93 protein-coding genes, 2 tRNA genes, 1 other RNA gene and 4 pseudogenes are annotated in these 111,592 nt (G+C 34.3%); 36 read left to right on the top strand and 64 right to left on the bottom strand.

Going from position 1 to position 111,592, the window contains the following annotated elements; all coding sequences use genetic code 11:
* Positions 1-421 (top strand): annotated as a pseudogene (locus M0Q24_RS00005) (AMP-dependent synthetase); the annotation flags it as partial.
* Between the two features lie 46 nt (positions 422-467).
* Positions 468-983 carry a ferritin-like domain-containing protein gene (locus M0Q24_RS00010; RefSeq protein WP_295045397.1) on the top strand — a complete coding sequence of 172 codons (516 nt, stop codon included), beginning with the start codon at positions 468-470 and terminating at the stop codon, positions 981-983.
* Here the strand turns inward: M0Q24_RS00010 and M0Q24_RS00015 are convergent.
* The 5 genes from M0Q24_RS00015 to mobB all read right to left on the bottom strand — a co-directional run bounded on the left by M0Q24_RS00015 (position 980) and on the right by mobB (position 5,676).
* The gene (locus M0Q24_RS00015; RefSeq protein ID WP_295045400.1) at positions 980-1,972 is read right to left on the bottom strand and encodes a hypothetical protein; all 993 of its coding nucleotides are present in this window, start codon (positions 1,970-1,972) and stop codon (positions 980-982) included. The two genes, M0Q24_RS00010 and M0Q24_RS00015, sit on opposite strands and share 4 nt — an antisense overlap.
* Positions 1,969-3,891 (bottom strand): methionine--tRNA ligase, encoded by a 1,923-nt coding sequence (gene metG / locus M0Q24_RS00020; RefSeq protein WP_295045403.1) that lies wholly within the window; start codon positions 3,889-3,891, stop codon positions 1,969-1,971. Before metG ends, M0Q24_RS00015 begins: the two co-directional genes overlap by 4 nt.
* Positions 3,892-4,139: 248 nt before the next feature.
* Positions 4,140-4,346 (bottom strand): hypothetical protein, encoded by a 207-nt coding sequence (locus M0Q24_RS00025; RefSeq protein WP_295045405.1) that lies wholly within the window; start codon positions 4,344-4,346, stop codon positions 4,140-4,142.
* Positions 4,330-5,172, bottom strand: a complete 843-nt coding sequence (locus M0Q24_RS00030) for a class 1 fructose-bisphosphatase (protein ID WP_295045408.1) — start codon at positions 5,170-5,172, stop codon at positions 4,330-4,332. The genes M0Q24_RS00025 and M0Q24_RS00030 overlap by 17 nt, the downstream gene beginning before the upstream one ends.
* Positions 5,173-5,676 carry a molybdopterin-guanine dinucleotide biosynthesis protein B gene (gene mobB, locus M0Q24_RS00035; RefSeq protein WP_295045411.1) on the bottom strand — a complete coding sequence of 168 codons (504 nt, stop codon included), beginning with the start codon at positions 5,674-5,676 and terminating at the stop codon, positions 5,173-5,175.
* 99 nt (positions 5,677-5,775) lie between these two features.
* Here mobB and M0Q24_RS00040 point away from each other — a divergent pair, with 99 nt between their 5' ends.
* Entirely contained in the window at positions 5,776-6,276 is a 501-nt protein-coding gene (locus M0Q24_RS00040; RefSeq protein ID WP_295045413.1) for a hypothetical protein, read from the top strand.
* On the opposite strand, the gene M0Q24_RS00045 is transcribed toward M0Q24_RS00040, so the two are convergent.
* The 8 genes from M0Q24_RS00045 to rnpB all read right to left on the bottom strand — a co-directional run bounded on the left by M0Q24_RS00045 (position 6,212) and on the right by rnpB (position 12,592).
* Positions 6,212-7,828, bottom strand: a complete 1,617-nt coding sequence (locus M0Q24_RS00045; RefSeq protein ID WP_295045416.1) for a lytic transglycosylase domain-containing protein — start codon at positions 7,826-7,828, stop codon at positions 6,212-6,214. The genes M0Q24_RS00040 and M0Q24_RS00045 overlap by 65 nt on opposite strands.
* Before the next feature lie 3 nt (positions 7,829-7,831).
* Positions 7,832-8,116 (bottom strand): YggT family protein, encoded by a 285-nt coding sequence (locus M0Q24_RS00050; protein WP_295045419.1) that lies wholly within the window; start codon positions 8,114-8,116, stop codon positions 7,832-7,834.
* Positions 8,113-9,411 (bottom strand): glutamate--tRNA ligase, encoded by a 1,299-nt coding sequence (gltX, locus tag M0Q24_RS00055; protein WP_295045421.1) that lies wholly within the window; start codon positions 9,409-9,411, stop codon positions 8,113-8,115. Before gltX ends, M0Q24_RS00050 begins: the two co-directional genes overlap by 4 nt.
* Before the next feature lie 64 nt (positions 9,412-9,475).
* Entirely contained in the window at positions 9,476-10,744 is a 1,269-nt protein-coding gene (locus M0Q24_RS00060) for a DEAD/DEAH box helicase (RefSeq protein ID WP_295045423.1), read from the bottom strand.
* A gap of 142 nt (positions 10,745-10,886) precedes the next feature.
* Positions 10,887-10,961, bottom strand: a tRNA-Glu gene (locus M0Q24_RS00065).
* Between the two features lie 92 nt (positions 10,962-11,053).
* Positions 11,054-11,599: a response regulator transcription factor gene (locus tag M0Q24_RS00070; protein WP_295045426.1), complete on the bottom strand. Its 546-nt coding sequence runs from the start codon at positions 11,597-11,599 to the stop codon at positions 11,054-11,056.
* A gap of 178 nt (positions 11,600-11,777) precedes the next feature.
* Positions 11,778-11,990: a hypothetical protein gene (locus tag M0Q24_RS00075; RefSeq protein WP_295045428.1), complete on the bottom strand. Its 213-nt coding sequence runs from the start codon at positions 11,988-11,990 to the stop codon at positions 11,778-11,780.
* A gap of 158 nt (positions 11,991-12,148) precedes the next feature.
* An RNA gene (gene rnpB, locus M0Q24_RS00080) (RNase P RNA component class A) lies at positions 12,149-12,592 on the bottom strand.
* A gap of 178 nt (positions 12,593-12,770) precedes the next feature.
* On the opposite strand from rnpB, the gene M0Q24_RS00085 reads away from it, so the two are divergent.
* Complete coding sequence (locus M0Q24_RS00085; protein ID WP_295045430.1) at positions 12,771-13,388, top strand: TetR/AcrR family transcriptional regulator; 618 nt, start codon at positions 12,771-12,773, stop codon at positions 13,386-13,388.
* 200 nt (positions 13,389-13,588) lie between these two features.
* Here the strand turns inward: M0Q24_RS00085 and M0Q24_RS00090 are convergent, their stop codons facing one another.
* The 12 genes from M0Q24_RS00090 to mltG form a co-directional block, all read right to left on the bottom strand.
* Entirely contained in the window at positions 13,589-14,146 is a 558-nt protein-coding gene (locus tag M0Q24_RS00090; RefSeq protein WP_295045432.1) for a 2-oxoacid:acceptor oxidoreductase family protein, read from the bottom strand.
* A gap of 9 nt (positions 14,147-14,155) precedes the next feature.
* Positions 14,156-15,013, bottom strand: a complete 858-nt coding sequence (locus M0Q24_RS00095; RefSeq protein WP_295045435.1) for a 2-oxoglutarate ferredoxin oxidoreductase subunit beta — start codon at positions 15,011-15,013, stop codon at positions 14,156-14,158.
* Position 15,014: 1 nt separating this feature from the next.
* Positions 15,015-16,148 (bottom strand): 2-oxoglutarate synthase subunit alpha, encoded by a 1,134-nt coding sequence (locus tag M0Q24_RS00100; RefSeq protein WP_295045438.1) that lies wholly within the window; start codon positions 16,146-16,148, stop codon positions 15,015-15,017.
* Positions 16,148-16,498, bottom strand: a complete 351-nt coding sequence (locus M0Q24_RS00105) for a 4Fe-4S dicluster domain-containing protein (protein ID WP_295045440.1) — start codon at positions 16,496-16,498, stop codon at positions 16,148-16,150. The genes M0Q24_RS00100 and M0Q24_RS00105 overlap by 1 nt, the downstream gene beginning before the upstream one ends.
* Positions 16,499-16,645: 147 nt before the next feature.
* A complete protein-coding gene (gene sucD, locus M0Q24_RS00110) occupies positions 16,646-17,518 on the bottom strand; it encodes a succinate--CoA ligase subunit alpha (RefSeq protein ID WP_295045444.1) in 873 nt (290 codons plus the stop codon).
* An 11-nt stretch (positions 17,519-17,529) separates the two neighbouring features.
* Positions 17,530-18,702 (bottom strand): ADP-forming succinate--CoA ligase subunit beta, encoded by a 1,173-nt coding sequence (gene sucC, locus M0Q24_RS00115; protein ID WP_295045447.1) that lies wholly within the window; start codon positions 18,700-18,702, stop codon positions 17,530-17,532.
* A 25-nt stretch (positions 18,703-18,727) separates the two neighbouring features.
* The gene (locus M0Q24_RS00120; RefSeq protein ID WP_295045450.1) at positions 18,728-19,285 is read right to left on the bottom strand and encodes a Fe-S-containing hydro-lyase; all 558 of its coding nucleotides are present in this window, start codon (positions 19,283-19,285) and stop codon (positions 18,728-18,730) included.
* Positions 19,286-19,296: 11 nt separating this feature from the next.
* On the bottom strand, positions 19,297-20,148 hold the full coding sequence (locus M0Q24_RS00125) for a fumarate hydratase (protein ID WP_295045452.1): 852 nt from the start codon (positions 20,146-20,148) through the stop codon (positions 19,297-19,299).
* Between the two features lie 166 nt (positions 20,149-20,314).
* Positions 20,315-21,259: a malate dehydrogenase gene (locus M0Q24_RS00130; RefSeq protein ID WP_295045455.1), complete on the bottom strand. Its 945-nt coding sequence runs from the start codon at positions 21,257-21,259 to the stop codon at positions 20,315-20,317.
* 183 nt (positions 21,260-21,442) lie between these two features.
* Positions 21,443-22,393 carry a malate dehydrogenase gene (locus M0Q24_RS00135; RefSeq protein ID WP_295045458.1) on the bottom strand — a complete coding sequence of 317 codons (951 nt, stop codon included), beginning with the start codon at positions 22,391-22,393 and terminating at the stop codon, positions 21,443-21,445.
* A 129-nt stretch (positions 22,394-22,522) separates the two neighbouring features.
* On the bottom strand, positions 22,523-24,715 hold the full coding sequence (locus M0Q24_RS00140) for an NADP-dependent isocitrate dehydrogenase (RefSeq protein ID WP_295045461.1): 2,193 nt from the start codon (positions 24,713-24,715) through the stop codon (positions 22,523-22,525).
* Positions 24,716-24,856: 141 nt separating this feature from the next.
* On the bottom strand, positions 24,857-25,801 hold the full coding sequence (mltG, locus tag M0Q24_RS00145) for an endolytic transglycosylase MltG (RefSeq protein WP_295045464.1): 945 nt from the start codon (positions 25,799-25,801) through the stop codon (positions 24,857-24,859).
* A gap of 118 nt (positions 25,802-25,919) precedes the next feature.
* Here mltG and M0Q24_RS00150 point away from each other — a divergent pair, with 118 nt between their 5' ends.
* Positions 25,920-28,874: an AsmA-like C-terminal domain-containing protein gene (locus M0Q24_RS00150; protein ID WP_295045467.1), complete on the top strand. Its 2,955-nt coding sequence runs from the start codon at positions 25,920-25,922 to the stop codon at positions 28,872-28,874.
* A gap of 154 nt (positions 28,875-29,028) precedes the next feature.
* Here the strand turns inward: M0Q24_RS00150 and M0Q24_RS00155 are convergent, their stop codons facing one another.
* Positions 29,029-30,231, bottom strand: a complete 1,203-nt coding sequence (locus M0Q24_RS00155; protein WP_295045469.1) for an ABC transporter permease — start codon at positions 30,229-30,231, stop codon at positions 29,029-29,031.
* Entirely contained in the window at positions 30,228-32,816 is a 2,589-nt protein-coding gene (secA, locus tag M0Q24_RS00160) for a preprotein translocase subunit SecA (RefSeq protein ID WP_295045472.1), read from the bottom strand. The genes M0Q24_RS00155 and secA overlap by 4 nt, the downstream gene beginning before the upstream one ends.
* Positions 32,817-32,969: 153 nt before the next feature.
* On the opposite strand from secA, the gene lolA reads away from it, so the two are divergent.
* Positions 32,970-33,485 (top strand): LolA-like outer membrane lipoprotein chaperone, encoded by a 516-nt coding sequence (gene lolA / locus M0Q24_RS00165; RefSeq protein WP_295045474.1) that lies wholly within the window; start codon positions 32,970-32,972, stop codon positions 33,483-33,485.
* Between the two features lie 31 nt (positions 33,486-33,516).
* Here lolA and acnB read toward each other — a convergent pair whose 3' ends face one another.
* Positions 33,517-36,060 (bottom strand): bifunctional aconitate hydratase 2/2-methylisocitrate dehydratase, encoded by a 2,544-nt coding sequence (gene acnB, locus M0Q24_RS00170; RefSeq protein ID WP_295045476.1) that lies wholly within the window; start codon positions 36,058-36,060, stop codon positions 33,517-33,519.
* A 199-nt stretch (positions 36,061-36,259) separates the two neighbouring features.
* Here acnB and fumC point away from each other — a divergent pair, with 199 nt between their 5' ends.
* Entirely contained in the window at positions 36,260-37,657 is a 1,398-nt protein-coding gene (gene fumC, locus M0Q24_RS00175; RefSeq protein WP_295045479.1) for a class II fumarate hydratase, read from the top strand.
* A gap of 57 nt (positions 37,658-37,714) precedes the next feature.
* Here fumC and M0Q24_RS00180 read toward each other — a convergent pair whose 3' ends face one another.
* Together M0Q24_RS00180 and M0Q24_RS00185 are read right to left on the bottom strand one after the other, a co-directional pair.
* The gene (locus tag M0Q24_RS00180) at positions 37,715-39,892 is read right to left on the bottom strand and encodes a DNA translocase FtsK 4TM domain-containing protein (RefSeq protein WP_295045482.1); all 2,178 of its coding nucleotides are present in this window, start codon (positions 39,890-39,892) and stop codon (positions 37,715-37,717) included.
* Between the two features lie 112 nt (positions 39,893-40,004).
* A complete protein-coding gene (locus M0Q24_RS00185; protein ID WP_295045484.1) occupies positions 40,005-42,179 on the bottom strand; it encodes a flagellar biosynthesis protein FlgL in 2,175 nt (724 codons plus the stop codon).
* 140 nt (positions 42,180-42,319) lie between these two features.
* Here M0Q24_RS00185 and M0Q24_RS00190 point away from each other — a divergent pair.
* Positions 42,320-42,403, top strand: a tRNA-Leu gene (locus M0Q24_RS00190).
* Between the two features lie 34 nt (positions 42,404-42,437).
* On the opposite strand, the gene M0Q24_RS00195 is transcribed toward M0Q24_RS00190, so the two are convergent.
* Entirely contained in the window at positions 42,438-42,941 is a 504-nt protein-coding gene (locus M0Q24_RS00195) for an ankyrin repeat domain-containing protein (protein ID WP_295045487.1), read from the bottom strand.
* Positions 42,942-43,056: 115 nt separating this feature from the next.
* Here M0Q24_RS00195 and M0Q24_RS00200 point away from each other — a divergent pair, with 115 nt between their 5' ends.
* Positions 43,057-44,256: a tetrahydrodipicolinate N-succinyltransferase N-terminal domain-containing protein gene (locus tag M0Q24_RS00200; RefSeq protein WP_295045490.1), complete on the top strand. Its 1,200-nt coding sequence runs from the start codon at positions 43,057-43,059 to the stop codon at positions 44,254-44,256.
* 137 nt (positions 44,257-44,393) lie between these two features.
* Positions 44,394-44,699, top strand: a complete 306-nt coding sequence (locus M0Q24_RS00205) for a hypothetical protein (RefSeq protein ID WP_295045493.1) — start codon at positions 44,394-44,396, stop codon at positions 44,697-44,699.
* 12 nt (positions 44,700-44,711) lie between these two features.
* Here M0Q24_RS00205 and M0Q24_RS00210 read toward each other — a convergent pair whose 3' ends face one another.
* The 9 genes from M0Q24_RS00210 to M0Q24_RS00250 form a co-directional block, all read right to left on the bottom strand.
* A complete protein-coding gene (locus M0Q24_RS00210; protein ID WP_295045496.1) occupies positions 44,712-46,043 on the bottom strand; it encodes an SH3 domain-containing protein in 1,332 nt (443 codons plus the stop codon).
* Positions 46,044-46,053: 10 nt separating this feature from the next.
* Positions 46,054-46,713: a LexA family transcriptional regulator gene (locus tag M0Q24_RS00215; protein WP_295045499.1), complete on the bottom strand. Its 660-nt coding sequence runs from the start codon at positions 46,711-46,713 to the stop codon at positions 46,054-46,056.
* A 209-nt stretch (positions 46,714-46,922) separates the two neighbouring features.
* Positions 46,923-47,087, bottom strand: a complete 165-nt coding sequence (locus M0Q24_RS00220) for a hypothetical protein (RefSeq protein ID WP_295045503.1) — start codon at positions 47,085-47,087, stop codon at positions 46,923-46,925.
* Between the two features lie 2 nt (positions 47,088-47,089).
* Positions 47,090-47,557, bottom strand: coding sequence for a tRNA (cytidine(34)-2'-O)-methyltransferase (locus M0Q24_RS00225; RefSeq protein ID WP_295045506.1), 468 nt, complete (start codon positions 47,555-47,557; stop codon positions 47,090-47,092).
* Positions 47,558-48,394 (bottom strand): formyltetrahydrofolate deformylase, encoded by an 837-nt coding sequence (gene purU / locus M0Q24_RS00230; protein WP_295045509.1) that lies wholly within the window; start codon positions 48,392-48,394, stop codon positions 47,558-47,560.
* On the bottom strand, positions 48,391-48,813 hold the full coding sequence (locus M0Q24_RS00235) for a hypothetical protein (RefSeq protein ID WP_295045511.1): 423 nt from the start codon (positions 48,811-48,813) through the stop codon (positions 48,391-48,393). The genes purU and M0Q24_RS00235 overlap by 4 nt, the downstream gene beginning before the upstream one ends.
* Entirely contained in the window at positions 48,789-49,037 is a 249-nt protein-coding gene (locus M0Q24_RS00240) for a tetratricopeptide repeat protein (protein WP_295045514.1), read from the bottom strand. Before M0Q24_RS00240 ends, M0Q24_RS00235 begins: the two co-directional genes overlap by 25 nt.
* A gap of 10 nt (positions 49,038-49,047) precedes the next feature.
* The gene (gene leuB / locus M0Q24_RS00245) at positions 49,048-50,115 is read right to left on the bottom strand and encodes a 3-isopropylmalate dehydrogenase (RefSeq protein WP_295045517.1); all 1,068 of its coding nucleotides are present in this window, start codon (positions 50,113-50,115) and stop codon (positions 49,048-49,050) included.
* Positions 50,115-50,618: a 3-isopropylmalate dehydratase small subunit gene (locus tag M0Q24_RS00250; protein ID WP_295045520.1), complete on the bottom strand. Its 504-nt coding sequence runs from the start codon at positions 50,616-50,618 to the stop codon at positions 50,115-50,117. The genes leuB and M0Q24_RS00250 overlap by 1 nt, the downstream gene beginning before the upstream one ends.
* Before the next feature lie 181 nt (positions 50,619-50,799).
* On the opposite strand from M0Q24_RS00250, the gene M0Q24_RS00255 reads away from it, so the two are divergent.
* From M0Q24_RS00255 to M0Q24_RS00295, 9 genes are all read left to right on the top strand, one after another.
* Positions 50,800-52,902 carry a type I secretion system permease/ATPase gene (locus M0Q24_RS00255; RefSeq protein WP_295045523.1) on the top strand — a complete coding sequence of 701 codons (2,103 nt, stop codon included), beginning with the start codon at positions 50,800-50,802 and terminating at the stop codon, positions 52,900-52,902.
* Positions 52,899-54,173 (top strand): HlyD family type I secretion periplasmic adaptor subunit, encoded by a 1,275-nt coding sequence (locus M0Q24_RS00260; protein WP_295045526.1) that lies wholly within the window; start codon positions 52,899-52,901, stop codon positions 54,171-54,173. Before M0Q24_RS00255 ends, M0Q24_RS00260 begins: the two co-directional genes overlap by 4 nt.
* 156 nt (positions 54,174-54,329) lie before the next feature.
* Positions 54,330-55,283: a hypothetical protein gene (locus tag M0Q24_RS00265; protein ID WP_295045529.1), complete on the top strand. Its 954-nt coding sequence runs from the start codon at positions 54,330-54,332 to the stop codon at positions 55,281-55,283.
* Between the two features lie 15 nt (positions 55,284-55,298).
* On the top strand, positions 55,299-56,390 hold the full coding sequence (locus tag M0Q24_RS00270) for a hypothetical protein (protein ID WP_295045532.1): 1,092 nt from the start codon (positions 55,299-55,301) through the stop codon (positions 56,388-56,390).
* Positions 56,391-56,393: 3 nt separating this feature from the next.
* On the top strand, positions 56,394-57,029 hold the full coding sequence (locus M0Q24_RS00275; RefSeq protein WP_295045534.1) for a hypothetical protein: 636 nt from the start codon (positions 56,394-56,396) through the stop codon (positions 57,027-57,029).
* A 26-nt stretch (positions 57,030-57,055) separates the two neighbouring features.
* Entirely contained in the window at positions 57,056-59,353 is a 2,298-nt protein-coding gene (locus M0Q24_RS00280) for a TolC family protein (RefSeq protein WP_295045537.1), read from the top strand.
* The gene (locus M0Q24_RS00285) at positions 59,353-61,440 is read left to right on the top strand and encodes an EAL domain-containing protein (protein WP_295045540.1); all 2,088 of its coding nucleotides are present in this window, start codon (positions 59,353-59,355) and stop codon (positions 61,438-61,440) included. The genes M0Q24_RS00280 and M0Q24_RS00285 overlap by 1 nt, the downstream gene beginning before the upstream one ends.
* A gap of 8 nt (positions 61,441-61,448) precedes the next feature.
* Positions 61,449-61,973, top strand: a complete 525-nt coding sequence (locus M0Q24_RS00290) for a hypothetical protein (protein ID WP_295045542.1) — start codon at positions 61,449-61,451, stop codon at positions 61,971-61,973.
* A gap of 2 nt (positions 61,974-61,975) precedes the next feature.
* Entirely contained in the window at positions 61,976-62,875 is a 900-nt protein-coding gene (locus M0Q24_RS00295) for a tetratricopeptide repeat protein (protein WP_295045545.1), read from the top strand.
* A 2-nt stretch (positions 62,876-62,877) separates the two neighbouring features.
* Here M0Q24_RS00295 and M0Q24_RS00300 read toward each other — a convergent pair whose 3' ends face one another.
* The 4 genes from M0Q24_RS00300 to M0Q24_RS00315 all read right to left on the bottom strand — a co-directional run bounded on the left by M0Q24_RS00300 (position 62,878) and on the right by M0Q24_RS00315 (position 70,128).
* On the bottom strand, positions 62,878-63,693 hold the full coding sequence (locus tag M0Q24_RS00300) for an HDOD domain-containing protein (protein ID WP_295045547.1): 816 nt from the start codon (positions 63,691-63,693) through the stop codon (positions 62,878-62,880).
* Between the two features lie 61 nt (positions 63,694-63,754).
* On the bottom strand, positions 63,755-68,377 hold the full coding sequence (locus tag M0Q24_RS00305) for a calcium-binding protein (RefSeq protein ID WP_295045550.1): 4,623 nt from the start codon (positions 68,375-68,377) through the stop codon (positions 63,755-63,757).
* A 117-nt stretch (positions 68,378-68,494) separates the two neighbouring features.
* Positions 68,495-69,283: a flagellar basal-body rod protein FlgG gene (gene flgG, locus M0Q24_RS00310; protein WP_295045553.1), complete on the bottom strand. Its 789-nt coding sequence runs from the start codon at positions 69,281-69,283 to the stop codon at positions 68,495-68,497.
* Between the two features lie 23 nt (positions 69,284-69,306).
* Entirely contained in the window at positions 69,307-70,128 is an 822-nt protein-coding gene (locus M0Q24_RS00315; RefSeq protein WP_295045556.1) for a flagellar hook-basal body protein, read from the bottom strand.
* A 139-nt stretch (positions 70,129-70,267) separates the two neighbouring features.
* Between M0Q24_RS00315 and rpoD the strand changes: the two genes are divergently transcribed.
* Positions 70,268-72,121 (top strand): RNA polymerase sigma factor RpoD, encoded by a 1,854-nt coding sequence (rpoD, locus tag M0Q24_RS00320; RefSeq protein ID WP_295045558.1) that lies wholly within the window; start codon positions 70,268-70,270, stop codon positions 72,119-72,121.
* 21 nt (positions 72,122-72,142) lie between these two features.
* Here the strand turns inward: rpoD and M0Q24_RS00325 are convergent, their stop codons facing one another.
* The 3 genes from M0Q24_RS00325 to hemL are packed head-to-tail and all read right to left on the bottom strand — an operon-like array spanning position 72,143 to position 74,241.
* Positions 72,143-72,649, bottom strand: coding sequence for a hypothetical protein (locus M0Q24_RS00325; RefSeq protein ID WP_295045561.1), 507 nt, complete (start codon positions 72,647-72,649; stop codon positions 72,143-72,145).
* Positions 72,630-72,956, bottom strand: coding sequence for an AtpZ/AtpI family protein (locus M0Q24_RS00330; protein ID WP_295045564.1), 327 nt, complete (start codon positions 72,954-72,956; stop codon positions 72,630-72,632). The genes M0Q24_RS00325 and M0Q24_RS00330 overlap by 20 nt, the downstream gene beginning before the upstream one ends.
* Entirely contained in the window at positions 72,946-74,241 is a 1,296-nt protein-coding gene (gene hemL, locus M0Q24_RS00335) for a glutamate-1-semialdehyde 2,1-aminomutase (protein WP_295045567.1), read from the bottom strand. The genes M0Q24_RS00330 and hemL overlap by 11 nt, the downstream gene beginning before the upstream one ends.
* A 105-nt stretch (positions 74,242-74,346) precedes the next feature.
* Between hemL and M0Q24_RS00340 the strand changes: the two genes are divergently transcribed.
* The 5 genes from M0Q24_RS00340 to M0Q24_RS00360 all read left to right on the top strand — a co-directional run bounded on the left by M0Q24_RS00340 (position 74,347) and on the right by M0Q24_RS00360 (position 82,115).
* A complete protein-coding gene (locus M0Q24_RS00340; RefSeq protein ID WP_295045570.1) occupies positions 74,347-75,243 on the top strand; it encodes a hypothetical protein in 897 nt (298 codons plus the stop codon).
* Between the two features lie 29 nt (positions 75,244-75,272).
* Positions 75,273-76,436, top strand: a complete 1,164-nt coding sequence (locus M0Q24_RS00345; protein WP_295045573.1) for an efflux RND transporter periplasmic adaptor subunit — start codon at positions 75,273-75,275, stop codon at positions 76,434-76,436.
* A gap of 4 nt (positions 76,437-76,440) precedes the next feature.
* Positions 76,441-79,587 (top strand): efflux RND transporter permease subunit, encoded by a 3,147-nt coding sequence (locus M0Q24_RS00350; RefSeq protein WP_295045577.1) that lies wholly within the window; start codon positions 76,441-76,443, stop codon positions 79,585-79,587.
* Entirely contained in the window at positions 79,584-80,873 is a 1,290-nt protein-coding gene (locus tag M0Q24_RS00355) for a TolC family protein (RefSeq protein WP_295045580.1), read from the top strand. Before M0Q24_RS00350 ends, M0Q24_RS00355 begins: the two co-directional genes overlap by 4 nt.
* Positions 80,874-80,945: 72 nt before the next feature.
* The gene (locus tag M0Q24_RS00360; RefSeq protein WP_295045583.1) at positions 80,946-82,115 is read left to right on the top strand and encodes an OprD family outer membrane porin; all 1,170 of its coding nucleotides are present in this window, start codon (positions 80,946-80,948) and stop codon (positions 82,113-82,115) included.
* Positions 82,116-82,118: 3 nt separating this feature from the next.
* Here M0Q24_RS00360 and M0Q24_RS00365 read toward each other — a convergent pair whose 3' ends face one another.
* Genes M0Q24_RS00365 through M0Q24_RS00380 form a run of 4 tightly spaced genes read right to left on the bottom strand, consistent with a single transcriptional unit; the run spans position 82,119 to position 85,639 of the window.
* Positions 82,119-82,904, bottom strand: coding sequence for a hypothetical protein (locus M0Q24_RS00365; RefSeq protein ID WP_295045585.1), 786 nt, complete (start codon positions 82,902-82,904; stop codon positions 82,119-82,121).
* Positions 82,897-83,715: a phosphatidylserine decarboxylase gene (locus M0Q24_RS00370; RefSeq protein WP_295045588.1), complete on the bottom strand. Its 819-nt coding sequence runs from the start codon at positions 83,713-83,715 to the stop codon at positions 82,897-82,899. The genes M0Q24_RS00365 and M0Q24_RS00370 overlap by 8 nt, the downstream gene beginning before the upstream one ends.
* Before the next feature lie 16 nt (positions 83,716-83,731).
* Positions 83,732-84,808, bottom strand: a complete 1,077-nt coding sequence (gene truD / locus M0Q24_RS00375) for a tRNA pseudouridine(13) synthase TruD (RefSeq protein WP_295045591.1) — start codon at positions 84,806-84,808, stop codon at positions 83,732-83,734.
* Between the two features lie 12 nt (positions 84,809-84,820).
* Positions 84,821-85,639: a thiamine-phosphate kinase gene (locus M0Q24_RS00380; protein WP_295045594.1), complete on the bottom strand. Its 819-nt coding sequence runs from the start codon at positions 85,637-85,639 to the stop codon at positions 84,821-84,823.
* Positions 85,640-85,725: 86 nt separating this feature from the next.
* Here M0Q24_RS00380 and M0Q24_RS00385 point away from each other — a divergent pair, with 86 nt between their 5' ends.
* The 5 genes from M0Q24_RS00385 to M0Q24_RS00405 all read left to right on the top strand — a co-directional run bounded on the left by M0Q24_RS00385 (position 85,726) and on the right by M0Q24_RS00405 (position 91,573).
* On the top strand, positions 85,726-86,928 hold the full coding sequence (locus M0Q24_RS00385; protein WP_295045597.1) for a GGDEF domain-containing protein: 1,203 nt from the start codon (positions 85,726-85,728) through the stop codon (positions 86,926-86,928).
* 163 nt (positions 86,929-87,091) lie between these two features.
* The gene (sdhA, locus tag M0Q24_RS00390) at positions 87,092-88,804 is read left to right on the top strand and encodes a succinate dehydrogenase flavoprotein subunit (RefSeq protein ID WP_295045600.1); all 1,713 of its coding nucleotides are present in this window, start codon (positions 87,092-87,094) and stop codon (positions 88,802-88,804) included.
* Positions 88,805-88,813: 9 nt separating this feature from the next.
* A complete protein-coding gene (gene sdhB, locus M0Q24_RS00395) occupies positions 88,814-89,794 on the top strand; it encodes a succinate dehydrogenase/fumarate reductase iron-sulfur subunit (protein WP_295045603.1) in 981 nt (326 codons plus the stop codon).
* A gap of 9 nt (positions 89,795-89,803) precedes the next feature.
* Complete coding sequence (locus M0Q24_RS00400; protein ID WP_295045606.1) at positions 89,804-90,685, top strand: CoB--CoM heterodisulfide reductase iron-sulfur subunit B family protein; 882 nt, start codon at positions 89,804-89,806, stop codon at positions 90,683-90,685.
* 111 nt (positions 90,686-90,796) lie between these two features.
* Positions 90,797-91,573 (top strand): exodeoxyribonuclease III, encoded by a 777-nt coding sequence (locus tag M0Q24_RS00405; protein ID WP_295045609.1) that lies wholly within the window; start codon positions 90,797-90,799, stop codon positions 91,571-91,573.
* Here the strand turns inward: M0Q24_RS00405 and mog are convergent.
* From mog to M0Q24_RS00470, 13 genes are all read right to left on the bottom strand, one after another.
* Entirely contained in the window at positions 91,566-92,099 is a 534-nt protein-coding gene (mog, locus tag M0Q24_RS00410; protein ID WP_295045611.1) for a molybdopterin adenylyltransferase, read from the bottom strand. The genes M0Q24_RS00405 and mog overlap by 8 nt on opposite strands.
* A 204-nt stretch (positions 92,100-92,303) precedes the next feature.
* On the bottom strand, positions 92,304-92,825 hold the full coding sequence (gene bioV / locus M0Q24_RS00415) for a pimelyl-ACP methyl ester esterase BioV (protein ID WP_295045613.1): 522 nt from the start codon (positions 92,823-92,825) through the stop codon (positions 92,304-92,306).
* Complete coding sequence (locus tag M0Q24_RS00420) at positions 92,812-94,449, bottom strand: AAA family ATPase (protein WP_295045616.1); 1,638 nt, start codon at positions 94,447-94,449, stop codon at positions 92,812-92,814. The genes bioV and M0Q24_RS00420 overlap by 14 nt, the downstream gene beginning before the upstream one ends.
* Positions 94,436-95,680, bottom strand: coding sequence for a tRNA (N(6)-L-threonylcarbamoyladenosine(37)-C(2))-methylthiotransferase MtaB (mtaB, locus tag M0Q24_RS00425; protein ID WP_295045618.1), 1,245 nt, complete (start codon positions 95,678-95,680; stop codon positions 94,436-94,438). The genes M0Q24_RS00420 and mtaB overlap by 14 nt, the downstream gene beginning before the upstream one ends.
* Positions 95,677-97,323 (bottom strand): mechanosensitive ion channel domain-containing protein, encoded by a 1,647-nt coding sequence (locus M0Q24_RS00430; RefSeq protein ID WP_295045621.1) that lies wholly within the window; start codon positions 97,321-97,323, stop codon positions 95,677-95,679. The genes mtaB and M0Q24_RS00430 overlap by 4 nt, the downstream gene beginning before the upstream one ends.
* Positions 97,320-98,372: a 3-dehydroquinate synthase gene (gene aroB / locus M0Q24_RS00435; protein WP_295045624.1), complete on the bottom strand. Its 1,053-nt coding sequence runs from the start codon at positions 98,370-98,372 to the stop codon at positions 97,320-97,322. Before aroB ends, M0Q24_RS00430 begins: the two co-directional genes overlap by 4 nt.
* 75 nt (positions 98,373-98,447) lie before the next feature.
* A complete protein-coding gene (locus M0Q24_RS00440; RefSeq protein ID WP_295045626.1) occupies positions 98,448-99,854 on the bottom strand; it encodes a TrkA C-terminal domain-containing protein in 1,407 nt (468 codons plus the stop codon).
* 232 nt (positions 99,855-100,086) lie between these two features.
* Entirely contained in the window at positions 100,087-101,868 is a 1,782-nt protein-coding gene (recQ, locus tag M0Q24_RS00445; RefSeq protein ID WP_295045628.1) for a DNA helicase RecQ, read from the bottom strand.
* The gene (locus M0Q24_RS00450) at positions 101,858-102,580 is read right to left on the bottom strand and encodes a hypothetical protein (protein ID WP_295045631.1); all 723 of its coding nucleotides are present in this window, start codon (positions 102,578-102,580) and stop codon (positions 101,858-101,860) included. Before M0Q24_RS00450 ends, recQ begins: the two co-directional genes overlap by 11 nt.
* Positions 102,577-103,695: a tRNA (uridine(54)-C5)-methyltransferase TrmA gene (gene trmA, locus M0Q24_RS00455; protein WP_295045634.1), complete on the bottom strand. Its 1,119-nt coding sequence runs from the start codon at positions 103,693-103,695 to the stop codon at positions 102,577-102,579. The genes M0Q24_RS00450 and trmA overlap by 4 nt, the downstream gene beginning before the upstream one ends.
* A 7-nt stretch (positions 103,696-103,702) precedes the next feature.
* Positions 103,703-104,437 (bottom strand): flagellar type III secretion system pore protein FliP, encoded by a 735-nt coding sequence (gene fliP / locus M0Q24_RS00460; RefSeq protein ID WP_295045636.1) that lies wholly within the window; start codon positions 104,435-104,437, stop codon positions 103,703-103,705.
* On the bottom strand, positions 104,437-105,213 hold the full coding sequence (locus M0Q24_RS00465) for a flagellar motor protein MotB (protein WP_295045638.1): 777 nt from the start codon (positions 105,211-105,213) through the stop codon (positions 104,437-104,439). Before M0Q24_RS00465 ends, fliP begins: the two co-directional genes overlap by 1 nt.
* 18 nt (positions 105,214-105,231) lie before the next feature.
* Positions 105,232-105,996, bottom strand: a complete 765-nt coding sequence (locus M0Q24_RS00470) for a MotA/TolQ/ExbB proton channel family protein (RefSeq protein ID WP_295045641.1) — start codon at positions 105,994-105,996, stop codon at positions 105,232-105,234.
* A 357-nt stretch (positions 105,997-106,353) separates the two neighbouring features.
* Here M0Q24_RS00470 and M0Q24_RS00475 point away from each other — a divergent pair, with 357 nt between their 5' ends.
* The 6 genes and pseudogenes from M0Q24_RS00475 (at position 106,354) to M0Q24_RS00500 (ending at position 111,362) form a co-directional block, all read left to right on the top strand.
* Entirely contained in the window at positions 106,354-107,652 is a 1,299-nt protein-coding gene (locus M0Q24_RS00475) for a metallophosphoesterase family protein (protein WP_295045644.1), read from the top strand.
* Positions 107,653-107,672: 20 nt separating this feature from the next.
* Positions 107,673-108,977, top strand: a complete 1,305-nt coding sequence (gene glmU / locus M0Q24_RS00480) for a bifunctional UDP-N-acetylglucosamine diphosphorylase/glucosamine-1-phosphate N-acetyltransferase GlmU (RefSeq protein WP_295045647.1) — start codon at positions 107,673-107,675, stop codon at positions 108,975-108,977.
* A gap of 244 nt (positions 108,978-109,221) precedes the next feature.
* Positions 109,222-109,353 (top strand): annotated as a pseudogene (locus M0Q24_RS00485) (hypothetical protein); the annotation flags it as partial.
* Between the two features lie 18 nt (positions 109,354-109,371).
* A pseudogene (locus M0Q24_RS11675) lies at positions 109,372-110,106 on the top strand (methyl-accepting chemotaxis protein); the annotation flags it as partial.
* Between the two features lie 57 nt (positions 110,107-110,163).
* Positions 110,164-110,499 (top strand): annotated as a pseudogene (locus tag M0Q24_RS00495) (CZB domain-containing protein); the annotation flags it as partial.
* Positions 110,500-110,504: 5 nt separating this feature from the next.
* Entirely contained in the window at positions 110,505-111,362 is an 858-nt protein-coding gene (locus M0Q24_RS00500) for a L,D-transpeptidase (protein WP_295045650.1), read from the top strand.
* Positions 111,363-111,592 lie beyond the last annotated feature (230 nt).

The following is a 111,592-nucleotide window of genomic DNA, read 5'->3' on the forward strand; positions in this document are numbered from 1 at the left end:
TTTAAAAGATATCATAAACTTAGAAGGTCAACTAAGAGATGAAGTAGTGGTTGCATCTGGAGACTATGTTTATAAAGATGAAGAGGGTTATCTCTACTTTGTATCAAGAGATGATGATATGATAAAAACTAGAGGATTTAGAGTCTCACCTTTTGAGATTGAGTCTGTTGTAGAGAAAAATCTACCTCAGATCAAAGAGTGTGCAGTCTTTTCTATAAAAAATGAGGAGATAGAAGAGGAGATCGTTATGGTTTACTCAGCTCTTAGCGAGTTAGCTCCAAAAGAGATAATCTTTGAGCTTAAAAAGCATCTTGCTTCTTATATGATTCCATGTAAAGTTATATATAAAAAGTCCCTCCCACTCGTGCAAAGTGATAAAAGTAAGATAAATAAAGATGCACTAAAGAGAGAGTTTATTTAGATATGTTACTATTGTCTTTTAGATGTAAATAAACAAGGAGTAAATTATGGCAAAAAGAGGAATTTCGATACTCAAAGGTATAGAAGCAACAGAAGTTGTAAATCTACTAAATAAAGCTTATTGTGATGAGTGGCTTGCATATTATCAGTACTTTGTTGAAGCAAAAGTAATAAAAGGCATTATGAAAGATGCTGCCGTTGCTGAGCTTATTCAACATGCCGCTGATGAGTTACGTCATGCTGAAATGGTAGCTGACCGAATTTTACAACTTGGTGGCACACCAATTCTTCATCCAAATGAATGGACAAAAAACTCCAACTGTGATTATGAAGCACCGGAGGATCCAAGTGTCTTATCTGTTTTAGAGCAAGCCATTAAAGGTGAACAGTGCGCAATTAGTGTTTACTCTAGCTTAGCAGATATAACAAGAGACAAAGATATAGTTACTTATGATATTGTCTCTCAGATCTTAGCTGATGAAGTAGAACATGAAGAAGACTTGCAGGCTCTCTATGATGATATAGGTGACTTTATCGTTGAGATAAAGAAAAATATAAATTAAAAAAGAGTTAACTGAGTGTGGTAGGGCGTCTTTTTTTCTAAGATGCTTTTATCCACTCCAACAATCAGAGCAAAATGAAAACTATTTTGCTTTAAAATACCTAGTATTTCGTTTTGGTGTTTATATTTAAAGATAGTCTCATCTTGTGAAATATCAAGAGAGTTTGGGATTATGATGATTATCTTTGCCCAAGGTGCGTTAAAGTGTAAAAATTTCACTTCACTCTCTATAATACTTGTGTTTTGCTCAAAAATAAGCACTTTATCACTAGTTCCAAACTCTTTTATCTCAAAATTTTTATTTGTAAATACAGCTTGAAAATGATCTATTGGCGTAAACTTTCTAAGTCTAAAATCTACTTTTAAACTCTTAAATAGATGCAGAAGTTCTTCTAAGTATGGAATAAAAAAAGGAGATATTAATTGTCTCTCATAAAAAACATTATCATATATAAAAGAGGTCTCAAAAAGAGTTTGCTCCATTATTTCTATGGAAGCTCTTGTATTTTTGGACAAACTTCGTATATTTGTAAAGATATCTCTAGAGTTTAGAGTAGGGCAAAAGAGTATAGTAGTTCTCTCTTGTACTTGCCAAAGAGACTTAAAAACACTTCTCATATCTCCATGAATAACTAAAAAATTATTTTGTGTTATGACTTGTAAAGCTAGCTTTAGTACAACCTCATTGCACTCATAAGCAACTACTTCTTTTTCAATAAGTTTAAAACGAAGAAGCCTTTTTATAGCCTCATCTAACTCATCTACTTTTATCCAAGCTATCTCACTATCACTTACCCTTGTTGACTTGTCAAAAACAATCCCATAAGCACCATTGTTTACAGCAACTTCTATATCCTCTTGCTTGTAGGCAAAAAAAAGATCTCCTCTTTTTACTCTATTTGCATCAAAAACAGTGTTTTCAAAACTACTTACACATGGCTCATTTATAAGCACTCCATGTGTAAGTGCCAAGAGGTTTTCAAGTCTCATCCAATCGGTGTTCCTGCTTTTTTAGGTTTTTCAGGTCTAACTAAACATAGACCATCTTCATCCTTAGCAGCAAGAAGCATTCCCTCTGAGATCATACCCATAAGTTTTGCAGGTTTTAAGTTTGCAACTACACAAACCTCTGTTCCAACTAAATCCTCAGCTGAGTAAAACTCTTTGATACCAGCCACAACTTGACGAATATCACTATCGCCTAGATCTACTTGAAGTTTTAGAAGTTTTTTACTCTTTGGAACTTCCTCAGCTTCGATGATATGTCCAACTTTTAGTGAAGTTTCAAAAAACTGACCTATCTCTATAAGATTGTCTCTCTCTACTTCTTCTTTAGACTCTTCTTCTGGCTTATTTGGTTGAGCTTCAGGAGCTTCCGCCATTAAAGGCTCTTCAACGCGAGGAAAGAGAGGTGGAACTTGTTTGATATTAAATAGTTTCAATAGTTTTTTATCAATTACAAACTCGTTATAGCTACTATTATCTATAGTAAAGTTCAGTGCATCTGCAATTGTCTCAGTTGTCTTTGGCATAACAGGACTAAGCATGATAGAAGCTTTTGCCAAGATATTAGCAACTAGTGCCACAGTAGCTAGCGCTTCATCTCTCTTGTCTTCTTTCATCTTAGTCCATGGAGCATGTTCTTCTATGGCTTTGTTTCCTATAGCAAAGAGTTTCCATAATTCTTCTAAGTATCTATGAGTCTGCATATTTTGCATAAACTCATCAAGATTTGCAAGAGCCCCGTTCATAGCATCAAGCTCTTTTGTATGATATTTTTGCACATCTTTACTATCTATCTCAAAATCAGAATACTTACCACTCATCCCTATGATGCGATTTAATAGGTTTCCAAGATCGTTACTAAGCTCAGAGTTTATTCTGTCTATTAGTGCTCTTTGAGAGAAATCTCCATCTTGACCAAAAGGAACTTCTCTAAGCATAAAGTATCTAAGATTTTCAACTCCATAAGCATTTGAAACTTCTCTTGGAGAGACAACATTACCCTTAGACTTACTCATCTTCTCACCATCTCTAGTCCACCAACCATGAGCACCTATATGTTTTGGAAGAGGTAGGTCTAAACTCATAAGAAACGCAGGCCAGTAAATAGCATGAAAACGCAAGATGTCCTTACCTACTAGTTGCATAGAAGCAGGCCAAAACTCCATGTTTGCATCATCTTTGCCATAACCTAGTGCAGTTACATAGTTCATAAGTGCATCTAGCCAAACATACATAACATGCTCTTTATCATTCATAGATTCTGGTAAAGGAACGCCCCAAGTAAAAGAAGTACGAGTAACAGAGAGATCTCTTAATCCGCCTTTTACAAAGTTTTTAACTTCATTTGCACGAGAACGAGGGAGTATAAAATCAGGATTTTGCTCGTAATATTCAAGAAGTGCATTTTCATACTTTGAGAGTCTGAAGAAGTAACTCTCTTCTTTTACAACATTTGTAGGCTTACCACAATCAGGGCAGAACTCTCCATCTACGAGTTGAGTCTCAGGAAAAAAAGTCTCACAACTAACGCAGTAGTGACCTTCATAAAAATCTTTATAAATATCGCCTTTAGCATGCATAACTTCAAAAGCCTTCTGAACGCCTTTCATATGATCTGCATCTGTAGTTCTAATAAACTTATCATAATCTATTTCAAACTCATCCCAAAGATTTTTAAAAGTAGCACTTATCTCATCTGCAAACTCTTGAGTAGGTTTACCACTCTTTTGTGCTGACTCTTCTATCTTTTGACCATGTTCATCAGTTCCAGTTAAAAAGTAAGTCTTGTTACCCTTTAGCTTCTCATATCTAGCCACGGTGTCTGCTATAAAAGTTGTATAAGCATGACCAATATGTGCTTCGCCATTAACATAGTAGATAGGTGTAGTTATATACTTATTCAAAATAATATTCCTTTAATTTTAATTCTTAAAATGAAAGGAAAATCCTTCATTTTATTTTCTCACGCCAAAGGAACAAGTCCCTTTGGCTACGCTAATACCCCAAGGGTACTTCCTTCAGGGCGCGCGTTGGTTTTCTTCGGCAGAAAGCCCATTGGGCTAGCCCAATTCTAAAAGTGCTTGCGTTTTGCTAAACACAAGGTTCTCACACTTTGTTGTTTTGAGCTATTTTTTTAAGCATCTTGGAGTTTTTAAAACTCAAAACCGCCAGTTTCACCTTTTGACATACTGTTGTAAACAGCACTTATGTATTCAGTTCTTAGTTCACAAGCTAAGTATTTTTCACATAAACTACAAGATTCTAAGGTTCTATCTTTTTGACAATCCTGAACTTTTTGTATCATCTCATCAAGATAAAGTTCGAACTTATCGGCTTGCATACTATCTGTTGTTTGCATAGACTTCTTTTACTCTTGCGATCTCATATTTTGAACCAAAGAAACATTGTGATGTCTCATGTATACCAGTACACTCCAGTGCCATAAGATCAAACTCTCCATCAGTACCTTCTCCACCAGCTTTTTTAAAGGCAAAAGCGAAAGGAAAAACTTCAAAAAGTTTACGAAGTTTACCATTTGGTCTGTCACTTGTGTTGGGGTAAGAGAAAAGTCCACCACCTTTTAGAAGTATCTGGTGCAAGTCTGGAACCATACCACCTGAATATCTTAGTCTGTAACCCTCAGCAAAAAAACTATCTACCATCTCTTTGTGATATGGTTCCCAATTTTGTTGAGTTCCACCAGGTGCGTTTAGATTTCCCTTATCTTGTAAACGAATCTCTTTTACAAAAACCCAGTCCTCACCTTGAAGTAGATGTAGTTTTGTCTTGTTGTGAGCAAAGACCATCTCAACTCTAGGACCAAAAACAACATAACAAGAAGCTACCATTTTTTTAGCTTCAAATGCACCTTCATAGATCCCAAAGATAGATCCAACACTCAAGTTTACATCAACTAAAGATGAGCCATCAAGGGGATCATAAGCTATAAAATACTTTCCATTTTCATTTAGCAGCATCTCTTTTTCTTTCTCTTCACTCGCTATTGTATGGATAGAAGGAACCTGTGAGAACTCCTCTTCAATAATCATATCGCACTGAATATCAAGCTGAAGTTGAGTCTCTCCAGAGCTATTAGCTTGTTGTGAATAGCCTATATCTTTTACATCTATGGCTTTTTTAATTCTTTTTGCAGTTTTCTGAATCGCTTCAAATATATCTGTCATCTATACTTCCTTTGCATTTTTGAGTATCCAAGATATCACATCTTCACACTCATCTAGATCTAGAACATCTACACCTTTTGGTATCTCATACTTACTTGTATCTATACTATCATCAATAGCTAGAGCATCCATGTAAGGAAAATAATCACTATCTAATGAATCTCTAAAGATACTTATGCGTGGGAGGGGAAGGTTCTTTAAACCCTCCACAAGTAAAATATCAAAATCATCAAAGAGTCTAATCATCTCATCTAAATCTTTGTTTTCTTTTGAGAAGTATGTAGTTCTTGTCGGAGATGTTACAATAACTTCAGCACCAGTGTCCGAGAACTTGTAGCTATCTTTTCCCTCAACATCAAAACGAGCCTTATCGCTTGGATCATGCTTGATAATAGCTACTTTTTTGCCTTGCTCATGTATGAGCTTTCTTGCTACTTTTAAAATAAGTGTAGTTTTTCCACTGTTTGATGGTCCTGTAAATGCAACTGCTAATCTTTTTTTCAAGTTATATCTTTTATATTTAAATTTTAAGTGATTATACAAAATAGTCTTTAAAAGCTTGTTTAATAAGCTATAATTCTTTAAAAATCATTAGGAAATAGTATGAAATATATAGTATCAATTTTGAGCCTTTTTGCATTTTTTACACTTTTTACGGCTTGTGCTGATAAAAATGCCTTTGATAAGTTCAATATGCAAGAAGATCAAGAATTAAGTGCTGCGAATCTACAAAGTTCAAAGATAAAAATGTTACAAAATATAGATGGGATAGTAACTACAATCTACCTAAATAAAGTCTACCCTAAAGTATTTACAAATGATGAGTATTTTTATGTCTATCTCTATTTAAAAGACAAAAAAGAGATGTTTGATCCAAAAAAACTTGACGATATAGAGCTTACAATGAGGCTAAACTCTAAACTACCAATAAAGATAAAAAAACTAGAAGCAAATAATAGATTTTCGCATCTTACATTGGTTAGAAATGAGTGGACTTTATACTATCTTGTGGCATTTAAGCAAGAGAGTGAAAATAAGCTTAACCTTGTTCTCGAAACCGATCAGTCTCACTCGGATGTTTTAGTCTATCAAAAAGATGAATAATGGAAACATCTTCTCCTAAGACTTTCTTATACATTACATAGTTTGCTAAGACTTTTTTACCATACTCTCTGCTCTCGTTATTTGCCATAAGTTCCATACTAAGATATGGCTCATATTCTGAGTTGCTAAAAGTTCCACCTTCAAGATGTCTTCTTAAAAAACCCATTCCACCATTGTAAGCATAAGCCATAAAAAGAGGGTGGTATAGAGATTTCTTCATCCAAGCAAGATGTTTTAGAGCGTAGTTTATGTTGTTTTTAGGGATAAACATATCTTCATAACTCCCTACTGGATCTTTAACCCTTTTTGAGAGATCATCTGTCAAAAAAGGCATAATTTGCATCAAACCTAAAGCATAAGAGCGAGACAAGGCTGATGGTATAAAATTACTCTCTTGACGCATTATCGCATAGATGAGAGCTTTATCATCATTTTCTACATCTCTTAAGTAGTTACTATATGGCATAACAAATCCATGCATCTTATAGCTATAAGCTCTCTCAAGTATCATGGTTTGGACTGGTATCATCTCTTGGTTCATATATTCTTGTGATAACTCATAAAGCTTATCTTGTGGTGATTCTCTTATCTCTTGTAAGATAGTGCTCCATTCAAAAGGATCTTTGAGATCTCTTTGAGATACAAGATCATTAGTTTCAACTGCACTAAAATAGTTATCTACTTCTTTGTTTTGCATCTCATGTGCATAAAGAGTATAGATATTTATATCGCTACTCTTTAGTAGCTCATTTAAGTAATTACTATCTTTGCTCACTTTGTAGATCCAGAAGTAATTTTTGTCTACGTCTATTCTATGTTTAGCTTTTTTCATTGAGAGTTCGAAAAAGGATATCGCTTCGTTCTTGTTTTGATGCAAGAGATGGTTAAGAGCGAGATGAAAGTTTGTTTTAGAGTCTAGAGTATCACCTCTTAACTTTAAAAGTGATTGTTTTAACTTATCTAGATTTTCATCATGTAAAACTATATCTACAAACTGTGATATTTTCCATGAACCCTCAAGAGAGTTTATAAAAGCCTCATCAAGATAGATGTTTAAATTTTCTCTTCTATGTTTTTTTGTTGTACTTATAAAGTTAGTAAGAATCGTAGTAGCATCATATTTTTCATAAGCTTCTTGTGTATATGGCTCACTCTGAATTTTTAAAAGATTTTTTTTAGATTCTTCTTTTATTTTCAAAGCTAATTCTTCTCTTTGTTCCTTTGTCATAGGAAGAGTTTTGTAAAGAGAAAAAGCAAGGTTTAGACACTCTTCATCTTCAATTTTAAGAAGATTTTTTTCTTGTTGGCACGAGATTCTTTTTTTTATATCTTTGTTGTCAGTTTTTTTAATATATTCCCTATATATTTTATAACTATTGCCCTCAACTAAAGAGTATGCAAGATCTGCTTCTTTGGGAGTTATGTCTTGTTTTAAAAACTGCCAAATCATAAAGTTTTTCATTCGGCTAGCTGGTTTTGATTCTATATCTTGAAGTGTTATATCAGCACTTAGAGATGCTGATATGAAAAGTAGTAAAAAGAGCTTAAACATTGACTAAAAAGAACGAAGTAGGGCAGATAGTAAAACTATTAGAACTTGCAAGGCTATGACTATGATAAGTGGAGCTAGATCAATGCCATTAAAATGAGTTCTTATAAATCTTCTAACAAATCTATAAGCTGGTTGCGTTATTCTGTTTAAAAACTGTACTATTGGATTATATGGATCTGGATTTACAAAACTCAAAAGTGCAGTTATGATAATAACCCAAATATATATCGTAATAAGACTAACAATAATAGAGCCTAAACCTTGGATAATTTCTATTAATACACTCATTTAATAATCTCTCCTAAATAATTTTTCAAATATTTATAAACCAAAGCAAGATCTGGACCATTTTCTTTACCCGTTAGTAAAATTCTAAGCGGTTTGAAAAAGTTTTTACCCTTAAGTTGTGAAGTTTTCATAACATAGTTTTTAAACTCGTCATATTCTTCAAAGTGGGGTGCTTCTTTAATAGTTTTGACTAAAACTATTGCAGAGTCACTAAATTCTTGTGGTATCTCTTTTGGAGCAAAAATAGCAGTTATTTTAGATTTTAACTCTTTTGTAGTTGATGCCTCTTCTAGGTAAATCTTTGCAAGTTCACCAATATTTGCATCTGCAAAGCCTACATATCTTGATAGTTCAGTTGCATCCATCTTCTTTAGATGTTCTTTGTTTATATGTCTTAATAGATCTATACTAAAGCGAGCAGGGGACTTTGAGATATTTTCTAGATCAAACCACTCCAAAGCATCTTTTAGGTCAAAGATCTCACAGGGAGGCTTGTTTCCGATTAATATTAAATAATTTGAAATAGCACTTGGAATAAAACCCTCTTCTAAAAGCCATTTTACACTAGAAGCATCATCTCTTTTGCTCATTTTTTTACCAATATCATTTAATATGATAGGTAAATGTGCGTATTGGACATTTTTCTCATAACCTAAAGATTTTCGTATATGATCTTGTTTTGGAGTGTTACTCATATGATCTTCACCACGAATAACCAAAGAGATGTCACTAAGCATATCATCTACTGCACAAGCAAAGTTGTAAGTTGGAGTCTTATCTTGACGCATAATGATAAAACTATCTACTGCATCAGGTTCAAAACTTACACTTCCTTTTATTAGATCATCTATAATTATAGTATTCGATGGTCTTGCTAGTCTGATAGTAAAAGGGTTTAGATTGTCGATAACTAGCTCATCGGGTAGATTTCTACAAGCATCATCGTATCTATAGGCTTCCTTGTTCTCTTTCGCCTCTTCTCGTTTTTTTTCAAGCCACTCAGGAGAGCAAAAGCAGCTAAATGCTTTTTTGTCATGTATGAGTTGCAAAGCCATAGCAGAGTGAAAGCGGTAATTTTCGCTCTGATACATAACTTGAGAGTAGGTGATGCCAAAAAGTTCTAAGATACCTAGTATCTCTTGATCTTTTCCCTCAATATTTCTCTCTTTGTCTGTATCTTCAATGCGAACTATTAGATCTTCTTTTTTTTGTTGTGAGACAATATAGTTAAATAGGGCGACTCGTAAGTTCCCTATGTGCATATCACCAGTTGGACTAGGTGCAAATCTTAACATGAAATTTCCTAAAAATAATTTTTATGATTCTAACAAATCTTAAGTTAAATGCTGATTTGTTAATTTATCTTCTTCTACCTGAAGCATTTTTCGATTTAGCCGTATTTTGTGCAGCTTTATTTCTCGGTCTACTTCTTGAGTTTCCGCCACGACCTCTTCCTCCGCCACCTTGATTAATAGGTTCTGCTTTTATTGATGGATCTGGTTTGAAGCCTTTTAGCCATACTTTAGGAATGTCTTTTTTTATAAGTTTTTCAATATTTGCTAAGTACTCGTCTTCATCTATACAAACAAGTGAGATAGCTTCACCTTTATTTCCAGCACGACCAGTTCTACCAATACGATGAACATAATCTTCACTTACATTTGGAAGTTCAAAGTTAACTACATGAGGGAGATGATCTATGTCGATTCCACGAGCTGCAATATCAGTAGCTACGAGAACCCGTACCTCACCTTTTTTAAAGTCAGACAAAGCTTTTGTTCTAGCGTTTTGACTTTTGTTTCCATGTATTGCGACTGCTGTTATGCCATCTGACTCTAACTGCCCAGCTAAGCGGTTTGCGCCATGCTTAGTTCTACTAAAGACTAAAACTTGCTTCCAGTCACCTTCTTTTATAAGATGCGTTAGAAGTTCTCGTTTTCTACCTTTATCTACTGGGTAAACTGCTTGTTTAACGATCTCAGATGCAGTATTTCTTTGTGCAACTTCTATAAGAGTTGGAGAGTTTAGAAGTCTATCTGAGAGTTTTTTTATCTCATCTGAATATGTAGCTGAGAAGAGCAGGTTTTGTCTCTGCTTAGGTAAGACTTCTAAAATCTTTCTTATATCGTTAATGAAACCCATATCTAACATTCTGTCTGCTTCATCTAAAACTAAAAAATCTACCTTAGAGAGATCTATTGTCTTTTGGCTTAAATGATCCAAAAGTCGTCCAGGAGTTGCTACGACAATGTCCATACCTTTGCGAAGTTGTGAGATCTGAGGGTTTATTTTTACACCGCCAAAAATTACACATGATTTAAATGGTAGAAACTTTCCATAGAGTGCTACGCTCTCGCCAACTTGCGCTGCTAGTTCTCTTGTAGGAGTAAGTATTAGTACTTTTACATGATGAGGCTTGTCTTTTGGTTTTGAACGGCTTAGAAGTTCTAATATCGGAAGAGTAAATCCCGCTGTTTTACCTGTTCCAGTTTGTGCACCGGCAAGTATATCTTTTCTATCTAATATTACAGGGATAGATTGTTTTTGAATTGGAGTAGGCTCTGTGTAACCTTGCTCTTTAATAGCTTTTAATAATGGAGTTGATAACCCAAGTGTGTTAAATGACATAAATTTCCTAGTCTTAATATTAGTTCATAATAGCATAATTTACACTAATGTGAGATATAACTTTTCATATATTGGGTTAATTTTAATATCAAGAATGAATCAAATATAAATATAATTAAAGTAGGGGAGTTTGAAGAGAAAGTGGTGACCCCAAGGAGAATTGAACTCCTGTAACATGGATGAAAACCATGGATCCTGACCGCTAGACGATGGGGCCACTTAAAGACGATTTAAAAACCGAGCCGAAATTATATAAAGTGATTCGTTAAAAAAACCTTAAATTTCGTCGGCTCGGTAAAAGTTTATATATTATTCGTAAAAACCTCTTAATGCTCTAATAATAACTGCATTTTTAGAAATACTTTCTGCTTTTGCATTGTCATTTACTAAGTCGTAAAGATCTAATGGAAGAGAGATAGAAAATGTTTTAGTCTCAATCTTTCTTTTTTTAGAAACCATAGCAACAACGCTAGTTAAGAGCTCAATAATCTTTTTAGTATCTATTGGTTTTTGAATAAAACTATTTACTCCAACCTCTATAGATTCAGAGATTTTCTCTATATCATTACTTGCTGAGATAACTATAATAATTTGAGTAGGGTTAATTTGACGGATTTTTCTTGATAGTTCAATACCATCCATTCCAGCCATAACAATGTCAACAAAAACAACATCAGGTTTTATTTTGTTGTATGTCTTTAATGCTTCTTCACCATCAAAACAAGAATATACATCAGAAAAGAAATTTTTAAAAGTAGAACTTAGCAACTCATTTGTTACTTTTTCATCTTCAACTATCATCGCGGTAAGTTTTTTTGTTTGTCCAGTTAACTGAACTAAGTCAATATTTGCCATATTGTGTCCCTTATTGTTTTAAATTAATAATATTATACATACTTTTTAGTAACAAATGAAGCACAATTGACATTTAAAAAAAACAAATAAGTTTAAAAAGCTTAGAAATAGGGGGCTAAAGAGGATTAAAAAAACATTTTTAAATATTCAATTAATTTACGTTAATTGCTTACAAAAACTAATTATCATATTTTTTAAACTTCTCAAGCCACTCTTCATCAGCTTTAATTAGATTTTCTTTTTGATTTAAAAGAGAATCTATAATACTAATAAGAGTATTTTCATCCATAAATTCTAATAGACTAGGGTTGATGGATGTAGTGTTATCAGTATTATAAGAGTTTAAAAGGTTTTGTATATCAGTAATGAGTTGTTTTTTTCTTTCATTCATATTTTTCTCCATTTTAATTGATTGTATGCAATATGCTAACCAATAGATAAACGATAAGACTATTATTTATACTTAATTTGGTTGCTATACCTATTGGTTAACATAATGTAAATTCTCTTGAAAGTTAATACTAGTTAGTATGTCTTGTCTATTGCTTGTTATTAGGTACAGCGTAAGCCGAGTTTTGTGTTGATAGTAATTAATCTACTTTGCTACTCGCGTAGCACTTCTAGCGAAACAGTAGCTATATAAGACGCTGACCATCTGTTTCTTACTGCCATGCTGGGTTTACAAGCTCTCTATGTTGCCATAAAGACTGGTGGTCTCTTACACCGCCCTTTCACCGTAACTACTATTGCTCACACATCGATATGTCCACTTTAGGTGAAAATGCCGAAAGCATTTTTGTACTTTAGTGTCATAGCGACTAGCGAAAGCATATCTGGACTTTGTTCAGATATGCGACAAATAAGTAGTTGTCTATTCTCTGTTGCACTTTCCCTCGTATTACTACGGCCATTAGTTAAATGGAGCACTGTCTTATAGCAGCTCGGACTTTCCTCTTGCATATCTAGTATACAAGTAACTATCTGCTGTACCTGTGAAATACTACAAAAAACTTCCTTTAAATCAGTTTTTAAACTATATGAACGATCGTTCTTTTGGTCTAGCTAATATATGAACAGTCGTTCTCTTATCTCTAAGCTTACATTAACACTTGTTCATATATACTTTTACTTAGATTAACACTTGTTCATAGAATAATAAAAAGGTTTAAAAATGCCCCAAAACACGAGCGTAGTAAAGAAAAACTCAACTAAAGATAAGATACTAAAAGTATCAACCACCCTATTCTCAGAGTTTGGTTATAGAGCTACAAGTATGAGAAAAATAGCTAAAGAAGTTGGTATTAGAGAGAGTGCAATATATAATCATTACAAGAATAAGGAAGATATTTTTTTAGAAGTAGCTAAAGGTATTTTTAGCTCCCCTTTTACAAAAGAAGAGCTAGATATAAAAGAGTCAGCCTTAAAAGGTAAAGTTTTTTTACAAAACTTTGTGATGCAGTATAAGCTCCTTACTTTTGATAAAAACAACGAAAATATGTTCAGGTTACTCATGATAGAGCTTTTTGCCAACAAAGAGCTTAGAGAGCAGTTTATGAGCGAATTTCATGATAAGAATGTAAAGATGCTCTCGGAAGCTTTTTTTATTATGATGCAAAACTCACTTATAAGATCTCAAGATCCAATGATGATATCGTATGAGTTTTTATCCACCCTATTCTACATAAGACTTCAAGTGACACTAATGAGGTTTGATAACAACTCTGCAAATATATTATCAACCCAGTTTGAAAAACATGTTGAGTTTTTTTGGGAAAGTATAAAGATGTAATATTTTATAATATGAAAAGTAAAAATGAAAGAAGTTATTAAATTAATATTCACTAGTATTAGATCTACAACTCAAAGTATCGCTAATCTAATACTAATTAATATTAGCTTGAGTCCTAAAAAAAGACAATCCTACTTCTAAGATTGTCTTTTTTTGAATATAAGGATATTTCAGCTATCTTGAAATATCTCTAACAATAATCATTTACTCATAGCTTCTTTAGCATATTTTTCACCAAGTTCATATGCCTTTTTATTTACCTCATGAACTTTAGCAGGAACTTTTGAGAGCATCGTATCTATAAGGGTATTTTTATCTATAGCATTCATCATAGTATTTGCAATTGCAAGTGCTACAACAGATTGAGTAATAACATTACCAACCTCTTCTTTAGCAATTGTAATGATAGGAATCTCATATATCTTCCAAGTTTTTCTATCCTCATCAGTTGGATGAACAAGATTTGGATCAACTACTATTGTTCCACCTGGTTGAACACCATCTTTAAAGAGAATATAACTCTTCTGTGCAACTGAAAGCATAAAACCTATCTCTCCATCATTTGCATATGGGTAATAAATCTCTTCATCGTCAAGTTGAATATCAACAACAGTAGGTCCACCACGAACTTGTGATGTATATGTTGCAGTTTTTAGTCCATGACCACCAGTTTTAATTTTTGCAGCTGCAAAAATCTCACCAGCAAGAAGAACACCTTGTCCACCAACGCCTGTAAATCTCATTAATGTTTTACTCATTGTGTCTCCTTATATTTTTTTAGCAAAGTCATCTTGAGTGATTGTTTTTCTCTCACCCTGATGTACTTTTTGGATCTCAGCATACATGTCACAATATTCATCAGCCTCTAGATCTTCTTTTAAGATACCAGTAGGAAGAATATTAAGTTGTTCTTCTGGGGTCATCGCGTCAAATTTTTTCTTAGGAGCAGTAATACTATCGATCCACTCAAGGTTTTCCATAGCAGAGACCATTTTATTTTTTCTACCAAGGTTAATATGACAGTTAGAAAGTACTTCCATCATTGAAAAACCTTTATGTTGCATAGCTTTAATCAATGCTTTTTCAAGTTTCTTAGGATCTAGCATACTCTCACGAGCAACAAATGAAGCTCCTGCGGCGATTGCAAGTTTACAAGTATCAAAAGTAGGATCTATGTTTCCTGCTTTTTGTGAAACTGTCCACATACCTTTTGGTGTAGTTGGAGAAGTTTGTGAGTTTGTTAAACCATAGATAAAATTGTTGATAATTATCATAGTTAAGTCAATGTTTCTTCTACAGCCATGAATAGTATGGTTACCACCAATAGCAAGAGCATCGCCATCTCCAGCAACACATACAACCATTTTATCAGGACGAGCAAGTTTGATTCCTGTCGCATAAGCAATAGTTCTACCATGAGTTGTGTGAACTGTGTTAAAGTCAACATAAGAAGAGAATCTTCCTGAGCACCCTATTCCTGATACTACACATACATCATCTTGAGATATACCGATTTTTTCAATTGCTCTAACGAATGCTTTAAGAATAACACCATCACCACAACCCCAACACCATAATGTTGGCATCTTTTCAAGTCTTAAATATTTATCATAATTAAACGCCATCTTATAACTCCTTTACTTTGCTAACAATTTCATGTGGAGATATTGGTCTTCCATTAACTTTAAAAAGCCCATCAATATCAAGTCTTGCAGCTGCTCTTTGAATCTCACTATGGTATTGACCAATATTTAACTCAACAACTAAAACTTTTTCGATTTTATCAGTATGCTCTTTGATTTTTACTGCTGGAGAAGGCCAAATAGTGATTGGTCTAAATAGCCCAGCTTTAATACCCTCTTTTCTTAAGTGTCTAATTGACTCTTTAGCAGCAAGTGATACAGAACCATAAGCAATAATCATCACTTCAGCATCATCCATCATAAATTCTTCATATGACTCAACTTCATCTTCATGAAGAGCTACTTTATCTTCTAATCTTTGGATTAGTTTTCTACAAGTCTCGATCTCTTCAGTAGGATAACCATTTTTATCATGATGAAGTCCTGTGAAGTGGTATCTATAACCTTCATACATTGGGTTAAGGACCGCTGGCTCATCATGCCCAACACCATATGGAAAATACTCTTCTGCCGGACCATCAAATCTTTTTCTTGGCACAATTCCAGCTTCAACATCCTCTGCAGTTGGGATATCAGCTTTTCCATGCATATGACCAATAGTCTCATCTAGTAAAACGATAACTGGTTGCATAAATCTATCTGCTAAATTGAAAGCTCTTACAACTTCAGTATAACACTCAGCTAATGATCCAGCACATAGTGTAATTGATTTATAATCACCATGTGATGGGTTTTTAGCTTGAAGGATGTCACCTTGAGATACACGAGTTGGAAGACCAGTTGATGGACCACCACGCATAACATTTACACAGACTAAAGGTACTTCTGTCATTTGAGCAAGTCCTAATTGTTCAGCTTTTAAACTCATTCCTGGTCCTGAAGTTGCAGTTAGTGCGCGCTGACCAACCATAGCAGCACCGATTACTGCACAAATACCAGCAATTTCATCTTCCATTTGGATTGCTACTCCACCCTTTTTTGGTAAAAGGTCAGAGATAACATGCATTACTTCACTTGACGGTGTTAAAGGATAACCACCAAAAAACATACAGCCCGCATCAACAGCTGCCATAGCAGCTAATTCATTTCCTGTAGATATTACTTCTCTAGTTGCCATTATTTAACTCCTTGTTCACTAAGTGACATATAATTGTTTGCGACAATAGCAGCTTGACGTTCTTTAGCTTCATCAGTTATCTTAGCGAAACTAAACCCAGCTGCTTTATACTCTTGTCTATCTGCTACATATATAGCAAAGTCAGGACAGCTAAGTTCACACTCAACGCATCCAATACAAGATTCTGGATTATTAACAGAAATCATAGCGCCTAGTGTCGAAGTAGATTCGTATTTCATTCCAAGTACGCCTGTTGGACAAACAGATACACAAATATCGCATGCTTTACAGTTGCTTGTATTTACCCATACAGGTTGATTACCTGGGTTTTCTGTCTTAAAAGTTCCCATTTATTCTCCTCTTTTTTTAATGTAAATTTAATTTACACATTATTCTTTATAGATTATCTAAGTTTTTATAACTTTAAACTAAATTGTGCTAATAGCATTTTGATAAAGTAACCTTTTGTTACACATCAAGACTCACACAAACTAAGGTTATTTAGATAAAACCTCTGCAATTGCTTTTCCAATATCAGCAGGAGAAACTACAACTTTTACGCCAGCAGCTTCAAGTGCGTCCATTTTCTCTTTTGCAGTACCAGCACTTCCACTAACTATAGCACCTGCATGACCCATTGTTTTGCCTTTTGGAGCAGTTTGACCCGCTATAAAAGCAACAACTGGCTTAGTGATTTGTTCTTTAATTAGTTTAGCAGCTTGGATCTCAAGATCTCCACCAATTTCACCAATCATAACAATCGCGTGAGTATCTGGATCTGCTTCAAACATTGGAAGTATTTGGTTATATGATAGACCAATTATTGGATCTCCACCAATACCAACTGCAGTACTTATACCAAAACCTTCCTTACATACTTGGTTTGCACCCTCATAAGTCAATGTACCAGACTTTGAGATAAGTCCTACATTACCTTTTTTGAAAATCATACCAGGCATAATTCCAATCTTACACTCTTCTGCTGTGATGATACCAGGACAGTTTGGCCCTATAGTTTTCATCCCGTGCTTAGTTGCATGAGCTTTAGCCATTTGCATATCTTTAACTGGAGCACCTTCTGTAATAATTACAGCAAGTTCAATCCCAGCCTCAGCAGCTTCCATTACAGCATCTGCAACAAATGCAGGTGGAACAAAGATCATAGAAACTGTAGCACCTGTTGCTTTTATAGCTTGTTTTACAGTGTTAAACACTGGTTTACCTAGATGCTCTTGTCCACCTTTAGTTGGTGTAACTCCACCAACTATTTTCGTACCATATGCTAAACACTGCTCAGCATGAAACGAACCCTCTTTTCCTGTAAAACCTTGAACGATTACTTTTGTATCTTTATTTACTAAAATTGACATTAATTATTCTCCTATGCTTGTTTTGCTGCAGCTACTGCTTTTGCAGCACCATCACCTAAGTCGTTACCAACAATTAAGTTATGAATATTTGCATTTTTAAGAATTTTTGCAGCCTCAGGAGCATTAGTTCCATCAAGACGCACAATTACAGGGACATTAACATCAGTGATTTTAGTTGCTTCTATAATACCATTAGCTATGCGATCACAACGAACGATCCCGCCAAAGATATTTACAAATATAGCTTTTACTTTTGGGTTTTTAAGAATAATCTCAAAACCTTTAGCAACGGTCTCAGCATTTGCACTACCACCAACATCAAGGAAGTTAGCAGGAGTTCCACCCATATAATTGATCGTATCCATAGTACCCATAGCAAGACCAGCACCATTTACCATACAACCAATCTCACCATCAAGTGCTACATAAGAGAGACCATATTGAGCAGCTTCTCTCTCATCTGCATCTTCCTCAGTGATATCACGCATTGCTGCGATCTCTGGTTGACGACCAAGAGCTGAATTATCAAATCCCATTTTTCCATCAAGTGCTATAAAATCACCCTTAGCAGTTTTAACAAGTGGATTGATTTCAATCATCTCAGCATCAGTTTCCATATAGAGTTTGAAAAGCTTATGTGCAAACTTAATTATATTTTTTTGTTCATCTATGTCTGTAAGACCAAGACCAAATGCTAACTCACGACCATGAAAACTTTGAAAACCTATTGCTGGATCTACAGGAATTGTTACAATTTTCTCAGGTGTCTTCTCAGCAACATCTTCAATATTCATTCCACCCTCAGTAGATGCCATAATAAGAGGCATTTCAGATGCACGATCAAGAACAACAGAAAGATATAGCTCAGACTGAATATCTGCACCATCTTCAATGTAGAGTTTTCTAACGAGTTTACCCTCAGGACCAGTTTGGTGAGTAACTAAAGTCATTCCAAGAATTTCTTTAGAGAAAGCTTCAACTTCTTCTAAAGACTTAGCAAGTTTTACCCCTCCACCTAAACCACGCCCACCAGCATGGATCTGAGCTTTAACAACCCATATAGGTCCACCTAGTTGCTCAGCAGCAGTAACTGCTTCTTTAACACTCTCTACCATAATACCTTTTGGTGCAGGTACTCCATACTTCTTGAAGATCTGTTTCGCTTGATATTCATGTATATTCATTTATTCTCCTTATTTTAAAATAAAACTATTTAACTTCGTATTGCGCTCGACCTATTTTATATAGATCCTCGCCGTAAGTGTCATTGATTACAGTTACAGGAAAGTCAACTACTTCTAGTTTTCTAACCGCTTCAGGTCCTAGCTCTTCATAAGCTATAACTTCTGCACTCTTTATCTGCTTACCTAAAAGTGCTCCAGCTCCGCCAGTAGCACCAAAGTAGATAGCCTTATGTTTTTGACAAGCATCAGTAACTGCTTCATTTCGTTTACCCTTGCCAATCATCCCTTTTAAACCCTCAGCTATAAGCCTTGGAGAGTAAGAGTCCATTCTGTAAGATGTTGTAGGTCCGGCACTTCCGATTGGATCTCCTGGTTTTGGAGGAGTTGGTCCAACAAAGTAAATGATCGAACCTTTAATGTCAAAAGGAAGCTCTTTACCCTCATCTAGTAGATCTACAAGTCTTTTGTGCGCAGCATCTCTTGCTGTATAGATTGTGCCACTTATATATACGATATCACCACTGTGCAGTTTTGAAACTGTTTCATCGTTTAGTGGAGTTGTTAAATGATATGTTTTACTCATTTTTATAACCTTTATATAGTGATATGCGTATGTCGTGAACTATGACACTGAACATTTACAGAAACAGGAAGTGATGCGATATGACAAGAGTTTGCCTCTATGTGTACAGCTAAAACCGTCTCAGTTCCACCCATTCCCATAGTTCCAATACCTAGTTTATTTAGCTCTTTTTTGATCTCGTCTTCAAGTTCAGCCATCTCTGGATCTTCATTTACCGAACCAATGTCACGAAAAAGAGCGTGTTTTGAACTAATAACAGCTTTTTCAAATGTTCCGCCTATTCCCACTCCAACAGTTAGTGGAGGACAAGGATTTGGACCTGCATCAGAGATGCACTCTCTTACATAGTCTATGACTCCTTGCTTTCCAGCAGCTGGAGGAAAAACTCTAGCACGAGATACATTTTCACTTCCACCACCTTTTGCAGCGTACTCTATCTCTATCTTATCACCTTCTACAATATCAAGATGAATTATTGCAGGCAAGTTGTAACCAATAGTGTCTTTATTATTTGCACGAGTGAATGGATGACAAGTTGATGCTCTTAAGTAGCCATCTATATAGCCATTCTCCGTACCTTCATTGATAGCGTCCTTTAAAAGACCTCCAACAACTCTTACATCAGCACCAAGTTTTACAAAGAAAACTGCAAGACCAGTATCTTGACATAGTGGACGAGCTTCACTACTTGCAATATCTGCATTGTCTAACAATTGTTTTAAAACTTCTTTACTTACAGGACTTTTTTCATTTTCATAGGCTTTTTTCATGGCTTGTAGGGCATCTTGAGGCAGGTTAGAAGCAGAATATATTATGATATCTCTGACATTTTTTACTATTTCTTTATATGCAATTTCGCGCATTTATTGATTCCCTCATTTTCTTTAATTAGACTAAAATATATATGAAGCATAGTTTAGCACTCTTTTTATAATAGAGGTAATTATCAATATAATTTTTAAAACATATAGAAAAATGTGTAGAATATACACACTTTAAACTCTTAATTGGAGTCAAAAGGTGTAGTTTCTACACAAAAAAATTGTTTTTTTCTAAAATCTCTATACCTTCTTTTATAGAGTCAACTGAAATTTTAAACTTTTCCTTTGTCTCTTCATCTAGATCTAGTTCGATGATTTTTTCAACTCCCCTGCCACCTAAAATCACAGGAACACCAACACAAACATCACTATACCCATACTCTCCATCAAGAAGAACTGAAGAAGGAATAACTATTTTAGAATCATCAAGCATCGCTTCAACCATAACCGCAACTGCACGGCCAGGTGCATAATAAGCAGAAGTTCCAAGATGCTTAACTATTTGCGCACCACCCTCTTTTGTTCTAGCTATGATCTCTTCCATGTCCCTTTTTGTAACAATTTGTTCTAGTGGAACACCACCAACAGAAGAGATCTCAGGCATTGGTATCATATTTTGACCATGATCACCGATAAGCATTCCTTTAACTTGTCCAGATCCGAAACCTACTTTTTTATGTATTTCATAAGCCATTCTAGCACCATCTAGTGCTCCTGCCATGCCTATAATTCTACTTCTATCCCAATTGGTCATCTTGTGAATAACATAGGTCATAATATCTAAAGGATTTGAGACACAAAGAATTATGGCATTTGGAGAGTACTTCATAACATTAGAAACTACCTCTTTCATGATCTTTGCATTAATTAAAAGTAAGTCTGCTCTAGTCATATCACCTTTTCGTGGTACTCCTGCAGTAATAACTATGATGTCACAATCTTTCATTTGGCTTGGATCTAGTGCTGCTGTTACTATAGTTCCTCTTGGGGAGTAGCTTGTAGATTGTCCAATATCTATAGCTTTTCCAATTGTTATATCACTTTGAATATCATAAAGTATAACTTCATGGCATCTTCCAGTCATAGTTAAGCTATAAGCCGCTGTAGCTCCAACTGAGCCAGCTCCGACTATACCTACTTTTCTACCTACCATTATCTTTTCCTTTTATTTTCAGTCTATCTTTTTGTTTAATAATTTTGTTTTGATTTTATATTGTTTATACTATCACGATTTAGCTTTGAAAAAAATCCATTAAATGTATTTTTATAACTTATAATAAAACAAATGAGAGGGGAGATTTTGTAAGAGAAAAGAGTCACAAAAATGACTCTAATATTATTTAGTATAAAACTTGTTAGTATAAAGAGCATCTATAAGCTCCTTAACACTTCCTACAGACTTTGCGAACTTTCTATCTTGATCATCATTAAGGTTAGCCTCTATAACCTTTTCAACTCCTCTAGCTCCAATCATAACAGGAACTCCACTTACAACATCACTATAGCCGTACTCGCCTTTTAGCATTACTGCGCATGGATATATCTGCTTTGTATCAGTTAAAACTGCCTCAACCATAAGAGCAGTTGATTTTGCTGGTGCATAGTAAGCACTTCCATCTTGAAGAAGCTCAACTATTTCAGCTCCACCTTTTTTAGTTTTTTCAACGATCTCATTTATCTCATCCCAAGTTAATAGATCTGTAAGGGGGATTCCTGCTACAGTTGAAAATCTAGGAAGTGGAACCATATCATCACCATGACCACCCATAACAGCACATCTGATCTGCCCTGCTCCATATCCTAGTTTTGCATAGACAAAGTGAGCCATTCTAGCACTATCTAAAATTCCAGCCATTCCTATAACTCTACTTCTATCCCAACCCGTCTCTTTTAGTGCCACATAAACCATTGCATCTAGAGGGTTTGAGACAGGAATAATAACCGCATTTGGAGATGAAACTTTAATAACATTTACAATATCTTTCATAACTTGAGCATTTTTTAGTAGCAAGTCATCTCTGCTCATACCAGGAAGTCTTGGACTACCTGCTGTAATTACAACAACATCACAATCTTTTACATCTTCTAATGTTTCAGCTACAGAAATGACTGTGTGTTTTCTAGCAGCTTGAGCAGCTTGAGAGAGATCTAATGCTTTTCCTCTTGCCTTGTTTACATCATTTGCTCTTATAATAACTTCATGACAAGAACCAGTCATTGCCAAAGAATAAGCTACGGATGAGCCGACATTTCCAACACCTACAATGGCTACTCTTTTACCTCTCATAATACTCCTTTTGGTATATAAATAGTGAAAAATTAAAGATTAGATACTTTAATCTTTAAATCTTCGCTATAGCATCAAACAAGCTTTTTTGCTCATTTGATGCGTAGTGGTTTTACTCTTTTTTTTGTATTATATCGAATTAATAATACTATTTAGAGTCTTTGATGGTCTCATCGCAGCTTCAGCTTTTGCATCATCAGGATGATAATATCCACCAATATCTTGAGCTTTGCCCTCAACTGAGAGTAACTCTTCTATAATTTTAGCTTCATTTTCTTTTAATGCCTTTGCTATTGGAGCAAATTTAGCAGCTAATTCTGTGTCATCCTTTTGAGAGGCAAGTGCATCTGCCCAATATTGTGCCACAAAAAAATGAGAAGCTTTATTATCTGGCTCTCCACACTTTCTAGATGGAGATTTGTCATTATCAAGATAAGCGTTGTTAGCAACATCAAGTGCTGCAGTAACAACTGCTAGTTTATTAGAGTCATTTTTTTGAGCAATAAATCTTAAAGACTCAGCGAGAGCTAAAAACTCACCTAAAGAGTCCCATCTTAAGTGTCCCTCAGCCAAGAATTGGTCAACATGCTTAGGAGCAGATCCACCAGCACCAGTCTCAAAAAGTCCACCACCAGCAATTAATGGAACAATTGAGAGCATCTTAGCAGATGTTCCTAATTCTAAGATTGGATACATATCAGTTAAGTAGTCACGCAAAACGTTACCAGTTACAGATATAGTATCTAATCCTTTACGAACTCTTTCATTTGTGTATTTTGTAGCAGATTTTACATCCATTATAGGAAGTTCTAGCCCAGTTGTATCATGATCTTTTAAGTACTCATTTACTTTTTTGATCATGTTTGCGTCATGAGCTCGGTTTTCATCTAACCAAAAGACTGCTGGTGAGCCAGTTAATCTTGCTCTCTCAACTGCTAAACGAACCCAGTCTTTTATTGGAATATCTTTAGCACGAGACATTCTGTAGATATCTCCAGCTTCACACTCATGGCTCATTAAAACAGCACCAGTTGCGTCTTTAACTTCAACCGTTCCAGATTCAGTAAGCTCTACTGTAGTTGGATGAGAACCATACTCTTCTGCTTTTTGTGCCATAAGTCCAACATTTGCAACATTACCCATAGTTGATACATCATATTGACCATTTGCAACACAGTCATCAACCATAGCCTTAAAAAATACAGCATAAGAAGCATCAGGAATAACTGATACACACTCTTGCGTTTTACCATCTTTGTTCCACATCTTACCACCATCACGAATCACAACAGGCATTGAAGCATCTATGATTATGTCATTTGATGCATGTAGGTTTGTGATGCCTTTATCAGAGTCAACCATAGCTAGAGCTGGCTGAGTGCTATAAGTTGCTTCTATTGCAGCTATAATCTCATCTTTTTTAGGTGAGTTTTCTAACTTTTTATATAGGTCTCCTAGACCCATGTTTGCATTGTAACCAATAGCTAAGAGATCTGAGCCATATTTTGCAAAAACATCTTTAAAGAAAACTTTTACAGCGTGACCAAACATAATAGGATCACTAACTTTCATCATAGTAGCTTTTAAGTGAAGCGACCATAAAGTACCATTTATTTTTGAGTCATCTAAAGTTTTTTTATAAAAACTTCCAAGAGCTTTTGCTGACATAAAGGTAGCATCGAGTATCTCTTTGTCTTGTGCTTGGATCTCTCTTAAAACCTTTCCGTTTTGCTCTATCGTTACCTTAGAACTTCCTGACATGATAATAGACTGCTCATTTGAGTAGAAGTCTCCACCATCCATATGTGCCACACTTGCTTTTGAGTTTTGCTCAAATGGGCGAAGTTTATGAGGGTTTTTCTTTGCAAAGTTTTTAACAGCAACTGCTGCTCTTCTATCTGAATTACCTTCACGAAGAACAGGATTAACTGCTGAACCTAAACAAGTTGCAAAAAGTGCTTGAAGTTCTTTTTCTTCATCTGTTTTAGGATCTTCTGGATAATTAGGTATATCATAACCTTTAGATTGAAGTTCTGCAATACACTCCATTAGTTGAGGAACAGAAGCTGAAATGTTTGGAAGTTTAATGATATTAGCATCTGAGAGTTGAACAACATTCCCAAGCTCTGCTAAATCATCAGAAATTCTTTGATCTGCGTTTAATCTCTCTGGAAATTTAGAGATAACTCTACCTGCAAGTGAAATATCACTAGTAACTACATCTACACCTGCAGATTTTGTGAAAGCACTTACGATTGGTAAAAGAGAGTAAGTTGCTAAAGCTGGAGCTTCATCAATTTTTGACCAAATAATTTTTGACATTTTTTGTCCTTGGTTTAATATTTTTTGTTTATGTAATAATCACAAAAGTGACCCCACAAAAACTTACAGGACAATCATAACACTAAGATAAATAATTTGCTCAAAGCAAGTATAAAGATTTTACTATATTTCTATTTTGTTTCATTTGGTAACACGCTTTATATTGCTTAAATGTGTAGAATAGTTACGTGAGAAATCATGAGTACCACTCTTGTTTTTCATAAAGTAGAGGTAAGAAGTTTTAGCAGGAAAGACAGCAGATCTTATAGCATCAAAGCTAACATTACATACGGGAATACTCGGTATTCCGCTGTTTTTGTAGGTATTGTAAATACTATCATCTTCTCTTATTCTTTGTGGAGTTATCTTAATATGTGAGTATTTGCCATAATTTAGAGTTCCATCCATTTGCAACTTCATTCCCTTTTTTATACGATTGTAAATAACTGAACTTACAAGTGGCATCTCTTTGATATTTGCTGATTCTTTCTCAATCACAGATGCAAGTGCTACAAATTGAAACCATTTTTTCTCATTATAGGTTCCAAAAAGTTTTACTGAGAGGTTTTTCATCTGCTTATCTGATTCATATAAGAGAATTCTTATCAGCTCTTTTTCAGTTATGCCAAGTGGCAGTCTATAAGTATTTGGGACAAAAGCACCCTCTTCTATTTTGCTTTGTCTTAAAAACTCGCTCTCTAATTTGGATCTATTCAATTTTAACTTATCTGATAAGTCATTTAAAAAGACATATGTCGTCTCACCTGGAATTAGTGTTACATTTTGAAGTGCTGCTTTTGCTGTTGTTAGTTTATATAAAAAATCGCCTCTTGTATTGTATGTGTTTTTCATATCTATCCAGCCACTTTGAGGAGAGCCAATAAGTCTAAGTAAAAGTGAATCTAGTTTGGATACATTGTAGTTATTATCACGCAGTTGTGTTATAATCTGATTTATAGAACCCTGTGGTATAAAGACCACTTTAGGGCTACGCACAGGTTGATTTAGGTAATACATGAACGATAAAATAATAATTAATACTATCTCAAAAATCCACTTTATACTCATTAGTACTTTGTCATTCATTTTTTTAACGCTCTGTTTTTTATTTATACTACTGCAAAGTGGCATATATATCAAAGATATTTCTGTACCAAATATTGAAATTAAGAAATTATACATTAAATACAACGAAAAACTAAGTATGAGCGTTCAAGAGCTCAAAATCACTAAAGATTCAAAACAAAACAATGATAATTTAAGCGTTGAAACTGTTAGTATGATTTTAAAATCTCTACTACTTTTTGATAACTGGTTTGAGAGATTTGAAATTAACAAAATAACCTTTAACGATATAGATGCTTCATTTTTGTATATAGATGGTTCAAATGGATACTTTATTGCATCATCAGAGGACTTTTCTTTAAAGAGTTCTCTTTTTTATGAATCTAACTACTTAAATGCTGAAATTACAGAATTTTCTCACTTTAAAAATAAAATAAATGTAGATGGCAACATAATCTTTGATGATGATGAAAAAGAGCTCATCTCCAACTTAAACATTAATATAAACAGTGATGTTTTTTTAAAAGCTTATGTATTAGCTAATACAAAAAAACTCTTTTATAAGGTCAAAGCAAAAGAGAAGATAAAAAGCCTGAAGCATACTATGGAAATAGTAGATATGCCAAAAGAGGTCAAATACTGGGCTTATGATGCTATCACTTTTGAAGACTTAGAGTTACAAAATATATCTGGTTGGCTAGAGTATGAAAAGTTGAGTGATGCATATAAAAATATCTTAGTTAAAGCTAGTGCATCTGAGCTAACATATACTTATAATAAGGAACTTGAACCAGTTTTTACACAAAAAACTGAACTAGAGTTTAAAGAGGGAGTGCTTTACATAAGACCTCAAGAAACTTATCAATATGGTTTTAACCTACAAGATAGTTGGCTAAAGATAGATTTTTCTAAAAAAGAGGAACTTCTTAGCCTCTTTTTAAATTTTGATGGCAAAGTCAATAAAGATCTGCTCTATCTTTTAAATACTTACAAAATTAAACTCCCAATTTTACAAAATAGTGGTAGCGTTAAGACTGATCTAAAAATCACGGTAGGTCTCAGAAAGATAGAAATAGATGCTAAGGGTATTTTTTATGTAAATGTGGCAAACTTTAACTATTTAGGTTTAGATATTGATGTAAATGAGACCAAAGTTTATCTTGATAACTACGATGTTCGCATACCTAAAATGAATGCAAAGTACAAAGATATAGCTACAGCTTTGGTTGATGTAGTATATGATGCTAAAAAAAGTGAAGGAAAGATAGATTTTGAGTTACAAGACGTCTCTTTTAATGAGCTAAAATTAAAACAAAAACCCCTAAAAGCTACTTACTCTATCTCAAATAAACAAGACATAATAGAGATAGAAAAATCTAAATGGAGCTATAAGGATAAATTTCTTGAGATTGATGGTTTAAATATTTTATTTGACTTAGAAACTCTAAAAGCTCAAGTTCCAACTGCATATCTTAAGATGAAAGGTATAGCAACTATTTTTGCATCTGGTGAGTTAAGCTTAAACCCATTAAAAACTGATTTTGATATAGATTTGTTAACTTTTAACTTAAATAATGTAAAGATGAATCAGTCAAGTGCTTCTCTAAAACTAGAGTATGATAACAGATTCATTATAAATTCAGATGAAGATATTAGATTTAGCGCAAATGGGTTAGATTACACACTTGGCAATACCATACTAGAATTAGATGAAAATGAATTTAGGGTTATGTCTTCTAAAGTTAATATAAAAGATTTAGCAGATACAAAATTCAATGCATCTTATGTTTTTGATAAAAACAGAGGTTTCATAAATTTAAAAGAACTCCATTTTAAAAACGCCGATGTAGGTGAAATTTTTAGTTCAAAAAAAATTTTAAGACTAGATCTAGAGTACGATACTAAAGGTGTAAATATAGTAGCAAGTGATTTTGATGCTAAATTTAACCTAGAAGATAGTGGTTGGAAGCTAAAATTTAATTCATTAGAAAAACTCTCTAAAAATTCAAAACTACTCTTAGATAATAATATAACAAATGGTGACTTTAGCATCTATAAAAAAGATAACGAGAAAAACATAGGCTTTTTTGCAAATATAAAGTATCCATATAAATTTTTAACTTACAATGACAAACCCATAGAAGACTATGTTATACGTGGCCATATAGATAAAGACACAAGTGATATACTCTTAAATATAAACAATTCAATAGATGCTAAAATAAGCAAAGAAATAAAAATATGGGCAAATGATATCGGCATAAATATAAATGCTCTACTTAGTTACATAAAAGATAGAAATTCAGAATCAAAGAGTGAAAAAAATATTATCTTCGACTCAAAAGATTGCTATTTTTATATTGGTGAAAATAGACATATAATCTCAAAAACCATGCAACTACAATATTTTAACAATATAATCAACGCTCAGTTAAAACACAGAGCTGGGAATGCTGGTTTTGAGCTAAAAGAGGGTATATTTTATCTATATGGTGATGGTTTTGGAGATGATTTTATGGATAAGCTCTTCTATCTGTCTGATTTTAAAGGAGGAGATCTGTCTTTTTCTATGCAAGGTAGTCTCGATGATTATAAAGGACTTATCCATATAAAAAATACTACTATTGTTGATTATAAAATTTTAAATAACATACTTGCTTTTGTAAACACCATTCCATCTCTTGTGACTTTTTCTCTACCTGGATACAGTAAAAAAGGACTTGAAGTAAACAATGCATATGCAAGTTTTCACTCAAAAGATGATTCTTTAAACTTTAGCGATATCTCGCTTGATTCAAAAGAGATGATTATTGTTGGATATGGAACTGCAAATTATATTAAAAACAGCATAGATCTAACACTAAATCTAAAAACAGATTTAGGTAGTAGCGTCTCAAAGATTCCAGTGGTTGGTTATATACTTTTAGGAAAAGATAGCATTTCAACATCTGTGAAGGTAAGCGGCGAGTTAACTGATCCAAAAGTTAGTAGCCTTATAGCAAAAGACATCATAGTAGCTCCTCTAAATATCATAAAGAGAACTATTTTTCTACCATTTGAGATGTTTAGCGATGATAAAAAAGAGAAAAAATAAAACTATTAGTTTCTAAACCTCCACAAACCTCTCCAACATCCATAAACCTCTCCAACATCCACAAACCCTCTCGTCATCCTGAACTTGATTCAGGATCTCATGAGGCTTTAGTGAGTTGATTGAGATTGCACGTCAAGTACAGATAAAGCTCAAACTATTCGTTTCTTAAAACTCTAAGAATATCTACTTCACTAGCTTTTTTCGCAGGATAGTAAGAAGATGCTATAACTATTACAAAGGCACCTACAACTATAAGAGAGAAGTCTTTAAGACTTAGATCTAACGGAAGTGTGGTTGTAGGATATACATCCTTTGGTAGAGATACAATATCAAAAGTACTCAGTACCCATAAACCACTCATTCCTAAAACTATTCCCGCTAAAATACCACTCACTCCTATCACTATACCAAGATACAAAAAGATTTTTTTGATCTCTATTGTCGTAGCACCTAGGGAGAGAAGAAGCGCTATTTCGCTTCTTCTATTCATAACAGTCATAAGCAGAGATGATATGATATTTATTGCTGCTATTAAAATAATAAGCATTAGGACTATAAAAAGAGAGGCTTTTTCAAGCTCTAGTGCTGCAAAAAAGTTGACATTATCTTCCCACCAACCCTTAACACTAACACTAACTGGCAAATATTCTTTGATTTTTAAAATATCTTTATGAGGATCGTTTGAATATACATGAATTCCATCATATTGATTAGATGCGAGTCCTAACATTGCCTGCATAGAAGAAAGAGTTGTGTAGCTATAGGCCTTATCATAAGCACTTAATCCAGAATCAAAAATACCTCTTACCTTAAAACGTTTTATTTTTGGAGTTACTGAGAGTCCGCCTGGTTCTACATGAGTAAATATATACATAAGTTTATCATCTATATATAAGTTAAATTCATCTTTTAAACTCTTTCCAATAAGTACATCAAACTTGGAAAATTGCTCTTTTGTTATAACCTTTGCTAAAACACTATTGACCTTTGCTTCATCTTCAAAATTTACACCAAAGATATATCCACCTTCTAACTTTGAACCGTTTCTAGCCATAATAGCAGACTGAACATATGGGCTAAAGCTTAGATCTGGGAATTTCGCTTGTAGGTCTAAGAGTAACTTTTCATCTACTGCTCCATAAAATTTTGGAATAACAGTTAAAGGATAGTTCATGATGGTAAGCTTTTTTTTAAACTCTTTATCAAAGCCATTCATAAGAGCCATAGCAACAATAAGAACCATCACACCTAAAGATATACCTAAAAAAGCTAGTAGTGCAGATAAGAAGATAAAAGGTTGGTCTTTGTCAAAGCGAAGAAAACGCTTGACTAGATAAGGAACTACAGATGCTCTCAAGAGACACCGTTTCCAGCAAATACCCCCTTTTTAGGACCGCTTTTACCACAGCATTGCTTATATTTTTTGCCACTTCCACAAGGACACGGCTCGTTTCTAGCTACTTTTTTCTCAGTAGTTTGTGCCTCTTGATTTTGAGAGTGGTTAAATATCATTGCAGCTTCTTCAAATTTTCTTTGCATCTCCATTTGTTGTGCTACACTTGCCGCTTCTTCTTCGGCAGAATCCATCCTAAACTGAATAATTTGAAGAGTTTTTATAGTGTTAAATTTAATATCTTTGATAAGTTCTCCAAAGAGATTAAAACTCTCTTTTTTATACTCTACTAGTGGATCTTTTTGGTTATACGCACGAAGTCTTATACCAGTTTTCATATTATCCATAGCGTAAAGATGCTCTCTCCAAGCGCTGTCTAACTCTTTTAGGTATAGCTCTCTTGCAATATCTGAACGAACATCCTCTTCTAGAACACTCATCTTATCATCATAAGATTTTTTAACAACTTCTACTAATTTTTCAAGAAGCTCTTCAAACTCTAAAGATGAGTAATCCTCTGCATTTAAGTCAAAGTTTAACTCTTCTTTTAAAATCTCAGAAACTCTTTTAAGATTAAAATCATCTCTATCTCCACCATCAAAAATGCCACATGTATTTAGTAGGTTGCTAATGTAGTCAACTCTAATAGCATCAATTCTTGAATAAATATCATACTCTCTGTCTAAGAGTTGATTTCTAAATCTGTAAACGATTTTTCTCTGCTCATTAGCTACATCATCATACTCAACGATCTGCTTTCTACCTTCGTAGTGCATGTTTTCAACTTTCATTTGAGCTTTTTCAACTGCACGAGTAACCATTTTTGACTCTATATACTCTCCATCTTCAACTCCAAGTCTTTCCATAATGGACTTTATCTTGTCAGAGCCAAAAATACGAAGAAGATTGTCTTCTAGTGATAAGTAAAACTGAGTAGTTCCAGCATCACCTTGACGACCTGAACGACCACGAAGTTGGTTATCTATTCGGCGATTTTCATGTCTCTCTGTTCCTATGATATAAAGACCTCCAAGAGCCTTTACTTCATCTGTAACTTTAATATCAACACCACGACCAGCCATATTTGTAGCAATTGTAACTGCACCCTTAGCTCCAGCGTGCTTAATTATCTCGCCTTCTTGAGCATGGTTTTTAGCATTTAAAACTGTATGTGCAATTTTCTCTTTCTTTAGTACTTCATGCAGGGCTTCTGATTTTTCAATAGAAGCAGTACCAATAAGAACCGGTTGACCAGTTTTTGATAACTTTTTAATAGTCTCGATGACTGCATCAAACTTCTCTTTTTCTGTTTTGTAGATAAGGTCATTTAAGTCTTTTCTTGTAATAGGAATATTTGTAGGAATAGAAACAACATCAAGAGAGTAGATCTGAGCAAACTCTGTAGCTTCAGTTTCAGCAGTTCCAGTCATTCCAGCTAGTTTATCGTACATTCTAAAGTAGTTTTGAAATGTTATATCTGCTAGAGTTTGAGTCTCTTCTTTTATCTCAACATCCTCTTTTGCTTCGAGTGCTTGATGAAGTCCCTCGCTAAAGCGGCGACCTTCACTCAGTCTTCCTGTAAACTCATCAACGATGACTACTTCACCATCATTTACAACATAATCAACATCTTTTTCAAAAAGATAGTTCGCTTTTAAAGCTTGATCAAGTGCATGTGGAAGAGATGAGTTTTCAACACTATAGAGGTTTTCAACTCCAAAAAGCTCTTCTGCTTTTGTGATGCCCTCTTCTGTTATAAGAACTACTTTATCCTTCTCATCTACAGCAAAATGCTCATCTTTTTTAAGTTGCATTGCTATGCCATCAGCTACCTTGTAATCTTCTAGCGTTCTGTTTGTTGGACCTGAAATTATAAGCGGAGTTCTAGCTTCATCGATTAGAATGCTATCTACTTCATCGACTATAACGAAGTTGTGATTTCTTTGAGCCATATGCTCTGCTGAGTAGCTCATGTTGTCTCTTAAGAAGTCAAAGCCGAACTCATTATTTGTTCCATAAGTGATATCACACTTGTAAGCTTCTATCTTTTTTTCTGGCTCTGAGTTACTCTCTAGCACCATACCAACCGAAAAACCTAAAAAATTATATAAAAGTCCCATCTCAGCAGCATCTCTAGATGCAAGATAGTCATTTACTGTAACTAAATGCACGCCTTTTCCAGTCATAGCATTTAAGACTATAGGAAGAGTTGCAACAAGTGTTTTACCCTCCCCTGTTTTCATCTCAGCGATTCTGCCTTCATGGAGTGCCATACCACCGATTAGTTGGACATCAAAGTGCCTCATATTTAAGACTCTTTTTCCAACTTCTCTAGTGATCGCAAATGAGTCTTCTAAAACATCTTCCAAACTCTTAACATCATCTAAAACACTTTGCTTTAGTTCGTTAAATGCAGCTTTAAGCTCATCATCGCTCATCGCTTCATACTTACTCTCTAAAGCATTTATATTACTTACTCTTTTAGCGTACTTTTTCAGTTCACGATCATTTGAAGTTCCAAAGATCTTACCCATTAATGCCTGTAGCATTCTCAACCTTAATACAGATTGTTACACACTAGTGCATTCCAATCATCGAAATTGGCGACATTTTAACACACTAATAATAATAATAAGCATAAATCCTAAAATGCTATAATGTAAATGAGCCCTTAGATATAATTTTGCAAAAAAGGAACTTCCGTGAAACATATATATTTACTATTTTTAAGCTTCTCTCTTAGCTATGCTTCATTTGATATGTTAGACTCTTTTGATGCCGCTTTTATTCAAAGCGTGACAGATGATAAAGATAAAACTTTAACTTACAAGGGTCACATAAGTGCTTCAAAGCCACAAAATGCACTTTGGAGCTATAAAGAGCCAATCCAAAAAGATGTCTTTATAAATAGTCGCCAAGTAACCATAGTTGAGCCTGAAATAGAGCAAGTTATTATAAGAAATATTAATTCTAGTTTGGATTTTTTCAATATGGTAAAAAATGCTAAAGAGATAAAAAAAGGTATTTATGAAGCTGGATTTGAGGGTAAAATATTTACTATAAATACAAAAGAAAATATTATCGAGTCGATCTCATACATAGATGAGTTTGAAAATAGAGTGAAAATTTTGTTTTTTAATCAAGTTCAAAACAAAGAGATAAATAAAGATATTTTCATACCAAAGTATCCACTAGGTTTTGATGTGATAAGAGATTAAAAGATGGAGAACTAACTCCACCTTTTGCGATTTATGCTAGTTTATAATCTTTTATAAGGTTGAAGTTTAGATACTTATAGATCTCATCTTCTTTTCCAACTATTTTACTAGTTTTTTCTAAGTATTCCGCTGCAGTTGGAAGGCGACCTAACATCGCACAAACAGCCGCTAACTCTGCTGATCCAAGATATACTTGAGCACCCTTACCTAAACGGTTATCAAAGTTACGAGTAGAAGTAGAGAAAACTATAGCGTTGTCTTCAACTCTTGCTTGGTTACCCATACATAGTGAACATCCAGGTATCTCAGTTCTAGCTCCTGCCGCACCAAAGATAGCGTAGTAACCATCTTCAGTTAGCTGTTTTTCATCCATCTTAGTTGGAGGACAAATCCAAAGCGTAGTTGGAACTGGGCCCTCACCTTTTAAAACCTCTCCTAAAGCACGGTAGTGACCGATGTTTGTCATACATGAACCAACAAAAACTTCATCTATCTTATGAGGTCTGTTTGATGCTAAAACCTCACTTAGAGTTGCAACATCATCTGGATCATTAGGACAAGCGATGATTGGCTCTTTGATCTCATTTAGATCTATGTCTAAAACAGCTGCATACTCTGCATCTGGATCTGGCTTCATAAGAGTTGGATTTGCCAACCAATCTTTCATTTTATCTACTCTTCTTTGAATAGTTCTTTTATCTTCGTACCCAGCTTCTATCATAGATTCTAGTAGAGTTACATTTGACTTTAGGTACTCTATAACTGGTTCATTGTCTAGTAGAACTGTACATGCTGCTGCACTTCTCTCAGCTGATGCATCAGAAAGCTCAAACGCTTGTTCAGCCTTTAGAGTTGGTAGTCCTTCGATCTCTAAGATACGACCTGCAAAGATATTTTTCTTGCCCTTTTTCTCAACTGTTAAGAGTCCCTCTTTTATAGCTTGATGCGGTATAGCATTTACAAGATCTCGTAGTGTGATTCCTGGTTGCATCTCACCTTTGAAGCGAACTAGTACAGACTCTGGCATAGTAAGTGGCATAGATCCAGTAACACCAGCAAAAGCAACTATTCCAGATCCTCCTGGAAAAGATATACCTATTGGAAAACGAGTATGACTATCTGCTCCAGTTCCTACAGTATCAGGCAGAACCATTCTATTTAACCATGAGTGAATTACTCCATCGCCTGGACGAAGTGCAACACCTGAACGGTTTGAGATAAAGTCAGGTAGAGTGTGGTGCATAGTTATATCTGATGGCTTTGGATAAGCTGCTGTATGACAAAAAGATTGCATTACTAGATCTGCATTAAAACCAAGTGCTGCAAGCTCTTTTATCTCATCACGAGTCATTGGTCCAGTTGTATCTTGAGATCCAACAGTTGACATTTCAGGCTCTACATACATTCCAGGACGAACTCCAGCTAGTCCTGAAGCACGACCTACCATTTTTTGAGCTAAAGTATAACCTTTTCCGCTATCTTTTGGTTGTTCTGCCGTTAGGAAAATATCACTTTGAGGCATTGCTAAAACACCACGAGCCTTAGAAGTAAGACCACGACCGATGATGAGTGGGATACGTCCCCCTGCTCTTACTTCATCTGTTATAGTGTTAGGATTTAGTTTAAAAGTAGCGATACATTTGCCATTTTTGTGAGCCTCGCCTTTGTATGGATAAAGCTCTATAACATCGCCCATCTCCATCTCAGAGACATCAAGTTCAAGTGGCAATGCACCTGAGTCTTCTGCAGTTGCAAAGAAAATTGGTGCGATTGTGCTACCTAAGACTACACCACCAGTTTTTTTGTTTGGAACACCTTTTATACTCTCTCCCATGTGCCACTGAACTGAGTTTATACCTGATTTTCTTGAACTTCCAGTTCCAACAACATCTCCAACATAAGCTACAGTGTTACCTTTTTTCTTAAGATCAGCTATAACACCCATTGGATCATCCATCTTAGCAGTTAACATAGAGTTTGCGTGAACTGGAATGTCTGATCTAGTAAAAGCTTCTGATGCAGGAGAGAGGTCATCTGTGTTTGTCTCACCATCTACTTTAAAAACAGTTACAGTGATTTTATCTGCTAGTTTTGGCTTTGATGTAAACCACTCAGCATTTGCCCATGAAGTCATAACTTCAGTTGCAGCCTTGTTACCAGCCTTGTGTAGTTCTTCTACATCGTTAAACGCATCGTAAACAAGAAGTGTGTGTGATAGTGCTTGTATAGCTGCATTAACAACATCTTTATTTGAAGACTTTAGTGCATCTATCATAGGTTTTACATTGTAACCACCTAGCATCATACCTAACATTTCAACTGCTTTTTGAGGTGTTATAGCATCTATTTTAACACTCTCATTTGCAATATCATTTAAAAATGCCGCTTTAACATAAGCTGCATCATCAACACCAGGTGATACACGATTTGTAAGTAATTCTAGTAATTCATCACTGCATTCGCTCTTAATAAGCTCAATAAGTTCTGCTGTTTGCTCTGCGCTTAGTGGTAGAGGAGGAACACCTAGTGCTTCTCTTTCATTTACATGTGCTTTATAATCTTGCATAAATGCCATAATTAGTCCTGTATTTTAATTTGCAACGATTATAACCTAATAAGTAAACTCAAAATAAACAGTGTTACAATAATACACATATTTTAAGTCTATTTCAACTACTATGTTTACTTTAGTAACATCGAAAAACTTATAAAGAATTTTTCTACATAACTTTTTATGTTACTATTTACTTTATATATCAGTAATGGAGAATATTATGAACTTATTTAGAGAGGAAAGTGATTCATTTGGTAACCTAAATGTACCTTCGAATATGTACTACGGGGCACAATCTGCCAGATCTCTTATCAATTTCCCAATAGGTATAGAAACCATGCCAAAGCCTCTCGTGCGAGCTTTAGCAATAGTAAAACAATCTTGTGCAGAGGTAAATATGAATTTTGGTCTCTTAGATGCTAAGATAGCAAAAGCAATTATTGAGGCATCTAGTGAAGTTATGGAGGGCAAATTTGATGAGCATTTTCCCCTGTCTATATGGCAAACGGGTTCTGGCACACAAAGTAACATGAATGCAAATGAAGTAATATCCAATCGTGCCATAGAGATCCTTGGTGGTGTCATCGGCTCTAAAGATCCAGTTCATCCAAATGATCACTGTAATATGGGTCAATCTTCAAACGATGTATTTCCTACTGCTATGCATATAGCAGCAGTTGAAGAGATTATACACAAGCTGCTACCCTCTTTAAAATATATGCATAAAGAGTTAGATAAAAAATCTAAGTCATTCGAGCATTTAGTGAAAATAGGTCGAACACATACTCAAGATGCCACACCTTTGACAGTAGGACAAGAATTTTCAGGTTACACTGCACAAGTTGCTAACTCCATCCGTAGAGTTGAAGCTATATTGCCAGCTCTCTTTCAACTAGCGCAAGGCGGAACTGCTGTTGGTACTGGAATGAATTCTATAAAAGGCTTCGATGAGGCATTTGCCGCACAAGTCGCTAAAACTATTAAGATTCCTTTTGTTACGGCAGAAAATAAGTTTGAAGCACTTGCTGCTCATGATGCCCTAGTTGAAGCAAGCGGAGCATTAAATACTGTAGCTGTAAGTATGATGAAAATCGCTAATGATATTCGGTTTTTGGCATCTGGACCTAGATGCGGTATTGGTGAGATAAGTCTGGCTGAGAATGAACCCGGATCTTCTATCATGCCTGGAAAAGTAAATCCTACTCAAAGTGAGGCTCTTACAATGATAGCAGCACAAGTAATGGGAAATCACACAACTATCTCTATAGCAGGCTCAAACGGACATTTTGAGTTAAATGTATTTAAACCAGTAATGATCTACAATCTTTTACAATCCATTCGCTTACTTAGTGATGGATGTCAAAGCTTTACTAAAAGATGCATAGAAGGAATAACGGCTAATGAAGAGCGAATAGCAAAACTAAGGGATGAATCACTTATGCTTGTGACGGCACTAAATCCTCACATAGGTTATGATAATGCTACAAAAATAGCTAAAAAGGCTCATAAAGATGGTTCAACTCTACTTGAAGCTGCCCTAGCGTTAAAACTCGTAACAGAAAAAGAGTTTAAAGAGTGGGTAGTTCCAGAGAATATGATAAGCCCTAAAGAGTTATAAGTTTCTTTAACTGGGATTTTATAAGCTCTCTATAGTTTATAAAAACTAAATATATGCTTATAGTATTTCACGAACTCCTTTAGTATTTGGCGAAGATAATACACCCTCTCCTTCTAGTTGTTCTACTATTCTAGCGGATCGGTTGTAACCGACTTGGAGCCGTCTTTGTAGATAAGAGATAGAAGTTTTTCTATCTGTCATAACTACACTTTTTGCATCTTCGTAGAGTGGATCTAGCTCCTCGTATGTTTCACCTCTTGAACCAGCTTCTGAATCATCATCTTCTACTAAAAAGCTTTTATCGTAGTTAGCCTCTCTTTGTGACTTTATAAAGTCTACAATTTTTTCTATCTCACCCTCAGAAGTCCATGGAGCATGAAGCCTTACAAGTCCTGTGGATCCTGGAGGAGTAAAAAGCATATCCCCTCGACCTAAAAGTGATTCTGCTCCCATTTGATCTAGGATGATCTTACTATCTACTTTTTGTCCAACTCTATAAGATATACGAGATGGTAAATTCGCTTTTATCAGCCCAGTAACTACATCAACAGATGGTCTTTGAGTTGCAACTATTAAGTGAATACCTGAAGCTCTTGCCATTTGTGCAAGTCTTGCTATTGAGTGTTCAACATCTTTTCCGCTTGTCATCATAAGATCTGCTAACTCGTCTATAATAACTACTATGTAAGGTAAATGTTCTCCACCTACTTTTTTAACTTTGTCATTATAGTTTTCAATATTTTTAGTTCTTGTCTCGCTCATAAGTTCATAACGGCGCTCCATCTCTGAGACCATGTTATTTAGTGCTACTATGGCTTGTTTAGCTTTTGTAATAACTGGTGTTAAGAGGTGTGGGATGCCATTGTATATGGAAAATTCTAGCATTTTTGGATCTATCATTAAAAGTCTTAGCTGGTCTGGAGAGTTTTTATATAAAAGAGAGAGTATCATAGCATTTATACCAACACTCTTACCACTTCCTGTAGTTCCAGCAATAAGAAGATGCGGTAGTTTTTTAAGATCTGTAATAAAAGGTTTCCCTACTATATCTTTACCCAAAGCTATAGTTAGTGGAGATGCCGATTCTTTAAATAATTTAGAATCAAGTAATTCTCTAATATATATAGTCTCAACTGTTTCATTTGGTATCTCGATCCCAACTACATCTTTACCAGGAATTGGTGCTTGAATACGGATAGTCTCCGCTGAGAGTGCCATAGCAAGATCATCTTGAAGGTTTAAGATCTTGCTTACTTTTACATTTGCCGCTGGTTTAAATTCAAAGGTAGAGACAACAGGACCAGCATAAGTTCTTACAACATCACCATCTATTTTAAAATGTGCAAGTTTTTCTATAAGATATCTTATTTTATCATCAATCTCGTTCTCATCTATACAATGAGTCTTCGTTTCTACTTTTTTTAAAAATTCTACAGATGGAAGAATGAAATTTTTAGGCTTTTCAACCTCACCTCTCTCCATCGCTTCTAAAAGTTTTTTATTCTCTTCTAATTCATCTACAACTAAAGCATTTTTCTTCTCTTTTATTTTTGCGGCTACTTCAAGTATATTTTGTGGGGTATTCTCAAGTTCTTTTTCTTTTATCTCTTTTTGGACTTCTTCTAAAGCTATATCTTCTTTTTGAGCCTCTTCTATTATATTTTCTTTTACTTCATCAGTTTTTTTATCAAAATTGCTTCTTGTGTAACTTGGTTCATCATATATACTATAGTCACTCTCACTAATGCTCTCTTTTGTATCTTTAATAACTACTTTTTTCTCTCTTTTAAACATCTTAGAAATGCTTGATGCAATCTCATATATGCTTTTGTCTAAAAACATAAGGGCAGATACACAAGTGATGATAAACCAAAAAACCCAAAGCCCAAAAAGTCCGATAAAAGGTGCTAAAAAGTCAACAAACTCACCACCTGCAATACCTCTTAACTCGTCTAATACAAGTATTGCTTGCGCTAAGAGGAGTGAAGAAAACATTAAAAATGAAGCTAGAACTAATTCTATTTTTCTAAGACTATACGCTGTATCTCTATAAAAATAATAAAGTGGAAAAAGTAGTGCTAAGATATAGATAAAAGAAACATATCCGAAATATTTTTGATTGTAAGATGCAAAGATAGAGCCGTAACTACCAATTAGCCCACTATCTCCAAAGATAGTTGCAAAACCTAGGTAGATTAAAATTCCAAATGTTATGATAAATAGAGTCTCTTTCAAAACGAGTTGCCTTTAAAATGTGGATGATTATTTATAGATGAAGTATAGCCAAAATTGTTCCACTAGAGAACTTTTTTGGCAATATGCAATAAAAGTGCACACTATTAAAATATTATAAGTAGTTTACAAGACTTAACTTTGAAACTTTTGCTATAGTAGAAAACATTGCTTCTTGGTTTAAAGTAAGCTGTTTTAAGATTAAAGCAGTTTCTACTTGGTCTGTATCTATAACGGATGAGCGAAGAGTCATTGTGCTTATTTCTAAGAGTTCTATTCTCTCTTTAGAAAGAGTTAAAGCATTTGATTGTGAACCTACCATTGAGTGAGATCTTGTTACATGCTCTTGAAGTTCATCCATCTTAGCTATGGCATTTTCTATACCTACATTTCTAATAGTTCCACTTGAAGAATCAGGATAATTTTTATGATCTTCAACTGCCGTAATCATCTCATTTATCTCTTTAAAAAAGTCTGTTTTTGGATCAGTAATAGTCAATGCATTATTTGAGTTAAACGATAAAACAGAAGCATCTGCCGTAAAATCATCACTATTTGAATCATATATAGAAAGAGTTGCATTTGTATGTGCACTCCCTATCTCTTCAAACTTTATCTTTCCATCAAAAGTTAAAAAGGTATTTCCATTGAAATTAGAAGCTTTAATCGCATAGTCATATTCTTCTGCATCTGTAAAAGGGGTTGTGTCAGGATGCGTGTGCGTCCCTGCTGGATCTGGTAGATTATCTGTAACTACCATATTCACAACATCCATAAGCTGTTGATAAGTCATTTTATCTGCATCAACTGCTGCTCTAGGAATACTCATGTCAAATATATCATATGTTCCGGCACTAGCTAATGGAGTAGTTACAGTAAATGTAGAGCCTGCACTTAATAGGTTTATCTCAACATCAAAATTATTTCCAGCTGTATTGATTCCATTAAGAGTAAAGTTAGTTACATCTAGTGTATCAGCTGTCCCTTGAGAAAGATCTGCTACATCTGAGATCTTAGTAGATGGAGTTGCAAAAGCATTTTGTACTAGCTTTGTAGGAGGTGTAGTAGAAGTATTATAATCTTTTACTATCTGGGGTATGCTTGATGTCAGACTTGAACCTTTTTTCTCAAAAGTAGTTCTATCATAGACTAAGCCTTCTATATTTGTAGCAGCTCCAGCAGCAGAAGTGTATCCAGACTTAACAAACTCTTTCACATGAAGACCTGGTGTTCCACCTGCTTCAAGAGTTCGCATAATTTCTCCAAAATCTTTTTCTCCACTATCTAACAGATCTATATCAGCAACATCCGCTTCATCTAATCCAGTAGTATCAAAATCAACCGCACCAACCATGTGAAAATCAAGTTTACTAGAACCTTTTATTTTATCTTCTACAACTATTTGACCATTTTCATTTAAACTAACATTGACTAGTTTTAAATTGGATGTATTCCCATACTCTTCGCCTATTTGTTTTAGTAGTTCATCTATAGTATCAGCGTCTTTCATTGAGATTTTTGTTTTGATTGCTTCACCAGAACTTGTAACACCTCGGATATAAAAGTGATGTTTTTGAGCAGGATCAATAAGATCATCAGTATCTCCCATCATATCGCGAATAGTGTCACTGCTTTTTAGAGGTGTTGGAAGTGTTTCGTTGTCGATTCCACTAGCAAAATCATATTTTTGGCTTAGATCTGATTGTATAACATTGGTAGTAATCGTTCTTTTTGTTAAAATTTCCTCTCCTAAAAAGAGATCAGAACCAGAGAGGTTGTACCTTTGTTGTGCATTTGAACCTAAAAAAGCATTTAGTGAACCACTATTGCCATTGTAAGTTCCATCATCAGAGATAGGCTTGATATCTACTGCTGTTCCTGAGAAGAGATATTGACCATTAATAGATGTGTTTGAGATATTCTTGAGATGTTCTTCTATAACTCTGAGTTCTTTTGCTATAGCATCTAAAGAGGTGTCACTTTGAGAGTCATTTGCAGCTTGTAGTAAAAGTGTTCTCATTTTAGTCATACTAGTGCCAAACTCATTCAAAACAACATCTGTTTGGTTCGCTATTTTATATCCACTTTCTGTGCTTTTTTTAACCTGTCCGATAGTAGAGAGTTCATTATCTAGTCTCATTGTTTCAGCAAATGTTCTAACATCATCTTTTGCATATTGGATCTTCAGTCCTGATGCTATCTGCTTATTTACATCAAAAAGCTTTTTACTAAGCTTAGAATTGTTTGCTCCGTAGAGACTTTCATAGTACATACTAGATGTAACCCGCATAACGCACCTCCGTTTGCTGCTATTCTTAATTAAAATCTTTTATAACCCTACATAAGCAATAAAAGTTCCATAGACTATAATCGGCTAAATGTTATTTACTTTTAAGGATTATGTCACTATCATTCACTCTCATTTTATATGCCAGAGTGGTGGAACGGTATACACGGCGGATTCAAAATCCGCTGCCTCACGGCTTAGGGGTTCAAATCCCCTCTCTGGTACCATATAGAATTAAAATTTTAGTTGTCATTTTAGTAATCATCTTGCATAAGCCCTATTTTTAGGCTCATTTTCATCATAATTTAATATTGTTAATATACTTTTTTTATTCATTTTTCTTGCAAAATCTATAGAAGAAAAACCTTTAGCATCTACTGCCTCTTGGTTTGCCCCATGCTTTATGAGTAACTTTACAATCTCAATGCGACCGTAAGATACTGCTGCCATTAGCGGGGTAAATCTGCTTCGTCTATTTGTAGCATTTACATCCATACCTTTTTCTATCATAAATTTAACCATGTCTATATTATTATAAGTTATTGACATATCAAAAACACTAACACCCTCATCATCAAAATCATATATATCAGCCCCGCTCTCAACAAGCAGTAAGAGCAAATCCATATCACATCTAGATCTAATGGCGTAGGCTAGAACTGATTCTCCTGTATCATTTGAATCATTTACATCGCCACCACTTTCTATATACTTTTTAACACCTATTAAATCATTATTTTTAAAAATCTCTATCCAGTTATGCACCATATTCTCTTTTATTTTTTAAAACTTATTATAACCAAGAAAATATGATATATAAATTTTGTCAATAGTTTTTTTCAGTATAATCCTCTCAACAAAAAAAATAAAGAGAGAAATCATGGAAATAGTGCAAACTGCAGATGCTTTTAAGGTGCTCATACAAAACATAAAAGAAATTACTCCAAACTATAAAGATCCTATAGCTTTTGGTATAACAAGGGTTGATTTAGGTCAGATAAATATACAAAAAACACTTCAAGCTACATATCCTGTAGTAAACTGGAATGAAAACTTTGGTAGTGCAGCTATTTTTATAAAAGCACTAAGTGAGCAAGCAATAGAAGTTGATTTTAATGAGAGTGAAGTTGTATGTGATATAAATACATCTTTTTTAAAGAGTTGCTTAAATGCCTTTAGTCCATACTCTGATGAAGCTTATGGTGATGCACATAAAAATATTCAAGTAGTCTCAGCACTTTATAACCAAATCATGAATAGTGGCTCTTTAGAGGGTGAATTTAAAATAACCTTTATCTTTGCAGATGAACCTTTAAAAAGTGTTGAAGCAACATATCTAAAATTATATGCAATAAGTCAAGCAAAAGTAGAGTTAAGAAGTATAAATCTAGATGGTGCTTTTGCTGCATTACCAAATGTAGCATGGTCAAATGGACAACCAATAGAGCTTGATTACTTAAGAGAGTTTGAGATAGAGTTAAAACTTGCGAATGAGTATCCTCACTTAGATTTTGTAGATAAATTTCCGCGATTCTTGCAACATATCATCCCACAAGACAATACTAGAATACTTGATACATCAAAAGTAAGATTTGGTGCGCAGCTTTCTGCTGGGACTACTGTAATGGCTGGTGCTTCTTATGTAAACTTCAACTCTGGGACAACTGGCTCTGTTATGGTTGAGGGAAGAATTTCAAGTTCTGTTATAGTTGGAGAAGGTTCTGATATCGGAGGTGGAGCATCAATACTAGGAGTATTAAGTGGAACAGATGGTAATCCAATTACAATTGGCAAAAACACACTTTTAGGTGCAAATTCTACTTGTGGTATCCCACTAGGTGATGGATGTATCATAGATGCAGGTTTAGCAATATTAGAGGGAACTAAAGTTGGTATATATCCAAAAGAGTTAGTTCACATTCAAGAAGTAAACAAGGGCTTAACAATACAAGGTGAAATTTTTAAAGCCATACATTTAGCAGGATTAAAAGGTCTTCATTTTAGACAAAACTCTTTAACTGGGGAGATTACTGTTTCTCGCTCAACTAGAGAGATAAAACTAAATTCTGATCTTCACTAAAGCATTAAACACATCTAAAGTTCTCTTTTAGATGTGCCAATTATCTACTTTTTTCTCATAAACTAACTTTTAGAAAATTAAGACTATAATCAAAATGTAGCTAAATAGTCTTTAACAAAATAAAAAAAGGAGCTTCCATGAACATTTCAAACAATATCTCATCAATAGGCGCTCATCAAAGTATGATGAATACAAACGCAAACAATGTTGCAAATGTAAATACGGATCGCTTTGTTCCATCAGATATAAGAATGTCAAGTAACAATGGCTCAGTTACGGCTAACACAAGAATGGCTGATGATACTGGTTCAATGAAGAGTCAAACAGATTTAGCTAAAGAGATTCCAGATCAGATGATAGTCCAAGGTGCAACTGCGGCAAATGTAACTTCTATAAAAACTCAAGATGAGATGCTAGGTTCACTCTTAGATATAAAAGCTTAAATGTTTTTATCTCTAGCGTGTTAAAGTATTCATACTCTTTAAATTCTTCAATATACTAGATTCTCTGTCATAATTTGGTAAATCATTTCCAAGTTCAAGTGTGCTAAAAATAGTCTTTCCTATAACAGCTCTACCCATAACTCCATCTTCTATAGTTTTTACACCCCAAGTATTATGAAAAATAATTATCTCTTCATCCAAAAGTCCTACATAAAGAACTATATGACCCTTAACATATAGAAGTGTCTCAAATGGTACAGCTTTATCTTTTATGATAGAGATTTTTTCATCATCACTCAAGTTTTCTAAACTTATAACCTCGCCTATTTTAGCTTGCTCAGTTGAGTTTCTAGGAAGCCAGATCCCAAAAGGAGCGTACATATCTCTTAGCATAGATGAGCAATCTCTTTGTCCATACATACCACCCCAACCATAATTATCTTCAAAGACTTCATTCATTACACTACTTAGAGAATCTCTATCTAGATTTAATACTTCTTTTTTTGCAATACTCTTTGAGATCTTTACTCTCTCAAATAGTGGTTTTGAGTTTTTGTATGAGGAGATAGCTAGTGCTGTAAAACTATCCTCATCTTCAGAAATAAGAGCCAAAAGAGTTCCTAGTTTTGAAGAAAAAAGAAAATTTCCTTTTGAAGTATATATAGCTTGCTTATCTTTTATGAAAAATATCTGCTGTGCATTTTGCCATGCTTCTGCATGCTCTTTGTCTAAAAATACAACTTCACTAGATCTTATCCATCCTGAGGCAAAACTACTAAAAGCATAAAGCCACTCTCTATCTTTTGAGTAGTGAGATACAAAAAGAGGTTTGTTAGCACCAAGAGTTGAGTTTTGCAAATAATCAAATGGAAAACCCTCTCCAGCTATATTTGGATCTTTAAGGAGTGGTTTTGAAGTAGGAAAAACTCTTAGATCTACATGCCTTAGAGTTATTGCTCTAGTATTTAGAGTAGCATATGCATCAAAGTTTGCATTTTCTTTCATCTCATCAAAAAATCCTTGGCTTTGTGGATGAAAGTTTTCTGCATAACTATTTTTTGCATCATAAGCTCTAAATCCCCACATAGCATCTTCAATAGTTACTCTAGGTTTTTCATAATTCCACACACTGAAATAGTACTTTTCATATTGAGATTGAACACTCTCTTTTTCTCTGTATTCTGATGCATTTTGAGTAAAAAACTTCACATCTTGAGGTATCTTTGACACTTCATATATTTCTATACTTTTTTTACTCTCTTTCTCAAGTTCTACAACTACATTCTCTTTTGTTGCACAAGAGATGAAAAATAGACTAACTATAACTAATACAATATATTTCAAACTTTTTATCCTAATCAACATCCCCAAATCTACTAACAACCCTACCTAAAACTTCTATTTCATTGAGATTTAGTGTTTGAGTTGAGTAGACTGGATTGTCAGAAATTATATCTATCTTTCCATCTATGCGTTTTTGAACTCTTTTTATAAAAAGTCCAGCTTCAGTTCTAATGGTAAAGATGCCACCTCTTTGCAAATCAGTCTTTGCTCTGTTTATAAAAATGATGTCATTATAGCTAAAAGTTGGTTCCATAGAATCACCTGTAACATTAAGAGCCTCTATGTTTTTAAGCTCACTCTCTCCACCCAAGAGAGCTACAAAACTCTCAGGAAGTTCTAGTTCTTCTATATCTTCATATTGATCATCAGCTCCACCACCAGCAGATGCATTTACTTCGCTTAGGTATCTAACCATGTAAAACTTGTTGGTAGCCTCTACTAAGCTCTCAGGGGACTGACCATAAAGCATCCAGTTTATAGAGATTTTTCTAGCTGCGCAAAAATCCATAAGTTCACCAAATGGAACTTTATTTCTCTTTTTCATGGTTGCAAAGTTCATTTGCGAAACACCTAAAATATCTGCTACATCTTTGTCAAAAATCTTTTTTGAACCAAATTCTGCTGAGATGATACTCTTTATCTCTTCTACAATATCTAAAAAGTTTTTCATGTCACTTCTCCTAGATTTTTCAACACTATACTAAGTTTTTGTCATTATGTCAAAAAATATTTGACAATTTGTCATATTTTTATACAAAAGATGTAAAATTGTATATTATTGTACAAATTATTTAAAGGATGTGTTATGAAAATTGAAATTACACAAGGTTTATTTGAGAGATTTGAAAATTATATAGGTATCTTAGCGAGTAAATTTTTTTAGTCTTTACTCTCTTTTGGGTTGATCTCTTTGTCTTTTTTTTCTTCTTGTCTTTTAAATTCTGCTTCTCTTTGAGCAGATTTGTTTTTATGATAGCCACCAAAGATAAATATCATAAAAATAACAAAAAGAATAACCATTATAGTATCTAGTACTGGATGCATTATTATATCTCCTTAAAGCTAGCGTAGTTTTGTCTAATGGCATCGTACAAAACTATACCAGTACTTATGGCTAAGTTTAAACTTCGCCCTTCTTTTGTCATAGGTATAGTTATATTTTGATTTTCATATCTTTTTAGTATTTCTTCATCTATCCCAGCAGTCTCACTTCCAAAAAAGATAAAGTCACCCTCTTTAAACTTAGCTTCAAAGTATGGTCTATCTGTTTTTGTTGTAGCAAAATGAGCGTTGTTTGTTATATTATTTTTAGCAAAAAACTCATCAATACTCTCCCAAACATGAAGATCTAGCTTAGACCAGTAGTCAAGTCCAGCTCGTCTTACTGCTTTTTCATCTATATCAAAAGCTATGGGTTTTATAATGTGCAAGGAGGCTCCTGCATTTACACAAAGCCGCCCTATTGCACCCGTATTATTTGGGATCTGAGGATTTACTAATACTAAGTTAAACATTTAAAAGATAACAGTTTTGTTAGCGTAGACAAATATTCGATCTTCTAACGCTAATTTTAATGCACGAGATAGAACTACTTTTTCAACATCTCGCCCTGAGCTTTGCATATCTCTCCAACTATAAGCGTGATCAACATGGATAACTTCTTGAGCTATGATTGGACCCTCATCAAGGTTATTATTTACAAAGTGTGCCGTAGCACCGATGATTTTAACACCTCTATTATACGCTTGTTTATATGGGTTTGCACCTATAAAAGCAGGTAAAAAAGAGTGATGGATATTTATGATTTTATCTTGATAAGCTTCTACAAATCTAGGAGTTAAAATGCGCATGTATTTTGCTAGAACTATATAATCCACATCATTAAAACTATCAATGCAATTCATTATTTTTTGCTCATGTTCTAATCTTTCACAACCCTCATGTGAGACTGTAATATAAGGGATATTAAATCTGCTTACTAAAGATTCTAACTCATCATAATTCGAGATAACTGCTAATATATTCGCATCTAACTCTCCTGCCTCATATCTTATAAGAATATCTCCTAAAGCATGAAGCTCTTTTGTTGCCAATATAATGATGTTTTTTTTCTTTGGATCTACTAGTTTTATATTTGCATCACTTGGTAGTGTTTTTAAGAGGTCCGCTTCTAAACTTTTAAAATCTATCTCTCCATCAACTACACTTCTCATAAAAAACTTGTTATTTTCTTTATCCACAAACTCACTGTTTGAGAGCATATTTAGGTTGTGGTTACAAAAAACAGTTGAGATCTTATGAACTAAGCCCATTGCATCGTTTGCATCTATCAAAACTCTATATTGACTCACTTTTGTTTTCCTTTTTTTATCTCTTGTTTTCTTAAGTCTATGTTTGCTAAAACATATTCTAAAAAGTTAAGAGTCATATCTACCTTTGCATCTATATTTGTGTTGTTTGGTGCTTGAAATCCTTCAAAAAGCACTAACATTCGCTCTTTAAGAGAATTTAAAAAAGACTCTTCACTCTCCATAGAAGCTAGATCTTCATCATTTTTTTCTTCGCTTATTTTTTGAGAAAAATCTTGGATCTCTTTTTTCTCTGTAACCATGGTAGATGGCGAGAGAGTGTGTCTTTTTTGCTCATCTTTGTTTTGAACTTTTTTAACTTCTATGGAGCTGTTTAGGACTTTTTTTGTAGTCTCATTATCTTCCATTTCTGCCAAAGTTGATAGTATTACATCTTTTAATTCCATGATTTTAGTAACCACCTTTCAAACTCTTTAAACTCAACATCAGCTTCCATCTTTACAAAAAAATCTCTCATCTGCGTATTTAGATCTGAAAACTTTTTTCTCTGGCCTTGAAGCCTTTTCATAGCGATTTTAGCCTCACTATTTGTTGGATCTTTTTCTAAAATCTTTTTATAGATCTCCAAAGCATCTTCTTTTAAACCTTGGAGTTCATATATATTTGCTAGTGTGAGAGTCTGCATTTTTTGTTTTTTATCTTACTATATAGTTAGCGATGATAGATCCCATCTCGCTAGTAGAACATACTTCTTTAGCGTCAAACTGTGCTAGATCTTGAGTTCTATAACCCTCACTTAATGCTTTTTTAATGGCAGTATCTATCTTATCAGCCGCTTCAATCTCATCAAGTCCATATCTTAACATCATAGATGCAGATGCAATAGTAGCTATAGGGTTTGCAATTCCTTGACCTGCGATATCTGGTGCTGATCCATGAATTGGCTCATAAACACCTATTTTTGCTCCAACAGATGCAGATGGTAAAAGTCCGATCGAGCCTGAGAGCATAGATGCTTCATCACTTAGGATATCTCCAAATATATTTCCAGTTAACATTACATCGAACTGTCTTGGATCTCTTATGAGTTGCATTGCAGCATTATCTACATACATATGACTAAGTTCTACTTCTGGGTACTCTTTTGCAACTTCTATAACCGTATCTCTCCAAAGTTGAGAGACATCTAAAACATTTGCCTTATCGACTGAACAAACTCTTTTAGATCTCTGCATTGCAATTTTAAAGGCTTGGTGAGCTATGCGAACTATCTCATCACGAGTATAAACCATAGTGTTCCAACCCTTATCAGCAGTTCTACCCTTTGGCTCTCCAAAATAGATCCCACCAATTAGCTCTCGAACAACCATCAGATCTACACCTTTTACTACTGATGCTTTAAGTGATGATGCATTTATAAGCTCATCATAAACAACAGCTGGACGTAGATTTGCGTAAACTCCTAGCTCTTTTCTAAATCTTAAAAGTCCACTCTCTGGTCTCATCTCGCGAGGAAGTGCGTCCCACTTCTCTCCACCAATAGCGCCAAAAAGAACTGCATCTGAGTTGAGTGCAATGCTTATAGTCTCTTTTGGTAGTGGATCTCCTGTGATATCATAAGCACAACCGCCCATTAAAGCCTCTTCATAGCTAAAGCTAAAATCACTGCAAGATGCTACAGCATCTAAAACTTTAACAGCTTCATCTACTATTTCAGGACCTATCCCATCGCCTTTTATAAGTGTTATTTTATACTTTTTCATTACTTACCTTTTACTTCATTTGCAGCATAATTCATCAGACCACCAGCGTCTATAAGCTCTTGCATAAACTCAGGGATCGGAGTGAATTTATATGTTTTGTTCGTAGTTTTATTTGTAATTGTTCCATTGTTCATATCTACACTTATACTATCACCTTGCGAGATCTCAGCACTCTCTTTTAGTTCAAAGATTGGAAGTCCCATGTTAAAAGAGTTTCTATAAAAAATTCTTGCAAAAGTTGGAGCTATAACTGCTGCGACACCTGCTGCTTTTAGTGCTATTGGTGCGTGCTCGCGTGAGCTTCCACAACCAAAGTTTTCACCTGCAACTATAACATCACCACTACTCATATTTTTTACAAACTCAGGATCTGCATCTTCCATTACATGTTTTGCAAGTTCTTCTGGAACTGATGTACTTAGGTATCGTGCAGCGATGATTAGATCAGTGTCGATATCTTTTCCAAAGGTCCAAACTTTTCCCTCAATATTTGCTTTTTGCATATTAAATCCTACTTATATTTTTAAAATATTTTCGTGATTGTATCCAAAGTGAGATTGGTATTAGTTTAAATAAATCTTCCCAAAGAGATCTAGAGCCACCAATTGTGACCAAAAAAAGAAAAGTTTACTTTACTTTGTGATACAATAACTACTAATTCAAACTAGTAGGATATAAACAACAGTGCTAACAGAAGATACTTTAAAAAAAGATCCATTGTTAAAATGTGTTAAGCATATATTAGATTTTTACTTTGGTGATGTCAGTTTTAAGAGCATAAGTGCTTTCTTTATTAAAAGTGATGTTTTTGATATTCCTCATGCAAAAGAAGTTTTAAAAAGCTTTAAATTAAGTGTATTACAAAGAAAAATCTCTGCAGACTCCATACAAGAAAGTCTTCTTCCTTGTATTATTTTTGATGCTAATGATAACCCTTTGGTCTACCTCAAAAAAGCAAAAGACAAAGCTATTATACTAAATCCTACAGATAACAATGAACTTGAGATCTCTCTTGATGGACTAAAACTCTACAAAAAAGCGCTCCTTATCTTTAGAGATACAAACCACATAAAACAGATGGATTCAGATGAAGTCAAATCTTGGTTTTATGAGCCTCTTCGTGCAAACTGGAGAGTATATATAGAGATAGCGATTCTTACACTATTTATAAACATTTTTGCTCTTGCTATTCCTCTTTTTGTTATGAATATCTACAACAGAGTTGTCCCAAATCAAGCTTATGAGACACTCTTTGTCTTAGCTAGTGGAACTCTAATCATCCTCATCTTTGACATCATACTAAAGTATGCAAGAAGCCACATCATAGAAAATGTCTCAAAAGATCTAGGACTCTTTTGGGAAGAGGAGCTAATGCGAAAAATGATGCTCATCGACACACAGCACGATAAATATATGTCAGGAAGCAAAGCAAATCTTTTTAAAGAGCTCCAACAGGTTCGTGACTTTTTTACAAACAGATCTATGGTCCAGATCATAGACTTTCCATTTTTTATAATTGCGATAGTTGTTATCTATATAATCTCCCCCATAATTGCCCTAGTTCCTTTTATTTTTGCAGTCCTCATTATCCTTTTTAACCTTTTGATGCAAAGACCTATCTCAAAGTTAAGTAAAAATAGCTCTGAAAATCTTCAACTAAAGTACAGTTTTATTTATGAGTCTATTCAAGGAACGCAGAGCATTAAACTTAACAATGCAACTCCTACTAGAATGCACCTTTGGAGAAATATTGTAGCTTTTGCAGATGGTATTGGGATGAGGATACAATCTCTTCATACTCTCTCTATGAATATTTCACAATTCTTACTACAGCTTGTAGTTATTTTAGTGGTTATCTTAGGAGTTTTTGAGATCTCAGAGAAGAACTTAAGCGTTGGAGCACTAATAGCCGTAACCATGTTAGCAAGCAGAGCTATGATGCCCATAGTGAGCTTGTCGGGGATTGTTATAAGAGTAAAAGAGATGAGTGAGTCAATAGATCGCATAGATGAGTTTATGTCAAAACCAACGGAAGATAAAGAGAGTGCTGAGTCTGGAGTTGGAGTTCTAAAAGGAAGGCTAGAGTTTAAAAATGTCTCCTTTACTTTTGATGAGAGCAAACACAAAGCAATTGACAATGTCTCATTTATGATAGAAGCTGGCGAGAGAGTTGGCATCATAGGTCAAACTGGGGCTGGAAAAAGTACCTTGTTAAACCTTCTCATGGGCTTATATAAACCAACTACTGGATCTATCTATCTTGATAACCATGATATATCTACTATTCATCCCGTAGAAATTCGCCAAAATATTGGGATCATGCCTCAAGAGCCATTTTTATTTAACGCTACTATAAAAGAGAACATAGAGCTTTTTCGCCCTATCAGCAAAGAGAGAATGTTAGAGATAGTTACTTTTGTAGGGCTTGATGATCTCATTAAAAAATCTGGTAAAGGCGATTCACTTCAAGTGGGAGAGAGAGGCTCAAATCTCTCAGTTGGACAAAGACACTTAGTCTCACTAGCTCGCGCTATAGCCACAGAGCCCTCAATGCTCATTTTAGATGAACCTACTTCAGGGCTTGATATCGGTCTAGAGAAAAAACTTATCGACAGACTAAACAGTGGCTTAGGAAAAGAAAAAACTCTTATAGTCATTACCCATAGACTCGCCGCATTAGAGTTAGTAGATAGGATCTTAGTTATTAATGAGGGAAGAGTTGTAGCTGATGGACCTAGAGATAAAGTCTTAGAAACACTAAGAAACCCGCCAAAAGGTAAGCAATGAGTTATAGATACTTACAAGAGAGAAGCTGGAACTATCGTTTTTTTGTGCTTCCTATCATTGTTTTTATAACTGTTTTTTTGATCTGGGCTTATTTTGCCGAGATAGATGAGAGTGTTAAGGGTGTTGGAAAGGTTATCCCATCTGGTCAAACTAGACTACTTCAACACCTAGAAGGTGGAATAATTACTCACATTTTAGTTGCTGAGGGAGATGTGGTTAAAAAAGGAGAGGTTTTATTTAGAATCAAAAACCAATACTTTATCTCTGAACAAAGAGAAAATATCATCAAGCTAACAGCATATCAAGCAAAATTAAAAAGAATATCTTCCCTACTCCAAGATGAAAAAGAACTAACATTTGATAAAAATATTTATGAAAGCATCCCCCTAATTATTGAAAATGAGATTGCTATTTTTTACTCTCAAAAGAGAGGAAATGACTCAGAACTCTCAATATTACAAGAGCAATTAAATCAAAAAAAAGCTAGATTAAAAGAGTTTGACATTAGATTAGAGAATCTATCCATAGAATACAACTTATCACAGCAAAATATGAAAATCCAAGAAGAACTTAGCAAAAAAGGTGCAATTTCCAAAGAAAAGTACCTACAAAATCTATCTGTAAAACAGAAACTATACACTCAACTACAAGAAATAAGATATACAATACCTGTTTTAAAGACAGAGATCAAAGAATTTTTCAACAAGATAGATTCTAAAAAACTAGATATTAGATCTAAGCTACTTCAAGAAAATAGTGAAGTTCAAATTGAGATAAAAAAACTAGAAGAGCTTATGCAAACTGATGTTGATAGAGATGCGAGGATAGCAGTTAGTAGTCCAACAAAAGGAATTGTAAATAAGATCAACTACAACACCATTGGCGGAATTGTAAAGTCTGGTGAGACAATAGCTGAGATCTCACCTCTTGAAGATGAGTTGATGATAGAAGCTAAGATAAACACAGCAGACAGAGCATACATCTATCCTGGTCAAGATGTCTTTATAGAAATAACAGCCTACGAGTCTTCAAAATACGGTCTTGTAAAAGGTAAACTTATAGGGATCTCTCCTGATAGCTCAACAGATGATAAAGGTGGGAGTTTTTACACTATAAAAGTAAGAGCAAATAATTATAGATTTGACGATGACTCCCCCATTCTAATAGGCATGACAGCAAATGTAAATATACTTACAGGTAAAAGGACTATACTTCACTATCTATTAAAACCGATGAAAGATATCAAATACAGAGCTTTAACTGAGCATTAGAGACTATCTTAAAATATTTATTCATTTTATTAAGAACATTTTAGGTACAATTATGACTATTTTATATTATATATTTAAAAGAAAGCAAGATATTTAACTTCCGAGGAATCTATATGAAGAGTGTGAGATTATCAACTTCAACAAAGGATTAAAACAGTGTTTGGTTTTATAAAGATGCTTAACAATTTAATGACTAAATTGAAACAAAATAAAAGATTGTGGTTTACAACTATTTTTATAGTAGCTTGTGCCGGAATAAGTTTAGCTTTACTTCTGTTAATAAGTACAACGGACAACATCTCAAAAGAAGTCTACATTAGCCAAACTAAAGAGTTTGAAAGTGCATTTAAAGACTTAGAGAAACTCCAAGAGATAAAGCTTCAAGAGATATCAACGATAACTTCTTATGACACAACCCTTATCAAAGCAATAGAAGATAACAATATAGAAACTATTACAAAGATAAAAGATGATATCAACACAAAATTAGATCAAACAGATCAAAATACTCTTAGTATTGAGTTTTATTCAAGACAAAACAACACAGATAAGTTTCGTAGTTCTGTAGTCTCTTCCTTGCAAACAAAAAACAACATTTTTGGTATAGAAGTTCTTTTTGATGGTGTTTTTTATGTATATCTCTTACCAATCATTAAAGATGATGCTGTGATAGGCATTGTTGAAGCAAAAGAGAGTATCTACTCTATAAAAAATAGCTTTGATAGAAGATCTAAAGAGTTTACATTTTTACTAGATAAAAAGATGTTGCCATTTCTTTCAATAAAAAGCAAAGATGGTATCTATAATGATATAGGTAAAAATCATATAGTAAATATTAAAAACCACAGCAATAAAATAATTTCATACATTAGTAGTCTTGATATTAACACCTTAGAAGTTCTAACTAAAGAAAATTACATATCTGATAAAGAGTATTTTTTAAACTCAAGAATTATCAGAGATATAAATGGTGTAGATATAGGGCTTGTTGTGCTAGGTGAGAGTATTAATGAAGAGAGTGGCTTTATAAATATGGTTCAAAAAATGGCAAATCAAGTAGTTATGATAACACTTGGACTCATTGTCTCGTTATTACTATTTTTACTTTAAGGAGGATGCTAGCTGATGCGTAGATTACGAATACTTAAAGTTTATGGGATTTTGTGGCTATTTATATTTTTTATAGTATATGCAAACCTCACGAGCATCTATGGTTTTTTCATGACCACCTTAACATTTAACATCGCCGTTCTAACAGTCCTTTGTATTGGTATTGTAGTTATTTTAAAAGCCACCATGGAACTTGTAATGCTCACAGGAACATTTGCAGTAGTTCGCTATAAAAAAGGCGGTTCATTAGAATTTTATATGAATGGCATAGATAAAATCTTTCCTGAAAATGTTGCTAAAATGTTCGCACAAAGAGCATCTCATCAAAATATATACTTTACTCATACAGAAGCTTCTGATGTTGTAGATTGGCTTGAAGAGAAGTTTATAAATCAAAAAAGTTATATTACTTTTTTTATTAGTATGAGTTTAATGATAGGACTTCTAGGAACTTTCTCAGGACTACTAATATCATTAAATGAGATGGGAACTATAGTTTTATCACTCCAAGGTGATGTAAACCTCGGTGAAGTTATGAAAAGATTAAATGGTCCTATAAGCGGAATGTCTGTAGGTTTTGGATCATCTTTGTTTGGTGTTGCTTCAGCTATCATACTTGGTATTAAAGGTTATATATTAGAGAAAAATCAAGCTGTTTTTATAGAAGATATACAAGACTGGATCAGCTCTTTGATTATAGAATCTCCTGTTGCTTCATCTGATGGTAGTGTTGCAAGTAGTGGTGGATCTTCAATGTCTCAGGTTATGGAAATTTTCACACAAAAGATAAGTAACTTTACAAGTAGTATGCAAGAGTCAAACAAAGCAAATGAAAATATCTTAAAAATTTTGTCTCAAAGTATAGATGGAGAGTCACAAGCCGCAAAAAATGAGATGCTAGCACTAGAGAATATCTCTTCTGGTATAAAAGACTTAAACATAAGCAGTTATCAAAGTTCATCATCTTTAGTTAGCTCCATAGAAGATCTATCAGCCGCTACTGTTAACTCTGGAAGAAGCATAAAAGCGATGCTAGAGCTTCAAGAAAAAAACAATGAAATGTTAAAAGAACTCCTTATTAAGCTAGATACCAAGGATAAGGCTTAGTAAATGGCGAAAAAAAGAGTAGAACCATTTAACCCATGGCCTAGTTTTGTTGATCTCTTTGCTTCGGTTATTATGGTTGTTTTGATGTTTATGCTAGTTCTTATCGTAAATATAACTTACTACTCACAGTTTAGATATAAGATTTCTTATACTGGCACAGTTGCTATTAAAGAAATGACTATAAAACCCTTAGTATCTAAGGTTGAGCCTTTGCTTCAAAGTGACTCAAAAGAAAAAATCATGCCTTCTGCTGGTGCTGATTATAGCAATGTTCAAAACAACTTTGTGCGACAGGAAAATCTTATCTATGATGATTGGATGATAATAAAGTACTTAGGTAATGAAGTTATTTTAGATACTAAAAGCATTGAGGATATTGACAAGTTTTTAAAAAATGCTAAGGAGAAGTTCTATGGTCACTATGTTTCTCTCTATATAAAAGAACCAAAAAACCAAGTCAGTGCCTCTGTATCTAAACAGTTAGCACTCTCTAGAATTATAAATATTAGAAATTTAATTCGTAAGTTTGACTATAGAAATGATGATGTAGTAGTTAGGTTAAAAGAAAATATTCCGCAAAAAAATTTAGTAGAACATGAATCTGGTTATGCAGTTATACTCATAAATAGAAAAAAATAATAAAATTTTAAAAAGGATAGTTTAACGTGCAAAAAATAGTAGTTTTAATATTTTTCATATTTTCTTTAAGCTCTTATGCAAATGAAGTTGTAGTGGATATAGAAGATATTACACAAAGCTATAAAAACATTAAAATAGATGAGAACAAGGATTATGAAGACTCTTCAGTAACAGAGGTAGTTCCTAGTCAATTGCGAGAAATAGATCTCATTGATGTAGTACTTCAAACCATCTCTGCTAGTCACAAGATAAAATCAGCAAGAGAGAAGATGATACAAGCTAAAACTGATGTAGATATCGCCTTTGCAAACTACTATCCTTCTATTGATGCATCTTACACTAGAACACAAACGCAACTCGATGCAGAAGAGAAAAAGAAAGGCAATAGCATCTATGACTCTAGATATTTTCGTGATGAAGTTTACTCTTTAAAACTATCTCAAAACCTATATGCAGGTGGAGAGACTCAAAATGATGTAGAGAGATTAAGAGCTCTATATCTACTCTCAAGAGCTGAATATAAAAAACTCTTAGAGTTAGAGATACAAAAGGCCATTGTTTCTTATGTTGATGTACTATTTTCAAGAGAGTCTCTTGAAGCTAGTGACAAAAACATAAAAGAGCTTGAAAAGATCTTTGAAATCGTTAAAACAAAGTACGATGCGGGAGCTTTGTCTATTGGTGAGCTTAGTAACATTGAAGCGAGTGTTTCAAACGCTAAAACTCAATCATCAAGGACAAACTCTGTATATATAAATGCGTTAGAGTATTTTGAGTTTATAGTTGGAGAGTCATTTGAGGAGACTTATCCACATGAGAAGATAACAAAAGTAGAACTTAGAGATTTTGATGAAATGTTAGAGAGTTCATTAATAAAGAACTCTGAACTTCAAGCTATAGAGTATCAAATCCTAAGCAAAAAACATAACCTTAAAAAACTCAAATCAGCTTTTAGACCTAAGGTTGATTTTGTTGCTGGTGCTGAGAGAATGACTTATAAAGAGAGTGTTGAAGAGGATGAAGAGAGATACTATGTAAAACTCCTCTTAAACTACAACCTTTATAATGGTGGAAGAGATGAAAAAAAATATCTAAATGCTTTTTCTCAAATCAAAGAAAAAATCTTTGATAAAAAAGCAGAGATTAGAAGAATAAAATGGGGATTAGAAAAGTTTCACACCTCTCTTACCTCTCTTCAAGATAACTTATCTAATGCTCAAAAAGAAGTAGATGCATCTGCAAAGATGGTTGAATCTTATTGGGAGAGCTTTAGAAATGGTGAACAAGATCTATATGTACTTCTTGAGGCTCAAAGACAGTTAAACACTGCAGAACTAAGCTATATACAAAACCAACAAGACAGTATGAAGGACTACTTTGAGATACTTCGTCTCTCTGGCGAATTACTTGATTATTTTCATATAGATATAGAAAATGAAAACTATCTCGATATGGCAAAATCAGACTACAGAATGCAACATGCTAAAGTTAAAAAAGATGAAGATATAGAGTATGTTATTTTAGATAATTCCCTAAGTATAGTAGATAAAAACACAACTACAAAGAGTGATTTGCCACCTCTTGAGAAAGAGGTTAAAAGTAGCGAAGCAGTAGATCTTGATAGTAAAAAACCTACACTCGATGGTATCCTCTCTTTTCATGAAAACTTTTTACTACAAGACTCACAAAGCTATACTATAGTCATATCTAAGTTTGATAGCTCCATAGAAGCTCTTGGTATGATAGATGAGCTTAGTATTGAAGATAGCTCTTTTATATATCACTCTTATAAAGATAAAAAGATTCAAACGAACATAGCTTATGGTATCTTTAAAACTAAATCAGAAGCAGGTATTGCACAAAGTAAACTAAAACTCAAAAACAATAAAAAAGCAAAAATAGAACTTATAAAAACAGTGCAAAAGAGTTTTAACGATTTTGCAGATCTTTTGTTAGTTGATGAAAAAGAGTTAGACAAATATAAAGATCTGCTAGCTCAACAAGAGTTGGCATTTCAAACAGATAAAAGCTTTAAAGAGGACTTCCTTAAAGCGTCAGAAGATAGTTTTACTATCAATATAACTACCCTTTCTTCTATGGAAAGTGCAGGTAAAATCATAGAAAATGCTAAGATAGAAAAAGAGAGTTTTGCCTTTTATTTTGGTAAAGACAAAAAATTGGTAAAGCTCATGATGGGAATCTATCCTACTTATGAAGATGCAAACCTTGCATTAGAGAATCTTGGAAGTATAAAGACAGAGTTTATGCCAGTTATAGAGAAGATCTCTTCTAAGCAAACACTCTATAGGAAGTTTAACGAATAATGAAAACTTTGATCTATATCATCGCTTTTTTGATTGCTACATTTGCAATATCTTCTACTATCTACAGTAATCATATAGATAGTTCTGAGCAAATAAAAGCATCACAAGAAGAAGCTATGCTAAAGTCAAAACTACTACAAATCACTAAAGACTCTATAGAACAAAACAATCTTGAGCTGTTTAAAAATGCTATATATATTTTAAAAGGAAGTTCATCTTTAGTAGATGCAAAACTAGAGCTAAAAAACTACACTTTTAGTGACAAAATTCTTCTTGAGATGGTTTACTTAAAAGAGAGTGATTGGTTTATAAGCGATGTTACTATAGACGTAAATATAGCACAGATAAACACAACTAAGACAGGAGTTTACAAACTAACTCTAGCAGATGATAAACAAGAGCTACAAAGTGTAAATATAAAATTTCAAGCCATAAAAGATAGTGTTATCAAAGATTTTTTAGTTCCTCTTGAGATAAAAACTCGCTTTTTACAAAGTAGCGAAGTTGATTCAACAACTAAGTTAACAAGGGTGGATCAAGATACTTTTTCTCTTTGGATCTCATACAAAAGCACATTTAATCAAGAGTCATTAGATGCTAAGCTAGATACCTTTATGTTAGCACTTGGATCTCTTCTTTTAGTTATCACTATATTCGCTTATCTACTATATAGATTTGTAATATACAAGAGTTTAAAAAGTTCTATGGATAATTTAAATCTCTATCTTACAAATGTACTAAAGGGAAAAATGCTTGACTTTAAAGAGCAAAAAACTAACTTTAAAGAGCTAGATCTTTTAAGCCAAAACAGTGTAGATCTGAGCAAGAAGTTTATAAATACAACAAATGATCTAACTGTTAGTAGAGACATTATCTACCAAAAAGAGAGAAGTGATGAGCTAACAGGACTCCCAAACAAAAAATCATTTGAAAACGACCTAAAATATATGTTTATATCAAGTAGAGAGGGTTATGTTATCTACTTAAAGATTGACAAGATTGGTATCTTTACTAAAAATCATGGACCTGAGATTGTAAACTCACTTATTGAAGATTTTGCAAAAACTGTGCAACACTATTTTCATAGCCAAAGAGATAGAGATGGAGTCCTCTATAGATTTTTTGGTGGAGAATTTTCTATGCTTTTATATGAAAAAGATCTACAAAAAGTAGAAGACACTTTAAATGAAATACTAAAACTTATAGACAAGCTAGTAGATAAGTACTACTTCTTTGACAGATCTATCTACTTTGGAGCAGTTCCTTTTGATCAGTATGGAACGATAGAGTCAAACATAGAGAATGCTCAAGAAGCTTATGAGAGTGCCTTAGCACAAAAGAGTAAGTTCTACCACATAGTAGACTTAAAACAACAGGCTGAGTCTATGAAGAAGCTAGAGGGAAGCATTAAAGATATCATAAAACGAAATGACTTTGTACTGCAATACCTTCACGATACAGTTGAGTTTGGAGATGAACCAAAGACTCTTATCCAAGAGATCTCGCCTCTTATCATAGATAGTTTTACATTTGAAAATATTCCTACAGGAAAGTTTATATCTGTCGCTGAGAGACTTGGTGTTGTGGCTGATTTTGACAAGGCACTTATCATAAAAGCATTAGAGCAGATTGAGCTAGGGGAGATTGAGCATCAGATCTGTATCGTTTTATCTGTCTCAACTATAACAAATAAACTCTTTATGTCATGGCTACAAGAGACCTCTAAAGAAAATAAATTCATGCAAAAGATCATCTTCACTTCACCTAGTTATAGTGTGGCAAGTAATTTTGAAGAATTCAGCCACTTTTACAGCGTACTAAGAGAGTTAAATATAGAGACAATGATAAAGAAGTATGATCCAACAGATCTAAATCTTGATAGCTTTAAAGAGTTAAAACCAACATATCTAAAACTAGATAGAAGTTTTTGTCAAGATTTCAAAAAAGATAGCACCAAACATGGCGTAGTAAAGCAGATCATAGAGTTCTCTCATAAGCATAACATCAAAGTTATAGGAGACTCACTAAAGAGCAAACAGGACTATCTTGCATTTGAAATGCTAGGTGTCTATGGAACTTCAAGCTAGGATATATTATGAAAAAAATTGCAACCTTTTTAATCACTCTATTTTTACTAACTTCTGAGCTTTTAGCTGAAAATAATATAAAAGAAAATGAAAATATCTCTATAAAAACATTTAACATAAGCGATGAGCAAGAGTTATACAACTCTCTAAAGAAAATCTTCTTCTCTAGCGAACACAAAAACATCTTAGATAGTGGTTGGAGAGGGCTTCATATGAGTAAACGGGTTACTTCTGGCTTTATAGACATTGATGTAGAAGTTCAAAATGTAGTACTAAGTAGTAAACCTATAGATAAAAATGGCACAAAAGAGTTTACTTTAGAGATCTTTACCACACAAAACGATGAAGTAACTCACTTTAAACCAGATAGCTTTTTACATAGACTCTTTTGGAATAGACTAGAGTTTATCTTAGGTTTAGAAGATGAGTGGATAGATTGTCACCATATGTTTGAGGCACTAGGACAGAACAACCATCTACTTTGTAGTCCAAATGAGCAAAAAGCACTACAAGAAGTAAAGGTAGAGAAGTAGCTATGAAAAAACTCATCCTTGGATCTATACTACTCTCTTTTACTCTCTCTCATGCAGTAACTAAAGAGCAGTTAGATCTATATGAAAAAGAGGCTAGAGATAACAATGCTAGTGCTATGTTTAGTTTAGGACTTCTCTACTTTAGTGGCGATGGAGTGGTTCAAGACTATAAAAAAGCTTTTGATTTGTACAAAAGTGCATCAAGATCTGGAGATCTAAAAGCACAAAATAATTTGGCATATATGTACGAACATGGTCTTGGAGTTCAAGGAGATCTCTCTTTAGCACAAGAGTATTACGAAAAAGCAGCAAAATCTGGACTAATAGAAGCACAACTAAACTTAGGTCTTTTTTACGAGAACAGCCCTACTCCATCAAATATGCAAAAAGCCTACTCTTGGTACAAAAAAGCGGCAGAAGCTGGGGATAGAGTTGCTCAAAATAACTTAGCAAAACTCTACTATTTTGGAAATGGTACAGGTGAAAACCTGCAAAAAGCATTTTTTTGGTTTCAAGAAGCTGCATGGAGTGATGATGCATTAGCACAGTATAACCTTGCTATGATGTATTACAAGTCCGAATATGTATCTTATAGTGCTGATAAAACACTCTTTTGGCTTGAGAGAAGTGCTAAGGGTGGAAGTAATCATGCACAGAGTAAGCTCGGAGATCTATATGCTGAGGGGATTATAGTTAAAAAAAATCTCAAAACTGCATTTGAGTGGTACAAAAGAGCTGCAAACGATGGTTTTTTAAGAGCTATATACCAAGTTGGAGTTTTTTACTTTTATGGTCATGGAGTAGATCCAGACAAGTTAGCAGCAAAAGAGTGGTTACAAAAGGCTCATAGCCTCGGCTATGAGGATGCTACAAGGTTTATGGAGCGAAATTCTTTGCTATAAACCTACTCTTCTAGTTTTGCTTTCATCTCATTTATGATCTTCGCTAACTCATCTGGCTTAAGATTGTTCGCCTTAGCATACTCTATTGCCTCTGTTATAGCCTCCTCTTTAAAAGGATGAACGATGTTACAAACCTTGTTTGCTATGTGGATGATCTGAGAGACTAAAAGACTCTTGTTCTCTGGGTTTGCTGGCTCGTCTGCGTACTTTATGTCGTCTATAAGAGTTTGTGAGAGTCCCCACTTCTCAAACATAGCAGCAGTAACTGTAGATGTGGAAACACCTATATACTTTTTCTCAATATCTGCAATGTTTGTACTTATTTTTACCTCTTCAAAAAACTCATTAACTTGATCTTTTTCTTTTATAATTCTTGAGATAATAAACTTACCAGTCTCAAGTAAAAAGGTAGGAAGAAGAAGTCTGTCTCTTAGATCTGGATCTATCTCGTTAGCAAGTTTAGAAGCCATAACAATAGCCTGACCTGCCGTCTCTAAGAACTTCTCTGAGTCTGCGCCATAAGGTTCTAGCGAAGTCTCCACAAGGTTTTTTATAGCACTTCCAAGAGCTAAAGAGATGGTAAAGTTCACACCCAAAAGACTAACAGCCATCTGTGAGGTCTCTATGCGTTTTTTAAAGCCAAACATAGCTGAGTTTGAAACCTTTAAAAGTGTTGAGAGAATAAGTGGATCCGCCCCTATAATATCTGCTAATTCTTTAGGCGATTTATCTGCTTTGTTTTTATACTCTTCAATGTGAACTACAGTTTGTGGAAGAGGTGGAAGAGAGTCTATTTGAGCCAGTATGTCGTTATTCATTCGTTTTAATTCCTATGTTATTTTTGTAAATTTTATGTGAGAAAAAGTAGTTTAACTTAAGTTAAACTACTTGCATTGTAAAGCTAATGTCATCATTTGGAGTTATATCGTAGGTCTTACCAATCTCAAAACCTGTAAAAGGACTACCCCCTAAAGAGTTAGTAATTACAGCATTAGATATAAATAGATTATCTGCTTGCGTTTGAGTATTTAAATCAAGTATAAGATTATTATCAGCACTAAGCCAATCACTCATATCGTTAGCATTTAAGTATATACTATTGGTATCAGAAATCTGATCAAACTCTAACCTTTCTATATTACTAAACATACCAGAAGCATCAGAAGCATCATTAAAGGTAAAAGTAGTATTAGTTGCATCTGTTCTAATATCAACAATATCACTACCACTTTTACCATCAACAGTTAACTTTCCAGCTAAAAGAGCTTCAAAGTTAGTATAAAAAGAGTCATTCCCAGTTCCACCTATAAGGTTGATCTTAGCAGTTGAATCTACTCCAGTAAAATCTCTATCATGAGCATGAAATGGCCTTCCGTTATTATCATGAGCTATTACATTCAATTCTGAATTAGCTCCAATATCAAATATTTCAAGTGAATTATAGTAGTGTTGATTCATATTTACACTTTGATCTGTTCCCATTTTTAAAGTATCTGTTCCACTACTAGCATCAAAAATCAACTTACCACTAAAGCTATCAAAGTTAATCCCACTTATATCAAAAGTATCGCTATTTGTTGTGCCATAAACGATCAACTGAGAGTTATCGCCTCCCTCTACTTTTGAAAAAGTGTTGTCGGTAAAAAATTGTTCATAGTTAAAGTAAACATTGTGCGAATCTAGACTTAACTCTTCTAATCCTGTAACACTTGTAGTTGCATGATAGTGATTGAAGTTAATATCTCCTAGCAACTCAAGCTTATCTGTTCCAGATCCACCATGAATATTGTAAGGAATTGTTCTAACGCTAAAAGTGTCATCTCCAGCTTCTCCATAAAGGTGATCTCTACCACCCTGAGAAACTATAGTGTCATTTCCATCTCCACCATATGCATATTCATTATTTTGTGCATGAACCCTAGTGTCTGTATCAGAGTATTGGTCAAGGTTTATATAGTCATCTCCATCTCCACCATAGATTGTATCTACATATGTTCCACCATACAGCTTGTCGTCTCCACCTCCACCATAAATAGTATCATTACCCCACCAACCATTTATGATGTTTGCATTTGCATCACCTGTAATAGTATCATTACCTCTACTTCCATGTATATTTTCAATGCCTTTAATTTGATCATTAAACATAGTTTTACCTAAATGAGCAGTTGGTAGAAGTGTAGAAAAATCAACAGTAGAATATCCACCAACAACAACACTCATATCTAAAATAAAACCATAAGCAGATGAGTTGTAGTTTAGAGTATCAATTCCATTACCACCATCTATGATGTCGTTATTTGTAAGTCCCCAGTTATGAGCAGAATGTCCGTAGATAATATCATTTCCCTCTCCACCATAAAGCTCGTCATCTCCACCTCCACCATTTAGCGAATCATCTCCAGCCATTCCATAAATTACATCATCTCCATTATGACCTTCAAAACGATTGTTTTGAGAATTACCAATAATGTAATCAGCTCCTGATGAACCATGTAGTCCTTCTATATTTATGGCAGTATTAACCCCACCAGAATTGGTATCATAACCATCATTCCAAACTTTAACTGTATCTGGAGTCCCTGTGAGATCTATGGTATATTGAACTGTTCCACTTTCATCAAGTCTAATCCATTGCTGAGTTTTATTTTTAAGTGCATCGTGATAGAGATACAAAAAGTCAACTCCATCTCCACCATCACTATGATCTTTCCCAGCTCCCGGAAGCAAAAAGTCATCTCCTGCTCCACCATATAGTGTGTCATTACCACCCCATCCTCTTAAGTCATCATTTCCTTCATGACCCCAAAAAGTTTCATTACTACTATTACCCCAAATATAGTCATTTCCCTTAGTTCCACTAACTTGTTCTATATCTTTTATAAGATCTATAAGTCTATCTGTCTCTGTCTCTTTTACCATCACATAGTCTGTACCCATAGTTACTCTTATGCCATCTATCTCTTCCATAAAGTTTGGATTTAGCTTGCCTAAATCAGATGCCAAGTAGTCTGTTTCATGATAACCTATGTAGTCACTACCAGCTCCTCCATCGATAAAATCATAACCTTTACCACTTATAAACTTATCGTCTCCTCCCATACCTCTTAAGTAGTTAGTGCCATCATTTCCATAGATGATATCATTATGTTCTGAGCCAATAACATCTTCTATACTTATAAGTGTATCGTCTCCATGACCAGTAGAGTAGTCTTCAAACTCATCTCCATTTGGTTTGTCTAGTCTAACTATAACGCCACTAGTAGAGTTCTGATAATTCACGGTGTCTGTACCATCTCCACCATCAAGTTTGTCATTTCCACTTCCACTATAAAGAGTATCGCTACCTTCTCCACCATAAAGCTCATTTCCCCCGCCTCTACCATCTAAGATATCGCTTCCGCCAAGACCACTTATGATATTTTTTGAGTTATTTCCGTAGATAATGTCATTGTAAGCACTTCCATCTATATCTTCTATATTTACAAATTTATCTTGACCAACTAATTGAATATTTTCTAACCCTGCTTGAGGAATATTAGTACCAGTTACACCAGTAACATCTCCATCTTCATTATATGTAAATTCAAAATCTTCTTTTAGAGCAAATTTAGAGAGTGCATTTATTACTTCGTTATTATTAACCTCGGTATCAAGGACTCCATCATTATCTGTATCTATCCATGTCGTTGCTCCATATGTAAAGCCCTCTAAGTCAACATATACACCTTTGCTATGCTTGAGCATCTCAATATCTATAGGATTTGCTATCGCATTTCCATCATCATCTAACTCTTTATAGCCTCCAGTTAGCTTTAGATACTCTTGTGGCGTGATATAGTTGTTATCATTTAAATATTTCAGCTCCGCTAAAGAGTAACTCTTAACCTCTGCATAACTTACTTTATCTCTACCATCAGTATATTGAACTTTAGTAGTGCCATCTTCTCTTAAGTAATTATCGCCATCTATAAAGTTATTACCAGCTCCACTATAAACAGTATCGCTTCCAGCACTTAAGTAAACAGTGTCATCTCCAGATCCAAGATAGACTATATCTGTGCCTATACCACCAACAATAGTGCTATTTCCACTTCCATCTTTTATAGTGTTAGTATTTGCTTCTTTAGAGAAGATAAAACCCTCATCAGCACCATCTACAAAATCACTTTTGTTATATACATAATCATCAGCTTCTGTTATATCTTTTAGAGCTATAGTATATTCATTTTCATGAGTTCTAGTATGAGCAAGGTCGGTAGTGTCATAGTAAGCTGGATCTAGCTTGTAGTTAGCTGTTATAGAGATGTTAAAAGGATCTGAGATATCATCATTATATTTAACAGTAAACTCTACATTTTTAGCATCTATTATAAAGTTTGGATTTCCATACTCCAAGACATTTCCCAGGTCATCTTTAAAGATCATCTGATTTTTTGTGATGGTGCTTCCTGAGATTTCATTGCCATTTTTGTCAAAAAGCTTCATACCTGTTGGAAGTCCTGTAATAGAAAAACTATCTACAAAATAACCCTCTGGCATCTGTGGAGTAAACTTTAAAACTCTTGAGAGGTAGTTAACCCCAGTTGGATTGTTATCAAAATATGTAGAGTTTTCAGCACGGATTACCATATCTTCATTTCTAGCTGACATATCTATAGTCTCAGTCATAAACTGAACTTCTTTAGAATCAGACTCATAACCCTCTAAACTACCACCACCACCTAAAATAAGAGGTGTTCCATCACTGTCTGTAGTTTCACTGTATGTTACTTGATGAGCTGTAGCCTTAAAATAAAACGCTGGTTTAGCTATGTCTTCAAGATCATTATCTCCAGTATTGTCATCTGGATCTGAACTTCCTCCACCATCTGGAACTAGATCAACATCAGGTGGTGGAACTAAATCTGAATCCTGCTTGTACGCATCAAAATCATTTTTTGGCATAGTTTCTATAAAAGGATCACTTGTTGGCGTGCTTCTTGATATAGGATCTGGTTGATGGTTCGGACTAAAAGGAGCATTTCCTTGAGGAAAATCTTGTGTCTTAGCACCTGTTCCGGCACTCCCTTCATTTTGTGAGAGTACGACAACTTGAACACCCGTTGGAGCTTCATTTTCTTCATTGTTACTTGTAGTAACTTTAAAACTAGCATCAACCGAAGTTATAGGCAGTTCATTTACTTCTTCTATCTTTGATAAAATATTATCAACAGAAATTGTCTTATTAGAACCAAAATTAAAATATGGAGGATTGCTACTAAAGCCCATTAAACCTAGAGATGGAAATGTAAGTACGCCCTCATTAGCAAATGAGACAACAATATCTCCACCTATTAGAATATATTCTAATTCATCAGAGTTTAAGCCTTCTATATCAAAGACTACTTCATCTCCAGGTCTCATAAAAACAGATAAATTCTCTCCATCTTTAGGAATACTCTTTATAATGACTTTGTTATTTTTGTACTCAACGCTTGAGCTATTTAAATCTAGTGACATAATTTTCTCCTCAAAGTGACTAAGGGATTTCTAATTGTCTCTATTTTAGCATTATTAAGATAAATATAGGATTTGTTATGTTAATTAGAAAGATATTAGCTTCACAATAGAAGCTAATTATCTCTTAAGGTTGTTGGTAGTTTGTAGCATTTCATCACTTGTTGTGATGACTTTTGAGTTAGAGTCATAAGCTCTTTGACCAGTTATGAGATCTGTAAGTTCAACAACAAGTTCAACATTACTAAGCTCAACAAAGTTTTGTCTAAGAACTCCTAAACCATCTAGTCCTGGAGTTCCTTCTACTGGTTGACCTGAACTATCTGTCTCCATATAGAGGTTATCTCCTCTAGAGTGAAGTCCAGATGGATTTATAAAGTTTGTAAGCGTGATCTGTCCAACTTGCGTAGCTTGAGTTTGCCCAGGTTGCACTACTGTTACAGTTCCATCAGTTCCAATACTAATGTTTGTAGCATCAGGTGGAACGACTATTTGAGGCACTAAAGTGTAACCATCACTGTTTACAACTGTACCATTATCATCAACTTTAAAAGCACCATTTCTACTATAAACCTCTGTGCCATCTGGAAGTTCAAGTCTAAAAAAACCTCTACCCGTGATAGCAACATCTAATTGGTTATCAGTTTGTTTAAGACTTCCCTCTGTAAAGATCTTGTTAATAGCAGTTGGACGAACACCAAGCCCTACTTCTATACCAGTTGGACTCTTTGTAACATCACTTGTGGCAGTTCCAGCGTATTGCATTGTGTTATACATCAAGTCTGCAAACTCGGCACGAGACTTTTTAAAGCCTATAGTGTTAACATTGGCGATATTATTAGCTGTTGTGTCTATCTGTGTCTGCATTGCCAACATTCCTGTTGAAGCAGTATAAAGTGATTGCATCATAACTTAATCCTTAATTTTATTTCTTACGCTTTCTTAGCTAGTTTGTTTATTGCGTCGCTGTTCATGTCGTTCATTTGTGCGTCCATTACTTTTTGGTACATTCCTACTAAACGATTTGTCTCTATCATTTGCGTCATCATCTTAACTGCGTTTACATTACTTTTTTCAACAAAACCTTGTGCAATAGATTGAGTATCTCCAAGATGTTTTAAGTCTCTGTTTCCTTCATATCTGTAAAGATTATCACCCTCTTTTTTTAAAAAAGCCATATTCTCAGGTTGAGCTATAAAGAGTTGCGAACCTATAGCTAAGTTTGGAGTATTTGGAATATTTGTATACATTTGACCATTTTTATCACTTTTTATGATATTTTCATCTTCATTAAAAACTATATTTTGACCATCTTCAAAATATGTACTCGGGAGTACTTCATAACCACTTTTAGTAACAAGCCTCCCCTCATCATCTTTTGTAAAAGAACCGTCTCTAGTTAGTCTCACTCCTTGAGGAGTCTTAACTAAAAAGAAAAGTCCCTCTTTGGTAAGAGCAAAGTCCATATCATTATCTGTTCTTTGAGTATTTCCTACACTAAAGTCTGTATACTCATCTACTATTTGAGGTGCTTTTGTCATGGCACGATTTAAAAACTGCGCACCTTCTTTTGTATGGTTCTCATTTGGTAATTCATCTCTTGCTTCTTTGTATAGACGAGAAAAGTCGCCCACTACAAGGTTATCTTCCTTGAAACCTATAGTATTTACATTTGCGAGGTTGTTTGCGATGGTATCTAGTCTGTTAAACTGTGTAACCATTCCAGCTGCTGAGCTATAGTATCCGCTTTGCATTAAAGTCCCTTTATTTGCATATATTTTCCAAATAAAGCAATCAGTGTTCCAAAAATGAAAAAATCCTTACTTAAGTCTCCATTAATAGCATTTGGGTATAATCCACTCTTTGAAAAATCTTAACAAGGCTTACTAAAACATGACAGCAAAAGAACTCAACAAAGCCATAGAATCATACTTTGCAGACAATAAATCAAAAGGTTGTGCAACTTATGAGTCTCTTATAGACCTCTTTGATAAGCAACCAACTTCTGCACAAGCTAAAAATATCCATAAGCTGATGGTAAAACACAAAAGATGTCTATATACATCAAGTGAACACGCTAAACAACTTAACGATAGAGAAGCAGAAGCAAGGCGTGATGCACAAAGAAAGATGCTCATAAACAATGAATCAGACAAATTTGATATCTTAAAAGAGCATGAACTCCTAGAATGGTCTCGTTCAGACTCTCCTGTTCGTATGTATCTTCGTGAAATGGGTCAAATCCCGCTACTTACTAAAGAAGAAGAGATAGAGATCTCTAAAAAGATAGAGGCTGGAGAGAGCATCATAATAGATGCTATTTGTTCAGTTCCTTATCTTATAAGATTTATCTTAGACTATAAAGAACCCCTTATAAACCGTGAAAGAAGAGTAAAAGAACTCTTTAAAAGCTTTGAAGATGAAAAAGAAGAAGCAGAAGACGGTGAAGCGGTTGAAGTTGATGAAGAAGATATAGAAAAGACACTTACTGCAAAAGATAAAAGTAGAGTTGAGAAAGTTACTATAAGCTTTAAAGCACTAGAAAAAGCTAAAAAAGAGTGGGTTAAAATCTCAGAAAAAGTTCCTGGTGATTTAGATGGTGAGGTTACTGTTGAAGTAGTTCAGTACTATTTAAATGTTACCTTTAAAAAGTCAGTTCTAAAAGAAAAATTACTAGATCTAGGACCAACTTCTAAACTAATAAACGAACTTGTTAAAGCGATGGAGACAGCACTTAAGAGTGATGATGGCTATGATAAAGAGCTAAAGAGATTAGAATACAAACTACCACTATTTAACGCTACACTAAAAGCTAACCACAAGATCTTAGTAGAGAAGATTTGTGATCTTACAAAAGAAGATATAGCTGGTATGGTTCCAGAAGCTACTATGGTTAGTACTTATATGGAGATCAAAAAACTAGTTCAAACAAAAGAGGCTTCAAAAAATAGTTTTGATATGGAACCTGAAAAACTCTTAGATATTTTAGAGCAGATCAAACGAGGTAAAAATATCTCTGAGATCTCTAAAACAAAGATGGCAAAGTCAAACCTTAGGCTTGTTGTCTCTATTGCAAAGAGATATACAAACCGTGGATTACCATTCCTTGACCTTATTCAAGAAGGAAACATCGGACTTATGAAAGCTGTTGATAAGTTTGAGTACAAAAAAGGTTACAAGTTCTCAACTTATGCAACATGGTGGATCCGCCAAGCGATCAGTCGTGCAATTGCAGATCAAGCAAGAACTATTCGTATACCTATACATATGATAGAGACTATAAACCGTATCAACAAGATCATGCGTAAGCACCTTCAAGAGCACGGGAAAGAGCCAGATGTAGAGACAATCTCTTTAGAAGTTGGTCTCTCGGTTGAGAAAGTTAAAAATGTTATAAAAATTACAAAAGAGCCTATTTCACTTGAAGCTCCTATTGGTAATGAAGATGATGGAAGATTTGGTGACTTTATAGAAGATAAATCTTCAGTATCTCCATCAGATGCTATACTAAAAGATGACCTAAGAGTTCAGATTGAAGGCGTTTTAGAGCAGTTAAATGAGAGAGAAAAAGCTGTTATAAAACTTCGTTTTGGAATCATGGATGATGAGAGTGATAGAACATTAGAAGAGATAGGAAAAGAGTTAAGTGTAACTCGTGAAAGAGTCCGTCAAATCGAATCTAGTGCTATTAAAAAGCTAAAGCATCCTAAAGTAGGAAGAAAACTAAAGAGTTATATAGAAGATTAAATTCTTCTATATAAAGAGATTTTAAAACATCTCTTTTGAGATAAGATACCCCACAATAATTCCCACCAGTAGCGATGGAAGATAGATAGCTAAATTTAGCATCTCATTATTTGCTAAAGCGATAAAACCCAAAACTAAAAAAAGATATGGCAGAAGTCTAAAAGCAGATGTGCTGCCTTTTACTCCTTTTTTCATACTAGCAATACTAAAAGTTTTGATCTTTTTCTTCTCTTCTTTTACTATTGCTTTTAGATCTAGATCTTCAAAAGGTGCATTATTTATATCGTTTTCTTCATAGAGTTCATGTGGATCTTCTATGGTATCTAGTAGATCTCGTTTGCCCTCAAAGATCTCAGCTGAACCATCTCGTATAACCATTTTTTTATAAGCGTATGAAGATCCAAGTATGACAAAAAAGCTACTTAAAAATGCAACTTGAAGATTAAGAAAAAATTCTAGCGAGATGAAGTAAGTAAGTAAGATAAAGATCTCACTTAAAAAGATAATCCTAATACTTCTTTTCACCATAATCCTCATCATCTTCATCTTCTTCTTCAAGTTTCTTCTTTATTGCATACCTAGGTTCTTTAGCTAGATCTTCAAAAATTTTATACTGCTTTGAATAGGCTTTATATACATTTAAAATAGCACCTGCGATTCCAATAGCCACACCAACCCAAAAAAGCCAACCAATAGAAGTAAGACTTCTAAGTAGATACCCAATCCCAACTCCCATTGCAACAGCTACAACCATAGAGATCCCAAGAGATAAGCTATCAGCGGCTTCTATAATGGGCTTAATACGTGGTTTTTGCTCTTCTTGCTTATCTTGCATCTGTGATCTCTTTAAAGACTTTTCTGCTTGCTTTTACAGCATCTTCTATCATCTCATCAGTTATTGCCGTTGAGATAAATCCTGTCTCAAAAAGTGAACACGCAAAGTAGTAACCCTCTTTTAGCATCTTAGAGTGAAATGCAGCAAAAAGTTTTGCATCAGATGCAGATGCATCAGCGAAGTTTTTAACTGGTTTGTCATTAAAGAAAAATCCAAACATACTTCCTCTTGTGTCTATTTGCATATTTATGTCAAATTCACTAGCCGCTTCTTTCATACCTTCAACTAATCTTAATCCTCTTGCATTTAAAGTCTTCATAACAGCTGCATTTTTCTTTAGTTTGTTAATTGCTGCTAAACCTGCTGCCATCGCAACTGGGTTTCCACTAAGAGTTCCTGCTTGATAAACTGGGCCCTCAGGACTTAGTTTTGCCATGATCTCAGATCTTGCACCAAAAGCACCAACTGGCATACCACCGCCGATGACTTTACCAAGAGTTAAGATATCTGGCTTTACTCCTGTAATAGACTCAGCACCATTTATAGAGGCACGAAAACCACTCATAACTTCATCGAAAATAAGTAGAGTTCCATTTGCATCACAAAGATCTCTGAGCTCTTTTAAAAACTCTTTCTCAGCAGGGACAAGTCCCATATTTCCTGCTATTGGCTCAATGATAACACAAGCAATGTCGCTTGAATCTGCAAAACACTTCTTTACACTCTCAATATCGTTGTATGTAGCTAGTAGTGTATGTTTTGTAAAGTCTGCTGGAACTCCTGGGCTACTTGGGTTTCCAAATGTAGCAGCACCACTTCCAGCTTGAACTAAAAGTGAATCACTATGACCATGATAACAACCAGTAAATTTTACAATATCATCTCGACCTGTAAATCCACGAGCTAAACGTATTGCACTCATAACAGCTTCAGTTCCACTACTTACAAAGCGGATCTTATCTATGGAGGCAAACATTGAGACTACAAGTTCGGCTAGATCTGTTTCAGCCTCAGTTGGAGCACCAAAACTTAAGCCATTTTTTACAGCTTTTATAACAGCTTCTTCTATAGTTTCATCTCTATGACCAAAAAGCAGTGGACCCCAACTTTGTACAAAATCAACATATCTATTTCCATCAATATCAACCAAGTAAGCACCCTCACCTTTTGTAATAAAAAGAGGTGTTCCCCCAACGCTTGAAAATGCTCTAACTGGCGAATTTACCCCGCCAGGAATGAGACTTTGTGCTTTTTTGAATGCTTCTGACGATGCTTGTGTACTCATTTAAAAACCTTTATTAAATTTTCGCTATTATAACCAAACTAAAACTAAGTACTATTAATATAGTATGAGTTATAATCTAAAAATTTTAAAATAAATGGACTCTTTTTGAATAGATCTTCTTTTTCCCTCTTTGTAGCCCTACTTATTCATCTGCTACTCTTACTTATATTTTGGTTTCTTGGAACTATGCTTGGTGAGACTAAAAAACCTCAGCCAAAAGAAGAAGAAAAAAAGATGAAAATCTCTCTCAAAGAGATGCCTAAAAAAGAAAAAGTAGCAGGCGAAATAGAGAAAAAAGTAGAACCTTCATCCATAGCTCCTCCAATGCCAAAAGGATCTCAACTAAAAGAGATAGTTGAAGTACCGCCACCTATAAATTATGAACCAAAAAAAGCACCTAAAGAGCCAAAACTAAACCCACCACCAAAGCCAAAGCCTGTGCCAAAGCCACAAGCAAAAGTAGAACCGCTTCCGCCAACTAAGCCCTATATTCCTCTTTTAGCAAAAAAAGATGTCAACACGACAAAAGAGATTAAAAAACTAGAACCAAAAAAAGAGGAAAATCCTCTCTACTCAATGTTATCTCAAGATAAGTCATCAAAAGAGACTAAAGTTGAGGAAAAAAAGACATATAGAGGAAGTAGTATCAACCAAAATATTAAAGAACTTTATGGAGATGAGTTTGGCAAACTAAGTGAAGGTCAACAAAAATATATACTTGACAATCAAGAGATAATGAGACGCATAACTCAACAAGTTCTAACGCGAGTTGCAAGTGTTAATCTATCAAGAGATCTAAATGTAAACAGAGTAAATATTATAGAGTTTTATCTGCATCCAAATGGAGATATGAGTGACTTTAGATTTCTACAAAAAAGTGGATTTTATGTACTTGACGACACTACAAAAGAGACTATAGAGTATGCATATGCAAGGTACCCAAGACCACAGGAGAAGACTCTTATAAGATACAATGTATTTTATAATTTAGCTAGATATTGATATAATAACCCACTAATAAAAGGTAATACATGAAAACAAAAACCATTGGCGTTATTTTACTCTCAACTATATTCTTCTTTTGTGCATGTTCTGAAGAAAAACAGACACAAGCTCCAACAAAAATCCCACCACTTAGCGTAAATACTGTTACTGTCAAAAAAGAGACTATCCCCATTTGGAAAAGCTATACAGGAACAACAAAAGCCTCTTCAGATCAAGAGATTCGTGCTAGAGTTACTGGAACTCTAAAAGAGATCTTCTTTGAAGATGGGCAGAGTGTAACAAAGGGTCAAAAACTCTTTTTAATAGAGCAAGATCTATATAAATCTGCTTTAGATTCGGCTATTGCTAAAAAGCAACAAGATGAAGCTTCATTAAAGTTAGCAGATGCTGATGTCGCAAGATACGCACCGCTTGTAAAAGATGGTCTTGCTCCTCGTGCAACCTTAGAGCAGTACCAAGCACAGCAAGCTGGTCTAAAAGCTGTAATTGCTGGTGATATTGCGCAGATAAATAAAGCAGAGTTAGAACTTAGTTATACAACTGTCTTAGCTCCTATCAGCGGTAAGGTAAGTTCTAGAAAAGTAGATGTTGGGAACCTCGTAGGTCAAGGAGAAGCTACACTTTTAACTACTATTATGAGTGTAGATCCCATATATGCTTACTTCTCTCCATCTCAACATGATGTAAGAATGTTTGAGAAGTACAAAAGCAAAGAAAAACCTGATGCTTTTATAGAGATCAGAGGAGAGCATGACACTGTAAGACTTGATGGTTTTATAGATTTTTCTAACAACGAGGTAGACTCTTTAACCTCTACTATAACTATGAGAGCAACCATCTCAAACAAAGATGCAAAGGTTCTGCCTGGTACCTTTGTATATGTAAATCTCTTTATAACTGATGAATATGAATTTTTAATGATTCCACCTGAGGTTATCTTTGCTGATCAGCTTGGAAGTTATATCTATGTGGTAGATAAAGAGAGTAAAGCTAAAAGAGTAAACATAGAGACTGGTTACTCATCAAAGTACTATGTAGATGTATCAAGTGGCTTAAAAGATGGAGATAGAGTTATAGTCTCTGCCCTTGTAAAGATAAGGGACTCTATGGAAGTAGATCCTAAAGATGTTACAGACACACATGGGATAAAGGCTGTTTTAGAAAAAAATAGACTTATCCCTAAAGAGTAGTTAGATGTTTAGTGTAACTTTTATAAAAAGACCTATACTCTCTATTGTAATCTCTTTAATAATCATAGTAGCTGGGTTTGTCTCTATGTTTATATTGCCCATATCAGAGTATCCTGATGTAGCACCTCCAACTGTAACTGTAAGTGCTACATATACAGGTGCAAATGCTTTTGTTGTTGAAGATACTGTTACTCGTGTTTTAGAAGATAAACTAAACGGTATCAAGGGTGTTATATATATGGAGTCTTCCTCAACTTCAAGTGGAACTTCAAATATAAATGTCTATTTTGAACCTGGTTATGATATAGATATTGGTGCAGTTGATGTTCAAAACAAGATCTCTACTGCAAATGCGCTTCTACCTCCAGAAGTAACTGCTCAAGGTGTTATAGTAGATAAAAGAAGTCCTTCTCTTGTCTGTCTTATAGCATTAAACGGAGATGAGAAGTATGATGATAAGTTTTTAAGTAACTTTGTAAATATAAATGTTTTAGATGAGATAAAAAGAGTTCCAGGTGTTGGTCAGGCTCAAAATTTAGGTGAGAAAAAGTACGCAATTAGAGTTTGGTTAAATCCAAATAAGTTAAAAGCGCTAAATATGACACCTATGGAAGCTATATCTGCTATAAAATCACAAAACAAACAAGCATCTCTTGGAAAAATCGGTGGTAACCCATCTTATGATGAGCAAAAACAAGAGTTCATACTTACAACTAAGGGAAGACTTAGTGAAGTAAAAGAGTTTGAAGACATAGTTATAAAATATAAAGCCGATGGCTCTTTAATTCGCCTAAGTGATGTCTCAACTATTACTCTAGGAAGTGAGAGTTATGATTGGAATGCTATTAGTGATAAAAAGCCAACAGGGCTTATTGCCGTTTATCAGCTAGGCGAAGCAAATGCTCTTGATATTCGTAAAAATATAGAAACTACAATGCAAAGACTCTCTTCTAGATTTCCTGAGGGTGTAACCTACTCAGTTCCATACGATACTACAAAGTATGTTGAAGTAGCTATTGATAATGTTGTAGAGAACCTATATATGGCGATCTTCTTAGTTATGCTTATCATTTTTATCTTTTTAGGTTCATGGAGACCAACTATTATAGCCGCTGCTACTATCCCTGTCTCTCTTATTGGTGCATTTGCTGCGATGGAGTTAGCTGGTGGTTTTTCTATAAACTTTTTAACTCTCTTTGGACTCATTCTAGCTATTGGTATAGTTGTAGATGATGCTATTTTAGTTGTTGAGAATGTTGAAGTTATAATGAACAAAGAGCCAGATCTCACTATGCCTCAAGTTGTAAAAAAAGCCATGATAGAGCTTATTGGTCCTATCATCTCAACTACTCTTGTTCTTATCGCTGTTTTCATTCCTGTCTCAATGCTCCCAGGTATCACAGGAGCTTTGTATCAGCAATTTGCACTCACAATTGCTTTTGCTGTTTTAGTATCCTCTCTAAACGCTCTAACGCTCTCTCCTGCCATTAGTGCCATTATTATAAAAAGACAAAAAGAGGGAGAAAGGAAGTTTATCTTATTTCATCAGTTTGATATCTTTTTTAACTACCTAACTAAGAAGTACACGATTTTTATTGGCTATCTTATAAAGATTAGATATGTAATGCTTCTTATAATGGTTGGACTTTTTTACTTTACATATTATCTCTTTAGTATAACCCCTACAGGCTTTGTTCCATCGGAGGATAAAGGTGTATGTATGGTTTCAGTAAATTTAAAACCTGGATCTTCACTATCTCAAACTACGATCACGAGAAAGAGAGTTGAAGATATTATCTACAATATAGATGGGGTTTCTAATGTTGTTAGCGTTGAGGGTTTTAACATTATTACAGGAGCGATGGATAGTTCAGCCATAGCAATGTTTGTCTCTTTAAAAGACTGGGATCTTAGAACAACTCAAGAAAATAGTGTGGATGGCATCGTAAAGCAAATACAGCAAAAATCTGCATCTATAAGTGAAGCCAATATTGCAGCTTTTAATATGCCTGGGATCCCAGGTGTAGGAAATGTTGGAGGTTTTGACTTTAGACTTCAAGACTATCTCTCTGGCGATTTAGAAACATTTCAACACTTTGCAAATGAAGTTATAAAAGCAGCCTTTGAAGATCCAAGAATTGCTTACGCTTTTACAACCTTTGCTACAAACTATCCTATGTACGACATAGATATAAATAGAGAAAAAGCAAATGCTCTTGGAGTAAACATATCAGATCTCTTTACAACCATGCAAGCATATCTAGGCTCAATCTATGTAAATGACTTTACAAAATTTGGTAAAGTTTTTAGAGTCTTTGTTCAAGCTGATAAAGAGTTTAGAAGTACAAAAGATGATATAGATAAACTCTATGTAAAAAATAACAAAGATAAGATGATCCCGCTAAATGCACTACTAAACATCAAAGAGATTGTAGGACCTCAAAACCTCTCTCACTTTAATATGTATAGAAGTATTCAGATAAATGGATCTGCAGCACCTGGATATAGTTCTGGTGATGCTATGACTGCCATGGATGAGATCGCAAAGAGTGTTTTACCTGCATCTTACGGTTATGAGTGGGCTGGAATGAGTTACCAAGAGACTATAGCTGGAAATGCTCAGATCTATGTAGTTATTTTTGTTTTACTTGTTGTGTTTTTAGTTTTATCTGCTCAATATGAAAGCTGGGTTCTTCCTTTGATGATCCTTCTCTCAGTTCCAATGGTTGTAGCTGGTGCAATTATTGGTCTGCATGTAGTAGATCTTCCACTAAACACTTTTGCCCAAGTCGGTCTTGTCTTGCTCGTTGCCCTTGCTGCAAAAAATGCCATACTTATAGTGGAATTTGCAAAAGAACAAAGAGAGAGTGGAGTTGGGATCGTTGAGTCTGCTATAAAAGGTGGATCTCTGCGTTTTCGTGCAATTATGATGACGATCCTCTCTTTTATGTTTGGAATTATTCCTCTTGCTTTTGCAACTGGGGCTGGATCTATTACTCAGGTCTCAATCGGAATCGTACTTATGTTTGGAATGATGGCGGCTACTTTTGTCTCCACTCTTTTCGTGCCAGTTTTATATGTACTGCTAGAATCCATGAGAGAGAGATTTATAAGCGTTGAAGATGAGATAAAAAAAAGGGAATCTATATGATACTAAGATTGATAAGTCTGCTTTTACTAACTCTAAGCCTAAGTGCAAAAGATATATATACAGTCGATGAGCTAATCATCAAAGCACTAGAGAATTCACCAGACTTAAAAATAAGTGCAGATGAGTACAGAGCCTCTCTTAGTCGTTACGATAAAGGTTTCGCATCTTACTTACCAAAGGTAGATCTAAGCCTTAGTGCAGGAGAGATTGGTATGAGTGATCTACCAACAAACAAAGATAGTATGAAAAATGACACTCTACTTTTAGGGCAACTCTCACTAAAACAAATCATATATGACTTTGGAAAAACTAGTGGGAATGTTGATAGTTTAAAGTATGACTCTGATGCATACCTAAACTCAAATGAGCAAAAAATCTCAGATAAAAAAAGAGATGTAAAGAGTGCTTACTATAATGTTCTTCAAGCCATAGCTCTTATAGATGTAAACAGAGAAAATGTAAAATTAAATGAAGCGCAACTATACCGTTCGCAAAGATATTTTGAGTCTGGGATCAAAACAAAGATAGATGTCTCAGATGCAAAAGTTGAGCTTATAAAATCAAAACTAGACTTAAAGAAAAGTCTATATGACTTAGAGTTAGCCTATGCATCTTTAGATGAAGTAGTTGGTTTTATAGATAGATCTACTGGTTATAAAGTCTACTCTAGGGCACTTGATTTTGGAAACATACTAGACTTACTAGCTGGATACGCTCTAAATTTGCAAGATTCCATTGGCTTTGCTTATGAAAATAGATATGAGTTAAAGAAAAATCTTTTTGATATAAAATCAGCAGAGGCAAATAGTAGAGTTGCTCAGTCTGAATTTTACCCAGAACTTTATCTTGGAGCTAACTATACTAAGCAAAAAGTAGATAAATTTGAAAACACTACACCAAAAGATCAATACAAAATAGCACTAAACCTAGACTACAATATCTATGAAGGTGGAGCAAGTTCTGCAATAGAGCAAGAAAAAAAGATTGCACTTAATATCGCTCATTCAAAGTTAAACAGCTCTAGACTTTTTATAAAAAAACAAACTACACAAGCCTACATAAGCCTTAACAAAACAAGAGACTCTGTAGTCTTATCTCAAAGTCTTCTAGAAGTCTCTAGTGAGAAGTTTGATCAGGCTCAAAAGAGATATGAGTATGGACTGTCAGATTTTATAGAGCTTCAACAAGCAAGACAAGGTTATATAGATGCAAAGTCAAATCTAGTTGTCTCTTTTTATGAGTACTATAATGCTATAGCACTACTTGACAATGCTATAGGAAGATAAAAAGTGAAGATAACACTTGTAAATACATTTGTTCTAACTATTGGTAAAGCGTGCTTGCTCTTGGTTTCATAGATGTTTAAAGTTCTGATTTTACTTTTTTTTAGTCTATCTCTTTGTGCTAATTCTTCCATTTTAAAAGCTTTTGAAAATGGAAATGTAGATCTACAGATGCAACTCTTTTACTACAACATAGACAAAAAAAATGATACAGATGCTTATGCTACTTCTGCTGGCGGATATCTAAAATACTCGACTGATACTAAAAACTCCTTCTTTGCATCTGTAAGATTTCACACCTCCAACCCTACTTTTGATTCAATAAACAGAGAAAAAACTGCTCTTTTTAAAAAGGATGGAACTGCACTAACAACAATAAGCGAATCATATTTAGCATATAAAACACAAACTAGAATCTTGCGAGTTGGTAGCTTTATAATAAACACACCTATGATGAATGATGATGACTCAAGAATAATGCCATGGTCATATAGAGGTTTTACCTATACAGGAGAGAGCATTAAGGATTTAAAGGTTCAGCTCTACTACATAGATGCTCTGCGCTCAAACACTTCAGATAAGTACCAAAAACAGACTCCTAGTGGTGAGTTTGACAATATTACAATGTTTTCACTTCACTACAATGGTTTGAGTGGTCTTAAAACTGAATTCTATTACTACTATGTGCCAGATCTATACTCTACTTTTGTAGCTCAAAGTGATTATGAGATGACCTTAAATACAGATACCTTAATCTGTTTTAGTGCACAATATTTCAAGAGTGGCAATGGAGGAGTCTATGTTAGAAAAGATACCAACAATGGTGCAGATGACATAAACTTAGTAGCTCTAAGATCTAGTATAGATGCAAAGGATTATTCCCTCTCTCTAAACTATTCTCAAAACTTCGGACTTAGTGGTGTTGTGACAGGATATGGTGGTTCAGCAAAAGTCTATACAACTTCGATGATGGCAAACGGCAGAGGAGCTTTTAAACCAGAGACTTGGATGTTAAAAGCTACACATGATTTAAATCTTGGAGATTTTCACAGCGAAGTAGCTTTAACGCTCACAAATACACAAACAAAAGATAAAAGAGGCGATGATTTTAACGCTTACTACTTTCACTTCAAACACTTCTTCACAAAAGAAGCATCCATCTATCTAAGATATGAGAGTTTAAAGTTTTCATCTAGTAAAAAAGATGCAAATTACTTTAGAGCCATAGCTACTTACAAGTTTTAGATCTTAAAGTTTAGAATTAGTCATACTCATCATAGACTGAACCATTGTATCTTTTAGCCTTTTTATAGCCTTATCGAAGTGATCTAGTGAATAGTTCACAACTCTATCTAACTCTTTATGAAGTCTCTCTATTTGACTATATAACTTCTCTTTTTCGTCTGTTGTTATGTTTGGATCTACATAAAGGGCTTTTAAGTCAATTATCTTTATTTTTAGACTTGCGATATCAGAGTTTTTTATATTTCTAGCAGTCTTTGTTCTTTTGTAGAGTTGATGAAAATTATGCATATCTAATATTTGTCTATTTTTTATTAGGTTACTTTCTAAAGTTTCTTGTATAACTCTTGTTATGCTTTTTTCACTCTTAGCACTTGCTACTAGCTCTATAAAGGTGTCTCCAACCTCTTCAAAGATTTTTCGTCTGTATTTTTCATAATAGTCTTTAGCTAAAGAGTGTATAAACTTTACTCTTATTCTATTTTGGATCTCTTGTATGGCATCTCTCTTTGGATAGAGCAAGATCTCTGTTGCAAAACTAACCCATTCATTTGCAATCTCGTGAAATATAATATTTACAATCTGTGAAAAATTAAAATCTTCAAACTTTTCCAAATACAAAAAGTTTAACTCATATCTTAATTTTTCTCGAACTAAAATATGCGCTAATACTTCCATGATTTCAAGTCTGTCATAGTGAGAAGAAACATGTAAAACTTCCCACTCAAAGAGTGCTTTGTTTTTAAAGATCTTCTCTATGTATAGTCTTTTTTCTTCTTGAGTTTTATACATTTCTAGCTATAGTATCTCCATATTTTACATCTTTGCCTTGTAGATCTTTTAACTCTAGCATATCTTTTTGAGCCAAGATCACTATGGTAGATCCCATCTCAAAACAACCAAAATCATCACCTTTGTTTAAGTAGAGATCTTTGTACTCATAAACGCTCGATTTTATCGCAGATGCGTTTGTTTTTATAGCACTCTCAAATGAGACTTGCATAACACCAACATTCAGAGCTCCAACTAAAACTATAAAAAACTTCTTGCCATTTGAGTTCTCACACATCAAAACAACTCTCTCGTTTTCTATAAATAGATTTAATCTTTTTTTGAGTGAAGGAATATTTACAGGATAGAGTTTTCCTGGGATATGTACAGCTTTTAAAACTCTTAGATTTGTTGGAATGTGATAACGATGATAATCTTTTGGAGATAGATAGAAGTTTATAAACTCTCCATCATAAACACTACTTTTTTCATCTCCACTAAAGTGCTCACCTAAAAGCTCATCACTTGAGTATCTCATACCTTTGATCTGAAGTGCATAATCTTTTTGTAGTTTTCCACAAGCTGAAACTAAAGAGTCACAAGGTGATATAAAATCGTCTGCATCCAAAGAGTAAGTTCTATCTTCTTTTAGTTTTCTTGTAAAGAGTGCGTTTAGACTTGTGTATGATTGAGGTGTGTGAAACTCTTTCATATCTAAACCCATCAAACTAACATAGGAATTATTTACGATCTTTTGAAACCACTCAGCAAACTCTTTGTTTGCAAACTTACCAAAAGTTTGTGAGATGGCTGATGTTATATGTTTACTCATTTTATTTTCATCCTTATTATTCTTTTATATTTCTCTTAGCAATCTCTTCTATAAGAACAGTTGCGTATGAGCCTTTTGGAAGTGTGAAGTTAAACTCATACTGAGCCTCTACTTTGTTAAATCTTCCCTCAACACCCTCTGGAAATACCCATGCATATCTTCTCGCTCCATCGGCACTTATCTCATCATCAAAATCTTTTTCATAACCACGTGCAAGTCCTGATGCTATTTTTACTTTTTTACCACACAAAAGTCCAGTTGGCGAGATCTCTCTTTTGTTAAATCTCTCTAGATCTTCATCACTATCTTCATAATCAAACAATCTTCCATGAGGATAGTGTTCCATCACATCGCCCTGTATAAGCTTAAATGGATGAGTTTGAGATTTTAGTTTTGTTAGTTCATTATTTGGCATATTTAAAACTGACTCTAACTCTAGTGTCTCAAAATTATTTATAAGTCTATTTAACTCTAACCTTGAACTAAGCCATAGATTAAAAAGATGGCTCTGGTAAGCATTTATAAGGAGTTTTTTAACTCTTGGGTTACGCTCTTTTGCTTCACCTTTAGCAAGTTTTTCACCTAGTATATGGTTATCTCCATCATTTCCAAATCTCTGATATCCAAAGAAGTTTGGCATTCCATATTTTTGTATATTTTTTAGAGCTTCATCTATTTTTATAGCACTTGTAGGATTTACTTTTTTTACCTTTATATAAAATCTATTGCCCTTTAGATGACCGATTCGTATCTTATTGTTATGGTAGTGTTTTGAAATAATTTTTATATTTTCATGCTCAAAACCCTCAAGTTGTTCTTCATATTTTTTGTACACTGAGATATACTGTTTCGTCATTGCATGTTTATCTTTTAGTCCTGCATAACCTATATCTCTATTTTTTATACCTAAAAATCTAGCTAAGACACCTATCATCTCTGAAGTGCTTAGCAATTTTTTTCTTATAAATAAAATAAGATGTTCTCCATCGCCACTAAATTCATAAAGAGGAATCTCTTCGACGACAAAGTCTCTAGGACTCTGTTTAAAATGAAAATCGATGCTAGAGTGATCTAGCGAGTAAAATCTGTCCATTGTTCTTTGCCTTTAAAAATGATGCGATTTGCATCTATTGGAGTATCTATTTCTAGCACTATAAGCGAAAATATTTAGTGGTGTTCTTGTCTGTTTTGCGACTCTTTGTATTGTTTTTTTATATCTTTTATCAAATGCAACTAGCATCTCATACTCTTCTCCACTACAAGCCACTCTTTTTGAGATCTTTTTGAGAAACTTAAATCCTAACTTGTTTATAGATGCAAGTTTATCTAAATCACTAAAAAGACCATCTGAGATATCCATTCCTGAGCTTAAATATCTGCTAGATTTTTGTATAAATTTATCTCTTAACTCTATATTTACAAACTTAGATCTTGCGTTGATAGATCCAAGATTTCTAAGTTTTAAAAAATCTTTTCTGCTTCTTCCAAGTTTTCCTGTATGAGCTAAGAGATAACCCTTTTTAAGACCACTTCTTAGTAGTGGCTTTAGAGTTTGTGAAATTATAGTTATAGTAATATCTAACTTTATATTACTTATGGTATCTCCACCTATTATCTCTATGCCAAACTTTTTTGCCGTCTCACTAAACCCGCGAACTAGATCTCGCATCTGCTCTTTTGTTATGTTTTTTGGCATTGCAACACTTAGGAGCGCGTATTTTGGTTTAGCATTCATTGCAATAGCATCAGAGATATTTGCCATCATAGATTTTTGTGCTATTTGATAGTGATTCATCCATTTTTTCTTAAAATGAACATCTTCAAAAAAAGCATCTTTTGAGTAAACCATGGATCCAATTAAAGCACCATCATCTCCAATGCGACCGCTATCAAACTGAGATATGAAATAATTTTCTAAATTCAAACAAACTTCTTTATATTATGTTAAAGGATATTTAAAGACTAAAGGTATAAAATGTCCGATATTATATCATCATTAGGAAAAATAGAATGAAACACTCTATAAACAAAATATTTTCCAATCTTTTTCTGTTTTTAATCCTTACAACTGCGATTGTTCTAATCCTTACACTTTTAGTAGTTGAACAAAAAAATTCCTTTGCTAAGATAGATATCTTACAAAATCAAAAAAAAATAATCAACACTCTTCGCACCCTTAAAAAGGATGATATTGAATTAGCTCTTATCCAATTTAATGGAAAAAGCAATCAACTTCATTTTGAGATAGAAAAACTACAAAAGCTAAACAAATATGACTATGCTGGAAAATATCTCTCAAACAACTCAAATGATTTTTTAAAAGACTTAGACAAACTCTCAAAACTCATAAACAACTTTAATCAAGCAGCACATGAATACTACATCAAAAATTTAGTAGATGAAGAACAAAGAAGTCAAGAACTTAAAAATGCTTTTTATTCAACAAACAGTTTTTTAGACTCAATGACTATGAAAAACATCGCCTACGCAAAAGAAAAACATTTTATTATTGAAAAAGTAGCAATTATCTCTTTAGTCTTTCTTATCTTCATAAGCTTTTGGTACCGTAGAAGATTAAACTCTATATATAGAGACATTTTATATCTTCATGCGATTGATAAACAACAAAATGAGTATGAAATTTTTTCACAAGAAGCAGATGCCGTACAACTTAGAATGAATAGAAAACCAATTATTGCTGACAATCCTAACCTTAAAGATCCACTTACTGAGATAAATAATTTCAAAGGAATGATGAGTTCTTACAGCAATAAAAAAGGTATGAAAGATAACAACTTTACATCAGTAACTATTTTAGAAATAGATAATTTTTCTAAAAACAAAAGAGCTTTTCCTCAAGCTTTTGCGCAAACTATACTTAAGAAAGTTGCTTTTACAATCTCTTTACATGAGCAAGCTACAGATGTTATCGCTAGAACTGATTATAATCAATTTGCTTTGATACTCTCAAGAACATCAAAAGAGGCATCTTTTAAAGATATCGACATTATTCGTCAAAGTATCTCTGAGTTAAAATTTAAAGAGCCAAACGGAGATCCTATAGTTATAACTGTTAGTGGCGGTTTTGTTATTAAACCAAATAACCAGCCCCTTGAAGAGTCGATAGAAAAAGCTAAAGGGATTCTCATTCATGCTCAAAAAAAGAAGAACACCATTTCTCAAATCAGAGATTTAGCTGAACACGAGCTATAAATTCTGTTACTAAAAGTAACTATTTATATTTTAAATACTTATAAATGTCTCAAATGGTAACAAATTTTAACTTCCTTCTCTCAAAGCCCTTATTTAACATTAACAAAGGCTTCTAACGCTATAATCAAGCTTATTTTTTATATCTTTAAACGAAGGAAAGCTAATGAGTATTCCTATTTATACTTACGATGCAATCGTTGTTGGAGCTGGTCTAGCGGGCTGTGCTGCTGCAAGAGAGTTGCAAAATGCGGGAAAAAAAGTTGCTGTTATTACAAAACTTCACCCTTTGAGAAGTCACTCTGGTGCTGCTCAAGGTGGAGTTAATGCAGCGTTTAGTAAAGACGACAGTATTGAGTTACATGAGTTTGATACAGTAAAGGGATCTGACTATTTAGCAGATCAAGATGCTGTTGAGTTTATGTGCCAAAAAGCTCCAGAGACTATTCGCTGGGCTGAGAGAATGGGAGCTGCTTTTAGCAGAACTCCTGATGGAAAGATTGCGCAACGTCCTTTTGGCGGCCAATCTTCTCCTCGTGCTTGTTACGCAAAAGATAGAACAGGTTTAACTCTACTTCAAACTATTTATGAACAAGCTCATCGTTCTGGCGTTTTGTTTTGGGATGAGTGGTATGCAGCTGATATCATCTACAAGGATGGCAAAGTTAGTGGAGTTGTAGCTTTTAACATTCGTGATATGCAAATTGCTATATTTAATGCAAAGTCAGTAATGTTTGCAACTGGTGGCTACGCTCGTGCTTACAAGATCAACTCAAATGCTCATGCAAATACTGGTGATGGACTCTCAATAGTTGCTCGTCATGGTCTTCCTCTAGAAGATATGGAGTTTGTTCAGTTTCATCCATCAGGACTCTCAGGAAATGGTGTTTTAATCTCTGAAGCTGCCCGCGGTGAGGGTGGAAAACTCTTAAACTCACTAGGTGAGAGATTTATGGAAAAATACGCTCCAAACGCTATGGAACTTGCATCTCGCGATGTTGTAAGTCGTGCTATTTTAAATGAGATAAGAGAGGGTCGTGGTGTTGGTCCTAGAAAAGATGCAGTTTTTATAGATGTAACACATCTAGGAAAAGAGTTGATTATGCAAAAACTTCCTGAACTTCGAGATTTAGCTCTTACATTTTTAGGGCTTGATATGATAAAAGAACCTATTTTAATCTCAGCTACTGCACACTACTCTATGGGTGGTATCCCTGTAAATACTGCAGGAAATGTTCGCAAAAACAGTGATGAGTTTGTAGAGGGTTTTTACGCTGCTGGCGAGTGCTCTTGTGTATCTGTTCATGGTGCAAATCGTCTTGGTGCAAACTCTGTTTTAGAAGCCCTACTCTTTGGTCGTTTTGTTGGAAAAACAATGGTATCTGAAATAGACAATATAGAACTACGCACTGCTACAAAAGAAGATGCTGCAAAAGCATTAGAAGAAATTAACTTCATTCTAAACAATAATGGCGATGAGACTATAACAGGCTTAAGAGATGAACTTCAACAATGTATGACTGATAATGCTGGTGCATTTAGAACAGAGCAAACTCTTGAGATTGCAATAGCAAAAGTAAAAGAACTTCATAAAAGATTTAAAAATATCCGTATCAAAGATAAATCAAAACTCTTTAACACTGAACTTCAAGAAGCTATAGAATTTGGTCATATGCTTGACTATTCAGCGTTTATAGTTGAGAGTGCGATCGCAAGAAAAGAGAGTCGTGGAGCTCACTATAGAGAAGATTTTGAGTCTCGTGATGATGAAAATTTCTTAAAGCACACTATGGCATACATGGACGATAAGGGTGACATCAAGCTTGATTATATGGATGTTAAACTTGGCAAACATGAACTCAAACCAAGAACATACTAAGGGGAACTTATGAGTACACACAATATAACTACACAAAAAGTAAACTTCAAAGTATTTCGTTTTAATGCTGATGTAGATTATCTTCCATATTATGAAACTTACACTATGGAAGTGACTTCTGAAGAAGTTGTCTTAGATATTTTAAATAGAATCAAATGGGATCTAGATGGTAGTTTTTCATATCGAAGAAGTTGCCGTCACGGGATATGTGGAGCTTGTGCTATTAACTTAAATGGTCGCGCTACTCTTGCATGTAAAGAAAATATGAACGACATGATTGAACTCTTTGGAAATGAGATAACTTTAGAGCCACAAAGTATAAAACGTGCTGTTAAAGATATGATTATTGATAAGGCTGATTTTTGGCAAAAGCACGATGCTATCAAACCTTATCTTATTTCTGATGTTGATGAGCATCCAGAACATGAACATATAGTATCACCAGAAGAAGCTGAAGAGCTAAATGAAGCAGATCTATGTATACAATGTGGTGCTTGTCACTACGCTTGTCCAGTAGTTCAAATAAATGATGAGTTTTTTGGTCCAGCAGCTTTTGCTAAAGCTTACAGATTTGAAGCAGATGTTCGTGATGATGCTCACACAGAGAGACTACTAGAGTTACACAAAGAGGGTCAAGGACTTTGGGATTGTGTAAAATGTTTTGAATGTGCTGAGGCTTGTCCAAAAGATGTAAACCCTATTGACAAGATCACAAAACTTCATCAAATGCTATTTCGTGAGGGAGTTGCAACTTCAAATGTAGCTACTCGTCATGCAGTTGGATTTAAAAACTCTATTGCTAAACACGGTATGCTTGATGAGGGTACTTTAGTTCTTTATTCTGAGGGTCCATCAATTATTAAACATATTCCTGTAGCACTACAAATGTTTAGAAAAGGTAAGATTGTTCTGCCTTGGAATATGCCAAAATCAGACAACTTAGATGAAATTCAAAAACTTGTTAAATCATCGTCAACTGCAAAGTTCTAGGAGTAAAATATGAAAAAATTAAAATACGCACTTTTTACAGGATGTACAGCAAAACAGAGCACTCCAGAGCAGATGATGTCAACACTAGCAGTAGCTAAAAAACTAAACATTGAGCTAATAGAACTCACAGAAGCATCATGCTGTGGAGCCTCACACTTACAAGATTATGATGACTTTTTATCACTTGTGTTAAATGCTAGAAATATTGCTTATGCAGAGAAGCATGATCTGACGATGGTTACTATTTGTAATACTTGTCAATTAAACACTGCAATGACAAAACACCGTCTTGATAACAATGCAGATCTTAAAGCAAGAGTTAATGAAAAACTTGCAGAAGTTGGACTTGAGTACAAAGGCACTTCAAATGTTATCCATTTTTTATACGCTATCATAGATGATATAGGGCTAGATAAGATAAAAGAGATGGTTGTTACTCCACTTAGTCAATTTAATATTGCACCATTTTATGGTTGTCACAATATCCGTCCATCAGAGCTTCAAAATGAATCTCATAAAACTAAAGAAAATCCTTACAACCCTACTTCACTAGATGACCTTATTATCGCTTGTGGTGGTATGAATGTTGATTATGATGAAAAAAACAAATGTTGTGGTTTTCATGTAGAGCTTCAAGCTCCAAAGACTGCATCTATCCTAACTGGAAACGCAATTGCAGGAGCGATGGACGGTAATGCTGACATGATGGTAACACCATGTCCACTATGTCACCTAAAACTAGATACTCAAACAAAACACGCCTCAGAGGCGATTGGTCGTGAGGTAGAACTTCCAGTTCTTCACATGCAACAGATGCTAGGACTAGCTCTTGGATGTTCATCTGATGAGCTTGGTCTAAAACATCACCTCTCTAAAGTAAACTTTGTATAAATGGGCTATGGGAAGTTAATTCCCTTAGCTACCTATACATTTACTTCATTAGCACGCTCTTGCACCTAGGTGTTCTTAACTAAACAACTTCACTTTTGGAAAAATTTATATATGTCAAAATCAATAGAAATAATCTCATGGAATGTCAATGGAATTCGCGCAATAGCAAACAAAGAAGCTCTTAAGTGGATAGATGAACATCAACCAGACATACTCTGTTTGCAAGAAATAAAAGCCTTAGAAGATCAGATTCCACAAGATATGTTTGACTTAGAGTATAGAGAGACAATTGTAAACTCAGCTACAAAAAAAGGCTATAGTGGAACTTTAACTTGGAGTCTATTAGAGAATGACTTTAGCTCTACTTGTGAGCATATTGACACTATGGGTGAGGGAAGAATTGTTGAGACGCATTACGAGGATATTGTTCTTTTTAATGTCTACTTTCCAAATGGTCAAAAAGATGAAGAGAGACTCACCTTTAAGATGAAGTTTTATGATGACTTTTTAGAGCATTGTGAGAGACTAAGAGAGGATGGCAAGTCTATTATAATTTGTGGAGATGTAAATACAGCCCACAAAGAGATTGATCTTAAAAACCCAAAAGCAAATTCTAAAACATCTGGGTTTTTACCTAGTGAGAGAGCTTGGATAGACAAACTCTTAGATCACGGCTACATAGATACCTTTAGATATGTAAACGGTGATGAGCTAGATAGATACAGCTGGTGGTCATACCGCTCTTCCGCGCGCTTAAAAAACATAGGCTGGAGAATAGACTACTTTTTTATCTCAGAAGATCTAGCCCAAAACTTACAAGACGCTTACATACTAGATCATATAGAAGGCTCAGATCACTGCCCTGTAGGGATCAAAATCTCTATTTAACCTTAGGTCTAAAAGCTTTAATAACATCTTCATTTGTCTCTATATATGGACCTTCTATAAGATCTATACAGTAAGGAACTGCTGGAAAAACTGCATCTAAACACTCACGGATAGACTTTGGTTTTCCTGGTAGATTTATTATCAAAGATTTTCCTCTTATTCCTGCACTCTGGCGTGAAAGAATGGCAGTTGGGACATATTGTAGGCTTACTTGACGCATAAGCTCACCAAAACCTGGCATCATCTTATCACACACATTTTCAGTAGCTTCTGGAGTTACATCACGAAATGCTGGACCTGTTCCGCCAGTAGTGACAACTAAGCAACAAGACTCATCATCACAAAGCTCTTTCATAGTCTCTTCTAGCAAGCTTTGTTCATCTGCTATACATCTATAAACTATCTCAAAATCACTCTTTAAGTACTCTTTCATTGTGTCTTGAATCGCCACGCCTGAGATATCTTCATATATCCCTTTACTTGCTCTATCACTCGCTGTTATTACGCCTATTTTTATTTTATTCATATTTTTTCCTTATTTAATCTATAAACTAGATTCCGTGTCAAGCACGGAATGACGGTATACGCATCATCCTGAACTAGATTCCGTGTCAAGCACGGAATGACGGAACACTCATCATCCTGAACACTCGTCATCCTGAACTTGATTCAGGATCCAACTTGATAATTGTTCAGAGCATTCAATTTTTACTCATTACAGTGCGTAACATTAACTAATCTGCAAAAAATGATTTGCATTCTTTATATATGTCACAGATGCCACTTGAGTAAAAAATTCTCGCGCGCCTTCTACATCTATAATTTTATCTTTTTCTCCTAGATAAACTTCTAGCTTAACACCTTGTTGTGCAAGACTATCTAATTCATCAAAATCCCATTCATAATTAAGTAACTCTTCTAGCTCTTGTTTTGTACTCTTTTTTTGCTCTACTATCTTTTTCTCATAAGGATCAAAACATAGCTTTATAAACTGCTTCATATATACTATCTCACTCTTTGTAAAGGAGAGTATTTGAAGTCTCTTAAACTTTGTATCTCTTGTTTGAAAAAAAGTAGGAGATAAAAGTTGCAAAGTATCTACTCTTTTTTTAGCTGCTAAAGTTTTTTTAACATACTCTAGTGCTTTTATACTTCCATAACTAAAACCAGCTACAGTGTACTTTGTATCGTTTATATAACCTTTAAATAGATAGTTTTCATTTTGAAGTGAAAATCCACTAAAGAACTGCATCTATCGCTTCTTTAACATCTGATTTTGTGATGCTTTCCTTCTCTGAAAGGATCTCTTCAACCACGATCATAATATTTGACATTTTTTCTATTAGTATTTTTGTCTCTTTATATAGTTTTGAGATAAGAGCTTCATTTTGCTCATCAGAAGAGATCAAAGTATCACCCATTCCATACTCTTTTAGCATCTTTTCTACTAACTCTTTTGCCTCATCAAGGTCAATCTTAGCACTACTTGCATGCTCGCCATACTTGATATCACAAGCTGCCATCCCAGCTAGAAGCATCTTAACTCTTGATTCTAACTCATGCTTTATAAGTGGTTCATCTGTAGTTGGAGTTAGCTTCTCATTTGAGAGCATTAACTTCTCAAAAGGTAGATCAAAGTAAGTAGCAACTATAGCTTTTGCTGCTTGATAAGTAACTCTATAAGATTTTTGCTTATCACTTAGCATCTGGAGCTTTTTCTTTCCAAACATTACCTTGTCTTTTACCATATGAAAGTGATCTATATTTACTTTTTTGTCATTTTGTCTAAGAGCTAAGAGTGCAGCTTCATTTACAAGTGCTGCTAGTGCCGCTCCATTAAAACCTACTGTCATATTTGCTATTCTCATTACGTCTAAGTCATTTGGAACTTTGCTTAGATACTTCTCTAAAATAGCGGCACGCTCCTGCTTTGTTGGAAGCTCTACAAAGACTCTTCTATCAAATCTTCCAGCTCTTAGAAGTGCGGAGTCTAGTACTTCTATCTGGTTTGTAGCTGCAATAACGATTATCCCACTTTGCCCTTCAAAGCCGTCCATCTCAGTTAGGAGTTGGTTTAGTGTAGCTTCTCTCTCATCATTTCTTACACCATCTCTTTTTTTACCAACTGCATCTATCTCATCTATAAAGATGATGGAGGGCGCTGAATTTTTTGCAGCTAAAAAGAGTTCATGAACTCTTTTTGCTCCCATTCCTACATAGATCTGCACAAATGAAGCACCACTTTGGTAAAAAAACGGAACACCCGCTTCATGAGCGACTGCTTTTGCTATCATAGTTTTACCAACACCAGGAGGACCAACTAAAAGTACACCTCTTGGCATTCTAGCACCAAAGTTTTTGTATCTTGCTGGTTTTTTCATAAAGTCAATGATCTCTTCAAGCTCAATTTTCACATCACTAATGCCACCAATATCACTAAACTTAACATCACTTTTTATTGCTTCAAGTGGAGTGTTGTGGATCTCAACTCTTGAAGCATTTACTCCACCACCTTCAATGATTCTTTCTCTCTTTTGCCACCATCTAAAAATAATAGAAGCTATACCTAAAAATAAAACTGCAAAAAGAATATAAACAATAATATTTGAACTAGTACCAACTTCAACTTTATGATTTAAAAACATCTCAGGTTTAACTTGAGAGGATGCAATCTTGTAAACATCTTTATCAGTTTTTAAATATACATAGTCTTTTGTGATGGTTACTTTTTCTACTGTGTGATTATCAAGCATTTTTTGAGCATTGTATAAAGTAGTGTCTGATGAATTATCTCTAAGTATGGCAAAAAGTACCAAAGACACAATGAAAAATGACGACAAATAGAGCAGTATTTTGTTTGTTTTAGAGTTTGGCATGGTTAAATTCTCCTCTAACTTCATAGTTTTTTATAGTTACCCAGTTTCCTAGTAGATCTTCTTTTGAGTCAACTACAATCTTGTTAAAATGTTGGTCATGTCCAACAAATAAAGAGTCTTTTTGACTCTCTATCAAAACTTCTAACTCTCCCTTAAAAGTATTTCTAAAGTCTATATTTTTTTGCTTTATTATAGATTCCAACTCATGAAGTCTCTCTTTTGCAAGCTTACCATTTATTTCAGGTTTTAAAGTGGCTGATGGAGTTCCATCACGCTTAGAGTACGTAAAAGCGTGAAGATGAGTGAGTGGAAGATCTCTTACATTTTTCATAGCCTCTTGCCACAACTCTTCACTCTCTCCAGGATGTCCTGTGATAAAGTCAGTGCCAATAGCAAAACCTTTAGATGCTAACTCTTCAAAAAGCTCACAATCATGCTTATAAACATTTCTTCTATTCATAAGCTTTAACATCTTTGGTGAAGTGTGTTGGAGTGCGATATGAAGATGGCGCTCAAGCCAACTCTCTTCTAAGATCTCTTTAAACTCATCTGTAATCTGAATAGGCTCAACACTTCCAAGTCTTATGCGTCTAACTCCACGGATCTGAGAGATTTTTTTCATAAGAGATGCAAGTGAGCTGTCTGTTTTTTGTCCATAACTTCCAACATTTGTGCCAGTTAATATAAACTCTCCAAAACCATTAGATGCGAGTCTTTGAATCTGCTCTAAGATCCGAGGCTCATCCATACTCCTAGCGTCCCCTCTAACAAAGGGAATAATGCAGTACGAACATCTAAAACTACAACCCTCTTGAATCTTTATAAATGCCCTACTCTTACCAACAAAGTCATCCACTACTGCGTTATCTATGTGGTTGAGATCTCCAGCGTCATAAAATGGTTTTTCTTCTTCTAAGAAACTCTCTATCTTTAGCTTTTCACTCTGCCCAAAGACGCCGTGTACTCTACCTGTCTTTAGAAGTGATTCGCCTTTTGTATGAGCACCACAACCCGTTAAAAAAACTTTTGCATCTGATGTTTTTTCTATATGATTTAAGTATGAGCGAACATGAGTATCTGCTCCATTTGTAACTGTACAAGAGTTTATAACTATTGCATCAGCCTCAAATTCATTTTGAGTTATCTCATAATTTTTTAAAGCACCCATCATAACTTGTGAGTCATAAAGGTTTGTTCTACAGCCAAAAGTTTTAAAATAGACTTTTTTCATATTGTCTCACTAATATCAAAAGGAGGTTCTTTTTTTGTCTCATTATTGAGATGAAGTCTTTGAGTAGGATATGCAATAGTTATATCATCTTCTTTGTTAAAAGCTTCAACAATCTCCACAGATATAACGCTCCTTAGTGTCAAAGTGGCATAAGCATTCGTCAAATACCATGAGTCTATAGATACACCATTTTCTTTTATAAAAGAGAAGATTCTAGGCTCAACATTTGTATTTTTTAAGCTGTACTGATTTCTAAGTTTGTTTAACTGTTTTCTTGTTATGTCTGTATAACCCTTAGAGTACTTTTTAACTATCTCTTTTGCTATATGCATAGCTTTTTTGTGGTTAGACTCAAAAGTAATGGTGATATTAACCCCATCCCAAACTGTTTTTAGTGAAGAGTGCGTGTAGTTAGCTATCATATGTGTAAATACATAGTTATTTGGGATAAAAATGATTCTACCAGCTCTTCTATTATCGCTAACAGCAGTTAAGGTTATATCTTCAAGTATTGTCATACGAAGAAGTGAGATGTCCATAACATCTCCAACATACTTCATCCCAGCCATATCAACGCGTATTCTATCTCCAACATGGATACTACCACCGATGACCACAACAAGCCAACCTAGTATGCTCATAAACCAGTCTTTCATGGCAATAGCAATACCAGCAGAAGCAAATCCAAGTATAGTTACAAGATAACTAGCATTTTCTATATAGTTAAAAAATAGGATGATTATAATAAGTGTGACATTTAAAAAAGTGATGATTTTATTTGTCATATAAAATCTCTCGTTATCAGTTATATACTTCTTAACAATCAACTTCAAGATAAAAAATATCAAAAAGACGACCAAGATAACTACACCTATCTTGCCCAGCTTTAAAACCTGAACCTCGATGTCTTTGTTAATATTTATCTCAATAATTTCCAATCTTTTTTGATAAACTTCAGATGCAACTTCCATAGTCTCAAGCGCTGTTTCAAATCTCTCTAGTTGTTTATGCATCTTCTCTATGTTTTTTTCATATTTTTTTTCTACGTCTAAAGCCGCTATCTCTTTATAGATATTGCTCTCTTTGCGTAAAAGAGTTATAAGTTGAGTTAGTTCATTTTTTCTTTTTATATAGTCATTAAAATCAGAATTTAGAGTTTTTATAAGTGAGATACCTGTAAAAATATCAAAAGGATTAGTAATACTAGGAGTATCTTCAATACTAGGTGGAGTTATAAGCGTTGAAAATGGTGCGCTATCTTTTTCTTTAAATTTCTCTATCTGTGTAGTTAAAATCTTCTCTTTTGAGATGATTGCGTTTAATTCATCTTGCTCACTTAGAGTCTTTGCTTTTTTATCTTTTAAAAATTTTATTCTCTCTTTTATCTTTTGCAAAGACTCTCTAACTTCAAGTGAAGTCAAGTAAGACGCATAACTCTTTGTCCAAACTTTCTCTTTAGATATCTCCTCTTCTAGCTTTTTTGAGCTAATAAGATGCTCAGAGATTCTATTTAGTCTTTGCTGTTCTTGTTCTTGTTCTTGCTCTATCTTTAACAGTTCTTCTTTACTGAGTTTTTCTATAGATCCAATCTCTGCAAAGACTATAGAATTAAGTAATAAAAAAAATAAAAGGAGTATTTTCATATAAGATCTCCAAACTTATTTAAAGCAGAAATAATCAAACTTCTTTCTACATCATTTTTAATCTCAACCTCGCCAATGCCCCTTGCTAGTATAAAAGTAATACTCTCATCTGAACTTTTTTTATCAAGAAAAAATGCCTCATAGAAGCTATTTTCATTTTTGATTTTATAACTTGTTGGTAAATTGTATTTTTGTAAAAATCTTTTAACTCTTAGGGCTTCATCTTCATTCATCAATCCAAGGCTAACAGAAACTTCGTTTGCCATTATCATGCCAATAGCCACCGCTTCACCATGAAGAAACTCTTTATAATCAGTCTCATTTTCAATAACATGAGCAAATGTATGTCCATAGTTTAGTGCAGCTCTAAGACCATGTTCTTTCTCATCTTTAGCAACTACACTAGCTTTTGTCTGGACTGCTTTTTTTATAGCTTTAGCTAACACTTCTTTGTCTTTAAGTTCTGCACTTTCTAAAAATTCAAAAAACTCTTTATCAAATGTTATAGCCATCTTAACCATCTCAGCAACTCCAGCACCAAATTCTCTAGGTGCAAGTGTATTTAAAAAGTATGGATCTATAAAAACAGCTTTTGGTTGATGAAATGCACCTATTAGATTTTTGCCATAAGCGTTGTTCATCCCTGTTTTTCCGCCAACACTTGCATCTACTTGAGAAAGTAGCGTAGTTGGGATCTGGATAAAGTCGATGCCTCTTTGGTAGATACTAGCTGCATAACCCGTCATATCGCCAATAACACCACCACCAAATGCTATAAGCATTGATTTTCTATTAAATCTATGGTTAAAGAGTGACTCTAAAATAGTATCCACACTTTCTTGATTTTTATACTCTTCCCCATCACTTATTGTTATGATAAAAAGCTCTTTTGCACTGATAAAACTAAGAAGATAAGCTAGATGCAGTCCTGCTACTTTTGGATTTGTAACAATGGCAACTTTTGTGTCAAAATGGTTTTTTTTAAGTGCCTCTATACTTATATCATAAGAGTTATCAACGGTTTTTTTAAGGGGAATATTTACTTGCATCAGCTATCCAAATTTTCAATTTTTAATAGGATAGATAATACTTTAAAAAGAGTAAAAAAGAGCTAAATCACGCTTTTATAGTTGAACAGGTAGAAAAATTTGATGATAATTGTCTAGTTTATAATATAATTTTTCACTATCCGTTGATAAAAGTGAGTAGATTCTTCTCTTTGTTACCTTTGGAGTAAATGGCAATATATGAACAAAATTCTCTTTTTTTCTAAGCTCTCGTATAGGGTTTTCATTCTCTTTTATAACTTTAATACTTTTAGAAAAAATTGCAGCAAGATTGTTATAGTGCTCGATAGTTTGCTCTTTATCATCATCATGTTCATTAACATAGCTATAGATCTCTAAGTTAAATCCCATCTGCTCAGAGATATCAAAAATAGTAGAAGAGATCTTCTCCAAATCACGGTTATTTGTCAGTATAATTGCTGCATCTTTAACACTAGAAAAAGATCTATCAGAGAGTTTTAAAACAGGAACATGAGATTCATAAAGAGTATTTCTTGTGTAGTAATCTTCAAACATTTCAGATGAGACTATAACTAAACCTATATGGTATGACTTTATATCACTATAAAAAGTAGCTCTTAGATCTCGTGATTTGTACTCAATATCAACAATAACATTTTCATCTCTATACTCTTTTATATACTGAATGGTCTCAATATTACTTGGGTTTACAACCTTTATAATTAGGTTGTGCTTAAATTTTTTATGAGCAAAAACTGCTCGTCTTATCATCTCTTTTATAGTGCTTGAGTTTACTAAGCACATATCTACATACAAAAAGATGTTTGATCCAAAAGGTTCGGGGAATTGCCCTAACTCTCTCTTAATCGCACGATAAACTGATTTTAGAACTGCAGGTTCACCAACTAAAACTAAGAGATCATTTGGTTGGATCATTCTTCTTCGTGATGGCATAAGAAGTTTTCTATTTCTGTAGATGGCAACTATTCGCCAGTTTTTTTGCTCTATCACACCAATATGTCTATAAACAAAAGAGCTTCCAAATGGAACTAAAACTTCCATTATCTCACCCTCACCTATTCCCACATTTTGAGCAATTACAGGAACATTTGGTAAATAATCAAGAAGCCTTGATGCTAAAATCTCATTTGAGTTAACCATGATAACATCAGAGTCTTCATTGTTTATATCCCACTGATTTAGCACAATTATACGAAGGCTTTTTTTAACAAGTCTTATGTTTTTGATAGTATTTTCAGTGTCGAGTTGACTATCCATCGCAAGAATAACTTGAACAAACTCCATTTTTAAAAGATTTGAGAGTTTATAAAAACTAGTTGGATCGAACTCATAAAATTTAAAGCGAGCAGGATTAACCTCTTCATACTCTTTTGCTTTGAGTTCTACCACATAGTAAATATTTTCACTTGTATATGTCTCAATAACTCTTTGTATAAAATGTTCACCCGCACTACCATCGCTGATTATCAAAATTTTTTTCAAAATAGGCTCTACTCTTTTAAATTTTTTGCCATTATATCATTTTTAAACTCTACATAACTTAGTGGTGCGAGATTATGAAATACCTCGAAAATGAGGCTTTAAAGCTAGTGTAGAGTTTGAAAGCCTTGTCCTTGCGAGGTTAAAACCTCACTTCCAAAAGAGATGTCAAGCTTTAAAATTTATCAAGTTTTCCGGAAGTGGGGCTTTAGCCCCGCCTACATAACTTTAATATTTATAAAGATTTTATCTCTCTACAAAGAGCTAAAAACTCCTCTCCATATCTTTCATATTTCACCTCGCCTACCCCGTTAACACCTAAGATCTCATCTTTTGTTTGTGGTAGTTTGTCTATAAAATCAACCAAAGTTTTATCTGAGAAAACTATATATGCAGGAACTTCATCTTTTGCTGCAATTTCAGCTCTTAGAGCTCTAAATTTCTCAAATATTACATCATCTACAGTTGTTAAGCTCTCTTTTTTAACTCTTTTTGATTTTTGAGTCATTTTATGTTTATCTATCTCAACTTTAACTAAACCTTTTAAGATGTCCGCACCATATTTCTTTAGTTTTATAGCTCTAAATTCGCCAATTTCAATGGCATCTAACTCAAAAAGTCTATCTCCTATGGCACTCCAAAGATCTTTAGATACATCTTCACCCTTGCCGTAAACTGAGAGTTTATCATGCTTGAATTCCAAGACTCTTTTAGCCTTAGATCCCCTTAGAACATCTATCACATGAGTGAGTCCAAATCTTTGCTCACACCTATAGATGCAAGAGAGAAGTTTTTGAGCTTCTGTAGTAATATCAACTTTTTCAACGCTTCCACGCCTACAGTTATCGCAAACATACTCGCAACTCTCGATCTCATCGTCAAAGTATTTTGCTATGAGTTTATGTCTACATTCACTAGAGTTTGCATAACTATACATCTTTTTTAGCTTGTTATATAGTAGTTCTTTATACTCTTTGTTCTCAAGCACATCTATAAAAGATCTCATTTTTAGATCATCGCCCTTTGAGTAGAGTAGCAAGGTCTCAGCAGCGAGTCCATCTCGCCCAGCACGACCAATCTCTTGGTAATAATTCTCAACAGTCTTTGGCATACTCATATGTACTACAAAGCGGATATTGCTCTTATCGATCCCCATGCCAAAAGCGATGGTAGCGACTATGATATCAACCTCTTCATACATAAACTCTTTATAAACTCGCTCTCTTACCTCGCTTGAAAAACCTGCATGGTAAGCTCCAACTTTATAACCTTTTGTTTTTAAAAAACCAGCAACAGCCTCTACATCTTTTCTACTAAAAGCGTAAATAACACCACATTTAGATCTGTGTTTTGCTATAAAGTCAAGTAGTTGAGCTCGACCATTTCCCAGTCTTTGTTGTGAGCTTATTGTGAGGTTTTCTCTTAGTGTCTTAGCACGAAGAGCTACTGGATCAAAAAGTCCTAGAGTTCTAACTATGTCTTCTTGAACTTTATGTGTAGCAGTAGCAGTAAAAGCGGCAATGCTCACATCGTTAAAGATCTCTTTGAGCATTGAGAGGTTTCTATAATCTGCTCGAAATTCATGTCCCCACTCACTTACACAGTGAGCTTCATCTATTACAAAAAAGTTGATCTCTACTCTTTTTAGGAGATCTAAAAAACCATTTGCACTTAGTCTCTCTGGAGCTATATAGAGAAGTTTTATATCATTTTCTAAAAGTCTTGAGGTTATCTCTTGGATGCTATTAAAGTCTTGAGAAGAGTTTATCATCTCGGCTTTAATGCCATTTTTCTTTAGTGCATAGACCTGATCTTGCATTAGAGCAATAAGCGGAGAGATAACTATAGTTACGCCATCCATCATAAGAGATGGAAGTTGATAGCAAAGAGATTTTCCGCCACCTGTTGGAAGTATGGTTATAAGATCTTTTTTTTCTAAGATGGCATCTACAGCTTGTTCTTGGTAGTTTTTAAAGCTATCGTGCCCAAAGACTGATTTTAGTAGCTTATCTCTCAAAGATATCTACTTTTTTGATCCACAACTCTTCTTCGGCTTTTTGCCATTTTTTGTCTATAAAATAACCTGTTATCTTAGTAAAGTTTTGAGTCTGGATATTGGATGTAAAAGTTCTATCTTTTTCCCATAAGTAGATCTCATCTCCACTAATTTCATTATAGATCTTACTATCATATTTTAGTCTATATGTAGTTGGCTTTGTCTCTTCTTCTATCTCTTTAGTTTTTAGAATTTCTTTTTTGAACTTTGTGTGTTTTGGCATAAGAGTTGGAAAAATATTGTCATCTTTTGGATATATTTTCTTTTCTTTAATTATCTCTTTTACAACTACTTTTGGTTTAGTTTCGCCCTTTTTTTCTAAAAAAACGATTTGATTTTTCAAGATTTCTATTTGATCTTCTTTGGTTTTTACTGCTTTTTTGTATATTTCTCTCTCATTTTCAGTATCTTTTAGTATTTTGGTTTGCTCTTGGAGTTTTTTCTCTAAAGAAATGTTTTTAGTCTTTAGAATCTCTACAGTTTTCTCATAACTTTCACATTCACTCTCTTTAGTCGTCTCTACTTTTATAATGCCTTTTGAGTCCAAAGCTTTTTTACACTCTTCATGTTCAACTCTAAGTTTAGTTATATCATTTATGATGGATTCTATTCTTTGTAACTCATCCCCTTGGAGCAAAAAAAATAAAAGAAAAATTATAAAAAGAGACTTCATTTAGGCTTATCCTTTCTTACTAGTTTTGCTCCCATCTCAACATGATGAGTATAAGCAAATTGATCAAAAAGAGCCATATCTATAACTTTATGAGTCTTACATAATAGATCTAGATCTCTTAGAAGAGTCTCAGGATTACAAGATATATACAAGATATTGTCATACTTTGATGCCATAGCGCAGGAAGTCTCATCCATGCCAGATCTAGGTGGATCTACAAAGATAGTATTTATATTATAAGAATTTATATCGATATCTTTCATTCTAGTAAATTCCCTCTTTCTTTCAACCGCTTGAGTAAACTCTTCAACACTCATTCTTAAAAACTCAATATTAGTTACTTCATTTAAGAGCATATTTGTTTTTGCTGCATTGATAGAAGACTTTGATATCTCTGTAGCTAGTACTTTTTTAAAAGTTTTTGCAAAGGGTATAGTAAAATTACCAGCACCACAATATAATTCTAGCAAGTCTCCATCACAACTTTCTAGCGACTTTGTAGCCCAAGTAATCATCTGCTCATTAACCCTAGAATTTGGTTGAGTGAAACTATTTTCTATATAGTTAAACTTATAAATCTCGCCATCAACGCTTAAATGCTCTGTTACAAAGTCTTGTCCAACTACAAGCTTTTGCTTACGACTTCGACCTATAATATAGATGCCAAGCTCCTCTGCTACCATCTTTGCTTTAACTAGCCACTCATCGCCCAGTTTTCTATGATATATCAAAGAGACTACGATTTCGCCACTACTTGAACTTAAAAAGTCCGCTCCAAAGAGCTTAAAGCCTATATTTTTTTCTTTTATAGCAAGTAAGAGTTTTGGCATAAGAGCTGCAATGTACTCATTTACTTGAGGACACTCTTCTACTAAGACTATGCCTTTGCGATCTAGATGATTCATCGCATAGAAGATATCATCATCCTTATGCCAAATCTTAAACTCGCTTCTTGAGCGATAGTGTGAGGTTGGAGATCTAAAAACAGAGATCTCACCCTCATAAAAAGCACAAAACCTCTCTTTGTTTAACTCTAACTTACTACTTAATTGAGACTCATATCCGTCTTCATAGACTCTACAAGCCCCACACTCTCCAAAATACTTACAATTCATCATCGTCCTACTTTATCGTCGCTATGAGGTTACCTATGAGCAGATTCCAACCATCTATAAGAACAAATACAAGGATCTTAAAGGGCAGTGAGATCATAACAGGTGGGAGCATCATCATACCCATAGACATAAGTATAGAAGCTACAACCATATCAATAACTAAGAATGGTAAAAAGAGTAAAAATCCTATCTCAAAAGCTGTTTTTAGCTCACTAATAACAAAAGCTGGAATGATTACGGAGAGAGGTACATCTGCTACAGTAGCTGGATTTTCCATCTTTCTTATTCTAAAAAATAGAGCTAAATCTTTTTCTCTAGTATTTCTAACCATAAAATTTTTAAAGGGAAGAGTAGTGTTATCAAATGCCTCTTCATAACCAATCTTTTCCTCTATATATGGTTTAATCCCAACTTCATAAGCTTCTTTGCCGATAGGCTCCATAACAAAAAAAGTCAATATCATTGCTAGCATCACAAGTAGTTGAGTAGGTGGAACTTGCTGGGTTCCAAGAGCTTGTCTTAAAAAACCAAATACTATAACAAAACGAGTAAAAGTTGTCATTACAAGTATCATACTTGGAGCTAAGAAAAGAAGTGTTAAAACGACTAAAACATTTAACGAGCTTACTAGTTGCTCTGGTGTATCAGGAGACGAGAGAGCAAAATTCATAGTAGGGATAGTTACAGCTTCAGCGTTAAGAATAGATGCCAAAGCTAGAAAGAGAAAAAATATTCTTATCATTACTGAGCTGATGCCTTATCTAAGATAGAGCGTTTTGTTTTTGCTTCATCATCCCTTTTACTACCATAAAAATGTAATTCAACTCTACGGTTTTTTTCTCGTCCGGCCTTTGTTACATTTGTTGCCAATGGTTTATACTCAGAAAAACCTGCCGCACTAATTCTTTTTGGATCAACTCCATCTAAGAGGAGTTCTTGAAGTACAGAGATCGCACGAGCTGATGAGAGTTCCCAGTTATCTTTATATACACTGTCCTTGCCAGGAGCTAGGTTGTCAGTGTGACCTTGAACACTAACTTGCATAGCATTTGGAAGCTCATCAACTATCAAAGCAACTCTTTTTAAAAACAAAAGAGCATCTTCATTTTCTATAGTCGCACTTCCAGATTTAAAAAGGAGTGAAGCTGGAAGCTCTATTACAAAACCTTCTTGAGCCTCTTCAACTGTAATAGCAGGTCCGTGACCTTTATCTATCATCTCATTTGCATCCATTGCAGCTTGAGTGATTCTATTTACCGCTTCTGTAGTCTCATCTTGAGACTCTATAGGAGTTGACTCTTGGATTCTTCTTTTTGAGATCTCAGTTTTTGCTCCACCTTCTAAAACACTCATTGCGCCAGAGAGTGAGCCGATAGCTTCTGAGATTTTTTTAGCATCCATACTTGACATTGAAAGAAGTAAAACAAAAAAACAAAGAAGTAGAGACATCAAGTCTCCAAAGGCAGCTAACCAGTTAGGAAGACATCTCTCACACTCAGGACACTTTTTTTTAGCCATTATTTACTACCTACCCTATTAGTCAAACTGACTAACTCTATCTTTTGGAGCTAGATATGCTAAAAGTTTAGCTTCTAATACACGAGGTGCATCTCCTGATTGAATAGACATGATGCCAGAGAGTATCATCTCTTTAACTAGAGTCTCTTCATCATTTCTAATACCTAATATTATAGCTATTGGAGTGCCCACGACATTACCAATAATAGCACCATACATAGTAGTAAGAAGTGCAACTGCCATAGATGGACCAATAGCAGATGGATCAGCCATGTTTAGAAGCATCGCAACAAGACCGATAAGTGTTCCAACCATACCCATAGCACCAGCTAGAGCTGCCCACTGACTAAACATAGTTCCATTTACTCTATGTCTCTCACTAGTTCTTTCCATATCTATTTCAAGAAGTTCCCTTATAGTGTCTGGTTCACTCCCATCTATCGCCATTGAGAGACCTCTTCTTAAGAACTCATTTGGCTCGGAGTTTACCTCACCTTCAAGGGCTAAGATACCATCTTTTCTAGCTTTTGTAGCAAAATCAACTAACTTTTTTATAAGTGCTACTTCATCTTCTATAGTCGGTTTAACTGCAACCATAAAAACTTTTGCAAAATTCTTCATTTGTGCTGGTTTAAAAGATATTAGTAAAGCACCAATACTACCACCAACAACAATCAAAACAGATGGGATGTCTATATATGGACCTACACCCACACCCATTGACATAGCACCTAGTAAAAGAGCTATAACCAGAACTATACCAATAACCGTACCTAAATCCATTCAAATACCTTAAGAGTAAATATTGAGCTTATAATACCACAAAAAATATTATACACTTATCATTTATCAACAAATTGGAAAAATTAAAAGAGCGCCTTTGTATAAAATACGATAAAACAATTTATATAGGTAGATAAGGAGATAATCTTCGCAACTTTTATCTATCTTGTGTTACTATTTCCTAATTATTTCTACTTATGATTAATAAGTATAGCCTTTGTATTTTCTAGTAATAAAATCTTAACAAATAATCATTTTGTTAGTGATTTTTTTGCAAGAGTTATGGTTGAGGCGTTCTCAACTATGTGTTTTGTACTCAAAAATGAAAATTTGAGTTTATTTTTTGTGAGAGATAGATTGAAAAAATTTTTCAAAACAGTTTTAAAGTTAGTTTTTATTGCTGCTTTATTATATGGTATTGGCAGATTTGGCATAAATACTTATGATAGTCATGTTTTTGTACCTCGTTCACCTTATACTGTTATGCAAACGCAAGATTCCATAACCATTAGATGGAACTCTCCAAAGTTTGAAATAGGCTCGGTAGAGTATGGTTTTTTCTCCGATTCTCTTGATAAGACTTTAGTAGATCCTAAAAAAACTAAAATACACTCTATTACTATATCAGGTTTAAATGAGTGTACAAAATATTACTACAAAGTTTTATCTGATTCTATGTCTATAGATAATGAAGATAGAAGTTTTAAAACACTTTGTGCCGCAAAAGATACTCAGAAACTTTGGGTTATCGGAGATAGTGGTCAAGTAGGAGAAAACCAAACAAAAGTTTATACTTCCATGTTAGACTATATAGAGCATGATTTTAACAATCTTAATATGTGGGTACTCCTAGGCAATAACGCTTATAAAAATGGAAGCCAAAAACAATACAATGAGAGTTTTTTCGAGCCTTATTCAGAGCTTTTAAAGAGATTTACGCCTTGGGCAGTTATAGGTAATAACGATGCTAAAAGATGGGCATTTTATAATATCTTTGACTTTCCAACAAAAGGCGAGAGTGGTGGAGAGCCTAGTGGAAATGAGAAGTTTTACTCTATAGAGAGTGGAAATCTTCACTTAGTTATGCTCGATAGCGAGATGTACCGTATAGACAGAAACTCAGACTTAGCAGCATGGCTAAGAGAAGATTTAAAGAAAAATACAAAACCTTGGGTTATTGTTGCACTTCACACTCCTCCATATACTGATGGTAGTCACAATTCAGATAGTGATTATGATAGTGGTGGTAGACTTAAAAAGGTTAGAGAAAATTTAGTCCCCATCTTTGATGAGTTTGGAGTAGATCTAGTTTTAAGCGGACATTCACATAGCTACGAGCGCTCAAAACTTATGATCAACCACATAGGAAAAAGTAATACTTTGGGCAAACATAACATAGTTCAAGACGCAAAAAGTTGTTATACAAAGTCCATAAAACCGAGTAAAGATAGTGGAACTATCTATCAAGTTTGTGGATCCTCTTCAAAATTAGAGCACGCTACTCTAAAACACCCTGCTCTACCTTTTGCTTACGAACAAATGGGTTCACTCATCATAGATATAACCCCAACCACACTAAGCTCGAAGTTTTTAAGTATAGATGCAAAAATATTAGATGAGTTTATCATCAAGAAAAACACTACCCCATGTCAATAAAATTATAAATAAGAGGAAATATGAATAAAAAAGATCTAAGTATAGTAATTTTAGCTGCTGGAAAAGGCAGTCGTATGAAGTCAAACAAGGCAAAAGTACTCCATCATATAAGTGGTAAGCCGATGCTTTACCACATCATTAAAACATCACAAGAGATCTCAAATGATATAACCATAGTTGTAGCACACCAAAAAGACGAGGTTATAAAAGAGATAAGCAAATTTTTTACTAATATAAACTTTGTTACACAAGATGCGCAAAATTTCCCTGGAACTGGTGGAGCTATGATGAATATCTTGCCAAAATATGAAAGTGTTTTAGTTCTAAATGGTGATATGCCACTTATATCTGCTGATGCACTAAGTGGTTTTTTAAATAGCAATGCCCAGATTATCATGTCTATTTTTGAACTAGGAGATCCTAGTGGTTATGGTCGCGTTATCATTGAAAATGGCGAAGTTTTAAAGATCGTTGAACATAAAGATGCAAATAAAGATGAGTTAAAAGTAAAAAGTGTAAATGCTGGAGTCTATGCTTTTAGTTCATCTGTACTTAAAAAATATATCCCTCTTTTAAAAAATGATAATGCTCAAAAAGAGTACTACTTAACTGACATAATCTCGCTAGCTAAAGCAGATTCTATTAGTATCGTACCTCTTTTAGTAGATGAAGAGCATTTTAGAGGCGTAAATTCTAAAGAAGATCTAGCTGAGTGTGAAGTGATTATGCAAGAGAGAATCAAATCACATTGGATGAGAGAAGGAGTTATTATGCAACTTCCTAACACTATTTATATAGAAGAGAGTGTGAAGTTTGAGGGCGAATGCAAGGTAGAGAATAACTGCCGCATAACTGGAGATACACTTATCTCAAACTCTCATATAAAATCATCAAGCGTTATAGAAGATAGCCGCATCATAGATTCAGATGTAGGTCCATTAGCCCATATCCGCCCAATGTCACAACTAAAAGATACTCACATCGGAAACTTTGTAGAAGTTAAAAAAAGCTCCCTTATAGGTGTTAAAGCTGGTCATCTAAGTTATATTGGCGATGCACAAGTTGATGAGGGAACAAATATTGGAGCTGGTGTTATCACTTGTAACTATGATGGCGTAAACAAATATAAAACCATCATTGGTAAAAATGTTTTTATCGGAAGTGACTCACAACTCATAGCACCACTTGTGGTTGAAGATGATGTTATGATAGCAGCTGGGACTACAGTAACTGCAGCTAAGATACAAAGCGGAGTTTTAGCCATTAGCCGAACTAAATTAACGATTGTTAAAGATTTTTATTACAAATTTTTTAGAAAAGTATGATTTATAAAACTTATATAACTTTTTTTAGATACAATTCATCTTTAAGCAATCTATACTCTAAATAACGGAAAAAAACATGAACAACTCAACTCTACAAAATTCTGCACACTCAAATACCCTGCAGTTAGTCCTTTTTGCCTTAGGATTTGTTTTAGAAGTCTTTATCTTTGACTTTTCCCCTTTAATGGTAGGAATTGTTATAGTCCATATTCTCTTAGCACTCTATCTTCGCTCTCAACTGCTTATGGTAAAAGAAGCTATTGAGAAGACTACCCTCTCTATGACAAAACTTACTCATGGGGATTTTGAAGTTGTAGCCCCTGAGATTGGTAAAGCTGAGATATACGAACTTGGAGTTGAGTTTAACTCTATGATAAAACAGTTAAAACACTATATGCAAGAGACAGTAAAAGCCGTTAAAATAGCAGAAGACACTTCAAACTCTTACTACGCTGACACAACTGGTCTAAACCCTACTTTAACACAAGCAACTCAAGCCATCAACGACTCTGTTAAAACTATAGAAGATGGTTATAAAGCACAAGTTAGAGGTAACTTTAGTGAAAAACTTCACGATTTAGGTGGCGGAATTTCTCACAGTTTAACTATTATCCAGCAAAATCTTTTAAATAACTCTGAGGAAGTAAATAAGATCTCTCAAATGTCAGATCAAACTTCACAAGAAGCAAATAATTCTTTAGACACAATGGATAGTGTTCTTGGTTTATTTGGTAATCTTAGCCATAAAATAGATGCAACTAGTAACAATATAGATTCTCTCTCTGAGAGATCAAAAGAGATCTCAGCTATTGCTGACATCATAAAAGATATAGCAGAACAAACAAACCTCTTAGCTCTAAATGCTGCAATTGAAGCAGCACGAGCAGGCGAACATGGACGTGGTTTTGCAGTAGTTGCTGATGAAGTGCGAAAACTTGCTGAGAGAACTCAAAAATCAACTCAAGAGATATCTATAACTATTCAAACTCTTCAACAAGAGACGCAAGAAATTCAATCAAACTCACAAGAGATGGCAGACATCTCGCAAAATGTTACTAGCACTATAGACAATTTTGCTCTTACGCTTAAGCAGTTTCAAACAAATGCTCAAGACTCGGCTGAATATGCTAGTTTTATTCGTGATTCTCTCTTTATGGTTCTTGTAAAAATTGACCATATTTTATTTAAGTCAAATGCCTATACTTCAGTCTTATCTCACGAGATAAAAGCTCAGTTTGGGGATCATAAACAGTGCCGATTAGGCAAATGGTATATAGCAGATGGAAAAGAGAGATATGGTCACACTAAAAACTACTCAGCCATAGATGCACCTCATGCAAAAGTTCATTCAAATGTTATTAAAAATATAGAACTCATGGGCAACAGTACTATCTTTGAGGCAAATATTGAACATGAAATCATCAATAACTTCAAAAATATGGAAAGTGAGAGTGAAAAATTATTTGAAATTTTAGACTTAGTTGTAAATGAGTTAGATCCAACAAAAAGAGTAAATAGCTAGTTCATTTGAAGATAATTTTTATTTTTATTTTGGCTTTAAGTTATCTTGGAGCATCAGAATTTGATGTAAAAAAAATCCAAGATGAGTTTTTTTCTCAAGTCATACTAAAATCCTTTGACACAAGGGAAAAACTTGTAGCAAGAGAGAAAAAATTTAGCATAGATGCCCTCTACTGGCAAAAAGTCAAAAAACACCTCAAAAAGTACAAGAGTAAGTTTAAAAAATCTCAGTTCATCTCTTTTGTAGATCTATCAAATCAAGTATTTATCTTAGTTTTATATGACACCTCTGCAAATAACTTCTTTGCTATTGGTTTTGATTTTATCTCTAGTGGTGATATGAGTAGAGAGGTAGAAGTAAAAAGCAGAGAAGATCACTACTTTAAAACTCCATCAGGACTCTTTAGCATCAAGAGCGGTTGGCGCTCAAAAGGCGAGATGCTCGATGACAATCTAACTCTTCCTTATGGAAAAAAAGGTAGTTTCGTTTTTTACTTTGGAGAGCAAAGCAGTATTCGCTACAACACTTTTGATATAAATGGCACAAAGATAAAAGATAAAAAAAAGCATAAACTCATAAGAGACAAACTAAAGTTTGCCATTCATACGCATAAAAGCTCACTAGAGTTTGGCGTACCTCGCTCACACGGATGTATACGCATGAGTGAAGAATTAAATATTTTTTTGGACAATAATCTTGTCTTTTTTAAACATCTATACAAAGATAAAAAGTGGACTCATCCATATAAAAAACCACCTAAGCACCCAAGAAATTATTTTCTTGCAGGAGAATATATGTTGGTGGTTGATTCAGTAAATATAAATGGCAAAAAAACATCCAAACATATGGATGAACTTCCATAATAGGTCGCACAATTTCCATAGACCAAGACTCTAGCGTCATAATCTGAAAGAGTGTATAAAAAGACTTGGGATTTTAGCAAAAAAAGATAAATTTTAGAGTTGTTGAGCACTAATGGGGAGAGTGTAAAATAAACTGTGTAAACCCACCTTCTATCTCTAAATTACTTAGTGTATTTTGACACAATTTCGCTGAAAAAGATACTAAGTTGAGGATAAATCTCATACCAATT

This window comes from Sulfurimonas sp., from assembly GCF_023228785.1.
Taxonomy (GTDB): domain Bacteria; phylum Campylobacterota; class Campylobacteria; order Campylobacterales; family Sulfurimonadaceae; genus Sulfurimonas.

What these genes read in the sequence shown, in the direction of transcription:
- M0Q24_RS00010 (WP_295045397.1), top strand. Translation starts at nt 468, where the DNA reads ATGGCAAAAAGAGGAATTTCGATACTCAAAGGTATAGAAGCAACAGAA.
- M0Q24_RS00015 (WP_295045400.1), bottom strand. Translation starts at nt 1,972, where the DNA reads ATGAGACTTGAAAACCTCTTGGCACTTACACATGGAGTGCTTATAAAT.
- M0Q24_RS00025 (WP_295045405.1), bottom strand. Translation starts at nt 4,346, where the DNA reads ATGCAAACAACAGATAGTATGCAAGCCGATAAGTTCGAACTTTATCTT.
- M0Q24_RS00030 (WP_295045408.1), bottom strand. Translation starts at nt 5,172, where the DNA reads ATGACAGATATATTTGAAGCGATTCAGAAAACTGCAAAAAGAATTAAA.
- M0Q24_RS00040 (WP_295045413.1), top strand. Translation starts at nt 5,776, where the DNA reads ATGAAATATATAGTATCAATTTTGAGCCTTTTTGCATTTTTTACACTT.
- M0Q24_RS00045 (WP_295045416.1), bottom strand. Translation starts at nt 7,828, where the DNA reads ATGTTTAAGCTCTTTTTACTACTTTTCATATCAGCATCTCTAAGTGCT.
- M0Q24_RS00050 (WP_295045419.1), bottom strand. Translation starts at nt 8,116, where the DNA reads ATGAGTGTATTAATAGAAATTATCCAAGGTTTAGGCTCTATTATTGTT.
- gltX (WP_295045421.1), bottom strand. Translation starts at nt 9,411, where the DNA reads ATGTTAAGATTTGCACCTAGTCCAACTGGTGATATGCACATAGGGAAC.
- M0Q24_RS00060 (WP_295045423.1), bottom strand. Translation starts at nt 10,744, where the DNA reads ATGTCATTTAACACACTTGGGTTATCAACTCCATTATTAAAAGCTATT.
- M0Q24_RS00070 (WP_295045426.1), bottom strand. Translation starts at nt 11,599, where the DNA reads ATGGCAAATATTGACTTAGTTCAGTTAACTGGACAAACAAAAAAACTT.
- M0Q24_RS00075 (WP_295045428.1), bottom strand. Translation starts at nt 11,990, where the DNA reads ATGAATGAAAGAAAAAAACAACTCATTACTGATATACAAAACCTTTTA.
- M0Q24_RS00085 (WP_295045430.1), top strand. Translation starts at nt 12,771, where the DNA reads ATGCCCCAAAACACGAGCGTAGTAAAGAAAAACTCAACTAAAGATAAG.
- M0Q24_RS00090 (WP_295045432.1), bottom strand. Translation starts at nt 14,146, where the DNA reads ATGAGTAAAACATTAATGAGATTTACAGGCGTTGGTGGACAAGGTGTT.
- M0Q24_RS00095 (WP_295045435.1), bottom strand. Translation starts at nt 15,013, where the DNA reads ATGGCGTTTAATTATGATAAATATTTAAGACTTGAAAAGATGCCAACA.
- M0Q24_RS00100 (WP_295045438.1), bottom strand. Translation starts at nt 16,148, where the DNA reads ATGGCAACTAGAGAAGTAATATCTACAGGAAATGAATTAGCTGCTATG.
- M0Q24_RS00105 (WP_295045440.1), bottom strand. Translation starts at nt 16,498, where the DNA reads ATGGGAACTTTTAAGACAGAAAACCCAGGTAATCAACCTGTATGGGTA.
- sucD (WP_295045444.1), bottom strand. Translation starts at nt 17,518, where the DNA reads ATGTCAATTTTAGTAAATAAAGATACAAAAGTAATCGTTCAAGGTTTT.
- sucC (WP_295045447.1), bottom strand. Translation starts at nt 18,702, where the DNA reads ATGAATATACATGAATATCAAGCGAAACAGATCTTCAAGAAGTATGGA.
- M0Q24_RS00120 (WP_295045450.1), bottom strand. Translation starts at nt 19,285, where the DNA reads ATGAGTAAAACATATCATTTAACAACTCCACTAAACGATGAAACAGTT.
- M0Q24_RS00125 (WP_295045452.1), bottom strand. Translation starts at nt 20,148, where the DNA reads ATGCGCGAAATTGCATATAAAGAAATAGTAAAAAATGTCAGAGATATC.
- M0Q24_RS00130 (WP_295045455.1), bottom strand. Translation starts at nt 21,259, where the DNA reads ATGGTAGGTAGAAAAGTAGGTATAGTCGGAGCTGGCTCAGTTGGAGCT.
- M0Q24_RS00135 (WP_295045458.1), bottom strand. Translation starts at nt 22,393, where the DNA reads ATGAGAGGTAAAAGAGTAGCCATTGTAGGTGTTGGAAATGTCGGCTCA.
- M0Q24_RS00140 (WP_295045461.1), bottom strand. Translation starts at nt 24,715, where the DNA reads ATGTCAAAAATTATTTGGTCAAAAATTGATGAAGCTCCAGCTTTAGCA.
- mltG (WP_295045464.1), bottom strand. Translation starts at nt 25,801, where the DNA reads ATGAATGACAAAGTACTAATGAGTATAAAGTGGATTTTTGAGATAGTA.
- M0Q24_RS00150 (WP_295045467.1), top strand. Translation starts at nt 25,920, where the DNA reads ATGAGCGTTCAAGAGCTCAAAATCACTAAAGATTCAAAACAAAACAAT.
- secA (WP_295045472.1), bottom strand. Translation starts at nt 32,816, where the DNA reads ATGCTACAGGCATTAATGGGTAAGATCTTTGGAACTTCAAATGATCGT.
- acnB (WP_295045476.1), bottom strand. Translation starts at nt 36,060, where the DNA reads ATGGCATTTATGCAAGATTATAAAGCACATGTAAATGAAAGAGAAGCA.
- fumC (WP_295045479.1), top strand. Translation starts at nt 36,260, where the DNA reads ATGAACTTATTTAGAGAGGAAAGTGATTCATTTGGTAACCTAAATGTA.
- M0Q24_RS00185 (WP_295045484.1), bottom strand. Translation starts at nt 42,179, where the DNA reads ATGCGGGTTACATCTAGTATGTACTATGAAAGTCTCTACGGAGCAAAC.
- M0Q24_RS00200 (WP_295045490.1), top strand. Translation starts at nt 43,057, where the DNA reads ATGGAAATAGTGCAAACTGCAGATGCTTTTAAGGTGCTCATACAAAAC.
- M0Q24_RS00205 (WP_295045493.1), top strand. Translation starts at nt 44,394, where the DNA reads ATGAACATTTCAAACAATATCTCATCAATAGGCGCTCATCAAAGTATG.
- M0Q24_RS00215 (WP_295045499.1), bottom strand. Translation starts at nt 46,713, where the DNA reads ATGAAAAACTTTTTAGATATTGTAGAAGAGATAAAGAGTATCATCTCA.
- M0Q24_RS00220 (WP_295045503.1), bottom strand. Translation starts at nt 47,087, where the DNA reads ATGCATCCAGTACTAGATACTATAATGGTTATTCTTTTTGTTATTTTT.
- M0Q24_RS00225 (WP_295045506.1), bottom strand. Translation starts at nt 47,557, where the DNA reads ATGTTTAACTTAGTATTAGTAAATCCTCAGATCCCAAATAATACGGGT.
- M0Q24_RS00240 (WP_295045514.1), bottom strand. Translation starts at nt 49,037, where the DNA reads ATGCAGACTCTCACACTAGCAAATATATATGAACTCCAAGGTTTAAAA.
- leuB (WP_295045517.1), bottom strand. Translation starts at nt 50,115, where the DNA reads ATGAAAAAGTATAAAATAACACTTATAAAAGGCGATGGGATAGGTCCT.
- M0Q24_RS00250 (WP_295045520.1), bottom strand. Translation starts at nt 50,618, where the DNA reads ATGCAAAAAGCAAATATTGAGGGAAAAGTTTGGACCTTTGGAAAAGAT.
- M0Q24_RS00260 (WP_295045526.1), top strand. Translation starts at nt 52,899, where the DNA reads ATGAGTTATAGATACTTACAAGAGAGAAGCTGGAACTATCGTTTTTTT.
- M0Q24_RS00270 (WP_295045532.1), top strand. Translation starts at nt 55,299, where the DNA reads ATGCGTAGATTACGAATACTTAAAGTTTATGGGATTTTGTGGCTATTT.
- M0Q24_RS00275 (WP_295045534.1), top strand. Translation starts at nt 56,394, where the DNA reads ATGGCGAAAAAAAGAGTAGAACCATTTAACCCATGGCCTAGTTTTGTT.
- M0Q24_RS00285 (WP_295045540.1), top strand. Translation starts at nt 59,353, where the DNA reads ATGAAAACTTTGATCTATATCATCGCTTTTTTGATTGCTACATTTGCA.
- M0Q24_RS00290 (WP_295045542.1), top strand. Translation starts at nt 61,449, where the DNA reads ATGAAAAAAATTGCAACCTTTTTAATCACTCTATTTTTACTAACTTCT.
- M0Q24_RS00295 (WP_295045545.1), top strand. Translation starts at nt 61,976, where the DNA reads ATGAAAAAACTCATCCTTGGATCTATACTACTCTCTTTTACTCTCTCT.
- M0Q24_RS00300 (WP_295045547.1), bottom strand. Translation starts at nt 63,693, where the DNA reads ATGAATAACGACATACTGGCTCAAATAGACTCTCTTCCACCTCTTCCA.
- M0Q24_RS00305 (WP_295045550.1), bottom strand. Translation starts at nt 68,377, where the DNA reads ATGTCACTAGATTTAAATAGCTCAAGCGTTGAGTACAAAAATAACAAA.
- flgG (WP_295045553.1), bottom strand. Translation starts at nt 69,283, where the DNA reads ATGATGCAATCACTTTATACTGCTTCAACAGGAATGTTGGCAATGCAG.
- M0Q24_RS00315 (WP_295045556.1), bottom strand. Translation starts at nt 70,128, where the DNA reads ATGCAAAGCGGATACTATAGCTCAGCAGCTGGAATGGTTACACAGTTT.
- rpoD (WP_295045558.1), top strand. Translation starts at nt 70,268, where the DNA reads ATGACAGCAAAAGAACTCAACAAAGCCATAGAATCATACTTTGCAGAC.
- M0Q24_RS00325 (WP_295045561.1), bottom strand. Translation starts at nt 72,649, where the DNA reads ATGGTGAAAAGAAGTATTAGGATTATCTTTTTAAGTGAGATCTTTATC.
- M0Q24_RS00330 (WP_295045564.1), bottom strand. Translation starts at nt 72,956, where the DNA reads ATGCAAGATAAGCAAGAAGAGCAAAAACCACGTATTAAGCCCATTATA.
- hemL (WP_295045567.1), bottom strand. Translation starts at nt 74,241, where the DNA reads ATGAGTACACAAGCATCGTCAGAAGCATTCAAAAAAGCACAAAGTCTC.
- M0Q24_RS00345 (WP_295045573.1), top strand. Translation starts at nt 75,273, where the DNA reads ATGAAAACAAAAACCATTGGCGTTATTTTACTCTCAACTATATTCTTC.
- M0Q24_RS00350 (WP_295045577.1), top strand. Translation starts at nt 76,441, where the DNA reads ATGTTTAGTGTAACTTTTATAAAAAGACCTATACTCTCTATTGTAATC.
- M0Q24_RS00355 (WP_295045580.1), top strand. Translation starts at nt 79,584, where the DNA reads ATGATACTAAGATTGATAAGTCTGCTTTTACTAACTCTAAGCCTAAGT.
- M0Q24_RS00360 (WP_295045583.1), top strand. Translation starts at nt 80,946, where the DNA reads ATGTTTAAAGTTCTGATTTTACTTTTTTTTAGTCTATCTCTTTGTGCT.
- M0Q24_RS00365 (WP_295045585.1), bottom strand. Translation starts at nt 82,904, where the DNA reads ATGTATAAAACTCAAGAAGAAAAAAGACTATACATAGAGAAGATCTTT.
- M0Q24_RS00370 (WP_295045588.1), bottom strand. Translation starts at nt 83,715, where the DNA reads ATGAGTAAACATATAACATCAGCCATCTCACAAACTTTTGGTAAGTTT.
- truD (WP_295045591.1), bottom strand. Translation starts at nt 84,808, where the DNA reads ATGGACAGATTTTACTCGCTAGATCACTCTAGCATCGATTTTCATTTT.
- M0Q24_RS00385 (WP_295045597.1), top strand. Translation starts at nt 85,726, where the DNA reads ATGAAACACTCTATAAACAAAATATTTTCCAATCTTTTTCTGTTTTTA.
- sdhA (WP_295045600.1), top strand. Translation starts at nt 87,092, where the DNA reads ATGAGTATTCCTATTTATACTTACGATGCAATCGTTGTTGGAGCTGGT.
- sdhB (WP_295045603.1), top strand. Translation starts at nt 88,814, where the DNA reads ATGAGTACACACAATATAACTACACAAAAAGTAAACTTCAAAGTATTT.
- M0Q24_RS00400 (WP_295045606.1), top strand. Translation starts at nt 89,804, where the DNA reads ATGAAAAAATTAAAATACGCACTTTTTACAGGATGTACAGCAAAACAG.
- M0Q24_RS00405 (WP_295045609.1), top strand. Translation starts at nt 90,797, where the DNA reads ATGTCAAAATCAATAGAAATAATCTCATGGAATGTCAATGGAATTCGC.
- mog (WP_295045611.1), bottom strand. Translation starts at nt 92,099, where the DNA reads ATGAATAAAATAAAAATAGGCGTAATAACAGCGAGTGATAGAGCAAGT.
- bioV (WP_295045613.1), bottom strand. Translation starts at nt 92,825, where the DNA reads ATGCAGTTCTTTAGTGGATTTTCACTTCAAAATGAAAACTATCTATTT.
- M0Q24_RS00420 (WP_295045616.1), bottom strand. Translation starts at nt 94,449, where the DNA reads ATGCCAAACTCTAAAACAAACAAAATACTGCTCTATTTGTCGTCATTT.
- mtaB (WP_295045618.1), bottom strand. Translation starts at nt 95,680, where the DNA reads ATGAAAAAAGTCTATTTTAAAACTTTTGGCTGTAGAACAAACCTTTAT.
- M0Q24_RS00430 (WP_295045621.1), bottom strand. Translation starts at nt 97,323, where the DNA reads ATGAAAATACTCCTTTTATTTTTTTTATTACTTAATTCTATAGTCTTT.
- aroB (WP_295045624.1), bottom strand. Translation starts at nt 98,372, where the DNA reads ATGCAAGTAAATATTCCCCTTAAAAAAACCGTTGATAACTCTTATGAT.
- M0Q24_RS00450 (WP_295045631.1), bottom strand. Translation starts at nt 102,580, where the DNA reads ATGAAGTCTCTTTTTATAATTTTTCTTTTATTTTTTTTGCTCCAAGGG.
- trmA (WP_295045634.1), bottom strand. Translation starts at nt 103,695, where the DNA reads ATGAATTGTAAGTATTTTGGAGAGTGTGGGGCTTGTAGAGTCTATGAA.
- fliP (WP_295045636.1), bottom strand. Translation starts at nt 104,437, where the DNA reads ATGATAAGAATATTTTTTCTCTTTCTAGCTTTGGCATCTATTCTTAAC.
- M0Q24_RS00465 (WP_295045638.1), bottom strand. Translation starts at nt 105,213, where the DNA reads ATGGCTAAAAAAAAGTGTCCTGAGTGTGAGAGATGTCTTCCTAACTGG.
- M0Q24_RS00470 (WP_295045641.1), bottom strand. Translation starts at nt 105,996, where the DNA reads ATGGATTTAGGTACGGTTATTGGTATAGTTCTGGTTATAGCTCTTTTA.
- glmU (WP_295045647.1), top strand. Translation starts at nt 107,673, where the DNA reads ATGAATAAAAAAGATCTAAGTATAGTAATTTTAGCTGCTGGAAAAGGC.